Origin of the sequence: Streptomyces sp. NPDC057694 (assembly GCF_042799415.1) — a bacterium.
In the GTDB taxonomy this organism is placed as follows: Bacteria; Actinomycetota; Actinomycetes; order Streptomycetales; family Streptomycetaceae; genus Streptomyces.
In genome coordinates this window covers 145,681-257,309 of sequence record NZ_JBHVIX010000008.1, presented here as the reverse complement: position 1 = coordinate 257,309, position 111,629 = coordinate 145,681, and the positions used below count along the sequence as shown (strand labels likewise).

The following is a 111,629-nucleotide window of genomic DNA, read 5'->3' as shown; positions in this document are numbered from 1 at the left end:
GCACTGCTGCCGGCCGGGGCCGCTCTCGCGGGCGAGCCCTTGTACGTACGTGACTGATGCCCGTGCGTGACTGATGCGGACCTAGCCGTAGACGGCGCCGGTGTACTTCTCGCCGGGGCCCTGGCCGGGCTCGTCCGGCACGATCGACGCCTCGCGGAACGCCAGCTGCAGGGACTTCAGGCCGTCCCGCAGCGGCGCCGCGTGGAAGGACGAGATCTCGGTCGCGCTGCCGTCGAGCAGCCCGGCGAGGGCGTGGATCAGCTTGCGGGCCTCGTCCAGGTCCTTGTGGGCGTCGCCCTCCTCGGTGAGGCCCAGCTTCACCGCGGCGGCGCTCATCAGGTTGACCGCCACCGTGACGATGACCTCGACGGCGGGCACCTCCGCGATGTCGCGGGTCAGCGCGTCGTAGTCGGGGGACTCGGGGGAATCAGCCGAAGGGGCTGCGGGAATGGCGTCACTCATGGGCCCCACGATAAGCCGACGCCCACTCGGTTGGGCGCACCCCCCAAGTGCTGCTAACCTTGTGTAACGACCGGCCGGACACCTGCGTGTTCCGGCCCACAAGTGGAGGCTCCGATCTCCCACCTGACTGCCCGTACAGGGCGGCGGGTCACCGGTCAGGCGGTCCCCATCGTTCCGTACGGACGATGGAGCCGTCCGATAGCGCGCCCCGCGGTCACACCGTGGAGGTGCTCCGGTAGTTCTTGGAGCCCCCCATGTGTACCGTCCGGGGCATTTTTTGTGCTTCGACGCGGTTGGTACTACGTAACAGACGTTACGCGGCGGCCCGCCAGGCCGTCGTGTGGTGCTACCGAGGAGGATCCATCAGCGCCGAGCCCCGCATCAACGACCGGATTCGCGTTCCCGAAGTGCGACTTGTCGGTCCCAGCGGCGAGCAGGTCGGGATTGTTCCGCTTGCCAAGGCCCTTGAGCTTGCTCAGGAGTACGACCTCGACCTGGTCGAGGTGGCGGCGACAGCCCGCCCGCCCGTCTGCAAGCTCATGGACTACGGCAAGTTCAAGTACGAGTCGGCCATGAAGGCCCGTGAGGCGCGCAAGAACCAGGCGCACACGGTCATCAAGGAGATGAAGCTCCGGCCGAAGATCGACCCGCACGACTATGACACCAAGAAGGGTCACGTCGTTCGGTTCCTCAAGCAGGGTGACAAGGTCAAGATCACGATCATGTTCCGTGGTCGTGAGCAGTCCCGGCCGGAGCTCGGCTACCGACTGCTGCAGCGCCTTGCGAACGACGTCGAGGACCTCGGCTTCATCGAGTCGAACCCGAAGCAGGACGGCCGGAACATGATCATGGTTCTCGGTCCGCACAAGAAGAAGACCGAGGCCATGGCCGAGGCTCGCGAGGCCCAGGCCGCGCGCAAGGCCGACGCGAAGGCCAACCCCGGCAAGTCGCAGAACGCCGCCGAGGACCTGGACTCCGAGGAGCTGTCTGCCGAGGACGTCGCCGAGGCGCCTGCCGAGGTTGCCGCCGAGGCCCCCGCCCAGGCTCCGGCCGAGGCATGATCCGCCGGCACACAGCCTGTGTGCCTCGGATACCCAACCGACACAACTGACGTTCCCCCGCGGCCGGTTCGCGCCCATGGCACGGACCGGCCGGGAACGCCACTGACGAGGAGAGAACGGCGCTATGCCGAAGAACAAGTCGCACAGCGGTGCCAGCAAGCGCTTCAAGATCACCGGCTCCGGCAAGGTGCTCCGCGAGCGTGCCGGCAAGCGCCACCTGCTCGAGCACAAGTCGTCGCGCCTGACGCGTCGCCTCACCGGCAACGCCGAGATGGCCCCGGGCGACGCCAAGAAGATCAAGAAGCTTCTCGGCAAGTGATGCGGCGGCGCTCTCGCGCCCCGCACAGCTAGACCGGGACTATTCGAATTCGGGTCGGGTGACGACAACCCCGGCCCCGCTACAAGGAGTTAACAAGTGGCACGCGTCAAGCGCGCGGTAAACGCGCACAAGAAGCGTCGGGCGATCCTCGAGCAGGCCAGCGGCTACCGCGGTCAGCGTTCGCGTCTGTACCGCAAGGCCAAGGAGCAGGTCACCCACTCCCTGGTCTACAACTACAACGACCGCAAGAAGCGCAAGGGCGACTTCCGTCAGCTGTGGATCCAGCGCATCAACGCCGCTGCCCGCCAGAACGGCATGACGTACAACCGCCTCATCCAGGGTCTGAAGGCCGCCAACATCGAGGTGGACCGCAAGATCCTCGCCGAGCTGGCCGTCAACGACATCAACGCGTTCGCCGCGCTGGTCGAGGTTGCGCAGAAGGCCCTTCCGGCCGACGTCAACGCCCCGAAGGCTGCCGCCTGAGGTTTGCGTTGAGCCGTGCTTCGGACCCGCAGGCCAGTTGGCCTGCGGGTCCGAGTGCGTTTGCCATCGTCTGTTGTGTGTCGTGTGCGCGTCGGCTGTGGCTGGTCGCGCAGTTCCCCGCGCCCCTGAAGGGGCGCTTCCTCCCCAGGTGAGTCTCATGGTTGCTGCCCCCGAGCTGATCTCTCCGAAGTCGTCCCGCGTGAGTGCCGCGCGGCGGCTCGGCAAGCGGAACTTCCGGGGGAAGGAGCGGCTGTTCCTCGCCGAGGGGCCGCAGGCCGTGCGGGAGGCGGCCGCGCACGGCGGGCTCGTGGAGATGTTCGCGACCGTCGAGGCCGCGGAGCGGTACGCCGACATCGTGGGGGAGGCCCGGCAGGCCGGGGCCCGGGTGCACCTGGCCGACGAGAGCGTCATCGCCGACATCTCCACGACCGTGACCCCGCAGGGCCTCGTCGGTGTCTGCCGGTTCCTGGACACCTCCTTCGAGGCGATCCTCGCGGCGCGGCCCAAGCTGGTCGCCGTACTGGCACATGTGCGCGACCCCGGGAACGCCGGCACCGTGCTGCGCTGCGCGGACGCGGCGGGCGCCGAGGCCGTGGTCCTCACCGACGCCTCGGTCGACCTGTACAACCCGAAGGCCGTACGCGCCTCCGTGGGATCGCTGTTCCATCTGCCGGTCGCCGTGGGCGTCCCCGTCGAGCAGGCCGTCGCCGGGCTCAAGGCCGCGGGCGTGCGCATCCTCGCCGCCGACGGCGCGGGCGAGGACGACCTGGACGACGAGCTGGACCGGGGCGCCATGGGCACCCCGACCGCCTGGATCTTCGGGAACGAGGCATGGGGGCTGCCCGAGGAGACCCGCGCACTCGCCGACGCCGTCGTACGCGTCCCCATCCACGGCAAGGCCGAGAGCCTCAACCTCGCGACGGCCGCCGCCGTGTGCCTGTACGCCTCCGCCCGTGCACAGCGCGCCGCCGGAGGGTGCCGTTCCGTCACGACCAGCTAGTAGGGTGACCACCTCTGGCCCGGTTCTGGATGGGGACGAGAGGTGGGATACGGGGAGATGAGCGTCGTCGGCACGAGCGGAGCGCGAGGAGCGCGCGGGCGGTGGGGACCGGCCGCGCCCCGAAGCGGCCGCGACGATTCCGTCGGCCTCGTGGGCCCCATGGGCCTCGATGTGCACCCCGACGACCTCCCCGACGGACTGGTCGTCGCCGACGAGAGCGGCCACGTCGTCTGCTTCAACGCCGCCGCCGAGCGGATCACCGCCGTGCCCCGGGAGCGGGCCATCGGCGCCCCGCTGGAGCGCGCGCTGCCCCTGGAGGACCTGGAGGGCCGGCGCTGGTGGCAGCTGACCGACCCCTACGGCGGCCTCGCCATCCGGCTCGGCCAGCCCGAGCGCAACCTGCTGCTGCCCGGCGGCCGGGAGGTCCTGGTCACCGCCCGCTATGTACGGGGCAGGCCCACCGGGCCCGTGCGCCGCGTCGTCATCTCCATCCGCGACACCGAGGCCCGGCGCCGCACCGAGCGCAGCCACGCCGAGCTGATCGCCACCGTCGCCCACGAACTGCGCTCGCCGCTGACATCCGTCAAGGGGTTCACCGCCACCCTCCTCGCGAAGTGGGAGCGGTTCACCGACGAACAGAAGCGGCTGATGCTGGAGACCGTCGACGCCGACGCGAACCGGGTGACGCGGCTGATCGCCGAGCTGCTCGACATCTCCCGGATCGACTCCGGACGGCTCGAAGTGCGCCGTCAGCCCGTCGACATCGCCGCCGCCGTCTCCCGGCACATCCAGGCGCATGTCGCCGCCGGTCAGGCCGCCGACCGGTTCCTGCTGCGGGTCATCCGGCCGCTGCCGGACCTGTGGGCGGATCCGGACAAGGTCGACCAGGTGCTCAGCAACCTGCTGGAAAACGCGGTGCGGCACGGGGAGGGAACCGTCACCATTGACATCGAGCCCGCCCCCGCAGGCACCTCGGTCACCGTGAGCGACGAGGGCCCCGGCATCCCGGAGGAGTCCATGAACCGCGTCTTCACCCGTTTCTGGCGGGGCAGCAAGCGCGGCGGCACCGGTCTCGGGCTTTATATCGTCAAGGGCATCGTGGAAGCGCACGGCGGCACCATCACGGTCGGGCGGGCGCCCGGCGGCGGCGCCCGGTTCCGATTTACGTTGCCCGTGGCGACGCCCGCGTATCTCACCAGCTGAGCGCCGGGCCCCCACGGGCGCATCCGCACACGTCACCCCCGTTAGACTCGTCCTTTGGCACGTTTGCGTCCCAGCCACTCGACGGCCGTCGAACGCGTCTGCGGGACCCTCAGCCACCCCAATCGGAAGCACGGGAAGAGATGTCGGCACCGAACAAGTCGTACGACCCTGTCGAGGTCGAGGCACTGAAACCGGAAGAGATCGAGCGCGTGCGGGACGAGGCGCTCGCCGCCTTCGCCGCCGCGGACTCGCTCGACGCGCTTCAGGAGGCCAAGGTCGCGCACGCCGGCGGCACGTCGCCGCTGTCGCTCGCGAACCGGGAGATCGGCGCGCTGCCGCCGCAGGCCAAGGCCGCGGCCGGAAAGCTCGTCGGGCAGGCCCGCGCCGCCGTCGGCCGGGGCCTCGCCGCCCGCCAGGAGGAGCTGGAGGCCGAGCGCGACGCGCGCGTCCTGGTCGAGGAGGCCGTGGACGTCACGCTGCCCTACGACCGCACGCCCGCCGGCGCCCGGCACCCGCTGACGACCATGATGGAGCGGGTCGCGGACGTCTTCGTGTCCATGGGATACGAGATCGCCGAGGGCCCCGAGGTCGAGGCCGAGTGGTTCAACTTCGACGCCCTGAACTTCACGCCGGACCACCCGGCGCGGCAGATGCAGGACACGTTCTTCGTCGCCGGTCCCGAGGGCCGCGAGAAGACCGTCGGCGACGAGTCCGGCGTCGTGCTGCGCACCCACACCTCACCGGTGCAGGCCCGCTCGCTGCTCGACCGGGAGCCGCCCGTCTACGTCGTCTGCCCCGGCCGCGTCTACCGCACCGACGAGCTGGACGCCACGCACACCCCGGTCTTCCACCAGATCGAGCTGCTCGCCGTGGACGAGGGCCTGACCATGGCCGACCTGAAGGGCACCCTGGACCACATGGTCCAGGCGCTCTTCGGCGACGGCATGAAGACCCGGCTGCGGCCGAACTACTTCCCGTTCACCGAGCCGTCCGCCGAGATGGACATGGTCTGCTACGTGTGCCGCGGCGAGTCCGTCGGCAACCCGGACCGGCCGTGCCGCACCTGCGGCAGCGAGGGCTGGATCGAGCTGGGCGGCTGCGGCATGGTCAACCCGCGCGTGCTCACCGCGTGCGGCGTCGACCCCGAGAAGTACAGCGGATTCGCCTTCGGGTTCGGCATCGAGCGGATGCTGATGTTCCGCCACAACGTCGAAGACATGCGAGACATGGTCGAGGGTGACGTCCGGTTCACCCGGCCGTTCGGGATGGAGATCTGATGCGGGTCCCGCTTTCCTGGCTGCGGGAGTACGTCGATCTCCCCGCCACCGAGACCGGCCGTGACGTGCAGGCCAAGCTGGTCGGCGTAGGCCTCGAGGTCGAGACCGTCGAGCAGCTCGGCGCCGACCTCAAGGGCCCCCTCGTCGTCGGCAAGGTGCTGACCATCGAGGAGCTGGAGGGCTTCAAGAAGCCGATCCGGTTCTGCACCGTCGACGTCGGCACCGCCAACGGCACGGGCGAGCCGCAGGAGATCGTCTGCGGCGCCCGGAACTTCGCGGTCGGCGACAAGGTCGTCGTCGTGCTGCCCGGCGCCGAGCTGCCCGGCGGCTTCGCGATCGCCGCGCGCAAGACGTACGGCAAGACCTCGCACGGCATGATCTGCTCCACCGACGAGCTGGGCATGGGCGACGACGGCACGCACGGCATCATCGTGCTGCCGCCGGAGCACGAGGCCGGCACCGACGCCATCGAGCTCCTGGAGCTGGTGGACGAGGTGCTCGACATCGCCGTCACGCCCGACCGCGGCTACTGCCTGTCGCTGCGCGGCATCGCCCGCGAGGTCGCCATCGCGTACGGCCTGCCGCTGCGCGACCCGGCCCTGCTGGACGTGCCCGCGCCGAACGCGCACGGCTACCAGGTCAAGGTCGCCGACCCGATCGCCTGCGACCGCTTCACCGCGCGCACCGTCACGGGGCTGCGCCCCGAGGCCCGCTCGCCGATCTGGCTCCAGCGCCGGCTCCAGAAGGCCGGCATGCGGCCGATCTCGCTCACGGTGGACGTCACGAACTACGTGATGCTGGAGCTGGGCCAGCCCCTGCACGCGTACGACCGCTCCCTCGTCCAGGGCGCGATCGGCGTGCGCCGGGCGGAGCAGGGCGAGAAGCTCACCACGCTCGACGGCGCCAAGCGCACACTCGACGCCGAGGACCTGGTCATCACCGACGACCGCGGGCCCATCGGCCTCGCGGGTGTCATGGGCGGTGCCAACACCGAGATCGGTGACCACGAAGAGGGCGCCGGGACCACCGACGTCGTCATCGAGGCCGCGCACTTCGACGCGATCACGATCGCCCGCGCCGCGCGCCGCCACAAGTTGTCCTCCGAGGCCGCCAAGCGCTTCGAGCGCGGCGTCGACCCGCAGGCCACGTCGGCCGCCGCCCAGCGCGTCGTCGACCTGCTGGTGCTGCTCGCGGGCGGCACCGCGGAGGAGGGCGTCACCGAGGTCATCGCCCCGGGCGCCCCGCGCACCCTCACCATCCCGGCCGACCACCCGGACAAGGTCGCGGGTGTGGCCTACGGCCGGGAGACCGTCGTGCGCCGCCTCCAGCAGGTCGGCTGCGACGTCTACGGGCAGGACGAGCTGGTCGTCTCGGTGCCGTCCTGGCGCCCCGACCTGACCGACCCGAACGACCTGGCCGAAGAGGTCATCCGGCTGGAGGGCTACGAGAACCTGCCCTCGACCCTGCCGAAGCCCCCGGCCGGCCGGGGCCTGACCGAGCGGCAGCGGACGCACCGCCGCGTCGGCCGCGCGCTGGCCGGCGCCGGCTACGTCGAGGCCCTGAACTACCCGTTCATCGGGCAGGCGGTCCTCGACCAGCTGGGCCTGGCCGCCGACGACCCGCGCCGGACCACCGTCGAGCTGGTCAACCCGCTCTCCGACGAGGAGCCCTCGCTCCGTACGACGCTGCTGCCGGGCCTGCTCGGCGCGCTGCGCCGCAACGACGGACGCGGCAGCCACGACCTGGCGCTCTTCGAGACCGGCCTGGTCTTCCGGCCGACCGGTGACGAGCACAAGGCCGTCCGGCTGCCCGTCGACCGTCGTCCCACGGAGGCGGAGATCGCCGGGCTGACCAGCGCGCTGCCGGCCCAGCCGCGCCGCGCCGCCGTCGTCCTCGCGGGCTCCCGCGAGCAGGCGGGCTGGTGGGGCAAGGGCTACCCGTCGACCTGGGCCGACGCCGTCGAGGCCGCGCGGATCATCGCGCGGGAGGCCAATGTCGACCTCGCCGTCGACCAGGACCAGCACGAGCCGTGGCACCCGGGCCGCTGCGCGGCGCTGTACGTGGTCATCGACGGGGTGAAGACCCTCGCCGGTCACGCCGGTGAGCTGCACCCGCGCGTCGTCAAGGCGCTCGGACTGCCGGCCCGCACCAGCGCGATGGAGCTGGACCTGGACCTCCTGGAGCAGGCGAGCGACGGTGCCGTCGAGGCGCCCCGCATCTCCACGTTCCCGGTGGCCACCCAGGACGTCGCGCTCGTCGTCGACAAGGACGTCCCGGCCGCCGCCGTGGAGCACTACCTGCGCCTCGGCGCCGGTGAACTCCTGGAGGGCATCCGCCTGTTCGACGTGTACGAGAACGCGGAGCAGCTCGGCGAGGGCAAGAAGTCCCTCGCGTACGCGCTGCGCTTCCGCGCCGGCGACCGCACCCTGACGGTCGAGGAGGCCAGCGCCGCCCGTGACGCGGCGGTCGCCCAGGCCGCCGAGAGCGCGGGCGCGGTGTTGCGCGGCGCGTAACGGCGCAGACAGCACGCTCGTGAGGGGCACACCCGGGTCACCGGGTGTGCCCCTCACTCGTTCGGGTGAGGATTCGCGGTGATCCCGCCCGGGCGCGGCGGCAGGTCGCAACAATCATTGCGGCCGCCGGGCCGACCGGTGAGCCAGATGGGCCTAGGGGGCCGTCGGCATGATTCGTTCAGAGACCAGGGCGCCCACCCGAGTCTTCCCCACCACCCTTCGTGGACGGCTCGCCCGGGCCGTCCACACCCACCCCCGACGGACCCGGCGCGTGATGATGCTGGGGCTGCCCACCGTCTGGGGCGCCGTCGCCATCACGTACAAGTTCGCCTGCCCGCTCGCCCAGCAGACCGGCCTGGGCGCGCGGATCGTGAGCAGCGCCGTCTTCTTCGCCGTGGGCACCGGGCTGATACTCCACGCCCGGCACGGCCTGCTGCGGGAACTGCGGGAGATGCGGGCGGTCGCCGGTGCCGCCCAGTCCGTGCTGCTGCGGCCGCTTCCGCCGCGGATCGACGGGCTCGCGCTCGCCGCCGGCCAACTCTCCGCCGACCCGGGCGCCAGCGTCGGCGGCGACCTGTACGACGTCGTGGCCACCGATCACGGCGTACGGATCGTGATGGGCGACGTCCGCGGACACGGCCTCGCCGCGCTCGCCACCGTCGGCGCCGTCCTCGGCAGCTTTCGCGAGGCCGCCCACGACGAGAGCGAACTCGGCGACGTGCTGCGCAGGCTGGAGCGCGCCCACGCCCGGCACCTGCGCCAGCGCTCGCGCGACGAGCATCCCGCGGCCGGGGGCGGCGAGCCCGAGAACCCGGTCGCCGAGGAGTTCGTGACCGTCCTGCTCCTGGAGATCCGGCAGGACGGCGCCGTGTACGCGCTCAACTGCGGCCACCCGTGGCCGTATCTGCTGCGGCCGTGCGCGGTGCGCTGCGTCGAGCCGATGAGCGGCGGGGACCCGATGCCGCCCCTCGGACCGTTCCCGCTGCCGGCCGAACTGGCGCCGGTGCGGTGCGGGCTGATCCTGCCGGGGGAGGGCCTGCTGCTGCACACCGACGGCATCGAGGACGCCCGCGACACCCGTGGCCGGTTCTTTCCGTTCCAGGCAGCGCTCACCGAGGCCGTGCGGCGCAGGCCCGTCGTGCCGACGGCCGTGGTGCACTCCGTGTACGCCCGGCTGCTGCGGCACGTCGGAGGACCGCCCGGCGACGACGCGGCGATGCTGGTGCTGCGCAACGACCGCAGTCGCGTTCCGCTTCAGCACGGGGACCCCCTGGGGCGCACGGTGCACACGGTCCCCTGACGACGGGGCTTGTTCGGGGCGCGCCGTCCGCCCGCCGCGGAGTGTCGGGCAGACGGGCGGGCGGACGGCGCGGATGCGGGCCGCCGCGCTGTACGAGGGGGAGCCGGCGGCCCGGCCGGCCTCTTGCGAGGCAGTTCAGTCAATCGGGAATAAACCAGCCACAACAGAGCGCTTTGGTCCCGGAGTTGGGCATTCCGATCACACCCCGTGTGAACGGCGCTCCATTAGGCTGGCCGCACCGAGCCAACGGAGGGCATCCATGCAGCCCAACACCCTGCTCGACGCGATCCTCGACGAGGCCGGGGTCTCCCACGCGGGCCTCGCCGCTCATGTGAACCAGGCGGGCAAGGCCCGCGGGCTCGCGCTGAGATACGAACACACGGCCGTGGCACGGTGGTTGAAGGGCCAGCGCCCGCGCGGCCAGGTGCCCGACCTGATCTGCGAGGTGCTCGCCGCCCGCCTCCAGCGGCACGTCACCCTCGACGACATCGGCCTCGGCATCCCCGGCGAACCGGCCGTCCCGCACCACGCGACCCTCTCCGGGTTCGTGGAGCGGGCCACCGCGCTGTGGCGCTCGGACCAGCAGCAGCGCCGCCACATCCTGGACGCCCCCGCCGTCACCGGCACCCCGGCCGTGATGCCGGTGTGGGAGTGGGAGAACCCGCCGGAGGACACCGACGTCTCGCGCGGCGGGCGCCACCAGGTGAGCCCCGCCGACCTGGATCTGATGCGTTCGGCGCGGACGCACTACGAGCACATGTACCGCAAGGCGGGCGGCATCGCGACCCGGATCCGCATCGTCGGATTCCTCAACACCGAGGCCGCCCCGCTGCTGCGCGGCGGCTACACGGACGAGACGGGGCGCGATCTGCACCGGGCCACCGGCGGTCTGGTGGCCATCGCGGGCATCTGCGCGTACGACTCCGACGCGCACGGTCTCGCGCAGCGCTACTTCCACCAGGCCCTGCGGCTCGCCAAGGCCAGTGGGGACCGCGGACTCGGTGCCTACGTCATAGCGCTGCTCGTCAATCAGTCGCTGCACATGCGCGAGTACCGGCAGGCGGTCGCGTTCGCCGAGGCCGCGCTGCGGGCGGCGGGCCGGCACATCACCCCGGCCCTCGCATCGGATCTGTACGCGATGCAGGCCAAGGCGTACGCGCACCTCGGCGACGGCACCAGTGCCCTGGAGTGCATCCGGCGTGCGGAGTCCGCCGCCGACCGGATCCGGCGCGGCCACGAACCGGACGAGACGGGGTACGTGCAGCCCGGATTCGTCAACGTCCAGGTCGCCGAAGCCCTGTTGAGCCTCGGTGACTATGCGGGCGCGAAGGAGCACGCCACCGAGGCGGTGCACACTCCGGCGCACGATCGCGGCCGCGTCCACCGGCTCGCCGTCCTCAGCCAGATCCAGCTCAGACAGGGGCACACGGAACAGGCCGCCGAGACCGCAGTTCAGATGGCCGAGGCCGCCAGGGGAATGGAGTCCCAGCGGCTGCGCGACAGGCTCCGGGCGGTACGCGAACACCTGGTGCGCAGCGGCTGCGCCGGCACGGCGGAAGCCGCCGAACTCATCGACGGGGCGCTGCGCGTACCGCTCTGAGCCCTTTCGCGGGGCGCTCGTCCACGCCACTGCTGCGATATTGCCATCAACTCGACGGAAGGTGGCAGAACCGTGCAGTGGACGAAACAGAACGAACAAACTGTGTATGAAAACCGGTGGTTCAGCGTCAATCTGGCCGACGTCGAACTCCCGGACGGCCGACACCTCGATCACTTCCTGATACGTCTGCGTCCGGTGGCGGTCGCGACGGTGGTCAACGACGCGGACGAGGTGCTCCTGCTGTGGAGGCACCGCTTCATCACCGACAGCTGGGGCTGGGAACTCGCCGCAGGGGTCGTCGAGGACGGCGAGGACATCGCGTACGCGGCCGCCCGCGAACTGGAGGAGGAGACCGGCTGGCGGCCGGGACCGCTGCGGCACCTGATGAGCGTCGAACCGTGCAACGGTCTGACGGACGCCCGGCACCACATCTACTGGACCGACGAGGCGACGTACATCGGCCACCCCCAGGACGACTTCGAGTCGGACCGCAGGGAATGGGTCCCGCTCAAACTCGTCCCCGACATGCTCGCCCGAGGAGAGGTCCCGGCCGCCAATATGGCGGCCGCCTTGTTGCTGCTCCACCAACTCAGGCTCGGCTGAGCTCTTTTCCGCTGTGGCAGGCCCTCAGTGCCCGACTGCCTGCCACACCGCGATGGCGAGGGCTCCGATCGTCGTCAGTGCGGCGACCGTGGGCAGTGGCCAGCGGGTGTGTTCCAGCGCGGTGATCCGCGCGTTGAGGTCGTCCTGATCCTTGACGTTCTGGTCGTCGCGATGGGCCAGCAGAGCCAGTTCACCGTCGATGCGGGTCAGTCCGACCTCGAAGACGCGGCGTAACTCTGCGAATTCTTCTGAGACCACGGGATGCTCCGGGTCGGTGGTCACTAGTCCGCTCCTTTCCGTAGTCGGCACATCCCTTGTTGTGCGCAACGGAAGTCAACTCGCCTGGTGGACGCGGCGGGAGCGTGTGCGATGGGCATATGCGAGTAAGTCGCACGCACCCCGTGCGAAACGAACGGGCCCGGTGTTCCGAAGAACACCGGGCCCGCTGTTCGAATACGCTGAGTGATCCCCGAGCGGGGAGTTACACGTACGTGTAGAAGCCGGATCCGGACTTGCGGCCGAGCCGGCCCGCGTCGACCATCCGCTGCAGCAGCGGGGGAGCGGCGTACAGCGGCTCCTTGTACTCGGCGTACATCGAGTCCGCGATCGAGGCGATCGTGTCGAGGCCGATCAGGTCGGAGAGCTTGAGCGGACCCATCGGGTGGGCGCAGCCCAGCTCCATGCCGTTGTCGATGTCCTCGCGGCTGGCGATACCGGACTCGAACATGCGGATGGAGGAGAGCAGGTACGGCACGAGGAGGGCGTTCACCACGAAGCCCGAGCGGTCCTGGGCGCGGATCGCGTGCTTGCCGAGGATCTTCTCGACCAGCGCCTGGGCGCGGCTGATCGTGCCCTCGGAGGTGGTCAGGGCCGGGATCAGCTCGACGAGCTTCTGCACCGGGGCCGGGTTGAAGAAGTGGATGCCGACGACGTGGTCCGGGCGGGACGTCGCCACGGCCAGCTTCACCAGCGGGATGGACGAGGTGTTCGAGGCGAGGATCGCGTCGGGACGCGTGACGACCTGGTCGAGAACCTGGAAGATCTCCGTCTTGACCTGCTCGTTCTCCACGACGGCCTCGATGGTGAGGTCGCGGTCGGCGAACTCGCCCAGATCCGTGGTGAAGGTGAGGCGCGCCTGCGTCTCCGCCAGCTCCTCATCGGTGATCTTGCCGCGCTCGGCCGCCTTCGCGAGGGAGTTGAGCAGCCGGGTGCGGCCGATCTCCAGGGCCTCGCCGGTGGTCTCCGCCACCATCACGTCGAGGCCGCTGCGGGCGCAGACCTCAGCGATGCCGGCGCCCATCTGGCCACAGCCCACCACTCCGACGCGTGTGATGTCAGTCAAGGCGTCCGTCACCTCGTGCCTTTCGATGTTCGTCCGGGGTCGCCGGAACAGAGATCCGGCTAGATTTCCAGGGGTTCCGGATCTGCACGTTACCCCGTAGACATGGGAGGGGTGGAGTCCGGGTTAACGGCTGTTTATATAGGGGCTCACAGTTGCACGGGAATTCGGGGGGATCCATGGGACGTATGTCACGCCGGGCCTTCACGCTGGGCGCCGCACTGACGCTGGCCGGTGTCACGGCGGGGGACGCGGTGGGCGGCGAGCCCGTGCCGCGGCGCGGACCCGCGCTGCGGGGCATGTGGCTGGCCAGTGTCGCGAACCGGGACTGGCCGTCGAAGCCCGGCCTCACCGCCGCCGGGCAGCGGGCCGAACTGCTCGCCCACCTCGACACGGCCGTCCGCCGCCGGCTGAACACGGTGGTCTTCCAGGTGCGTCCGGCCGCCGACGCGCTGTGGCCGTCCCCGTACGAACCGTGGTCGGAGGTGCTCACCGGCGTCCAGGGCCAGGACCCGGGCTGGGACCCGCTGGGCACGGCCGTGAAGGAGGCGCACCGGCGCGGTCTCGAACTGCACGCCTGGTTCAACCCCTACCGCGTCGCCAACCACACCGACCCGACCCGGCTCGTGCCCACGCACCCGGCCCGGCTCCACCCGGACTGGGTCGTGCCGTACGGCGGGAAGCTCTACTACAACCCGGGCCTGCCCGAGGTCCGGCGGTTCGTGCAGGACGCGATGATCGACGCGGTCAAGAAGTACGCCGTCGACGCCGTGCACTTCGACGACTACTTCTACCCCTATCCCGTTCCCGGGCAGACCTTCGACGACGACGCCGCGTTCGCCGCGCACGGCGGCGGATTCGCCGACCGGGCGGCCTGGCGGCGCGACAACATCGACCGGCTCGTACGGGAGATGAGGCAGCGCATCAGGAAGGCGCGGCCCGGGGTGCGGTTCGGGATCAGCCCGTTCGCGGTGTGGCGCAACCGGGCGACGGACCCGGCGGGTTCGGACACCGCGGCGGGCGTGCAGACCTACGACGACCTGCACGCGGACACTCGTACATGGGTGCGCGAGGGGTGGATCGACTACGTGGTGCCCCAGGTCTACTGGAACATCGGCTTCGCGGCCGCCGACTACGCCAGGCTCGTGCCCTGGTGGGCCGATGTGGTCCGGGGGACGGGGGTGCGGCTGTACATCGGTGAGGCCCTCTACAAGGCGGGCGATCCCGCGCAGCCGGCCGCCTGGCAGGACCCGGCCGAGCTGTCCCGGCACCTCACCTTCGCGGACGCCTTCCCCGAGGTGCGCGGGCACGTCTTCTTCTCCGCCAAGGAGGTCGGGGAGGACCGGACCGGGGCGATGGCCCGGGTCGTCGCCGACCACTACACCCGCCGGGTCACTCCGGATTCCTGAAGCCGGGCCGCACGACCGCGTCCGGGCCCGGCGACATGATGGCCTCGTGGCCGTCCTCGAAGCGGACCCGGAAGGGCGGCGAGCCGTTCGCCCCGAGCACTTCGACGATCTGGGCGACACGGTCGTGCTGCCCGACGATCCGGCCGTGCACCAGGAGCTGGTCGCCTGCGGATGCGTGCATCGGAGTGCCCCCTCGCGCTGCCCGTTACGAGGCGATTCTACGGCGGCGCAAGGGAGTTGGAACAGGCACGAAGCGGTCCTAGCCGCGCGCCCGCTGGGTGACGGCGATGCACACCAGGACCGCCACGGCGGTGAGCGGCGCGGCCACCGGCAGGCTCTCGCCGAGCAGCAGAACGGACCAGACGAGAGTCAACAGAGGCTGGGCGAGCTGGAGTTGGCTGGCCTTGGGGATGCCGATCAGGGCCATGCCCTTGTACCAGAGGAGCAGGCCGAGGAAGGTCGAGACGGCCGCCACCCAGACGAGTCCGACGACGGCGTGCGCGGTGAGGTGCACGGGCTCGACCGACAGCGCGACGCCCGCCCCGGTCACGGTGACCGGCAGGCAGAACACCAGCGCCCAGGCGATGACCTGCCAGCCCGGCATGATCCCGGCGAGCCGGCCGCCCTCCGTGTAACCGGCGGCGCAGACCAGCAGCGCACCGAAGAGGTAGGCATCGGCGCGGGTCAGCGCCCCGCCGCTCTGCTGCACGGTGAACGCGACCACCGCGGCGGCGCCCGCGCACGCCGCGATCCAGAACGTCCGCGAGGGCCTGGCGCCGGTGCGCAGCGCCGAGTACGCGGCCGTGGTCAGCGGCAGCAGGCCGACGACCACGGCGGAGTGCGCGGTCGTCGCCGTCTGCAGGGCGAGCGTCGTGAGCAGCGGGAAGCCGAGTACGACTCCGGCTCCGACGACCGCGAGTCCGCCCCAGTGGCGGCGCTCGGGAACCCGTACGCGCAGGGCGAGCAGGCCCGTGCCGGCGATCACGGCCGCGAGCACACTGCGCACCGCCACCAGCGACCACGGTCCGAAGCCTTCGAGGCCCCAGACGGTGGACGGGAAGGTGAGCGAGAACGTGACGACGCCGAGGGCCGCCAGCAGGGTGCCGCGCACCCGGCTCGGTCCGGCGGCCGGGACGTCCGTAGGAGACGTGCGGGGCGAGGGGGCGGGCGGGCCGCCGACCGCTATCGCCATCTGCTCAGTAGCGCTATTCTCAGCCTTCATGCAACACGGTAGCAGCGTCGAAGAACTGGCGAAACAGTTGAGGAACGAGCTGAATCGCTACTCCGAACACGAGAAGCTGCCGTCGAGCAGGGCGCTCGTGGAGCGGTTCAGGGTCAGCCCCGTGACGGTGTCCCGGGCCCTCGCCCAGCTCGCCGCCGAAGGGCTCGTCGTGACCCGGCCGGGCGCGGGTGCCTTCAAGGCCGCCGCCCGGGCGGCGGCCCCGGCCGGGGACACCTCCTGGCAGGAGGTCGCGCTCAGCGCCGAGGGCGCCGTCGAGGGCGTACCGCGCGCCGTCGACGCGTCCGGCGTCCTGGTCACGCTGGCGGCGCCGCCGCCCGGAGTGATCGAGTTCAACGGCGGCTATCTGCACGAGGTGCTCCAGCCCGGCGCCGCGCTGGCCGCCGCGCTCGCCCGCGCGGGCCGCCGCCCCGGCGCCTGGGCCCGCCCGCCCGTCGACGGACTCCCCGAGCTGCGGGAATGGTTCGCGCGCGGCATCGGCGGAGCGGTCACCGACGCCGAGGTGCTGATCACATCCGGCGGGCAGTCGGCGCTGGTCACGGCGTTGCGCGCGCTCGCTCCGCCCGGGGCGCCGGTCCTCGTGGAATCGCCCACCTACCCCGGCATGCTGGCGATCGCGCGGGCCGCGGGGCTGCGGCCGGTCCCGGTCCCGGTCGACCGCGACGGGGTCCGCCCGGACCTCCTCGACCAGGCGTTCAGGGCGACCGGCGCCCGGGTCTTCGTCTGCCAGCCGCTCTTCCAGAACCCGACCGGCGCCGTGCTCGCCCCGGCCCGCCGCCCCGAGGTGCTGCGGATCGCCCGCGCGGCCGGGGCCTTCGTCATCGAGGACGACTTCGTGCGCCGCCTCGCCCACGAGGACGCGGGACCGCTGCCCAGGCCGCTCGCCGCCGACGACGCCGACGGAGTCGTCGTACACGTGTCGTCCCTCACCAAGGCGACGTCACCGAGCCTGCGCATCGGCGCGCTCGCCGCGCGCGGGCCGGTCCTGGAGCGGCTGCGCGCCATCCAGGTCGTCGACCATCTCTTCGTGCCGCGCCCGCTCCAGGAAGCGACCCTCGAACTCGTCGGCTCGCCCGCCTGGCCGCGTCATCTGCGCACCGTGGCCGCGGAGTTGAGGCGCCGCCGCGACCTGATGGCCGCCGCCGTCACCGAGCGGCTGCCCGACCTCGCGCTGCCGCACATCCCGGCCGGCGGCTATCACCTGTGGGCGCGGCTGCCCGACGGCACGGACGAGCGCCAGCTGGTCACGGCCGCGCTGCGCGAGGGCGTCGCGGTCGCGCCGGGCCGCCCGTACTTCGCGGCCGAGCCGCCGGCCCCGTACCTCCGGTTCGGCTTCGTGGCCGTGGCGAGCACCGCGGAGATCACGGAGGGCGTGCGGCGGCTCGCGGCGGCCTGGGACGAGCGGAAACCTGATCGACCGAACCCGGCGTGACGTGCGACGATCCCGCCCATGTCAGCAACCTCCACGCCAGTGCCAGAGCTTCCCGACGGATACGAGATCTCCGCCGACCCCGCGCGCATCGACGCCGCCCGCGTCCACCACTGGCTGTCCACCGACACGTACTGGGCGAAGGGCCGCTCGCGCGAGACGCAGGACGGCGCACTCGCCGGCTCCCTCAACTTCGGTGCCTACGACGCCGGTTCGGGAGAGCAGGTGGCCTATGCGCGGGTCGTGACGGACTCGGCGACCTTCGCCTGGCTCTGCGACGTCTACGTCGACCGGTCGGTACGCGGCAAGGGGCTCGGCAAGGCCCTCGTCGTCGCCGTCCGCGAGCATCTGCGGCCGCTCGGCGTCCGGCGCATCCTGCTCGCCACCAGCGACGCCCACGGCGTGTACGAACAGGCCGGCTTCCAGCCGCTGCCGGAGCCGGGCCAGTGGATGGTGCACTACTACGACCCGGCCGTACGCTCCTGAACCCGCCGCCCCGAACCGGCCGCCCGAACCCGCCGCCCGATCCCGCCGCCTGTGAACCGGGAGTGAACCCTTGACCGGTGCTACCGGCCGGTTACACGATCAGGCATGCAGCTCAGCGTCACACTCCTCGCGGCCGCGCGCAGCTCTTCGCTGCTCGCCGAGCGCTTCGACGACGACCGGCCGCTCGACCACGCGGGCTGGTACGAGGTGCTGCGCGCGGCACCCGGGTTCGGCCCGCTCGCCGCGGCCGAACTGCGCTACTGCTCACCGACCCCGCGCAGCCGGGCCACCGGCGACGCCCTCGGACTCGCCCCGCTGGTCCAACCCGCCCTGCGCGACTGCGACATGGGCCGCTGGCGGGGCCGGACGCTGGCCGAGGTGGCGGCCGTCGAACCGGCCGCCGTCGACCGCTGGCTGGCCGATCCGCGCGCGGCGCCGCACGGCGGGGAACCGCTGCTCGGCTTCATCGCGCGGGTCGGCGCCTGGCTGGACACCCGGCCCGCCGACGACGGCACCCGCATGGTGGCGATCGCCGAGCCGTCCGTGGTCCGCGCGGCGCTCGTCTACGCGCTGAAGGCGCCCCCGTCGACGTACTGGAACATCGATGTGCGGCCGCTGTCGACGGCCGTCGTCAGCGGCCGGCCGGGCCGCTGGAGTCTGCGGCTCGCCGCCGGTAGTCCGTCGTGAGGACCAGGTCCTTCGCCGGGCCCTTCACCCGCCACACGGTCCGCCAGCGCCCGGCGTCGTACACCGTGAACTCGCCCCGGTAGAGGTCCGCCGAACACGGGTGGTCCGCCACGTGGTGGCCGGTGCGCAGATCGAGGCCGTGGAAGAACCGGCCGTCGGCGAAGCGCACGACGGCGGTGCCGGGGATCTCGCCCGGCACGTAGAGCAGCGTCCGCTCGGCGGGGCGCGCCGTGCCCCGCCAGGTGAAGGTGCCGGACTCGAAGTGCCGCAGCGTGCCCGCCGTCGCGGGGGCCGTCACGGGGTCCGCTGTGAAGTCCGTCGTGCCGGTGAAGATGCCGGTGACGTCGTCGGTGAGATCCCGCACCGTCCGCTCCACCTGCCAGCTCCCGGTCAGGAACGCCGGCACGTCGGCAACCGGCCAGAGTTCACCCGTCACGTGCACCTCTCCTGTCTGCCGCCGCGCGAACCGTCGACGCGCGTACCGCCGCCACCTATCTTGCCGTTCCTCGGGACGGGATCCGCACGAGCCCGTGCTGCTGCCGCGTCCGGTCACGCGCCGCCTCTGTCGCTGCGCCGAAAAGCGCATGCACCGGCGCGCCGCACCGCGTTATCGTCGGCTGCATGAACGTCATCGGCCGAACCACCACCGCGACCGCGCGAGCGACCAGCTCGCCGGTTGCCGCCGCCTGACGATTTCTCTTCCCCGGCGACCGGAAACGGTACGCCGATGACTTCCCAGGGCTCCTCGCCCCGCTCCCGGTGATCGCGCGCTCCGTCCTCCGGCGCCGCCCCGCACGCATGCACCCAAGGAGCCCTCATGGACACGCGACCCACGGACACGCGACCCACGGACACCGAAAGCGTCCTGCGCACCTTCGTCGAGTACTTCGAGGAGCGTGGCCACCGCCGAATCACCGGGTCCACGCTGGTGCCGCCGCCCGGCGACCCGGTTCTCTTCACGACCTCGGGCATGCACCCCCTCACCCCGTACCTGGAGGGCCGTCCACACCCCCTCGGCAGCCGCCTCGTCAACGTTCAGCGCTGCCTGCGCACCACGGATCTGGACGAGGTGGGCGACCTCACGCACCTGACGGTGTTCGAGATGCTCGGCACCTGGTCGCTCGGCGACTACGAACTGCCGCGCAGCCTGGAATGGGGACACGGGCTGCTCACCGAGGGGTTCGGCATCGACCCGGGACGGCTGCACGCCACCGTCTTCGGCGGAGACGGGCGCAGCGGACCCGACACCCGGTCGCTGGAGACCTGGCAGCGGCTCGGCGTCCCGGTGGAGCTCACCGTCGACGACAACTGGTGGTCCGGCGGGCCCACCGGGCCGTGCGGTCCCGACTCGGAGATCTTCCTGTGGACGGGCGACGGCCCGCCCCGCTCGACGCCCACCCGGGACGACCGCTGGGTGGAGGTGTGGAACCACGTGATGATGCGCTACCGCGCCCTGCCCGACGGCTCACTCGAACCGCTGCCCCGCCACAACGTCGACACCGGGCTCGGCCTGGAACGGCTGGCCACGCTGCTCCAGGGCCGCACCTCGGTCTTCGACTGCGACGTCTTCACGCCGTGGCGGGAGCGGCTGCCCGGACTGTGGGGTCCCCTGGACGAGACGTCGACGCGGCTCGTCACCGACCACCTCCGCTCGGCCCTGGTGGTGCTCGGCGACGGAGTCCTCCCGGCCGCCACCGGCCGCGCCTACGTCCTGCGCAGACTCGTCCGCCGCGCCCTCACCACCCTGTGGCGCGACGACCGCGACCGGCACCTCGGCGACCTGCCGGCCGAGCTGATCGACCACACCCGCGACCACTTCCGCCAGGACACCGACCCCGAGCGGGTGCGCCGCGTACTGCTCGACGAGGAGCGGCGCTTCCGCCGGCTCCTGGACACCGGCCGCAAGGTGCTCGGCCGGCCGCGCTTCCGCGGCCCGCTCACCGAGGAGGACCTGCGCTACCTGCACGACACGCACGGCCTGCCGCGCGACCTCGTCCTCGGGCTGCGGGACGCCGCCGGATGAGGGGCCCCACGGTGTCCCGTCCGGCTGCTCCGGCTACTTCGGCTCCGACGCGAGTTGGATCAGATTGCCGCACGTGTCGTCGAGGACCGCGGTGGTCACCGGGCCCATCTCCACGGGCTCCTGCGTGAAGCGGACGCCGAGGGCCGTCAGCCGCTCGTACTCCGCCTGTACGTCGTCGACGGCGAACTGGGCCAGCGGGATGCCGTCCGCGACCAGCGCGTCGCGGTACGGCTTGACGGCCGGGTGCCCGGCGGGCTCCAGGAGGAGCTCGGTGCCGCCGGGCTCCTCCGCCGAGACCACGGTCAGCCAGCGCGCTTCCTCGCCCAGCGCGATGTCGTGCTTCTTACGGAAGCCGAGGATCTCGGTGTAGAAGTGCTCGGCCTTCGCCTGGTCGTCGACGAAGACACTGGTCAGGTGGATCTTCATGCGGTGCTCTCCTCGGGGGAGTGGGGCCGGCCGGAAACGGATCCCGGACAGTGTCCGTCCGGCTCCCGGGCCGGCTCAACTCGGCGGCGGTGCCTCAGCGGGCCCCTCAAGGTCGATTGCATAAACGTGCAGCGCGACGTATAGTCATGCCATCTAGGAGGAGGGTTCCATGGCGGTACGCGCAGCAGTGGCAGGGGCGAGTGGATACGCGGGCGGCGAAGTGCTGCGCCTGCTCCTCGCCCACCCCGAGATCGAGATCGGTGCCCTGACGGGCAACTCGAACGCGGGGCAGCGTCTGGGTGCCCTCCAGCCCCATCTTTTCCCGCTCGCCGGGCGCGTGCTGCAGGAGACCACCGCCGAGGTGCTCTCCGGCCACGATGTCGTCTTTCTGGCGCTGCCGCACGGCCAGTCCGCCGCCGTCGCCGAGCAGCTCGGCCCGGACGTGCTCGTGGTCGACATGGGGGCCGACTTCCGGCTGAAGGACGCCGCCGACTGGGAGGCGTTCTACGGCAGCCCGCACGCGGGCACCTGGCCCTACGGCCTTCCCGAACTGCCGGGTGGCCGCGCCGCGCTGGAGGGGTCCAAGCGCATCGCGGTGCCCGGTTGCTACCCGACGGCCGTCTCCCTCGCGCTCTTCCCGGCGTACGCCGCGGGGCTCGTAGAGCACGAGGCGGTGATCGTCGCCGCGTCCGGCACCTCCGGCGCGGGCAAGGCCGCGAAGCCCCATCTCCTCGGCAGCGAGGTCATGGGGAACATGTCGCCGTACGGCGTCGGCGGCGGCCACCGGCACACCCCCGAGATGATCCAGAACCTCAGCGCGGCCGCCGGCACCCGGGTCTCCGTGTCGTTCACGCCGACCCTCGCGCCCATGCCGCGCGGCATCCTCGCCACGTGCAGCGCCAAGGCCGCCCCCGGTGTGAGTGCCGAGGCCGTCCGCGCCGCCTACGAGAAGGCGTACGCCGACGAACCGTTCGTGCACCTGCTGCCCGAGGGACAGTGGCCGCAGACGGCCGCCGTGTACGGGTCGAACGCCGTGCAGATCCAGGTCGCGTACGACGAGGCCGCCGACCGGGTCATCGTGATCAGCGCGATCGACAACCTGACCAAGGGCACCGCCGGTGGTGCCATTCAATCCATGAACATCGCCCTGGGTCTCGACGAGACCACCGGGCTCTCGACGATCGGAGTCGCGCCGTGAGTGTGACGGCAGCCAAGGGATTCCAGGCCGCGGGCATCACCGCCGGAATCAAGCAGAGCGGAACCCCGGACCTGGCCCTCGTGGTCAACCGCGGGCCCCGCCTGGCCGCCGCGGGCGTGTTCACCTCCAACCGCGTCAAGGCCGCCCCGGTCCTGTGGTCCGAGCAGGTCCTCAAGGGCGGACTCGTCTCCGCAGTGGTCCTCAACTCCGGTGGCGCCAACGCCTGTACGGGACCCAAGGGCTTCCAGGACACGCACGCCACGGCCGAGAAGGTCGCGGACGCCCTCGACCTGAACGCGGGTGAAGTCGCCGTGGCCTCCACGGGCCTCATCGGCGTACTGCTCCCCATGGACAAGCTGCTCCCGGGTGTCGAGACCGCCGCGGCCCAGCTCTCCGAGCACGGCGGCGAGAAGGCCGCCATCGCCATCAAGACCACCGACACCGTGCACAAGACCGCGGTGTACGAGGGCGACGGCTGGACGGTCGGCGGCATGGCGAAGGGTGCGGGCATGCTCGCCCCCGGCCTCGCCACCATGCTCGTCGTCCTCACCACCGACGCCGACCTCGACATCGAGGTCCTCGACAAGGCACTGCGCGACGCCACCCGCGTCACCTTCGACCGGGTCGACTCCGACGGCTGCATGTCGACCAACGACACGGTGCTGCTGCTCGCCTCCGGCGCCTCCGAAGTCGCCCCCGAGTACGCCGAGTTCGCCAACGCCGTACGCGCCGTCTGCGACGACCTCGGCCGTCAGCTCATCGGCGACGCCGAGGGCGCCAGCAAGGACATCAAGGTCGAGGTGATCAACGCCGCGACCGAGGACGACGCCGTCGAGGTGGGCCGCTCCATCGCCCGCAACAACCTCCTCAAGTGCGCCATCCACGGCGAGGACCCCAACTGGGGCCGCGTCCTGTCCGCCATCGGCACGACGAAGGCCGCCTTCGAGCCCGACCGGCTGAACGTCGCCATCAACGGCGTCTGGGTCTGCAAGAACGGCGGCGTCGGCGAGGACCGGGACAACGTCGACATGCGCTTCCGGGAGGTCGTCGTCACCGCCGACCTTGCCGAGGGCACCGAGACGGCCACCATCTGGACCAACGACCTCACCGCCGACTACGTCCACGAGAACAGCGCGTACTCCTCATGAGCGACGGGACGAACGTGAGCGAGACGAACCCGAGCGGGGCGAAAGAGGCCCAGCCCACCGCGCGCAAGCACACCGCGCTTCCCAAGGCGCAGACCCTCATCGAGGCGCTGCCCTGGCTGACCCGCCACCACGGCAAGACGGTCGTCATCAAGTTCGGCGGCAACGCCATGGTCGACGAGGAGCTGAAGGCCGCCTTCGCCCAGGACGTCGTCTTCCTGCACCACGCGGGCCTCAAGCCCGTCGTCGTGCACGGCGGCGGCCCGCAGATCAGCAAGGCCCTCGACCGGCACGGCATCGTCAGCGAGTTCAAGGCGGGCCTGCGCGTCACCACCGAGGACGCCATGGACGTCGTACGGATGGTGCTCGCCGGGCAGGTCCAGCGCGAACTCGTCGGGCTGCTCAACCAGCACGGGCCGCTCGCCGTCGGCATCACCGGCGAGGACGCGCACACCATCACCGCCACCAAGCATCAGCCCCGCATCGAGGGCGAGCTGGTCGACATCGGCCGCGTCGGCGAGATCACCGAGATCGACACCGGTGCCATCAACGCCCTGCTCGCCGACGGCCGGATCCCGGTCGTCTCCTCGATCGCCCGCTCCCAGGACGACCACCATGTCTACAACGTCAATGCTGATACGGCGGCTGCGGCACTCGCTGCTGCGCTGGACGCCGAGACGCTGATGGTGCTGACCGACGTCGAGGGCCTCTACGAGGACTGGCCGCACTCCGACGAGGTCATCAGCCGGCTCACCGCCGCCGAACTCGAGAAGCTGCTCCCCGACCTGGCGAGCGGCATGGTCCCGAAGATGGAGGGCTGCCTGCACGCCGTGCGCAACGGCGTGCACACCGCCCGCGTCATCGACGGCCGCGTCCAGCACTCGATCCTGCTGGAGATCTTCACGGACGAAGGCATCGGCACGATGGTCGTGCCCGATGCGGAGGGGGACACCACGGCATGAGCGAGCACATCACGAACGCGGAACTGACGTCGCGCTGGCAGGGCGCGCTCATGAACAACTACGGCACTCCGCGGCTGCCCCTCGTCAAGGGCGCGGGCGCCACGCTGTGGGACGCCGACGGCAAGGAGTACACCGACTTCGTCGGCGGCATCGCGGTCAACGCCCTCGGCCACGCCCACCCCGCGATCGTCGAGGCGGTCACCCGCCAGCTCGGCTCGCTCGGGCACGTCTCGAACCTGTTCATCGCGGAGCCGCCCGTCGCCCTCGCCGAGCGGCTGCTCCAGCTGTTCGGCCGCGACGGCTCCGTCTTCTTCTGCAACTCGGGCGCCGAGGCCAACGAGGCCGTCTTCAAGATCGGCCGGCTCACCGGGCGGCGCCACATGGTCGCCACCACCGGCGGCTTCCACGGCCGCACGATGGGCGCCCTCGCCCTGACCGGCCAGCCCGGCAAGCAGGACGGCTTCACCCCGCTGCCGGGTGACGTCACGCACGTCCCGTACGGCGACGTGGACGCGCTCCGCGCCGCCGTCACCGAGGACACCGCCTTCGTCATCATCGAGCCGATCCAGGGCGAGAACGGCGTGGTCGTGCCGCCCGCCGGCTACCTCAAGGCGGCCCGGGAGATCACCCGCGCCACCGGCACCCTGCTCGTCCTCGACGAGGTGCAGACCGGCATCGGCCGCACCGGCCACTGGTTCGCGTACCAGGCGGAGGAGGGCGTCGATCCGGACGTCGTCACGCTCGCCAAGGGCATCGGCGGCGGGCTGCCGCTCGGCGTGACCGTGGCGTTCGGCGACACGGCGAAGCTGCTCAACCCCGGGCAGCACGGCACGACGTTCGGCGGCAACCCGACGGTGTGCGCCGCCGGCCTCGCGGTGCTCGACACCATCGCCGCCGAAGGCCTGCTGGACAACACCAAGCGGGTCGGCGAGCGCCTCACGGCCGGAATCGAGTCCCTGGGACACCCGCTGGTCGGTCATGTCAGGGGAGCCGGGCTCCTGCTGGGTATCGTGCTCACCGGGCCGCGCGCACCCCAGGTGCAGCAGGCGGCCCAGGACGCGGGCTTCCTGGTGAACGCGCCCGCACCCGATGTCGTCCGGCTGATGCCCCCGCTGAACCTGACCGACGCCGAGGCGGACGCGTTCCTCGCGGCGCTGCCCTCGGTCCTGGACGCCGCAGCGGCCGACGGGGAAGGACGATCCTGAGGATGGGACGACGACGATGAGCAGCCAAGCGGATCCTGTGGAGACGACGCCCGGCGCCGAGCGGGGTGTCAACGGCGGGCACGGCCCCGCCGTGCCACAGACGCGCACCGCGCGCCACCGCCGGATCGTGGACATCCTCAACCGGCAGCCGGTGCGCTCGCAGAGCCAGTTGGCGAAGCTGCTGTCCGACGACGGGCTGAGCGTCACCCAGGCCACGCTCTCGCGTGACCTCGACGAGCTGGGCGCGGTCAAGATCCGCAACACCAACGGCGAACTGATCTACGCGGTGCCCAGCGAGGGCGGTTTCCGCACCCCGCAGGCGCCGCTCGGCGAGTCGGCGAAGGAGGAGCGGATGCGCCGCCTCGCCGGTGAACTGCTCATCTCCGCAGAGGCGTCGGCGAACCTGGTGGTCCTGCGTACGCCGCCGGGCGCCGCCCAGTTCCTGGCCTCGGCCATCGACCAGGCGGAACTGCACGTCATCCTCGGCACGATCGCGGGCGACGACACCCTGATGCTGATCAGCCGCGACCCGGCGGGCGGCCAGGCCCTGGCGGAACACCTGCTACGACTGGCCCAGAACGACCACTAGTACCTGTTCTGAGCCCCTCCGGCCGTACGTATTTCAAGCGCCACCGGTGGCACGTATTTCAAGCCCCTCCGGCGATTGAGGAGCGGGGTCCGGGGCAGAGCCCCGTGACCTCAGCTCAATCGCCGGGGGCGCTACAACAGCCCCAGCCCCCCGGCCAGCGCGGGCCCGACGAACTCGGCCAGCTCCCCCCGGGTGGGCCCCGTCGCGGGCCCCCGCCGGGTAACGGCCAGCGCAGCAGCCGCATTGGCCCCCCGAGCCGCCTCAACGTCCGGCACCCCCCGCCCCAGCAGCGCCAGAAACGCCCCGACATGCGCGTCCCCGGCCCCATTGCTGTCGACGGCGTCCACGGCGAACCCGGCGACGTGCACCACGTCCCCCGATCCCGGCGGAGCCACCCAGCAGCCGTCCTTGTCGGCCCGCACCAGAACACCGGCCCCGGCCCGCAACCGCCCCCGCAGCACCTCGGCCGCGGCCCGCGGCTCGGCCACGCCGGTCAGCAGCCCTGCCTCGCGCGCGTTGCAGCTGAGCCAGTCGGTGCGGGCGAGCACCGGGCCGAGCACCTCCGCCGGGATGTCCGCCACCAGCGGCGCCGGGTCCAGACACACCCGTACGTCGTCGGGGAGCCCCGCCACGACCCGGGCGAGCAGCGGCCCGTTGACCTCCATCACCAGGCCGTACCCGGAGACCTGCACGAGGTCGCCGGGGCGCACGGCGCCGGAGATCGTCGCCGCCTCGTCCGGCGTCATCCGCGCGTCGACGCCGAAGCTCGTCACGAACGTCCGCTCGCCGCCGCCGTCGACCAGGGCCACACAGAACCCGGTGTCGCCGTCCGTGCGCGCGTCGAGCACCGTCCCGATGTCCTCGGCGGCGAGCGCGGCACGCACCAGATCGCCGTACGGCCCGGTGCCGTGCAGCCCGGCGTACACGGCCTCGGCGCCCAGGCGGCGCGCGGCGGTCAGGGTGTTGAAGCCGCCGCCCGCGTACAACTCCGTACGGGTCCCGATGACATCGCCACCGCGCTCCGGGAGAGCGGGCACGTCGACGACCAGGTCGGCGATCACATTGCCCGCGAGCACGACACGGGGTGCGGGGGCCGTCGTGGTCATCGGGATGCCTCCTCGAGAGCGGCGGGGTCGGGATCGGAGTCGGGGACGGTCACCGGCGAGCGCCGGCCGAGGACCGCGTACACGGCGCCGCCCACGACGATGGCGACGAGCCAGCCGAGCCCGTTCGTACCGAACCAGGACGTGGCCAGCGGGCCCTTGAACCACACGTCGTCCGCGCTCGTCGCGGCCGTCGTGAACAGCAGACCGGCGACGATCGCCACCAGCCAGGCCACCATGGCGGGCAGCCCGAAGCCGCCGCGGTACCAGTAGCGGCTGCCGCGCCCGGTGTCCATCAGCGCCTGCGCGTCGTACTGGCGGCCGCGCAGCATGTCGACGACGATGACGCCGATCCATGCGGAGATCGGCACCGCGAGCAGCGTCAGGAACGTCGTGAACGGGCCGTAGAAGTCACCGGCGATCAGCATGAAGTAGATGCCGCCGAGGAACATCAGGACGACGTCGACACAGACCGCCCACGCGCGCGGCACCCGCAGACCGAGGGTGATCATCGTCAGCCCGGCCGAGTACGTGGACAGGTGATTGGACATCAGCAGTCCGCCGAAGGCCGCGATCAGGTACGGGACCGCCATCCACGACGGCAGCATCGCGTTGATCGCCGAGACCGGGTCGGAGGAGGTCGCGAGCGACGGGTCGCCCGCCGTCAGCAGCGAGCCCAGTGAGATCAGCAGCACCAGCGGGATGCCCGCACCGAAGGCCGAGGCCCGCACGAGCCGCCCGCCGGGGATGGACCGGGGCAGGTAACGGGCGTAGTCCGCACCGGCGTTGGCCCAGCCGATGCCCGTACCCGACGCGATGAACCCGATGCCGGCGACGACCGCGCTGGTCTGTCCGGCCGGGGCGTCGAGCACCTTGTGCCAGTCGACGGTGGCGACGAGGAAGCCCATCACGATCAGGTTCAGGACGCCGAAGCCGATCGTCGCCCACTTGTTGATCCACATGATCGTGGCGTGCCCGAGACCGCTGATCAGCAGCGTGCAGGCGATGAAGACCAGCAGGCAGACCAGGGTGAGGACGGTGCCCCGGCCGAACCCGAACAGCGTGTTGAGCAGGGCGAGCAGCGCGTACGCCGCCGTGGTCGTCGAGATCGTCTCCCAGCCCACCCGGCTGAGCCAGGTCACCAGCGTCGGCCCGTGGTTGCCGCGCTGCCCGAAGACGGCCCGCGACAGCGTCAGGGCGGGCGCGCCGCCCTTCTTCCCGGCCAGGCTGAGCGCCCCGACCAGGGCGAACGAACCGACCGCGCCGACGACCGCGACGAGCACGGCCTGCCAGATGTTCAGGCCGCGGAAGGCGACGAGCGTCGCGCCGAGCGGCAGCCCGAGGATCGATATGTTCGCGGCGAACCACGTCCAGAACATCTGGCTCGCGTGTCCGTGCCGCTCATGGTCCGGGACCGGTTCGATCCCTCGGGTCTCGACGGTGCCGACGCGGTCGTTCTTCGTCGAAGCGGCCATCGCGGAACCTCCTTGCTCAGGTGCGGGGGGGGCAGTGGTCTGGGGGCAGTGGTCTTCAGCGGGGCGGTGGGTGTCAGCCGCGGTCGCGGTGATCGCGGTAGGTGAGCAACTGGCGCGTCAGCGGCTCCAGTTCGAGGTCGTTGACCTCGCGCAGGGTGCGTACGGCGGCTGCGGGCAGGGAGCCGAGACCGTGCACGGAACCGGCGATCGCGCCCGCGATGGCGCCGATCGTGTCGCTGTCGCCGCCGAGGTTCGCCGCCAGCAGCGCGGAGCGCCACGGGTCGCCGCCGGTCAGCGCCAGCACGGCGAAGGCCGCGGGCACCGACTCCTGGCTGGCGACGCTGGTGCCGATCAGGGCGTCGATCCGGTCCAGCGCCGCGGCCTCGTCGAGACCGGCGACGAGCTCGCGCGCCCAGCCGATCCGCGCCGAGATGCTGGCGCCCGCGATCCAGTTGCCGCGCAGGGCTCCGGCCGCGGCGGCGCCGATCGCGGCGTCGAAGACCTCGTCGAGGGTGCCGCCGGCGACCCCGGTGGAGACCGCGGCCGCGACGGCCGCCGCGCCCGCGATGCCGATGGTGGTGTCGTGCGTGACCTGGCAGGACTCGACGACCCGGTCGAGGAACGTCTCGGTGTCGTCGGCGGCGAAGGCGATGCCGACCGGGGTGACCCGCATCGCGGACCCGTTCGTGGTGCCGTACTTCCCGGCCTCCTTGGGGTCGGTGCCCCGGGCCACGGCGTCGAGGGCCGCCTTCGTCGACGGGCCGAGCAGGTCGAACGAGCCCTTGGCCTTCATCTCCTTCTCCCAGGACAGGAGTTCCTCGGCGAACCGCAGCGGGTCGACGTGCCCGCCGCCCTCGACGATCAGCCGCGCCACGATGACCGCCTGGTCGGTGTCGTCCGTGACGGAACCGGCGGGCATCCCGGCGCTCACCGGGTTGTCCGGCAGCGCCGGCTTGAAGCCGTCGAGCGTGCCGTAGACGCGGACGACGTCGGCGCGCGACATGACCTGCGTCGGCATGCCGAGGGCGTCGCCGAGCGCGAGGCCGTAGAAGGCGCCGAGGGCGCGGTCGAGTCGGGGGAGCGGAGCGGGTGTCACAGGTGGCCTCCTCGGCCGGTACGTACGTGCAGTTGGAACCGGGCGGGATCCAGCAGGCTCGTCACCTGCTCGACCACGCCGCCCTCCGCGTCGCGGAACACCTGGGCGACACGGAGGAAGGGCTCACCGGGGGAGCGGTGCAGAGCGGCGGAGTCGACCGGTTCGAGCCCGGCGACGGCTATGTGCGCGTCGGCCGAGTCGGGGACCCGGCCCGCCGCCGTGAGCGTGCGGCTCAGGGAGCCGCCGTCGAGGCCGCGCTCGGCCAGGTCCGCCAGCGGACCCACGGCGGGGACGCGGCTGAACTCCAGGGAGACACCCTGCCCGTCGGGGAGCTGCCGCACCCGGTCAAGGGCGGTGAACTCGTCCTCGTCCAGACCGAGTGCGGCGGCGAGCGCCGCGTCCCTGATCCGCTCGAAGCGCAGGACGCGCGTGGTCAGCTCGGTGCCCTGCGCGGCGAGCGCCTTCGTCCAGCCGAGACGCTGGTCGAGGGGCGTACCGTCGAAGGTGACGATCGAGCCGATCCCGGCGTGCGTCTCGATGAGCCCCTGCTCGCCGAGGACCCCGAGGGCCTGCCGTACGGTCGTCCGGCTGACGCCGAACCGCTCCCGCAGGGCGTGCTCGCCGGGCAGCTTGCTGCCGCCGGTGTGGACGCCCGCGCGAATCTCGTCGGCGAGGACGCGGGCGACGTGATGATGCTTGTGAACCTGTCCAGGCATGTCTAGACGTTAGACACGCGAAAGCCGACCTGTCCATACCTGTCCAGTGAGGAATTCGGTACGGAGCGGGTCGGCTTCGTGGGGTGTGGGCGGGCGGTGTGGTCAGCCGGTGCCGCGTTCGGTCTTGGAGCGGTACGACATCCAGGCCGCCACGAGCGCGCCGGACACGTTGTGCCAGACGGAGAACACGGCGGCGGGCAGGGCGGCCAGCGGGCTGAAGTGGGCGGTGGCGAGGGAGGCGGCGAGCCCGGAGTTCTGCATGCCGACCTCGAACGCCATCGCGCGCGACGCGGGCTTGCCCAGCCGGGCGACCTTCCCCGCGCCGTAGCCGAGCGCGAGACCGAGCCCGTTGTGCAGCACCACGGCGAGCAGCACCACGAGCGCGGCCGACTTGATCGCGGCGGCGCTGCCCGCCACGACCACGGCGACGATCACGGAGACGGTCAGCGCGGACAGCCAGGGCAGCGCGCCCAGCACCCGGTCGACGTACCGGCCGAACAGCAGCCGGACGGCGAGGCCCGCGAGCACGGGCAGCAGCACGGTCTTGAGGATGTCCGTCACCATCGAGCCCGCGTCCACCGGCAGGTACTCCCCGGCGAGCAGCAGCGTCAGCGGCGGCGTGATGAGCGGCGCGAGCACGGTGGAGACGGTCGCGACCGACACGGAGAGCGCGACGTCGCCGCGCGCGAGGTACGTCACGACGTTGGACGCGGTGCCGCTGGGCGCGCAGCCGACGAGAATCACGCCCGCCGCGAGCTGGGGCGACAGATCGAGGACGTTGGCGATCAGCCAGCCGAGCCCCGGCATGATCACGTAGTGCGCGACGAGGCCGATCCCGACCGCCCAGGGCCGCTGGGCGACGCCCTTGAAGTCGTGCATGGTCATGGTCAGGCCCATGCAGAACATGACGATGCCCAGCAGGTACGGCACATCCGTCTTGAAGTCCGCGAACGCGTCGGGCAGCAGGAGCCCCAGCGCGCCCGCGACGAGGACGAGCACGGGGAAGACGGTCACCGCGAGCCGGGCGGCGCGGTCGGTCGAAGAGCTTTCGGGCGAAGAGCTGTCGGCCGGGGTGCTGTCGGCCGGGGCGCTCTCGGTGGGGGGTTCGGTTTCGCTTCGCACCGGGCGATGCAACGCCGCGATGACAGGGTCATGCAACCCCGTCTCGATATGTGGTCGCTACATCTTATTGTCGACTTTCGGCGCCGAAGCTCCCAGTGGTCCACGTCGATCCGTCACCGACCACCGCGAACGCCGCCACGCCCTGCTGCCGCTCCAGCCAGGCCCGGGCGCCCGTGCCGCGCGCGTACGCCGCCGTCGCCAGGGTGTCCGCCCGCGTGAGGCCCGGGCACACCACGGTCAGCGAGGCCGGGGCCCCGTCCGGCGGCCGCCCGGTGTGCGGATCGACGATGTGGCGGCCCCGCTCGGCGATGCCGGACGTCGCCACCGCGAGCGCGCCCGTCTCCGAGGTGACGACGGCCGCCACCTTGCCGGGCTCCAGCGGATGGGCGATGCCGATCCGCCAGGGCCCGCCGTGCAGCTGGACGTCCCCGCCGCCGTTCACGCACGCCGTCGTGGCGCCCGCGTCGCACAGCAGCCGCGCCGCCCGCTCCGCCGCCCACCCCTTCACCAGGCCGCTCGGATCGAGCCCCGCCGAGTGCCGTACCGAGAACCAGCCCTCGCTGTCCCGCTCGGCCCGCGCGCACAGCTCCAGAACCTCGTCGACCTCCGGCCGCCAGGCGTCGGGCACCCGCTCGCCACGGGCCAGGGCGCTGACCGCGCTGTCGTCCCGGTACGTGGAGAACACCCGGTCCACGTGGTGGAGCAGCGCCTCGACCTCGTCAAGTGCCGCCTCCAGGGCGGGAGTCGGGGCGTCGCGCACCGTGCACGAGAACACCGTGCCCATCGTGTGCACCACCCGGTGCAGGCCCCCCGCTCCGTCAGCCACCGGCCTGATCCAGCGCGCTCTGGAGCGAGGAGATGTAGCCCTCGCTGGTGAAGGTGGCCCCCGAGACGGTGTCGATCCGCGCGCTCTGCGCGTCGAGGGTCTCCTGAATGAGCGTCGGCACGGCGGACGCGTTGATCTGCCGGCTGCGCGGCTCGTTCGCGGGTGTCTGTACCGCCCGCGCCGCCGTGATCTTCGAGCCGCTCAGGGTGAGTTCGACCTGTACGGGACCGTAGCGGGTCTGCACGGTGTCGCCGGTGACGGTACGGGTCGTGGTCGTCGAGCCACCGGACGACCCACCAGTGGCGCTATCGGAGGAACTCCCGGACGAGCCGCCGGACGGCGCCGTCACCGGCGGGGCCGCGGTCGCCGTCGTCCCGTGCGGCTTCATCGCCAGCGTCAGCACCGTCACGGTGACGGTCGCGGCGCAGGTCAGAACCGTGCGGCGGAGCGGATGAGCTTTCATGCGCTGCGTACGCTCCTCAGAACTCGAACGACTCGTGGTGGATGCGCGACGCGGGCACCCCGGCCGCGCGCAGGGCGTCGTACGCGGCGACCGAGAGCTCACGCGGCCCGCACAGGAACACGTCGTGCTCCGCGATGTCGGGCAGCGTCGCCCGCAGCCGGTCCGCGGTGAGCGGCGTGCGCGTCCCGTCCGGCGCGTTCAGCGCGTACAGCAGCCGCGCTCCGCGCCGGTCGGCTATCGCCTTCAGCTCGCGGCGCAGCGCCAACTCCTCGGCGCTGCGCGCCCGATAGAGCAGCGTGAGGTCGCCGGGCTCGGCGGGCAGCGTCTCGAAGAGAGTGCGCAGCGGGGTGATCCCGGTGCCGCCCGCGAGCAGCAGCACCTTGCGGCGGCGCCGCCGGTCCGCGGTCAGCGCCCCGTACGGGCCCTCCGCCCACACCCGGGTGCCGCGCGCGACCGTCGGCACCGCCGCGCTGTGGTCGCCCAGCGACTTCACGGTGATCCGCAGCAGATCGGGCCGCGGCACCGCCGACAGCGAGTACGGGTGCGAAGCGGCCCACAGGCCCTGGGTGAGGAACCGCCAGCGGAAGAACTGCCCCGGCCGGGCCCCCAGTTCGTCCAGGTGCCGGCCGCGCACCCACACCGAGTGCACCCCGGGCGCCTCCGGCACCACGACCTCGACGCGCAGCCGGTGCCGCAGATTCAGCCGCACCGGCACGAGCACCCGGAACCACAGCACCAGCGCGGCGGCGCCGACGTACAGCGCGTACCAGGCGGACCGCGCGGCGGCATTGCCCACGAAGTCGGCGCCGAGCGCCAGTTGGTGCCAGAACGCCAGGAAGATCGCCGCGTAGGTGAGCAGATGCAGGTAGTACCAGGTCTCGTAACGCATCCGGCGCCGCACCGCCCGCGCCGACACGAAGCCGACCGTCAGCAGGATCGCCGCGCCCAGCGTGCCCTTCAGCATCTCCGGCAGGTCGAGCGTGATCGTGAGGAACTCGCGTACGGCGTTGTCGTGCGCCTGCGCCGCGTACCCGAGCGTGATCAGCACCATGTGCGCGAGCAGCAGCCCGACCGTCCACCGGCCCGCCGATGCGTGCCAGCGGGCCGTGCGGTCGCTGCCGACGCCGCGCTCCAGCCACGGGATCCGGGCCATCAGCACGACGAGCAGCGCGCACATGTAGCCGCACAGCAGACCGGTGATCCGCCCCGCGCCGTTCAGCCAGCCCGCCGTGCCGACCACGGAGGCGGTGTCCGCCCACCACAGGCCGAGCACCGCGAGGCCGCCCGCCCAGGCCGCGGCCAGCAGGGGCGCCGCGGGGGAGCGGCGGTGCGCGACGGCCGGGGCGCGGTGGCTCGTCGGCGGTGGGCTGTGGGTCGCGGTGACCATGGGGCCTCCTCACGGCTGTTCAGAGGTGCCACTGTGCTGGGCGAACTTCTGAGCGGGCTCTGAGCACCGCCCCGCGGGGCGGCCCCACCGGGGTCCGGGCGGATTTCTCAGAGGAAACTCAGAGCGAACCGAGAGATCCTCGTACCGACCGAGAGATCCTGGTACGGACATGAGCCAACGCCCCGCCGCCCTGACCCGCCCCGACGGAACCCCCGTGCGGGTCCTCGTCGTCGACGACGAGCCGGACCTCGCCGAGGTCGTCACCGGCGCCCTGCGCTACGAGGGCTGGGACGTGCGCTCCGCCGCCACCGCCCGCGCGGCCGTGGCCGAGGCCCTCGACTTCCGGCCCGACGCCGTGGTCCTGGACATCATGCTCCCGGACCGCGACGGCCTGTCCGTGCTGCGCGAGCTGCGGGCCGCCCAGCCGCACGTGTGCGTGCTGTTCCTCACGGCCCGGGACACCGTCGAGGACCGCATCGCGGGCATCACGGCGGGCGGCGACGACTACGTGACGAAGCCGTTCGCGCTGGCCGAACTGGTCGCCCGGGTGCGCGGGCTGCTGCGCCGCGCGGGGATGACCCGGGAGCGGGCCGCGTCCGCGCTGCTCACCGTCGGCGACCTGGAGATGGACGAGGACGCCCACGAGGTGACCCGGGGCGGCGAGCCGGTCGACCTCTCCCCGACCGAGTTCCAGCTGCTGCGCTGCCTGATGCGCAATCCGCGCCGCGTGCTGAGCAAGACCCAGCTCCTCGACCTCGTCTGGTCCTACGACTACGGCGGCCAGGCGCACGTCGTCGAGCTGTACATCTCGTATCTGCGCCGGAAGATCGACGCGGGCCGGGAACCCATGATCCACACCGTGCGGGGCGCGGGCTATCTGCTCAGACCGGCGGCCCGGTGAGGTGGCCGCGGGCGCCGCGCACCCTGCGCGGACGGCTCACCGCGGGACTCGTCGTGCTGCTCGCGGTCAGCTGTGCCGCGGTCGGCATCGTGGCCGTCCTCCAGCTGGGCGGCTTCCTCACCTCCCGCCTCGACCAGCAGTTGCGGGACGCGGGCAGCACCTACCCGGCCAGCATCGAGCACCGGGGCACCGCGACCGGGCGCGACGACCACGACGGCGACGAGCACGGCGACACCCGCCGCCAGACCACCGGCACGCTCGGCGTCTGCCTGGTCGACGGGCGGGTCACCCAGGCCGGGGTGGTCCGCTCCGGCGACGACGCGAGCGACCAGTCGGCACCGCTGAGCGCGGCCGACGAGAAGAAGCTCGCCGCCGTGCCGGCCGACGGCACCGGGACGTCCGTCGACCTGTCCACGCTCGGCGAGTACCGCGTGGTCGCGGCGCCGGGCCGGGACGGCGACGTCCTGATCACCGGCCTGCCGCTGGAACCCGTCCAGGCCACCGTCCACCGGCTCGAACTCGTCTCCGGCATCGTCTTCGGCGTCGCCCTCGTCGTCACCGGCATCGCGGGCGCCCTGTGGGTGCGCTGGTCGCTGCGCCCCCTCAACCGGGTCGCCGCCACCGCCGCCCGGGTCAGCGAACTGCCCCTCGCCAGCGGTGCGGTGGAGCTGCCCGCCCGCGCCCCCGAGACCCTGCCGCCCGAGAACGAGATCGGCCGGGTCACCCGCGCCTTCAACGGCATGCTCGGCCATGTCGAGAACGCGCTCACCCAGCGCCAGCGCAGCGAGGAGCGGCTGCGCAGCTTCTCCGCCGACGCCAGCCACGAACTGCGCACCCCCGTCGCGGCGATCCGCGGTCACGCCGAACTCGCGCTGCTGCACCCCGGCCCGGTGCCGCCCGAGGTGACCCGGGCACTGGAGCGGATCACCGCCGAGTCCGGCCGGATGGGCGCGATGGTCGACGACCTGCTGCTGCTCGCCCGGCTCGACGCGGGCCGCCCCCTGGAGCGGGTCACCGTCGATCTGACCCGGCTCGTCCTCGACGCGGTCGACGACGCCCGTGCGGCGGGTCCCGGGTACCGCTGGTCGCTGCGGCTGCCCGAGGAACCGGTCACCGTCACCGGCGACGCCCACCGCCTCCACCAGCTCCTCGCCAACCTCCTCGCGAACGCCCGGCTGCACACCCCGCCCGACACCGAGGTCACGGTCTCCCTCACGAGCGGCCCGGACGCGGTGCTGCTCGCGGTGGCCGACGACGGCCCCGGCATCCCGCCGGAGATCAGGGACACGCTCTTCGAGCGGTTCGTCCACGGCGAGCGGCGGCGCGGCGAGCACGGGGGCACCGGCACCGGCCTGGGCCTGTCCATCGTCGCCGGGGTCGCGCAGGCGCACGGCGGCGCGGTCACGCTGGAGAGCGGGCCCGGCACGACGGAGTTCACCGTCCGGCTGCCCCGGGGCGCCCGCGACGACGAGTGATCAGTACTTCGTGATCGCCGTCGCCCCGCCCGACGTCCCGATGGCGATGTGCGGCGCCCGCCCCGGCCGCGCCCACGCCATGATCCGCCGCATGTCGTCCTTCGGTACGGACACACAACCGGCCGTCGCCGCCCGCCCGTTGACGTGCAGGAAGATCCCGGCGCCCCGCCCGCGCACCGGCCGGTCGTAGTTGAAGCCGATCACCAGGGCGTACGCGTACTGCGTGGCGTAGTCGGCGAGATGCTCGGACTCCGAGGCGCGGCAGTCGGCCGGACGGGGCTGCGTCCAGCGGTTGTAGGAGCGCGACGTGTTGTCCTGGCACCACCAGGAGGAGTCCCGCACCCGCCGGTACGCGACGGAGGTGCCGCCCGGTGCCGCTTTCGTACCGAAGGCGAAGGGGAGGTCGTAGAGCCCGGCCGGGGTGGTGTTCGTGCCCTGCTCGCGCCTGCCGCCCGCCACGAGCCCGTTCGCCCCGAACCGCGCGGGCGCGGAACCGGCCTTCACCCAGCGGCCGTCGGAGCGCCGGTCCCACCAGGTGACGGTGCCGGAGGTCGAGGACGCGCGGGGCGCCTCGGCGGTGATCAGCTGACTGCCGCCGCCGGTGTCCGCCATCCGCGCGGGCAGCGGAGCGGCGGCGCTCGCGGACGGCGCGGCACCGAGCGCGGCACAGAAGGCGACAGCGGCGGCGATACCTACTCGTAAAGGACGCATGGGTCAGAAGCTAGCGGGCGGCAGCGGCAACGGCAGCCCCGGAAGTCCGTCCAGGCTGGTTCCGATGTACTCCTTCTTCTGGAAGTACGCGTCCAGCCCGGCGTCGTCCTTGCGGGCGAAGAAGTCCCCGTGCAGCGTGCGCTCCTCGTCGTACGTCATGAAGGGGACGGCGTATCCGCAGGTGTCCCGGACGAGTTCGGCCCGTACGAGGATGATGGCGCGCAGTCCGTTGCGCGTCGGGTCGATGGCGTCGAAGTGCCCGAGGAGGTCGGCGAAGCGCGGGTCGTCGCGGAAGACGGGTTCGCCGCGCCCGTGCACCCGGACGATGGTCGGCGGGCCCTGGAAGGCGCACCACATGAGCGTGATCCGGCCGTTCTCCCGCAGGTGCGCGACGGTCTCGGCGTTGGAGCCCGCGAAGTCGAGGTAGGCGACGGTGTGCGGGTCGAGGACGGCGAAGGACCCCTTGAGGCCCTTGGGGGAGAGGTTCACCGTGCCGTCGCCGGCCAGCGGGGCCGTCGCGGTGAAGAAGAGGGGCTGCGACTCGATGAAGGTGCGCAGGCGGCCGTCGATGCTCTCGTAGCTTTTTCCCATGCGAGGAGTATGGCGAAGCCGACCACATGTTGGACAGAGGATCTTGAAAGGTGAGACGGTCGATCTGTGCATGCGGCCGCGATTGACGATTCATGCGGAACTCTGCATAATCATGCATGACACCCACCGGCTTGAGGAGCAGAGCACGTGAGCAGCAACACCGGCGATGTCCGCCTCTGGGGCGGCCGGTTCGCCGACGGCCCCGCCGAGGCCCTGGCGAAACTCTCCGCCTCCGTCCACTTCGACTGGCGCCTGGCGCCGTACGACATCGCGGGCTCCCGCGCCCACGCGCGCGTGCTCAACAAGGCGGGCCTGCTCACCGACGACGAGCTGAACCGCATGATCGCCGGACTCGACCAGCTCGAAGGCGATGTCGCGGACGGCTCCTTCGTCGGCACCATCGCCGACGAGGACGTGCACACCGCCCTGGAGCGCGGCCTCCTGGAGCGCCTCGGCGTCGACCTGGGCGGCAAGCTCCGCGCGGGCCGCTCGCGCAACGACCAGGTGGCGACCCTCTTCCGGATGTACCTGCGCGACGAGGCCCGGGTCGTCGGCGGCCTGATCGCCGACCTCCAGGAAGCCCTCGTCGGCCTCGCCGAGGCGCACCCGGACACCGCGATGCCCGGCCGCACCCACCTCCAGCACGCCCAGCCGGTGCTCTTCGCCCACCACGTCCTCGCCCACGTCCAGGCGCTCTCCCGGGACGCGGAGCGGCTGCGGCAGTGGGACGAGCGCACGGCGGTCTCGCCGTACGGCTCGGGCGCCCTCGCCGGCTCCTCGCTCGGCCTCGACCCGGAGGCGGTCGCCCGCGACCTCGGCTTCGAGCACGGCTCGGTCGGCAACTCCATCGACGGCACGGCCTCGCGCGACTTCGTCGCCGAGTTCACCTTCATCACCGCGATGATCGGCGTGAACATCTCCCGGATCGCCGAGGAGATCATCCTGTGGAACACGAAGGAGTTCTCCTTCGTCACCCTCCACGACGCCTTCTCCACCGGCTCGTCGATCATGCCGCAGAAGAAGAACCCCGACATCGCCGAGCTGGCCCGCGGCAAGTCCGGCCGCCTCATCGGCAACCTCACCGGCCTGATGGCGACGCTCAAGGCGCTGCCCCTCGCCTACAACCGCGACCTCCAGGAGGACAAGGAGCCGGTCTTCGACTCCTGCGACCAACTGCGGCTGCTGCTCCCGGCCTTCACCGGCATGATGGCCACGCTCACGGTCAACCGGGAGCGCATGGAGGAGCTGGCCCCGGCCGGCTTCTCGCTCGCCACCGACATCGCCGAGTGGCTCGTGAAGCAGGGCGTGCCGTTCCGTGTCGCGCACGAGGTCGCCGGCGAGTGCGTCAAGGTCGCCGAGTCCGAGGGCAAGGAGCTCGACGGGCTCACCGACGAGCAGTTCGCGAAGATCTCCGAGCACCTCACGCCCGAGGTCCGCACGGTCCTGAACGTGCCGGGCGCCCTCGCCTCCCGCGACGGCCGCGGCGGCACCGCCCCCAGCGCCGTCGCCGTCCAGCTCGCGGAACTCAAGCAGGACCTCGGCGTCCAGCGCACCTGGGCCGACGCCAAGAAGTAGCCCGCAGACCCGTCCCCACGGCCAAGGGCCCGGTTCGTCCGTACGAGGACGAACCGGGCCCTTGCTGTCGTGGCCGCCGGCGGATCAGCGACGCGCCTTGGCCCCGCCGCCGTAGCTCGACAGGTCCATCAGCAGTCCGATCAGCACCACCAGCCAGCCGATGCCGCGCACCCCGGCCACGGGCGCGTAGGCGAACACGAACCCCAGCGTCGTCCACGGCAGGAAGATCAGGCCGAGCAGCGGCAGCAGCACGCCGGTGAACGCGCGGTCCACGAGGTTCGTGAAGAGCCATGTGATCACGAGCGCGACGCGCGGCCCGATCGCCGCCATCGCCGCGAAGATGCAGCACCCCATGCCCGTACCTCCCGAGAGTTCCGCCGGGGGCCTGCCCAGGCGTCCCGTCAGTCGTAACACCGGGTGAGCGGCCGGGCCACCGGAGTCATCGCCATCATTCGCGCGACAAAAGAATGAGACATTCATGTCTCACATGACTTACTCTTGTCTCATGCCAGTCGATCGCGAACAGGTGCTGCGCAGCGCCGCCGCCCTGCTCACCCGCAAGTCCACCGCCACGATGGACGAGGTCGCCCGGGCAGCCGGCATCAGCCGCGCGACCCTGCACCGCCACTTCGCGGGCCGCGACGCCCTCGTTCGCGCGCTGGAGATCCTCGGCATCCAGGAGTGCGAGGCGGCGCTCGACCTGGCCCGGCTCGACGACGGCCCGGCCGCCGACGCACTGCGCCGCCTGGTCCGGGAGATGGAGCCGGCGGCCCCGCTGCTCGCCTTCCTCACGACGGAGAACCAGCTCTTCGAGGGCGAGGGGCAGAACGCGGGCTGGGAGCGGCTCGACGCCCGCATGGTGGCGCTGTTCCGGCGCGGCCAGGAGGCGGGCGAGTTCCGCATCGACCTGACACCGGCCTGGCTCTGCGAGGCGCTCTACGGCCTCATCGGCAGCGGCGCCTGGGCCGTACAGGACGGCCGCGTCGCGGCCAAGGACTTCTCATACATGATCGCCGAGCTGCTGCTCGGCGGCGCACGACGGAGCGTGGAACCATGACCAGCACACACCAGCGCACCCCCGCGGCGGAGGTGGTGTCGCGCCCCGGCCGGTGGCTCGCCCTCTGCGTCCTCGTGCTCGCCGTGCTGCTCGTCGCCGTGGACGCGACGGTCCTCGGACTCGCGACCCCGTACATCAGCGAGGACCTGAAGCCGTCCGGCACCCAGCTGCTGTGGATCGGCGACGTCTACTCGTTCGTCATCGCCGGACTTCTGGTCTCCATGGGCAGCCTCGGCGACCGCATCGGCCGCAAGAAGCTGCTGCTCGTCGGCGCCGTCGCGTTCGGCGCGGTCTCGGTGCTCAACGCGTACGCGACGACGCCGGAGCTGATGATCCTGGCGCGCGCCCTGCTGGGTGTCGCGGGTGCCACGCTCATGCCCTCCACCCTCGCCCTGATCCGCAACATCTTCCACGACCCGCGTGAGCGCTCACTGGCCGTCGGCATCTGGGGCGCCATGGCCTCGGCGGGCGCGGCGGTCGGCCCGGTCGTCGGCGGGTTCCTCCTGGAGCACTTCTGGTGGGGCTCGGTCTTCCTGATCAACCTGCCCGTGATGGCGGTCCTGGTTGTCGTCGGAGCGAAGCTCATCCCTGAGTCGAAGAACCCGGTCCCTGGCCCCTGGGACCTGGCCAGCGTCGGACTGTCCCTGATCGGCATGATCGGTGTCGTCTACGCGATCAAGGAAGCAGCGGCGCACGGCATCGGCTGGCAGGTCGTGGCTACGGCGGTCATCGGCGTGGCGGCCCTGACCACCTTCGTCCGGCGCCAACTCACCCTCGCCTCGCCCCTGCTGGACATGCGACTGTTCCGCAACCGCGGCTTCTCCGGCGCCGTCCTCGCCGACCTGCTCACCATCCTGGGCCTCGCGGGCCTGATCTTCTTCCTCTCCCAGTTCCTCCAACTGGTCCAGGGCCGCGAGCCGTTCGAGGCGGGCCTGGCCGAACTCCCGGCCGCGGTCGGCGCGGTGGGCGCCGGCCTGATCGCCGGATTCGTGGCGCGCCGCTTCTCGGTGCGCGTCGTGGTGGCGGGCGGCCTGGCGGCGGTGGGCCTGGCCCTCGCCGCGCTCACGACCCTGAGCCAGTCGACGGGCTACCCGCTGCTCGGCACCGTACTGCTGGTCGTCGGCATCGGCGCCGGCTTCTCCTTCACGGTGACGGCCGACGTGATCCTCTCCAGCGTCCCCAAGGAGCAGGCGGGCGCCGCGTCCGCGGTCTCCGAGACGGCGTACGAACTCGGCGCGGCCCTCGGCATCGCCCTGCTCGGCTCCATCGTCACGGGCGTCTACGCGAGCTTCACGGCCCCCGAGGGCACCCCGGCGGACGTGGCCTCGGCCGCCCACGAATCCCTCGGCGGCGCGTTCGAATCATCCTCCGCCCTGCCCGCTGCCCAGGCCCAAGAACTCCTGTCCTCGGCCCAGACCGCCTTCGTGGACGGCCTCCAACTGGCGGCCGGCGTGGGCGCGGCGGTCCTCCTGGCGACATCAGTGGCAGCTTGGTTCATGCTCAGAGGCCAGCACCTGGAGAACTAGCCCACCCCCGCCGCCTTGGGCAATCTGCCATCCCCCAGACTCCGTCCGGGGGGACCTCCAGAGCGGCAGGGTGGGCAAGGCAGCACCCCAGCGCCGGACAGGCGCCTCGACCAACCCGCGCTCCAGCCCCGTACAAAAAACTGGGGCCCCCGGAAATCCCCGGGGGCCCCAGCTCAGGTCAGAACGCCTAAGCGGCCTTCGCCTTGGTGGCGTACATGTCCACATACTCCTGCCCCGACAACCGCATGACCTCAGCCATCACAGAGTCGGTCACGGCCCGCAGCACATACCGGTCACGCCCCATCCCGTCGTACCGGGAGAACTCCATGGGCTCACCGAACCGCACGGTCACCCGCCCCGGACGCGGCATCCCGGCCCCGCCCGGCTGCAGCTTGTCCGTGCCGATCATCGCGAACGGCACCACCGGCGCACCGGTCATCAGCGTCAGCCGCGCGATACCGGTACGGCCGCGGTACAGGCGCCCGTCGGGGGACCGGGTCCCCTCCGGGTAGATGCCGAACATGCGGCCCTCTTCCAGGATGCGGCGGCCGGTCATCAGCGCGGCCACCCCGCCGTTGGCACCGTCCCGGTCGACCGGGATCATGCCGACGCCGGTGAAGAACCAGGCCATGAGGCGGCCCTTGAGCGACTTCCCGGTGACGTACTCGTCCTTGCCGATGAAGCACACCTGCCGGTCGCAGACGACCGGCAGGATCATCGAGTCGATGAACGTCAGATGGTTGCCCGCCAGAATGACGGGGCCAGTGCCCGGAATGTTCTCGGCGCCTTCCACACGGGTGCGGAACATCAGGCGCATGATCGGTCCGAGCACTGCCTTGATGAGCGCGAAGCGGGACAACGGGCCCTCCGGTGTCGAGATTGACAAGATTTCAGTCTGGGTACGGCCTGGGATCCGGCCGTGCGGTCTGTGCAGGTGAGGACGATACTCGCGCCTGCGGCCCGGCCGCACATCGGGTTCACCGACTGGATACGCAGAGTTGACGTGAGTGCGCGCACCAGCTGGGCACCCGCGCCCCCCAGCAGTCACCTCACCACACCCTCCCGTTCCGCACGAGGTCTCCCGTTCGTCACACCCGCCCACCTACGATCGGGACCGCTTTGACAGGTGCAAGGCACGACCGGTCGGGAGGAGTGCTTCATGGGGAACGAGAAGTCACAGTCTGCACAGGAGAACCGGGGGACCACGGGAGTGGGCCGCCGCTCGCTCCTCGGCGCGGCGGTGCTCGGCGCGGGCGCCGCGGCCCTCGCGGCACCCGGCGCGGCGAGCGCGGCGGACCGAAGCTCGTCCGGCAGTGGCGCGAATCACTCCGGAAAGGGCATCAAGGGCCTGCCCGTACCGACCGTCATCGGTCACCGCGGAGCCAGCGGCTACCGCCCCGAGCACACCCTGGGCTCGTACCAGCTGGCGCTCGACATGGGCGCCCACGTCATCGAGGCCGGTGACATCTGCCCGACCAAGGACGGCCACCTCGTATGCCGTCACGAGCCGGAAATCGGCGGGACGACGGACGTCTCGGCGCACCCCGAGTTCGCCTCCCGCAAGACCACCAAGATCATCGACGGGGTCTCGACGACCGGCTGGTTCACCGAGGACTTCACGCTCGCCGAGCTGAAGACGCTGCGCGCCAAGGAGCGCATCCCCGGCAACCGCCAGCACAACACCCTCTACGACGGCCGCTGGGAGATCCCCACCTTCGAGGAGGTCCTCGCCTGGCGCGCCGAGCAGAGCAGGAAGCGCGGCCGCGAGGTCTGGATCTACCCCGAGACCAAGCACCCCACCTACTTCCGCAAGCTCGGCCTCGGCCTGGAGGAGCGGCTCGCGAAGATCCTGCGCGCCCACGGGCTGCACAAGAAGAACTCGCCGGTCATCCTGCAGTCCTTCGAGCCGACCAGCATCCAGCGCCTGAACAAGCTCGTCGACAACCCGCTGGCCGTCCTGCTCTCCTCGGCGAACTCCCGCCCCGCCGACTTCGTCGACATCGGCGACCCGCGCACCGTCGCCGACCTGATCACGCCCAAGGGGCTTGCCGAGATCGCCGGATACGCGAACGGCATCGGCCCGACCCTGGACCTGATCATCCCGAAGGACGCCTCCGGCAAGCTCCTCGCGCCGACCACCCTGGTGAAGGACGCCCACACGGCGGGCCTCATCCTGCACCCGTACACGATGCGCAACGAGAACACCTTCCTCCCGGCCGACTTCAAGAAGGGCACGGACCCGAACGCGTACGGCGACGCGTTCGGCGCCTTCAAGGCGTACTACGCCACCGGGATCGACGGCATCTTCTCCGACAACTGCGACACCGCCCTCCTCGCCCGCGAGGACTTCGTCAACGGCTGACGCCCGGGCGCCGGTTGGAGTGAGACACGGGCGGGCCCGGCAACCAGCCGCCGGGCCCGCCCGTCCCGTCGTACATGACGACGTACGACACCCGGGTGCTCGACGCCCTGCGCCCGCTGCTCACCGCGGAGGCGCACGCCGAACTGCCCGCCGCCGGCCTCGACGACCTGGCCGACCTGGAGCAGGACGTCTGGCTGCGCCTGCTGGAACGGCTCGCGGTCCAGGGCCCGCCGGCCGACCCGGCCGCCTGGCTCACCCGGACGGTCCACGCCGAGGCCCGCCGTCTGCGCCGCACCGGTCTGCGGGAACAGCCCTGCGCCACCGAGCCCGCCGCCGACCCCCGGGAGTCCGACCCGGAGCGGCACACGCTCGCCCGGGAGCGGGCGCGGACCCTGCACGCGGTCGTACGCCGACTGCCCGGACGCTGCCCCCGCCTCATCGGCGCCCTGCTGTCCCCGCACGACCTCACGTACCGGGAGATCGCGGGCGAGTTGGGTATGTCACAGGGCAGCCTTGGGCCGGAACGTTCCAGATGTCTGGGATGCCTGCGCAGAATCATGGCCGCGGAGGTTGCGCCGTATGCCCGCCGGGGAAAAGGTGAGGGACAACCGGTGGACAGGTGAGCGGGAGGCATGCACACATGGGCATGAGCGTGACCATCTCTGCGGCGACCGAAGCGGATGCCGAACACATCCTCAAACTGCAGTACCTCTGCTACCAGAGCGAGGCGCAGCTCTACGGGGACTACTCGATCGAGCCGCTCACCCAGTCCCTGGACTCGTTCCGGGCCGAACTGGCGGGCGGCACCGTCCTGGTGGCGCGCCTCGGCGACGAAGTGGTGGCGTCCGTGCGCGGCACCACCGACGCCGACGGCACGGCGCACATCGGCAAGCTGATCGTCCACCCGCGGCTGCGGCGCCACGGTCTCGGCGGCCGGCTCCTGGCCGCCATAGAGGCCCAGCTGGTCACGGCGGGCACGACCAAGCGCTTCGAGCTCTTCACGGGCCACCGCAGCGAGCACAACCTGCGCCTGTACCGCAGGCACGGCTACGCCCCGGTGACGACGCGGAAGGTAGACGAGCGGCTGACGCTCGTCACGCTGGCGAAGGAGCCGCAGACCGCGAGCCTCTCCGGAGTCTGACCGGACGGCCGGGGCGCCGCCCCGGCCGCACCCGCCGAAGCCTCAGGCCCCGGCCGGGGCCTCGTGCTGCAGCACGCCCTTGCGCAGCCAGTACATCGCGGTCACCGGCAGGATCACGGGGATGAACAGATAGCCCATCCCGAAGTCCGACCAGACGGTCGCGTCCGGGAACGCCGACGGCTCCACCAGCGTCCACACGCCGACGATCAGCACGCCCGCCAGCTCCAGGGCGCAGCAGGCGAACGCGGCCCGCCGCGCCTTGTCGCCGCCGCGCACCAGCGAGTACGTGATGAACCCGTACACGACCCCCGCCACCGCGGACAGCGTGTACGCGAGCGGCGCCTTGCCGAAGTCGGTGGAGATCTGCACGGCGGAGCGCGACACGGCCCCGACGACCATGACCCCGTAGAGCCATACGAGCAGCATGCCGGGCCCGCTGATCAACCGGCGCTTCTGCTTCGAGGACGCCTTCTCCGAAGAGGCCACAGCCACCTCATCCTCCCCAGATGTCATAGAGACGTACTTCGAGCACGGCCAGCACCACACCGCCCGCGGCGACGGTCACGGACCCCCAGCGGGTCCGCTCCGCCAGCGACATGAAACCCGCCGCCGGAACACACGCGAACGCCCCGATCAGATACGCGACGAAGATCGTCGTGCCCTGCGCGGCCTTCTCGCCCCGCGCCAGCTGCACGATCCCGACCACCAGCTGCACCAGCGCGAGCACCGACACCACGGCCATGCCGATGAAGTGCCAGTCCTTGGTCGGCTGGTCGCGATAGGCGGCGTAACCGCACCACGCGGCGAGCGCGAACGCGGCGAGACCCGTCACCAGGGTCAGGGCATCAAGCATGGCCGAGAGCCTATTACGGCCGAAAAGGCCCGCCGCGCGCGGCCCCGGCACCCCGGCCGTACGCTCGGGGACCATGAAGATCACCGCTGACGCCCTCCTCTTCGACAACGACGGCACCCTGGTCTCCTCCCTGGAGTCGGTGTACCGCTGCTGGACCAGGTGGGCGCAGGAGTACGGGATCACCGCCGAGGACTTCGCGGCCATCGAGCTGCACGGCCGCCCCGCCGCCGAGATCGTCGCCGACCTGCTGCCCGCCGAGCGGGTCGCCGGGGCCGTCGCGCGCATCGAGGAGCTGGAGGTCGAGGACGTGCCGAACGGCGGCACGCAGCTGCTGCCCGGTGTCCGGGACCTCCTCGCCTCGCTCCCCGAGGGCCGCTGGGCCGTCGTCACCTCCGCCACCCGCAGGCTCGCCGCGGCCCGGCTCGCGGCCGTCGGCATCACCCCGCCGCTGATCGTCGCCGCCGACGACATCACGCGCGGCAAGCCCGACCCCGAGCCGTTCCTGCTCGCCGCGCAGAAGCTGGGCGCGGACCCGGCGCGCTGCGTCGTCTTCGAGGACGCTCCGGCCGGCCTTGCCGCGGGCCGCGCCGGCGGCATGACGACCGTGGCCTTGACCACAACGCACGCGGTCGGCGAACTCTCCGCGGACGTCGTGGTGAAGGACCTGTCGGCCGTGTCGGCGCTGGTCACAGAGGCCGGCGTGGAGATCACCGCAGCCCCCTGACCGGCCCCGGAGCGCCATCCACCGCTGTCCGCTATTCGGACAACAAGGATGGGGCGCGTCCTCACGTCTGCTTTACTTGCCCGCATGACCACGACGAGCAGCCGCACCCTTGCGACCGAGGCGACCATGACGCCCGGTGCTCGTTGTATGTGTCGAATGTGCGCCTTCTGAGGGCCCCCGCAAGACCGCCTGTTCTCGCGCCCCGAAGCGAGACCCGCGCGCCCTGTTTCGTAGGGAGTGACTCCGCAGGGAGAAACAGTTCGCCTACGTGACCGGGTCTGCCCCGCGCACAGCTTCTCCGTACGGACTTGTCTGCCGGCCCCGTGCCGGCGCGAGAACCTGTCGCGCGCCCGGAAACTCCCCAGTTCCGAATGAATGCCCCGTGCCCGGCGCCACCCGTGCCGCGCACTCGACAGTGACGGACATCCACGTGATCACCACCCAGGGCCTCACCAAGGTCTACCGCTCGCGCGGCCGAGAGGTCACCGCCCTCGACGGCGTCGATCTGCACGTGCGCGAAGGCGAGGTGTACGGCGTCATCGGCCAGTCCGGCGCCGGCAAGTCCTCGCTGATCCGCTGCGTGAACCTCCTGGAACGCCCCACCTCCGGCACCGTGACGGTGGCCGGACAGGACCTCACCGCCCTCGCCGGACGCGGCCCGCGCGCCGGCCGGGAACTGCGCGAGGCGCGCAGCCGCATCGGCATGGTCTTCCAGCACTTCAACCTGCTGTCCTCGCGCACCGTCCAGGACAACATCGAGCTGCCCCTCGAAATCCTCGGCAAGTCGGGGAAGGAACGTTCCTCCAAGGCGCTGGAACTCCTCGACCTGGTCGGCCTCGCCGACAAGGCGAAGTCCTACCCGGCCCAGCTCTCCGGCGGCCAGAAGCAGCGCGTCGGCATCGCCCGCGCCCTGGCCGGCGACCCGAAGGTGCTCCTCTCCGACGAGGCCACCAGCGCCCTCGACCCGGAGACCACGCGCTCGATCCTCCAGCTGCTGCGCGACCTCAACCGGCAGCTCGGCCTGACCGTCCTGCTCATCACCCACGAGATGGACGTCGTCAAGACCGTCTGCGACTCCGCCGCCCTCATGGAGCACGGGCGGATCGTCGAGTCCGGCACGGTCAGCGAACTCCTCGCGACCCCGGGCTCCCAACTCGCCGCCGCGCTCTTCCCCGTCGGCGGCGACGCGTCCGGCGACGACCGCACCGTCATCGACGTCACCTTCCACGGGGAGTCGACGACCCAGCCGGTCGTGTCGCAGCTCGCGCGCACCTACAACATCGACATCTCGATCCTGGGCGCCGCGATGGACACCGTCGCCGGCAAGCAGGTCGGCCGGATGCGCATCGAACTGCCCGGCCGCTACGAGGACAACGTCGTACCCATCGGCTTCCTGCGCGAGCAGGGCCTCCAGGTCGAGATCGTCGAGAACGCCGAGACCGTCGAGAACACAGCCCGCGACGACCGCGCGTCCGTACTGCTGAAGGAAGGTGTGTCCAAGTGACCTGGTCGGAGATGCAGCCGCTGCTGTCCCAGGCATGTTGGGACACCCTCTACATGGTCGGCTGGTCCACGCTGATCGCCGTCGTCGTCGGACTGCCGCTCGGCGTCCTGCTCGTCCTCACCGACCGCGGCGGGATGGCGCAGAACGCCGTCACCAACAAGGTCATCGGGCAGATCGTGAACATCGTCCGCTCGATGCCCTTCCTGATCCTGATGGTCGCCCTGATGGGCTTCACCCGCTGGATCGTCGGCACCACCATCGGCCGCGAGGCCGCCATCGTGCCGCTCGCCATCGGCGCCATCCCGTTCTTCGCGCGGCTCGTCGAGACGTCCGTGCGTGAGGTCGACGGCGGGCTCGTCGAGGCCGTGCAGTCGATGGGCGGCAACACCTGGACCGTCGTGCGCAAGGTCCTCGTACCCGAGTCGCTGCCGTCGCTGATCTCCGCGACCACCACGACGATCATCGCGATCATCGGCTACTCCGCGATGGCCGGCACGGTCGGCGCGGGCGGCCTCGGCGACCTCGCCATCCGCTACGGCTACCAGCGCTTCGAGACGTCCCTGATGTGGATCATCGTGGCCGTCCTCGCGGTCGCCATCGCCGTCATCCAGTTCGCCGGCGACAGCGGCGCCCGGGTCCTGCACCGCCGTGCGGGCAAGGGCGGCGAACCGCTCCGCTTCCGCGCGTTCCTCAAAACGCGGTCCGCCGGCGCCTGACGGCGTCCCCCCCCCGCAGTTTCCGGACTCCCCGCCTCACCCGGCGGGTTGCACCACCATGGAGAAAGGCACTTTTCGTGCGTAACACCACCAAGATCACCGCAGCTGTCCTCGCCACCGGCGCCCTCACCCTGGGCCTGACCGCCTGCGGCTCCGACAAGGGCGACACGAAGGCCAAGGCGTCCGACCCGCTGGTCGTCGCCGCGACTCCCGTCCCGCACGCCGAGGTTCTCAACTACATCAAGAAGAACCTGGCGAAGAAGGCCGGCCTCAACCTCGAGGTCAAGGAGTTCACGGACTACGTCCAGCCGAACAACGCCACCGAGGACGGCTCGGTCGACGCCAACTACTTCCAGACCGTGCCGTACCTCGAGGACTTCAACAAGAAGAACGGCACGCACCTGAAGTCGGTCGCCACCGTCCACCTGGAGCCGCTCGGCCTCTACTCCAAGAAGGCCGACAAGGTCGACGCCATCAAGAAGGGCGGCACCATCGCCGTCCCGAACGACGCCGACAACGAGAGCCGCGCCCTGCGCTTCCTCGCCGCCAACGGGATCATCACCCTCAAGAGCGGCGCCGAGGCCACCGCGACCCCCCAGGACATCGCGAAGAACCCGAAGGACCTGACGTTCAAGGAGGTCGAGGCGGCCCAGACCCCGCGCTCCCTCCAGGACGTCGACGCCGCGGTGATCAACGGCAACTACGCCATCGGTGCCGACCTCAACCCGGCCAAGGACGCCCTCGTCCTGGAGTCGGCGAAGAACAACAAGTACAACAACGTCCTCGCGGTCAAGGAGGGCAACGAGGACGACCCGCGCGTGAAGAAGCTCGCCAAGCTCCTGACCTCGCCCGAGGTGAAGAAGTTCATCGAGGACAAGTACAAGGGCTCGGTGCTCCCCTCCTTCTGATAGGCCTCTTCCGGTACCTGTGATGCGCACCCACACGATTCCCGCCGCCGTGATCGCCGGGGCACTCGCCCTCGGCGTCACGGCCTGCGGATCCGGCAAGTCCGACGCGAACGGCACGCTGGTCGTCGGGGCCACCCCGACCCCGGCCGGCGAAGTCCTCGCGTACGTCAAGGACAAGCTGGCGAAGAAGGCCGGACTCGACCTGGAGATCAAGGAGTTCACGGACTACGTCCTGCCGGACACCGCCCTCCAGGACGGCACCCTCGACGCCAACCTGTACCAGCACAAGCCCTACTTGGAGGACTTCAACCGGTCCAAGGGCACCACCCTGAGCGCGGTCACCGACGTGTACCTGCCGCCCATGGGCGTCTACTCCAAGAAGATCGGCGACGTCACGAAGCTCCGCAAGGGCGCGACCGTGGCACTGCCCAACGACACCACCAATGAAGGCAGGGCGCTCGAACTCCTCGCCTCCAAGGGTGTCATCGAGCTCAAGAAGGACGCGGGCGCGAACGCGAGTCCCCAGGACATCGCGGAGAACCCCAAGGGCCTGACGTTCAAGGAGCTCGAACCGGCGCAGCTGCCGCGCTCGTTGAGCGACGTCGACGCGGCCGTCATCAACAACAACTACGCGCTCGACGCGGACCTGAGCCCCAAGAAGGACGCCATCCTTCTGGAATCGGTGAAGGACAACCCGTACAACAACGTCCTCGCCGTCAAGAAGGGCAACGAGGACGACCCGCGCGTGAAGAAGCTCGCCGAGCTGCTCACTTCGCCCGAGGTGAAGAAGTTCATCGAGGACAAGTACAAGGGCTCGGTGCTTCCGACCTGAGGCAATCGACGGGCCGTACGGCCTGAAGGCACACCCTCCATGGGGGCCGTTCCCGGCAACAGGGGCGGCCCCCATGTGCAGTTACGTGCCTGCATGCTGCATGCTGGGCACTTCACCCGGCCGACACGAGGGACGACAGGCGGCCACAAGGTTACGGAGCGGCGCATGACGAACCTCTTCCCCGAGATCTCCATCAGCACGGAGCGCTTGGTGCTGCGTGCGCTCGACGAGGACGACGTCCCCGCCCTGACCGAGATGATGAACGACGAGCTGGTCGCCGCCTGGACGTCGGTGCCGCAGCCGTTCACCGAGGACGGCGCGCGGACCTGGATCAAGGAGTACGCCCCGCGCGAGCGCACGGCCGGCACCGGACTCGACCTGGCCGTCACCGAGTTCCTGACCCAGCGCCTGGTCGGCATCATCCAGCTCTCCAAGACCAACTGGCACGTGCGGTCCACCGAGCTGTCGTACATCGTCGCCCCCTGGGCCCGCGGCGAGGGCTACGCCTCCGAGGCCGCGCTCGCCACCGCCCAGTGGCTCTTCCGCGACCAGGGCATGGAGCGCATCGAACTGCGCACCGCCGCCGACAACACCGCCTCCCAGCAGGTCGCCCAGAAGATCGGCTGCATCAGCGAGGGCGTGCTGCGGAGCGCGTGCATAGCGCGTACCCGCACCGAGGACGGCACCTGGGCCGACGTCCGCACCGACTTCATCGTGTGGAGCCTGCTCCCCGAGGACATCGAGGGAGTCACCGAGCAGCTCGCCGAAGCCGGCGGTTTCACCGCGTTCTCCGACTGGAACTGACACAACCGGGAAGCGGTCCGTGAGGGAGAGAGTCCCGACGGGAAGCGGCCCGGACCGGAACCTGCCCACAGGCAGCGGCCAGATCCAGCAGGTACGCTCACGGTGCCCCGCCCGGCGCTGCCCATCGGCGGTTCCCTCTCCCGTACGCATCCGCACCCCCCTCCCTGGAGACTGACAACGATGGCCGACCGGGTCACGGTGATCGGCTGGGACGGCTCGCCCCTGACCGCGGCAGCCCGTTCCGCACTCGGCGCGGCCACCCTCGTGGCCGGCGCCGCCCACCACCTGGCGCTGCCCGAGGTGCCCGAGCGCGCCGAGCGCATCCGCCTCGGCAGCGTCTCGCTCGCCGCCCGCCGGATCACGGGACACCGCGGCACCGCCGTCGTCCTCGCCGACGGCGACCCCGGCTTCTTCGGTGTCGTGCGCACCCTGCGCGCCCCCGAGTACGGCCTGGAGGTCGAGGTCGTCCCCGCCGTCTCCTCCGTCGCCCAGGCCTTCGCCCGCGCCGGGATGCCCTGGGACGACGCCCAAGTGGTCGTCGCACACCGCCGCACGCTGCGCCGCGCGGTGAACGTGTGCCGGGCCCACACCAAGGTGGCGGTCCTCACCTCGCCCGGCGCCGGACCCGCCGAACTCGGCCTGCTCATCGAAGGCGTCCACCGCACCTTCGTCATCTGCGAGGAACTGGGCACCGACCGCGAACAGGTCACCGTCGTCACCTCCGACAAGGCGGCCGACCACACCTGGCGCGACCCCAACGTCGTCATCGTCATCGGTGGCACGGTCACCGGCGCGGTCTCCGAGAACGGCGGCTGGCTCGCCGGCGGCGACGCCAGGGAAGCGACCCCCGCCCCCCGCGGCTGGGCGCTGCCCGCCGCGGAGTACGACGGCCCCTTCGGCGAGGGCGAGACCGAACTTCTGCGCGCGGCCCAACTCGCCCGCCTGGGGCCGAGGACCGGCGACCTGGTGTGGGACATCGGCTGCGGCAGCGGCGCGTTCACCGCGGAGGCCGCCCGGTTCGGCGCCGCCGTCATCGCCGTGGACCGCGACGCGGACGCCTGCGCCCGCACGCTGGCGGCCGCCCGCAACTTCGGCGTGCAGGCACAGATCGTGCACGGCACCGCCCCGCACGTCCTGGAGGACCTGCCCGAGCCCGACGTCGTCCGCGTCGGCGGCGGGGGAGCGCCGGTCGTCTCCGCGGTCGCCGACCGCCGCCCCGCGCGGATCGTCTCGCACGCGGCGACACGCGACGAGGCCGAACTCATCGGCAGGGACCTGACGGAGCACGGTTACGACGTCGAGTGCGCCCTTCTGCAATCCGTCGAACTGGACACTCGTGTCTGGACCGAGAAGGAGCGGACTGTGGGATTCCTCCTGTCCGGACGCCTGCCGGACCGCCACCCGTGACCCTGACGGCCCAGTACGCGCTGTAGGCTGGCCGATCGTTGTACTGCGCCGGAGTGTCCGACAGTTCGTCGGTCAATGTCCGGAAAACGCGCCAGCTTTGGGGCGTCCTGTGGTACGGCGCCGACCGGAGGACGCGCAACGTGGCGCAGTCCACAGAAGGCCATGGGTGATCTACGTTCCGTGGCCGCGGTCCGACCGGGACAATGCCTGTTGTCCGGGGCGGTTCGTGCCGCGCGGCGCGCACGCTCGTTCATCATGACGGGCGGTTGACGCGCCGCTCCGGTCAAGGGGGTTGCTCACCGGGCCACGGGCCCGGGGCGGCCGGCAAGTTCTCATCGATGGGCGAGGGGTAGGCATGACCGACACCGGTCAGGTTCCGGGCGAGGGGCTGCCGGAGAACGCAGGCGCGGTGGAGCAGCCGGGCGTTCCCGCCCCGGGTGCATACACCTACCTCGATCCCGCCGAAGCCACCGCCGAGGACGACGAACTCCTCCTGATGCCGGGTTCCCAGGGCGCCTGGGGCCAGCCGTACGACACGCAGGCCCCGATGCCCGCGCCGCAGGCGCAGTACGCCCCGGCGCCCGGCGCCCCCCTGGCGCACGAGCCGGGACCGCACGAGATGGCCGGCCGCGACAGCGGGCACCACGACATGGGCGGCATGCACCTGCAGAACCAGCCCGCCGCTGCCGCCGCCGTGAACCAGGGCCCCGCCCGCCGCCCGCTGCACATGGGCCCGCCCATGCCCGAGACCGGCGGCACCGTGCGCTCGCTCGCCGACCGCGGCCCCGCGCAGCAGACCCCGGCCAACCCGATGCCCGTACGGCAGACGGGTCCGCCCACCACGGGCCCCGAATACCTCGACATCCCGCCGCAGGGCGTCGCGCCGTGGGAGCCCGCGGACGCGCAGCCGCAGCCGGGGTTCGAAATGCCGCAGATCGCCGCAGAAACGGTCGTTCCGGAGGCGTACGCGGTCCCGCAGGACCCGGCCGCCGCGGCGCAGTTCGCGCCGGTCCCCGAGCCCGCCCCGGTCGGTGCTTACGCCGGCCAGGCCGAGCAGCCCGGCCACGCCGACCCGTACGGCATGCCGCAGGAGGCCGGGCAGCAGCCGCTCGGCCAGTTCGTGCCCGTCGAGGGCTTCGTGCCCACGACACCGCATCTGGCGCCGACGCCGCCGCACGCCATGACGGTGCCGCCGATGCCGGAGCCCGCCGCTGAGCCGACGACCGAGCCGGTCGCGCCGCCCGAGCAGATCGCGCAGCCCGAGCCGGTCGCGCAGTTCGCCGAGGCCGAGCAGGTCCCGCAGCAGGTCGAGCCGCCGGAGCCCGTCGCCGAGCAGCCCGCTCCCGAGCCCGTGGTGGCGCCGGAGCCCGAGCCGCAGCCCGTGCCCGAGGCGCCGGTCGCGATGGACCCCGTACCGGCCGAGCCGCTCCAGGAGCAGCCGCAGCCGGTCCAGCAGCCCGAGGCCGAGGAGCCGGCGCCCGCCGCCGAGGCCCCGGTCGCCGAGCAGCCCGAGTTCGCCGACGAGCCCGAGCAGATCGAGGTCGCGGCCGCGGTGCCCGCGCCGCGTGACGGCGGCCCCGCCGCGGTACCCGTGCCCGAGCCGGTCGTGGCGCAGGAGCCCGTCGCCGACGAGGAGCCGGAGCTGATCGAGGTCGCCCCGGAGCCCGTCCAGGAAGTACCGGCTGTCCAAGACGTACAGGCCGTCCAGGAAGTGCAGCCTGCCCAGGAAGCACAGGCCCTCCAGGAGGTGCAGGCCGTCGAGGAGACGCAGCCGGCGCCCGAGGCGGAGCCCCTGCCCGAGGCGGAGCCCGTGCGGGAGGCGGGGGAGCCGGAGCAGGTCGGCACCGCGGCCCCCGGCTACGACGACGCCGAGCGCGAGGCCGTGCTGCGCGTGATGCGCGAGCGCCGCGACATCCGCAACGGCTTCCGCGGCGACCCCATCCCGCACGAGGTGCTGCTCCGCGTCCTGGAGGCGGCCCACACGGCGCCCTCCGTCGGCCACTCCCAGCCCTGGGACTTCGTCGTCATCCGCTCCGCCGAGACCCGGCGCACGATGCACGAGCTGGCCATGCGGCAGAAGGACGCGTACGCGAAGTCCCTGCCCAAGGGGCGCGCGAAGCAGTTCAAGGAACTGAAGATCGAGGCCATCCTCGACACCCCGGTGAACATCGTGGTCACCGCCGACCCGACCCGCGGCGGCCGCCACACCCTCGGCCGGCACACCCAGCCGCAGATGGCCCCGTACTCCTCCGCGCTCGCGGTCGAGAACCTGTGGCTCGCCGCCCGCGCCGAGGGCCTGGGCGTCGGCTGGGTCTCGTTCTTCGACGAGCGCGAGATGGTCCGCACGCTCGGCCTGCCCGACCACCTCGAAGTCGTGGCCTACCTCTGTGTCGGCTACGTCGACGAGTTCCCGGAGGAGCCCGAGCTGATGCAGGCGGGCTGGTCCAAGCGCCGCCCGCTGTCCTGGGTCGTGCACGAGGAGACGTACGGGCGTCGCGCCCTGCCCGGCGAGGACCCGCACGACCTGCTCGCCGAGACCGTCTCCAACATCCGCCCGCTGGACGCCAAGGCGCTCGGCGAGGCCTGGGAGCGGCAGAAGCGCATGACGAAGCCCGCCGGGGCGCTCGGCATGCTGGAGATCATCTCCGCGCAGCTGTCCGGCCTGTCCCGGATGTGCCCGCCGCCAATCCCGGAGCCCGCGGCCGTCGCGATCTTCGCGGGCGACCACGGCGTGCACGCCCAGGGCGTCACCCCGTGGCCGCAGGAGGTCACCGGCCAGATGGTCGCGAACTTCCTGGGCGGCGGCGCGGTCTGCAACGCGTTCGCGAACCAGGTCGGCGCCGAGGTCTGTGTCATCGACGTGGGCGTCGCCAGTGAACTCCCGGCAACGCCCGGCCTGTTGCCCCGCAAGGTCAGAGCCGGCACCGCCGACATGACGACCGGTCCCGCCCTGAGCCGCGAAGAGGTCAAGGCGGCCATCGAGGTCGGCATCGAGACGGCCCGTGACTTGGTCGCGGCCGGCAACAAGGCGCTGCTCACCGGCGAGATGGGCATCGCCAACACCACGGCGTCCGCCGCCCTCATCTCGGTCTACACCGAGGTGGACCCGGCCGAGGTCACCGGCCGCGGTACCGGTATCAACGACGAGACCCACTCCCGCAAGATCGAGGTCGTGCGCCGCGCCCTCGACGTCCACCGGCCCGACCCGGCGGACCCGATCGGCGTCCTCGCGGCGGTCGGCGGCCTGGAGCACGCGGCCCTGGTCGGCCTGCTCCTCGGCGGTGCCTCGCTGCGCACGCCGGTCATCCTGGACGGCGTCAGTGCCGGAGCGGCCGCCCTGGTCGCCCGCGCCATCGCCCCCGAGGTGCTGGCCGCCTGCATCGCGGGCCACCGCAGCGCCGAACCCGGCCATGTCGCGGCCCTGAACAAGCTGGGCCTGCGCCCCCTGGTCGACCTCGACCTCCGCCTCGGCGAGGGCACCGGCGCCCTCCTCGCCCTGCCGATCGTGCAGAGCGCGGCCCGGGCGATGCACGAGGTGGCGACGTTCGACTCGGCGGGCGTCACCGAAAAGTAGGCCGCGCTACAGGAACGCCTGCCCCGGCCCACCCGGCTGCGGGCAGGCGTTACCCCACCGCCCCACCGCTGTGGGCAGGCGTTCCGCCTGGGGGCCCCTCCCACGCCCTTAAGGCAGTGGGGGATGGAACGGGTGGGCACAGCCCCACGGCGCAGGGTGACTGCCCGAGCGACCCCGGCATAAGCTGACCCACAAGAACCTGCACGTCACAGGGCTCCAAAGTCGCAGCCCACCGAGCCGCCGCCCAGGAGCCGCACGACATGCCGTCCCCCCAGCACCCCGCATACCCCGTCGGCCTCCGCCTGACGAACCGCAGGACGATAGTGATCGGCGGCGGCCAGGTGGCCCAGCGCAGGCTGCCCGCGCTGATAGCGGCAGGCGCGGACATCACCCTCATCTCCCCGTCCGCGACCCCCTCGGTCGAGGCCATGGCGGACGCGGGCGAGATCACCTGGACCCGCCGCCGCTACGAGGAGGGCGACCTGGCCGCCGCCTGGTACGTCCTCGTGGCGACGGCCGACCGCGCGGCGAACGACCTGGCATCGGCCGAAGCGGAGCGCCACCGCATCTGGTGCGTCCGCTCCGACGACGCCGAGGCGGCCACCGCCTGGACCCCGGCGACCGGCCGCACCGAGGGCGTGACCGTCGCGGTGCTGTCCACCGAGGCCGCCGACCGCGACCCGCGCCGCACGGCCGCGATACGCGACGCGCTGGTCGAGGCCCTGCGCGACGGCACGGTCACCGCGGAGCGCGCCCGCACCCCGGGCGTCGCCCTGGTCGGCGGCGGCCCCGGCGACCCCGACCTGATCACGGTCCGCGGCCGCCGGCTGCTCGCCGAGGCCGACGTCGTCATCGCCGACCGGCTCGGCCCGCGCGACCTGCTCGACGAACTCCCGCCGCACGTCGAGGTCATCGACGCGGCGAAGATCCCGTACGGCCGTCAGATGGTCCAGGAAGCCATCAACCAGGCCCTCATCGACCACGCCAAGCAGGGCAAGGCCGTCGTCCGCCTCAAGGGCGGCGACCCCTACGTCTTCGGCCGCGGCATGGAGGAGGCCCAGGCCCTCGCGGCCGAGGGCATCCCGGTCACCATCGTCCCCGGCATCTCCAGCTCGATCTCGGTCCCCGGCGCGGCCGGCATCCCGGTCACGCACCGCGGCGTCGCCCACGAGTTCACCGTGGTCAGCGGACATGTGGCCCCCGACGACGAGCGCTCCCTCGTCGACTGGTCCGCGATGGCCAGGCTGACCGGCACCCTCGTGATCCTCATGGGCGTCGACAAGATCGGGAAGATCGCCGAGGCCTTGATCGCGCACGGAAAGCCGGCCGACACCCCCGTCGCCCTCGTCCAGGAGGGCACGACGGCCGCCCAGCGCCGCGTCGACGCGACCCTCGCCACGGTCGGCGAGACGGCCGTCGCGCAGGGCGTGAAGCCCCCGGCGGTCATCGTCGTCGGCGCGGTCGTCCGCGAGAGCCCCGACCGCCGGCCGTAAGCGACCGCAACCAGTAACCAGCGGTAACCGAACTCGTACCGGGCCGTTGGCACCACCACAAGAACAAGGCAGTATCGACCCGTGGCTGAACCCAAAGGTCTCATCACCATCGAGGACCCCGACGACCCGCGCCTGCGCGACTACACGGGCCTGACCGACGTGGAGCTGCGCCGCAAGCGCGAACCGGCCGAGGGCCTGTTCATCGCCGAGGGCGAGAAAGTCATCCGCAGGGCCAAGCTCGCCGGCTACGAGATGCGCTCGATGCTGCTCTCCGCCAAGTGGGTCGACGTCATGCGCGACGTCATCGACGAGGTCCCGGCCCCGGTCTACGCGGTCGCCCCCGACCTGGCCGAACAGGTCACCGGCTACCACGTGCACCGCGGCGCCCTCGCCTCCATGCAGCGCAAGCCGCTGCCCACGGCCGAGGACCTGCTCACCACCGCACGCCGCGTCGTGATCATGGAGTCGGTGAACGACCACACCAACATCGGCGCGATCTTCCGCTCGGCGGCGGCGCTCGGCATGGACGCCGTCCTGCTCTCCCCGGACTGCGCGGACCCGCTGTACCGCCGCTCGGTGAAGGTGTCCATGGGCGCGGTCTTCTCGGTGCCGTACGCCCGCCTGGAGACCTGGCCGAAGTCGCTGATGTCGGTCCGCGAGGCGGGCTTCAGCCTGCTGGCACTCACCCCGGCCGAGCGGGCGAAGTCCCTGGACGAGGTCGCCCCGCACCGGATGGACCGCGTCGCCCTGATGCTCGGCGCCGAGGGCGACGGCCTGACGACCAAGGCCCTCATGGCCGCCGACGAATGGGTGCGCATCCCGATGGCCCACGGAGTGGACTCGCTGAACGTCGGAGCGGCGGCCGCGGTCGCGTTCTACGCCGTGGCGACCGGCCGCCCCGAACTCTGATCCGAGCGCTCAGCTCTCCCGGTCGGCGGCGGGCGCCGTCTGCGTCGCACTCGCGTGCGGCACGCCGAGGTCGCCCAGGCCGCGCGACGGCCCCTGGCAGCCCTGCATGGCCGCGATGGCCAGCGCCACGAGCAGTGTCACGACCACGAACACGAAGAGCCGCTGTCCCAGAAGCCGCGGATTCGCGGGCCGCAGCCGCTTGCCCGTCCCCGTCCCGTTCGTCCGCGGCGCGGGGCGCCCGGCGCCACTGCGCGGCGCGGGCCTGCCGCCCGGCCGGGACGTGCTGTTGCGCGAGCCGCCGCCGGTCCGGCCGTTGCTGGGCCGAGGAGTGGGCGTGCCCGGCTGGGTACGCCGCTGGGTGCGCTGCTGCTCGTGGGAGTCGTGCTCGTCGTAGGGGGAGGCGAGCCGCCCGGTCGGCCGGTCCTGCTCGGCCATCCGCTGCGACGGCGGCCGCGCCTCACCGAGCCCCTGGGCCTCACGGGCCGCGATCTCCTTGAGCCGCAGCGACAGTTGCAGCGTGCTGGGCCGCTCCTCGGGATCCTTGGCCAGGCACGCGCGCAGCAGCGGCGCCAGCGCGTCCGGCACCCCGTGCAGCTGCGCCTCCTCGTGCACCACGCGATAGAGCATGACCTCGGAACTGCCGTGCCCGAAGGGCGAGTCGCCCATGGCGGAGTACGCGAGCGTGGCCCCGAGGGCGAACACGTCGGTGGCCGGCGTGACCGTTGCCCCGCGCACCTGTTCGGGCGCCAGGAAGCCGGGGGAGCCGACCGCGGTCCCCACATGCGTCAGCGTCGAGGCCCCGGTCGCCCACGCGATGCCGAAGTCGATGATCCGCGGCCCCTTCGGGGACAGCAGGATGTTGGACGGCTTGAGGTCCCGGTGGACGACCCCCGCCTCGTGCACGGCGACGAGCCCCTCCGACAGCGCGGCGCCCACGGCGGCGACATCGGCCGCGGCCAACGGGCCCTCCTCGGCCACCTTGTCGTGCAGCGAGGGACCGGGCACGTACTGCGTGGCGAACCACGGACGGTCGGCCTCCAGATCGGCGGCCACCAGGCGCGCCGTGCAGCCGCCCCGGATCCTCCGTGCGGCGGACACCTCGCGCGCGAACCGCGACCGGAACTCCTGATCCTCCGCCAGATCCGGCCTGATCACCTTGAGCGCGACCCGCTGCCCGCGCCGGTCGGAGCCGAGATAGACGACGCCCATCCCACCGGCCCCGAGCCGTCTGTGAAGCCTGAACGAGCCGACGACGCGCGGGTCCTCGCGCCTCAGGCGCATCATCGCCATGTCCATCCCCGCTGCTGCCCGGTCCGTCTGACGAGCCACAGCTTACGTTTCCGCGCCCGGCTGCGCGCAGAGGCCGCGCCCTCACGGCAGATTCGATTGTCAGTGCCGGGTGGGAGAATTGAAAAGTGGTCAGGGAACGCGGGAGCGGGGCGGATCCATACCGTCCGAAATCCCAACCACCTGTCGCAGAAGGGGGATTGAGTCCATGAAGGGTGATCGCGTCGAGATAGTGGTGGACGCCGGGGACACGACTCGCACGTACGAGGTGGTGGCCAGTCGTGCCGGTCGAAGAGTGGAGACGGCGGTGCGCAGGGGAGTCGTGGAAGTGAGCGAAGTCACCCGGTCCGGCTCCGTGGTGCGCACCGCGCGCTTCATGGCGACCCGGGTCCTTGCCCTGGTCGAGCAGCCGGTGCCGCGCGAGGAGGCGGCGGAGCGGGAGGCGCGGACGGGCCGTTCCCTGGGGGAAGACCCCGAGACCGCGTAGATCTTCGGGCCGCCGTCTCCACCCAGGGGAGTACATGAGCCGGAAGCGGTCATCCTCCGGGAGGCCCGGCAATCGGTACGAGGGCATGACGACCGGGACGCGCGGCGCCCATAGATTTGAGGTCAAGCGGCGGGTGCAGCACTCGTCCCCCGAGGTCAGGTGCCCGCCGCTGCCAGAACCGAAGAACCGTGCAGTTCAAGATCCATGAAGTGATCCACAGATTTCGACCGGGAGGGACCATGGCGGACACGGCATCGCGGACGACCACGTTCCGCACGCGGATCGGCCGGACGGGCGTCTTCGGCCTGCCGGGCCTGTCAGGCGTGTTCCGGGGTCCCGCCACCGGCCGGCGCCACCCGCTGGTGGCCACGGCCATGGTCCTCCCTCTCGCGGCCCTGCTCGTCGTCGTCTTCGGCGGCTGGGACGCGATGGTCACACAGGCGTCGTCCGTGGGCGTGATGCTGGGGCGCTGAGCGGCGCCTCCAGACCCGGAAGAGCGGTCCGGGCGGGGACATCCGGCCATGAAACCCCGTGGGGACGGGGGTGCGGCGGACGGCACAAATACTGCGCGCAGCTGGGGAGCTGCGCGCAGTATTGCTTTTCCGGGGTTCCGGGGTTGGTGCCGGGCCGGGAGCCGTAGGCTCGGCGCGACCACGCACCGCACCCGGGGGATCCCGTGACCACCTCCACGCCCGTCCTTCCCGCACTGCGCGCCAAGGCCCGGACGGCTGCCCATCCCACCGGCATCCCGTGCGTCTGCGGCGCGGCCACGCTCGCGGACCGCCCAGACGGCGCCGTCGTTCGGCACGGCGACACCGTCGCGAAGGCCCACGGCCCCGGCACGGACCCCGCCGAGCTCGACCGCCGCCTCGCCGTGGCCGCGCACCCCGCCCTGACCGGCGTACTCCTGCCGCCGCTGCACCCCACGGCCGCGCCCCTCCACGACCGCCTGGTCACGTTCTGGCCGTACGGCGTCCCGGTCGAGCCCGACCACCCCGAGCGCGCGCCCTGGGAGGCCGTCGGCGCCCTGCTGGCCCGCCTCCACACCACCCCGGCGCACCGGCTGCCGCCCGGCCTGCCCCCGATGCGCGGCCCCCTCAAGGCGGCCGCCGCGCTGGCCCGCCTCCGTGCCGCGGCCCCCGCCCATCCGGCCGCGCGGCCGATCCTCGCGGCCTGGCGCACCCTGCCGCCCTGGGCCCGCGCCGAAGCCCCGTACGACCATGCCCGCGCGCTCTGCCACGGCGACCTCCACCTCGGCCAGCTGGTCCGCCACCCGGCCGACCCGGCGGCCTGGCTCCTCATCGACATCGACGACCTCGGACTCGGCGACCCCGCGTGGGACTTGGCCCGCCCCGCCGCCTGGTTCGCCTGCGGTCTGCTGCCCGCCGAGGACTGGACGCGCTTCCTGTCCGCCTACCAACGCGCGGGCGGGCACAAGGAGCTGTGCCTCGACGACCCCTGGCCCGCCCTGGACGTACCGGCCCGCGCGCTCACCGTGCAGACGGCGGCGCTCGCCGTGGCGAAATCCGTCGGCGCGGGCCGGGCGCTCGACGATGTGGAGGAGGCGGTCGTCGACGCGTGTGCCCGAATGGCATCGGTGCCGACCCAGTTGGGGACCGATCCGGCCAAGTAGGGTGCGGGGGACGGAAGCCGGGAAGTGTTCCGGCCAAGCAGCACCGACCGGCGAGGAGTTGAGCCGACCATGCAGTGTCCCAAGTGTCACGCACCGATGCACACCTACAACCGCAATGGCGTCCAGATCGAGCAGTGCAGCGGTTGCCGCGGGATATTCCTGGACTACGGCGAGCTGGAGTCGCTGACCCGCCTGGAGTCCCAGTGGCAGCAGCAGGTCCCACCGGCTCCGCCGGCCCCACAGGCGTATCCCGCGGCTCCGGCCCCGGCCTGGGGCGCTCCGCACCACGGCGGCCACCACGGGCACCACGGCCACCACCAGAAGAGCTTCGGCCGGATGCTCTTCTCCTCCTGAGCCCTGTGTCAGGGCCCGCCGGGCCCTGACACACACGAAGAAGCCCCCGGCCACGAGGACCGGGGGCTTCTTGTTGGTGCGCGATACTGGGATTGAACCAGTGACCTCTTCCGTGTCAGGGAAGCGCTCTCCCGCTGAGCTAATCGCGCGGGACGGACCAGACTCTATCAGGCTCCGCGAGGGGTACTGCCGGGTACTACCAGGTGCTGCGTGCGCGATACTGGGATTGAACCAGTGACCTCTTCCGTGTCAGGGAAGCGCTCTCCCGCTGAGCTAATCGCGCGGGACGGATCGGATACGGACCGGAGTCCGAAGATCCAGTGCGCGATACTGGGATTGAACCAGTGACCTCTTCCGTGTCAGGGAAGCGCTCTCCCGCTGAGCTAATCGCGCATGGAGGTGGAGACGGGATTTGAACCCGTGTAGACGGCTTTGCAGGCCGTTGCCTCGCCTCTCGGCCACTCCACCCGGAGTGATCAGGGGTTCGGGAAGATCCCCCAATTCCGAGCGAACGACCGGGTTCGAACCGGCGACCTCAACCTTGGCAAGGTTGCGCTCTACCAACTGAGCTACGTTCGCGTGTCTTTCCGGCCCGCTTGCGCGTCCCGGCGACGTGTTGAACTCTAGCGGATTCCCGGGGGAGGTCCAAAACGCGTTTGCGCAGCGTGCTGCGGTGCGACCCCCAGGTGATCACCGGCATGACCGGCGGAGCGATCACCGCGGCGACCACCGGACCTCCACCCCAGGTCACCGCCCGGTCACCCGCCATAGACTCGAAACCGTGCACGGTTCCTCCTCTCTGCCTCCCCTCGCCCGCTTCGGCGAACTTCTCGCGACCGACCTCCGGGACGTCACCGACGATCCCGCGGCCCTGGACTCGGCGGGTTTCTGGGCGGTCTCCGCGGACTTCGAGGGACGCCTTGTCTGCGCCCGCTTCGGCGAGGTGCGCAGGGAGCCGGTGCCCGCGCCGCGGCCCGGGGCGTGGCGCGGGCCCGCCACGACGGACTGGGTGTCGTCCCTCGACCACGCCGCGTACACGGAGGGCGTGCGCCGGATACGCGCCCACATCGCGACCGGCGAGGTGTATCAGGCCAATCTCTGCCGCGTGCTGTCCGCGCCGGTCGCGCCGGACGCCGATGTCGACGCCCTCACCGCACTCCTCGCGCGCGGGAACCCGGCGCCGTACGCGGGCACGATCCGGCTCCCGGAGCACGGGGTGGAGATCGCGACCGCCTCGCCCGAGCTGTTCCTGCGCCGCCGCGGCCCGGTCGTGGAGTCCGGCCCCATCAAGGGCACCGGCCGCACCGAGGCCGACCTCCTGGACAAGGACCACGCCGAGAACGTGATGATCGTGGACCTGGTCCGCAACGACCTGGGCATCGTCTGCGCCACCGGGACGGTCTCCGTGCCCGACCTGTGCGCGGTCGAGAAGCACCCGGGCCTCGTCCATCTCGTCTCCACGGTCCGCGGCGAGCTGCGCGAGGGCGCCGGCTGGCCCGAACTGCTCGCGGGCACCTTCCCGCCCGGCTCCGTCACCGGAGCCCCCAAGTCCAGCGCGCTGCGGATCATCGACGCGCTGGAGACGGCGCCGCGCGGCCCCTACTGCGGCGGGATCGGCTGGGTCGACGCGGACCGGGGGACCGCGGAACTGGCCGTCGGGATCCGTACGTTCTGGATCGACCGGGCCGAGGGCGTGCTGCGGTTCGGCACCGGCGCCGGGATCACCTGGGGTTCCGACCCCGAGGGGGAGTGGCGGGAGACCGAGCTGAAGGCGGCGCGGCTGCTCGCGGTAGCGTCGGGCACGTACGCGGACGCGTAGTCCGGCCACGTTGGAGGGACCCTAGTGAAGATCTGGCTCGACGGCCGTCTGCAGGACACCGAGGAGGCGCGCGTCTCCGTCTTCGACCACGGGCTCACCGTGGGCGACGGCATCTTCGAGACGCTGAAGTCGGTGGACGGCACGCCGTTCGCGCTCACCCGCCACCTCGACCGGCTCACCCGCTCCGCACGCGGCCTCGGCCTGCCCGAGCCGGACCTCGACGAGGTGCGCCGGGCCTGTGCCGCGGTGCTCGCGGCCAACCCCCTGCCGATGGGCCGGCTGCGGATCACGTACACCGGCGGCCTCTCGCCGCTCGGCTCGGACCGCGGGGAGGCCGGGACGACCCTCGTCGTCGCGCTCGGCGAGGCCACGCGACGCCCCGACACCACCGCAGTGATCACCGTCCCGTGGACCAGGAACGAGCGGGGCGCCCTCGCCGGCCTGAAGACCACCTCGTACGCGGAGAACGTCGTCGCGCTCGCCCGCGCCCGTGAATACGGCGCGTCCGAGGCGCTGTTCGCCAACACCGTGGGGCAGCTGTGCGAGGGCACGGGGTCCAATGTCTTCGTCGTCCTCGACGGGGAGATCCACACCCCGCCGGTCGCCTCCGGCTGCCTCGCGGGCATCACGCGCGCCCTCGCCGTCGAGTGGACGGGCGCCCGGGAGACCGAACTGCCGCTGTCGGTGCTCGCCGAGGCCGACGAGGTGTTCCTGACCTCGACGCTGCGCGACATCCAGGCCTTGCACCGGGTCGACGGCCGGGACCTGCCGGGCGCGCCCGGCCCGGTCACCGCGAAGGCGATGCGGGTGTGGGACGAGCGCGCGGCGGACGACATCGATCCGTGAGCGCCCGGTAAAACCACTGTCGCCCGGTCCGCGCGGGTGGGTACAACACCCGTGATGACCACGACCCTGCGGCCGACCGAGCCGCTTCAGCGCACCGCCGAGGGGAATCGTTCACGCCGTTTCGCGGTGTGCGTGAACAGCCGCCCCGTGGGCACCCTCCACCTCGCCACGCACCTCGCCTTCGGCCCCTCCGTCGCCCAGATCCTCGATCTGCGCATCGACGAACCGGACCGCGGACGCGGCCGTGGCACCGTCGCCGCGCTGGCCGCCGAGGAAGTGGCCCGCGGCTGGAACTGCCGACGGGTGGAGATGTCCGTCCCGGCGGACGGCACGGCCCTGCTGCGGCTCGCCGGCGCGCTCGGCTACGTGGAGCGCAACCAGAACATGGCGAAGACCCTGCCGCGGCAGCCCCCGGACCTCCCGGCGGGCAGCACGGGACGCCGGATGACGGAGGCCGAGTACGGCCCCTGGCTGACCAGGGAGAAGGCGCACTACGAGCGGACCGTCATCGAGCGTGGCGCCACCGAGCGCGAGGCAAGGGAGAAGTCCGAGCGCGACCACGCGGCGCTGCTCCCCGACGGCATCGGGACCCCGGACGTGCTGATCAGCGTCCTGGAGCACCACGGGGAGGCGGTCGGCACGCTGTGGCTGGCCCAGCGCTCCGACGGCGCGTACATCTACGACGTCGAGGTGGCCGCCGAGCACCGGGGACGAGGCCACGGCCGGGCCCTGATGCTGTACGCCGAGGCCGACGCGATCGCGGCGGGCGCCACCCGGATCGGCCTCAACGTGTTCGCGGACAACACCCCGGCCCTGCGGCTCTACGAGTCGCTCGGCTACCAGCCGACCCGTCACCACCTCTACAAGCAGCTGCTCTGACCGGGGCGTGTGCCGAAGGCCCTGGGGCGTGTGTCGAAAGTCCTGCCTGCCCCGCGGCGCCTGGCACGCACGCTCGCGGCGTTGCCGAAACGTCCGCATAGCTCCGCTATGAGGACGCTCCGGCGCCTTGCGATCGCACGCACCAGACGCCGCGGGGCCCGCCCTCCGGGCGAACGGCAGGACTTTCGACACACGCCCTAGGCGCCGAGCAGCCCGTCCACGATCGTCTCGATCTGCGCCCGCAGCCCCGCCTGGTTCTTGCTGCCGTCCAGCAGCTTGCCGTCGATCTCGTACGTCGGGGTGCCCTTCACGCCGATGACCTTGCCCTCGGCCTGGTCGGCGTCGACGATCAGGATGTGCCGGCCGTCGATCAGCGCGGTGTCGAACTCCTCGGCGTCCAGGCCGAGTTCGCCCGCCACCTCGACGAGGAACGGCTCGCCCTGCGCGGCGAACTCCTCGACCCGGCCGAGCACGGCCTCCACGTAGGGCCACCCCTTGCCCTGCGCGAACGCCTCCTCGGCGGCCTGGGCTCCGGCGAACGAGTGCGGGTGCTTGTCGAGCGGGAAGTGCCGCAGACGGATCTCGATGCGGTCGCCGTAGCGCTCCCGCAGGGCGCGTACGTCGTCCAGGGCCGTGCGGCAGTCCGGGCACTGGAGCTCGCACCACACGTCGAGGAGGGGAGCCGGGTTCGGGGCGTTCATGGACCCAGTCTCCCAGGCCGGGCCGCAGGGGCCCAACCTGGACCTGCGGAGGAGAACGGACCCGGAGATCTCCCTGAGGTCCGTCCCGGCCGTGGCCCCCGGCCCCCCGGACGGTGCAGGATGGAAGGGGCGAACCGCCCCGATGCCGACCGATGTGCCCCAGCTCAGGAGGACCGGATGATAGCCGAGACCGTCTGCTCCGCCGTTGCCGTGGCGGGCCTGGGCATCGCCGTGGTCACCGCGTACCGCAAGCGCTTCCTCTCCGCCGCCCGGCTGGCCGCCTACTCCCTCGTCCCGCTGGGCCTGGTGATGACCGGCGCGGTGCAGTGGGTGGTGGACACCGCCTTCAGCCCGACCGCGTGGGCCGGGTTCGGGGTGCTCGGCGCGGCCTGGCTGATGTTCATGGGGACGCGCGCAGCCGAGCGCCGCTCCGGCGGCACCCGCAAGGAGCGCAGGGCGGCGGCCAAGGCGGAGCGGCGTGATGCCGTCGCCCCGGCCGCGTCGGCCCCCTCGCTCGGCCAGAGCACCCGCGCCCCCGCCCCCGTCGCCCAGCCGAAGCCGAAGTCCGGCGCGGCCGACGACTTCAGCGACATCGAGGCGATCCTGAAGAAGCACGGCATCTGAGCGTCCCCCGCCGAAGCCGCCGAAGCCGCCGAAGCCGTCGATCCGCCTGAACGCACGTACGGCAAGAACGTACGTGCGACAGGCGGATCGGATTCGTTCAGCTGATCGTGTGCGTGGTCACAAGATCCGGCGAACTGCCCGCGTTGCAGGGCATGTTGGCCCCAATGCGTCGCCCGTCTGCGTCATCATCACGACGAGATGCTGGACACACCGCAGCTGGACGAACAGCTGAACGCAGAGAACGACCGGGAGGCCTCGCCGCCCGTCCCCGTGACCCCTGACCCCGACACCCGGCGCGGCTGCCTCTTCGCGCTCTCCCAGCCGCCACTGATGATCTTCCTCTCGGTGATCGGCTGTCTGCTCCTGCTGGCCGCGCTGCACGACCTGCTGCTGCTGTGAGCCGCACCCGGCGAGGGCTCAGCCCGCGGCCTCCTTGCGGCGCGCCCGGTACGCGGCCACGTGCAGCCGGTTCCCGCAGGTGCGGCTGTCGCAGTAGCGGCGCGAGCGATTGCGGGAGAGGTCGACGAACGCGTGCCGGCAGTCCGGCGCGTCACAGCGCCGCAACCGCTCCTGTTCCCCGGCGACCACGAAGAAGGCCAGCGCCATGCCGCAGTCGGCCGCCAGGTGGTCCGCGACGGACGCACCGGGCGCGAAGTAGTGCACGTGCCAGTCGTAGCCGTCGTGGTCGGTCAGGCGCGGGGTGGTGCCTGCGGCGGCGATCAGTTCGTTGATCAGCTCCGCGGCTCCGCGCGGATCGGGGGCGGCGAAGACCCCGGCGAACCGGTCACGCACCGCACGCACCGCGAGCAGGTCACGCTCCGCGACCGTCCCCACATCGCTGATGTCGTTCTTTCGTACGAAGACTTCGAGCGCGGGGACATCGGTGAGAGTGTCGGCCGTGCCGGCGGCGTCGTCCGGTGCGGTGTTCACCAGATCCACCACGGTGTCGAGCGCGCACCGGGTGTCGTGGGTGATCAGCACGATTCGCTCCCTGGCCTGGGGGTCGGGCCTGCGCCCGCCGATGCTGGCCGAGCCTAGCGCCTGTACCTGTCGGCAGGGCCCCGGAGCGCATCCGAGCCGCCGCCGTGGGGGTCCCACGGCGGCGGCTCGGTGTTCTGCCCTATGCGGTTGTCGTGCGGTGGAGCTCTCAAGCTGTCCTGATGTGAGTGAACCCGTGCCGTCTCCCCGAGTGGACGGCACGGGGCGCCCTCGCACTGCCTGACGCCGGCTGGGTACCGGCGCGGGGGCTCCTCGCGGCTAGCTCTCCGCGAGGATGTGCGACAGCTCCTGATCGAGATCGAAGTGACGATGCTCCGTGCCGGGTGGCACGGCGGCGTCCGTTCGCTTCAGGAAGGACTCGAGTGCCCGCGCCGGGGCTTCGAGCAGGGCCTCACCCTCTGGCGAGCTCAGGGCGATGCAGACAACGCCCTGACCGTGGCTGCGGGACGGCCAGACTCGGACGTCTCCGGTGCCGGTCGGCCGGTGAAGGCCTTCGGCGAGGAGATCGCGGGCGAAAACCCACTCGACCGTCTCCTCGGCTCCGGTGTGGAAGGTGGCGTGCACGGCATACGGATCGGCCGTGTCATACCGCAGTCCTGCGGGTACAGGCAGTGAGGACTCGCTCGACACAACGAGGCGCAGGTGCAGCTCGCAGCTGACCGTGGTGTTCATAAGCGCCAGGGCCTTTCGCTCAGTGTGCGCTCGGGGATTCGCACGTCGGCGAAATCGACATGCCACCTACGGTGCCGTTGTAAACCCCTCTGAGGGATTTGAGCGTCTTTAAGTAGCTCGTACGGCCGAGTCTTTCTTGTAGGGGAACGGCCATTCCAGTGACGCGAATCAATCCGGTAGGTTTGGCTGTATGAATACGGGGAGTGACGAGGCGAGCGGCCCGGCCGCCGCCACCGACGGGACCGGGGCCGAGCCGGGGGCGAAGCCGCTGGGCTCGCGGGCGCCGGAGTTCATCCAGGCCCGCCGGGCGCTGCATCTGAGCTGGCAGGTCGGCGTCTTCGTGGTGGGGCTCGCGGTCGTCGTCGCGGGCATCATCATGCTGCCGCTGCCAGGGCCGGGCTGGCTGGTGATCTTCGGGGGCATGGCGATCTGGGCGACCGAGTTCGTCTGGGCGCAGCTGGTGCTGCGCTGGACGAAGCGCAAGGTCACGGAGGCCACGCAGAAGGCGCTCGACCCGAAGGTGCGCCGGCGGAACATCATCCTGACCACCATCGGGCTGGTGATCATCGCGGTGCTCGTGGGGATCTACGTATGGAAGTTCGGGCTGGAGATGCCGTGGAACATCAAGGAGTGACCCGGCGCTGATCGAGAGCGGCGCGGGGTGGTCTCGGACCCCCCTGACATGGGGTAATGTTCTTCCTGCGCCCGGGCGATTAGCTCAGTGGGAGAGCGCTTCGTTCACACCGAAGAGGTCACTGGTTCGAACCCAGTATCGCCCACCCGGAACCGTAGGCCCCGGAGACATCACGTCTCCGGGGCCTACGGCGTTTTCGTGCTCCCGGCCCCCGGCGCGCCCGGTTTCCCGGCCGGTGCGGCCGACTGCCGGTGCAACGGTTCAGGGCCCTCGAGGCCGCACCCTCACCTGCCTTTTCGAAGCGCTTCGACCGAATCTTTGTCGGAACCGTTGACGCGCCCCCGCCCCGTCTCTACCTTTGCCCGGCAAGCGCTTTCCTAAAACGATTCAATGCGCAGGTGGAGGGGCGAACTGTGCCTAGGAACAGGGATCTTGACCGGCGTGGCCTGCTGAAGGTCACGGGGGCGTCGGTCGCGGCGATCGGCCTGACGGCGGCCGGCTGCGGAGGCAATGACGGCGGCTCGGGCGACGGGCCGGTGGAGCTCCGGTACGCCTGGTGGGGCGGCGAGCCGCGGGCGGTCGCCATCCAGAAGACCATCAAGCTCTTCGAGAAGAAGTACCCGAAGATCAAGATCAAGCCCGAATTCACCGATTACGAGGCTTTCTGGGAGAAGTTCCAGACACAGGCTTCCGGCGGGAATCCGCCGGACGTATTCCAGAATTCGGTCGCCTTCCTCCGCAAGTACGACAAGCGCGGTGTGCTGATGGACCTCAAGTCCCAGGCGGACGCCGGGAATCTGAACCTGAAGAACTTCCGGAACGGCGTGTTGACGGCCGGTCAGGTGGACGACGCCAAGCAGGTCGGGATTCCGGTCGGCGCGAACACCATGTCGCTCGTCATCGACCTCAACGTCTTCAAGAAGGCGGGGATCTCGCCGGAGTTCGGCTGGACCTGGGACGACTACTTCAAGGCGCTGCAGAAGATCCAGGACACCCAGAAAATCGCGGGTGACACCGGCTACTTCAGCATCATGTACCTCTACGACCTGTATCTGCGGCAGAACGGAAAGGCGTTCTTCACCGACACCGAACTCGGCTTCACCGAGGACGATCTGACGCAGTGGTGGGCGGACGGACTCAAGCGCGTGAAGTCCGGTCTCGTCGCCGACCCGAAGAAGATCGAGCAGGCCAAGCCCGCCTCCGGCCTCTCCAAGGGACTCGCCGCGTCCGAGTTCACCTGGGACAACTTCTCCGTGCGCTACGAGGGCGAGGGCGACTCCGACTACGGGCTCGCGCCCATCCCCACCACCGACGGCAAGGACACGGGCCAGTACCTCGGCTCCCTGATGCTGAGCGCCTTCAGCGGGACCAAGCACCCGAAGGAAGCCGCCCAGTTCATCGACTTCATGGTCCACGACCCCGAGGTCGGCAAGATCATGGGCTACGACCGCGGCATCCTCGCCACCGAGGAGCAGTACGACGCGTACAAGCCCGCCGACAAGACCAGCCAGGGCATCGCCGACTTCGAGGACGAGGTCGCCAAGGCCGGCGTCCTCGGGAAGATCACCCCGCACCCGTCCGGTGCCGATGTGATCGAGGCCGCCTTCCTGCGGCTGGGCGGTGAGGTCGCCCAGGGCAAGACCAAGCCGGCCGCCGCGGCGAAGCAGCTGTTCTCCGAGGCCAAGGCCGCGTTCGCGGGCTGAGGGGACGTACCGCCATGACGCTCGTCAAGGAAGCGCCCGTGCGCCCGGCGAAGAAGCGGCCCGCCGCTCCGCTCGCCGGGCGGCGCGGGCGGCGCCGCGAGAACCTCGCCGGGTATCTCTTCATGTCGCCGTGGATCGCGGGGTTCGTGCTCCTCACGGCGGGGCCGATGATCGCCTCGCTGTACTACGCGTTCACCAGCTACAACCTGTTCACGCCACCGCAGTGGGTCGGCCTGGACAACTTCACCACCATGTTCCAGGACCCGCGCTGGCAGAAGTCGGTGCAGGTCACGCTGAAGTACGTGGTCGTCGCGACCCCGCTGAAACTGCTGCTCGCACTCGGGGTCGCGCTGCTGCTCGCCCAGAAGCGGCGCGGACAGGGCCTGTACCGGGCCGCCTTCTACATGCCCTCGCTGATCGGGGCGAGCGTGTCGGTCGGCTTCGTATGGCGGGCGCTCTTCTCGGACGACGCCGTCGTGGACCGTACGCAGAAGGTGTTCGGGCTCGACGTCGGCGGCTGGATCGGCAATCCGGACTACGTCATCTACGCCCTGGTCGCCCTGAGCATCTGGCAGTTCGGCGCCCCCATGGTCATCTTCCTGGCCGGGCTCAAGCAGGTGCCGCAGGAGCTGTACGAGGCGGCGGCGATGGACGGCGCCGGTCCCTTCCGCAGGTTCTGGAACATCACCCTGCCGATGATTTCGCCCGTGCTGTTCTTCAACGTCCTGCTGGAGTCGATCCACGCGTTCCAGGTGTTCGGCTCGGCCTATGTCGTCTCGGACACCCGGTGCGGACCGGCCGACGCCACGCTCGTCTACACCTGTTACCTCTACCAGAAGGGCTTCAAGGAGTCCCAGATGGGCTTCGCCTCCGCGATGGCCTGGACGCTGGTGGTCGCGGTCGCGCTGGTCACGGCGGTCCTGTTCTGGTCGCAGAAGAAGTGGGTGCACTACGGAGAAGGCGCGGAGAGCGTGGGGGCGGCCAAGTGACCAGTACCGGTATCGGCACACCCGTCGTGCACGCGGCCGCTGAGCGGCGGCGCTTCGGCTCCCTCGGCTGGCACATCGGCGCACTGCTCGTGCTCGCCGTCGTTCTCTACCCGGTGATCTGGGTCGTCGGGGCCTCGTTCAAGCCCAGCAAGACGATCATCGGCGGGCTCGATCTCTTCCCCACAGACCCGATCGTCTCGAACTTCTCCGGGCTCGCCGACGGCATCTCCGGCATCTCGATCAGCAGCTTCTTCCTGAACTCGCTGACCTACGCGGTCCTCGCCGTGGTCGGCGTCGTCCTGTCCAGCTCGCTGACCGCCTACGCCTTCGCCAAGATCCGGTTCGCCGGACGGAACCTGCTGTTCACGCTGATGATCGGCACCCTGCTGCTGCCGTACCACGTGCTGCTCATCCCGCAGTACGTGATGTTCCGCAAGCTGGAACTCATCGACACGATGGTGCCGCTCGTCGCGGGCAAGTTCCTCGCCACGGAAGCCTTCTTCGTCTTCCTGATGGTGCAGTTCATGCGCGGACTGCCCAGGGAACTCGACGAGGCCGCCAAGCTCGACGGGTGCGGGCACCTGCGGACCTACTGGTCCATCGTGCTCCCGCTGAGCCGGCCCGCCATCATCACCAGCGCCATCTTCACCTTCATCAACGCCTGGAACGACTTCATGGGGCCGCTGATCTACCTCAACAGCCCCAGCAAGTACACCGTCTCCCTCGGCCTGATGATGTTCCGCGACCAGGAGGGCATCTCGAACTACGGCGGACAGGTGGCCATGTCGCTGGTCGCCCTGATCCCCGTCGTCGCGTTCTTCGCCGCCTTCCAGCGGTACCTGATCGACGGCATGGCGACCTCGGGGCTCAAGTGATGAGCGCCGCACCGCTGGAGTCCCGGCGCCGGGCCGGGTTCGGGATCTTCGCCGAATGCCTGCTCACCGGGGTGTGGATCGCGCTCGCGTCCCTGCCCGTCGTGACCGCTCCGGCCGCCTTCGCGGCCGGGGCCCGGCACCTGCGCCGGCAGCTCACCGGGCGGAGCGGCGGATGGCGCGCGTTCGTCACCGACTTCCGCCGCGCGGTCCGGCACGGCTGGCTCGTCGGGGTCGCGGGCGTCGCCGCCTGGGCCGCCGTCTGGATCGACCTGCGCGTCGCGCGCGCCGGACTGCCCGGAGGACAGGCGGCCGCCGCCGTCGGCCTGTTCGCGCTGCTCGCGGCCGCCGTCGCGGTCCTGCGGGCCACCGCCGTGTGGACCCCGGAGTCGGCCTGGCGGCCGCTGCTCGGCGCGGCCGCGCGGCGCACCGTCCGCGGCCCCGGCGGCTCCTTCCTGCTGGTGTGCGGGATCGCGGTCACGGTCCTGTGCGCCGGGTTCGTCCCGCCGCTCGCCGTGCCGGTGCTCGGCATCCTCGCCGCCGCCGCGGTCGCCGTGGAGGAGCGCGGCCGGACCACCCGCTGACGCCCTCGCCTTCTCCGGATTCCCCTTCTTCGAACTCCCTTCTCGTACAGCACGTTTGGCATGCACGGAAAGGAATCAACGATGTCCCCCGTCTCTCCCGGGTTCCCCCGCAGATCCCTCCTCAAGGCCGCCGCGGTCGCCGGCGCCGCCGCCCAGTTCAGCTGGGCCCTCGGCAGCAGGCGGGCGCAGGCCGCGCCGGCCGCCGGGACCGCCGAGGCCGGGCCCGTCACGCTCGGCTGGCTGGAGGACGGCGGGCTCGGCGCCGCCCCCGGCTCCACCGTCGGCGTGCCGTGGCCGAAGGGTGCGTACGACAAGGGGCAGGAGTTCGCCCTCACCGACGCCGACGGCAAGCAGGTGCCCGTCCAGACCTGGCCGCTGGCGCAGTGGCCGGACGGCTCGCTGAAGTGGACCGCGCACGCGGTGGGCCCCGGCGCCGGCGACGGCAAGCTCACCCTGGCCGCCGGGCAGGCCGCGGCGCCCGACAAGAAGGTCGGTGTCTCGACGAAGGGCGGGGTCGTCACCGTCGACACGGGCGTCGTCGTGACGAAGCTCGGCCGGAGCGGATCGAGCCTGGTCAAGACCGTCACCCGCGGCTCCACCGAGATCGCCAGGGACGGGCGGCTCGTGCTGCTGCGCCAGGGCGAGATCGAGGACGGCGACCAGGGGGCCGCCAAGTACGAGCGGTTCGAGTCCGTCATCGAGGAGACCACCGTCGAGCAGGACGGCCCGGTCCGCGCCGTCGTCAGGATCGACGGCAAGCACCGCAAGGGCAGGCGGAGCTGGCTGCCGTTCTCCGTCCGGTTCTACTTCTACGCGGGCGCCGAGTCCTTCCGCATGGTGCACACCATCACGTACGACGGCACGCAGGAACCCGGCAAGGCGTCGGGCGACTTCATCCGCGGGCTCGGTGTCCGCTTCACCGTGCCGATGCGCGACGCGGCGTACGACCGGCACATCCGCATCGGCGGCGAGGACACCGGCATGATCCGGGAGGCCGTCAAGGGCATCACCGGACTGCGCCGCGACCCCGGCGCGGCCGTGCAGGCCGCGCAGTTCGCGGGCGAGAAGCTGCCCGACCCCTCGACGTGGGACCAGCGCGTCACGACCCGGCTCCAGTACATCCCCGAGTGGGGCGACTACACCCTGTCCCAGCTGTCGGCGGACGGGTTCACCCTGCGCAAGCGGACGAAGAAGGGGCACGGCTGGATCGGGGCCGGCGGCGGGCACCGGGCCGGCGGATTCGGTTACGTCGGCGGGCCCAGCGGCGGATTCTCCTTCGGCCTGCGCGACTTCTGGGAGAAGCATCCGGCCGGGCTCGACATCCGCGACGCGCAGACCGACGAGGCCGAGGTGACCCTGTGGCTCTGGTCGCCCGAGGCACAGCCGATGGACCTGCGCTTCTACCACGACGGCATGGACCAGGACACGTACGCGGAACAGCTCGAAGGCCTCAACATCACCTACGAGGACTACGAGCCCGGGTTCGGCACGCCGTACGGCATCGCCCGCACCAGCGAGCTGCTGTTCTGGGCGAACGACGCGACCCCGGCGCCGGAGGCGCTCGCCCGGCAGGTCGAGGCCGTCCGCACCCCGCCCCAGCTCACCGCGCCTCCCAAGCAGCTCATCGAGGCAGGAGTGTTCGGCCCGGGCCTGTACGCCGAGCCGGACCGCTCCACGCCCGCCAAGGCCAAGATCGAGGACCATCTCGACTTCCTCTTCACCTACTACAAGGATCAGGTGGAGATGCGGCGCTGGTACGGCTTCTGGGACTACGGCGACGTCATGCACTCCTACGACCCGGTCCGCCACCAGTGGCGCTACGACGTCGGAGGCTACGCGTGGGACAACTCCGAACTGTCGCCCGACATCTGGCTCTGGCTCGCCTATCTGCGCTCCGGCCGCGCCGACATCTTCCGCTTCGCCGAGGCCATGACCCGGCACACCGGCGAGGTCGACGTCTACCACCTCGGCAAATGGGCCGGACTCGGCACCCGGCACGGCGTGCAGCACTACGCGGACTCCGCGAAGCAGCAGCGCATCGCCAACACCACGTACCGCCGCTACTACTACTTCCTCACGGGCGACGAGCGCGTCGGCGACCTGATGCACGCCAACGTCGACTCCGACGAGACCTTCCTGGTGCTCGACCCGAACCGCAAGGTCCGCACGGACACCGACTACGTGCCCGACCGCAACGCCCTGTCGATCGGCTTCGGCACCGACTGGAGCGGACTCGTCTCGGCGTGGCTCACCGAATGGGAGCGGCGCGGACCGAAGTGGGAGAAGGCACGCGACCGCGTCCTGTCCACCATGGAGACGATCGCCGCGCAGCCCAACGGGTTCGTGCAGGGCAGCGGGCTCTACGACCTCGACACCGGCAGGTTCGCCATCGCCGACAAGGCGGTCGTCGGCGTCTCGCACCTGTCCGCGGTCTTCGGTCTCAACGAACTGTGCGCCGAACTCATCGACATCGTCGACATGCCGAAGTTCGAGGAGGCGTACTACGACTACTGCCGCTACTTCAACGCTTCGAAGACGGAGCAGGCGGCCCGCTACGGCTCCAACTTCGGCACGCTGCTGCTCTTCCAGGGACATTCGCGGCTCGACGCGTACGCCGCGGTGCGCACCGGTGACGCGAAACTCGCGGCGCGCGCGTGGGAGAAGTTCTACAAGAGCGACGGGTACACCGAAGCCTCGCCGTGGAAGACGGAGAAGGTCGACGGGCCCGTGACACTGGTGGCCGGCAGCGAGGCGAACTGGGTCTACACCAACGACACGGCCCTCTACGGGCTCGCCGCCATCGAGAACCTCGCCCTGCTCGGGGACGAAATGCCCTGATCCGGGGCAGACTCGGCTGATGGACTGGAACCGTTACCGCTTTCGCAGTGTCTGGCTCCTCCCCGCGCCGCCGGCCGCCGTGTACGCGGTCCTGGAGAAGGCCGAGGAGTATCCGGCGTGGTGGCCGCAGGTGCGGTCGGTGACGCCGCTGGACGACACCAGCGGCGTCGCCGTCTTCCGGTCGTTCCTGCCGTACGAGCTGACGGTCGTGGCCCGCGAGCGGCGCCACGACCCGGCCGGCGGGGTCCTGGAGATCGCGATGAGCGGGGACCTCGACGGCTGGGCGAGATGGACGCTGCGGGCGCGCCCCTTCGGCGGCACACGGGCCGTCTACGAGCAGGAGGTGGAGGTGCGCAGACCCCTGATGCGACGCTTCGCGGTACCCGGGCGGCCGGTCTTCCTCGCCAATCACGCGTGGATGATGCGCGGCGGCCGGCGGGGACTTGCCGCCCTTCTGCGACCGGTTTGAACACAGGGCGCCGTGCCCTGTATTGTTCAACGCGTTCCCGGGCGATTAGCTCAGTGGGAGAGCGCTTCGTTCACACCGAAGAGGTCACTGGTTCGAACCCAGTATCGCCCACCCGGAGAATGACCGGTCCGCCGATTCGGCGGGCCGGTTTTTCGTTGTCCGCGGGCATGGCTGTGCCGAGGAAACCGCCCGACGGGAGAGCGAAGAGGATCAGGCCGCGGCCGGAAGTTCCGGCCGCAGCGGCCACGCGGGGTCCACCGCCTCCGGGGTGCCGGAGCGGGCGAACCAGGCTTGCAGGCCACGTGCCTGGGCCGCGTGCCAGACGGCCTGGAGCGTGTGGAGTTCGGCGGGGGAGAGGCGTTCGAGGCGGGTCGCGAACCGGCGGCCCACCGCGCGGACCACGTCGAGCGCCGCCTGCGCGTCGGCCGCCGCGTCGTGCGCCGCCGCCAGCTCGACCTCGTAGTGCGCGCACAGATCCGTCAGTGTGCGCCGGCCCTTGCGGTAGCGGTCCAGGTGCTTGTCCAGGACCCGCGGATCGAGCACGCAGAGCGGCCGGTTCTCCAGGTACTGGACGAGGGACGAGGCCCGATGACGCTTCAACTCCCTGTCCAGCAGCGTCAGATCGAAGGGGGCGTTCATCACGACGAGCGGGCGTCCGGCCGCCGCCTGCTCGGCGAGGGCCCGGCCCATCTCCTCCATCACGGGCGCCGGCCAGCGGCCGTTGCGCTGCAGATGCCCGTCCGTCAGGCCGTGTATCTCCGTCGCGCCGGGCGGCACCGGCACCCCCGGATTGACCAGCCACCGGGACACCCGCGGACGCGAGCCCGCGACGTCCTGCACCACGAGCGCCGCCGACACGATGCGGTCGCTCTCCACGTCCACACCCGTGGTCTCCGTGTCGAAGGCCGCCAGGGGGCCTTCGTACCAGCACGTCATGTGCCATCAACTCCTTCTTCACGTACGGCAGATGACGTCGCGTCGACGTATGGTCCCCTGCCCGTTTCGGTGATACCCGGGCCGTTTGCGTCGTACGCCGAGCGGTGACAACACAGATACGAGTCATGGCAGTTCAGCGGGGTGTCATTGACTCGGGCTTGATCAAACTCTTGATCTCAGCGGGGATTCACCTTTCCGAAAGGCCAGTTGGAACCATGGCGCTCGCGCAGCCCGAACAGGGCGGGCTGCTGCCCGAGCGGTTCGCACCGTCGCGCGGCACACTCGCCACCACCGCCTGCATGGAGACCCTCCAGGTGGGCTATCTGCACGCCGTGGCCGCGGCCGCCGGGTGCTCGCTCTCGCAGCCCTTTCCCGACAACGGCATCGACTGGCACGTCAGCCACAGCGCCCCCGGGCACACGGTCGACGACGAAGTCACCATCAAAGTGCAGCTCAAGGCGACGTATCAGGTCGCGCCGAACCCACCGGGTCCGTCCTTCTCCTTCACGCTCGACAATCCGCACCTGGAGAAGCTCGCCAGGACCCCGGTCTCGGTGCACAAGATCCTCGTCGTGATGCTCGTGCCGCGCTCCCAGGACGACTGGCTGCGCGCCAGCCACGACCGGCTCGACCTGCGGCACTGCTGTTACTGGACCAACCTCGCCGGACACCCGGTCACCGGCCGGCGCAGGACCACCGTCCGTATCCCGACCGCGCGGATCTTCGACGACCGCGCGCTGTGCGAGATCATGACCCGGGTCGGTACGGGCGGGCGGCCCTGACCGGGCAACTGTGCCTGGTAAGAAGGGAGTTCGAGATGCAGCACCGCCCGATCGGCGATCCCGCGCGTCCGTTCAGCGTGGCCCGCGCCCACCCCGTGGAGCTGGTCGGGCCCGAGCCCGGGCAGGTCGACCCCGCCGTGCTCAGCGCCCTGCTCGACCGGCACGGCTGGGAGCGGCGCGGCGGCGCGGCCGGGCGCTACGCCCGCTGGACGCTGCCCGGCCCCGGCGCCCGGACGAGCCTGCTCGTGCCCGAGAGCCGGGCCTTCCCCGACGCCGACGAACTGCTCGGCGAGGCGCTCGTCGCACTGGAGCGCAGCGGGACGCCCGCCGCCCGCGAGGTGCTGGTCTCGCTCGCCGTGCCGAGCGACGAGATCCGCTGGTGGCGTGATGTACCGGCCGGTCCCGCGGGCGCCTCCTCCTGGGTCGTCGAGGAGCAACTGCGCTCCGCCGCCCGGCGGATGCTGCTCGCCGGGGCGCTCGCCGCCCGCAGCCGCGCCGGGTACTACGGCGCGCGGCACCGCAGGCCCGCCGCCGCGGCCCTGGAGCAGGTGCTCGTCCAGGCGGCGCCCGGCGGCCGCCGCCTCACCGCGTTCGTGCCGGTCGCCGCGGGACGCGCGCTCGCCGTCCGGCTGCACCAGGCGCTGTACGCGGTGCGCGAGGCCGTCGACTACCGGCGGGCCACGGGCGGCATGGACGCCTTCGACGCCGCCGTCGGCGCCGGGGTGAGCCATGAGCTGACCGAGGCGCTGGTCGCGCTGGTGCGGGGCACCGAGGGCGCCCGGGTCGGCGTCGCGTGGGCGCCCGCCGCCGGGGTGCCCGAGGAGTGCACGGACGGCGACGACCCCGTCGAGTTCTCACCCGGCGACCTGGATGTGCTGCGGGCGGCGGGCGCCCGGTACCTGCACGCCGAACCCGCCGTCTCCGTCCGCCTCACCGGCACCGTCGTACGCCTGGCCAGGAGCGGGCCGCGCGGCGAGGGGACGGTGCGGCTGCGCGTCATCGCGGGCGCCGAGGTGCCGCACGTGCGGATGACGCTGGACGAGGAGGCGTACCGGATCGCGGGCCACGCGCACCTGGTCGGCCTGCCGGTCCGGGTGCACGGCCGCCTGGAGAGCCGCGGCGGCTTCCGCCGTCTGACCGGCGCGAGCGGCGTGGTGCCCGTCCAGGTCGACGAGGCCGAGCGGGACCGGCTGATGAAGTCGCTCCAGGAGAACCTGGACTTCTTCGAGGAGGCCTGCGCGGGCGACGACTAGCCGAACTTGTGGAGGTACAGGTCCCTGAGCAGGGCGATCTCCGCGCCGTGGTGCAGCATCTCGCGGTTGATGTGCAGGACGAGGCCCGCCATCGGTGCCTGCGCGTACGGCCCCTCCTCGCCGCACGGACGTTCGAGGGCCGCCGCGTCGAGGCCGCGCACCCCGGCGAGCCAGCGCTCGACCTCCGCGTCGAGCCGGTCGAGCGCCTCGGCGGCCGTCGCCGGATACGCGTACGTCGCGTAGTCCACGGCAGGGCCGCCGAAGTGCCAGGCGCTGCGCATGGCGAGCACGCCGACCAGGATGTGGTTGAGGCGCCAGGCGATCGTCGTCACGGGTGCCGGGTCCGGCGCGGGATACGCCCAGTCGATGGTGAGGCGGCCGTCGGGCCCCGGGCGCACGGTCCAGCAGTCCGCCACCGGCTGCCAGAAGTACTCGTCGTCGGAGAGGCCCGCCAGCCGTTCGCGCAGCTGATGCCGCCAGTGCCAGTCGAGCTGGTCGGCGAGGAGCGTGTTCCAGGGGAGAGCCATGTCACTCACGCTAGGCGCGGGCGCGCGGAGGTGCCCGTCGGCCGGTTAACCGTTTCGCGAGCGCCCCCGGTGACTCGGTACGATCGCTTCTGCGCGCGTCACAGGTAATGGCGCGGCGTTCCATCTTCAGGTAGGAGAAGACCGGTGTCTGACGTCCGTGTGATCATCCAACGCGATTCCGAGCGGGAAGAGCGCGTGGTGACTACGGGCACTACGGCCGCCGAGCTCTTCACCGGTGAGCGCAGCATCGTCGCGGCCCGCATCGGCGGCGAGCTGAAGGACCTGGCGTACGCCGTGCAGGACGGTGAGGAGATCGAGCCCGTCGAGATCTCCTCCGAGGACGGCCTCAACATCCTGCGCCACTCCACCGCGCACGTCATGGCGCAGGCCGTCCAGGAGCTGTTCCCGGACGCCAAGCTCGGCATCGGCCCGCCCATCAAGGACGGCTTCTACTACGACTTCGACGTCAAGGAGCCGTTCACCCCCGAGGACCTCAAGCGCGTCGAGAAGAAGATGCAGGAGATCCAGAAGCGGGGCCAGAAGTTCTCCCGCCGGGTCACCACCGACGACGCCGCCCGGGTCGAGCTGGCCGACGAGCCCTACAAGCTGGAGCTCATCGGCCTCAAGGGCAACGCGGCGCAGGCCGCCGACGGCGCGGACGCCGAGGTGGGCGGCGGCGAGCTGACCATCTACGACAACCTCGACGCCAAGACCGGCGACCTGTGCTGGAAGGACCTGTGCCGCGGCCCGCACCTGCCGTCGACCCGGGTCATCCCCGCCTTCAAGCTGATGCGCTCGGCCGCCGCCTACTGGCGCGGCAGCGAGAAGAACCCGCAGCTCCAGCGCATCTACGGCACCGCGTGGCCGACCAAGGACGAGCTCAAGGGCTACCTCGACTTCCTCGCCGAGGCCGAGAAGCGCGACCACCGCAAGCTGGGCGCCGAGCTGGACCTCTTCTCCTTCCCGGAGGAGCTGGGCCCGGGCCTCGCGGTGTTCCACCCCAAGGGCGGCGTGATCCGCAAGGTCATGGAGGACTACTCGCGGCGCCGCCACGAGGTCTCCGGCTACGAGTTCGTGAACACCCCGCACATCTCGAAGGAAGGCCTCTTCCACACCTCGGGCCACCTGCCGCACTACGCCGAGGGCATGTTCCCGGCGATCGAGTTCGACGAGCAGAACTACCGCCTCAAGGCGATGAACTGCCCGATGCACAACCTGATCTTCAAGTCCCGCGGGCGTTCCTACCGTGAACTGCCGCTGCGGCTCTTCGAGTTCGGCACCGTGTACCGCTACGAGAAGTCGGGCGTCGTGCACGGCCTGACCCGCTCGCGCGGCTTCACCCAGGACGACTCGCACATCTACTGCACCAAGGAGCAGATGGGCGAGGAGCTCGACAAGCTGCTCACCTTCGTCCTGGACCTGCTGCGCGACTACGGCCTGACCGAGTTCGAGCTGGAGCTGTCCACCCGCGACGACTCCGACAAGTTCATCGGCTCGGACGAGGACTGGGCGGAGGCCACCGAGGCGCTGCGCGTGGCCGCCGAGAAGCAGGGTCTTCCGCTCGTCGCCGACCCGGGCGGCGCCGCGTACTACGGCCCGAAGATCTCGGTGCAGGTCAAGGACGCCATCGGCCGCTCCTGGCAGATGTCGACCCTCCAGGTGGACTTCAACCAGCCCAAGCGGTTCGGCCTGGAGTACACCGCGGCGGACGGCTCGCGTCAGCAGCCCGTCATGCTGCACCGCGCCCTGTTCGGTTCGATCGAGCGGTTCTTCGGCGTGCTCCTGGAGCACTACGCGGGCGCGTTCCCGGCGTGGCTGGCCCCGGTCCAGGCCGTCGGCATCCCGATCGGCGACGGGCACGTGGAGTACCTCCAGCAGTTCGCCGAGAAGGCCCGTGCCCAGGGTCTGCGCGTCGAGGTCGACGCGTCCTCGGACCGGATGCAGAAGAAGATCCGCAACCAGCAGAAGGCCAAGGTGCCCTTCATGGTCATCGCGGGCGACGAGGACATGAGCGCCGGCTCGGTGTCCTTCCGCTACCGCGACGGCTCGCAGGAGAACGGCATCCCGGTCGACGAGGCCATCGCCAAGATCGCGAAGGTCGTCGAGGAGCGCGCGCAGGTCTGATGCGGGGCTGACACGCTCAGTCCTTGCTGTCGGAGGCCCCCGGGGAGTTCCCCGGGGGCCTCTCGCCCTCCCGGGCGAAGACCTGGAGCAGCCACGACGAGAACGTGCCGGTGACCGCGCCCAGCAGGGCCAGACCGCAGGCCATCACGCCCACCGCGATGAGCCGGCCGAGCGGGGTCACCGGCGCCAGATCGCCGTAGCCCACGGTCGACAGCGTCGTGCACGTGAACCACACCGAGTCGCCGTACGTGACGATGTCCGCCCCCGGGGCCGTGTGCTCCTGCTGGTACAGGGCGAGCGAGCCCGCGAAGCCGAGCAGGGTCACCGAGACACCCGCGTACGCGATCACCCGGGCGTGCAGGGCGAGCCGCGGCCGGTCGTGGTGCGCCTGCACCGTCTCGTACGTCTGCACGATCCGCACCGGCCGCAGCAGCGGCAGCACCAGCACCACCGTGTCCAGCCAGTGCTTGCGCACGAAGCGCGGCCAGCGCTGTCCGCTGAGCCGCCGGCGCACCACGTAGTCCAGGGCGAAGACGGCCCAGGACGCGAAGGTCACGGCCAGACACAGGTCCCGCACGGCGGCGGGCAGGTCGTGGCCCAGGACCCTGACCGCGTAACTGGCGAGGTACAGCAGGGAGGCCACGGCGAGCACGGCGCCGTTGTACCGCTCCCAGCGGGCGAGGGGGCTGTCCGTCATCCGCACAGCATCGCGTGCGCCCGCCCGGTATCCCACCCGGCGACACGCTGTCCCGAGGTCACGCCATATGCTGCACTTCATGACGAGTGAGCCGGAGCAGCAGGTCGGTCCAGTGGGTGAACCGGACGGATTCGGGCGTCTGTGGACCCCGCACCGCATCGCCTACATCCAGGGCGAGGGCAAACCGACGGGCCCTGGAGCCGACGACGGCTGTCCCTTCTGCGCCGCTCCCGGCAAGACCGACGAGGACGCGCTGATCGTGGCGCGCGGCGAGCACGTCTTCGCGATCCTCAACCTGTACCCGTACAACGGCGGGCACATGATGGTGCTGCCTTATCGACATGTCGCCGACTACACCGACCTCGACGACGCCGAGACCGCCGAGCTGGCCGTCTTCACCAAGCACGCGATGACCGCGCTGCGGGCCGCGTCCGGGGCGCACGGGTTCAACATCGGCATGAACCAGGGCGCGGTCGCCGGTGCCGGTATCGCCGCGCACCTGCACCAGCACATCGTCCCGCGCTGGGGCGGCGACACGAACTTCATGCCGGTCGTCGGCCACACCAAGGTGCTGCCGCAGATGCTCGCCGACACCCGGACCGCGCTCGCCAAGGCGTGGCCGGGCGCCTGATCCTGCACTTGCCGACGGGCGGACCCCGGGTCCGCCCGTTCGCCTGCCCTACGCGATCCAGTGCGGCCGGTGCGCGGCGGCGGCCGTGCCGGGCTCCCCGGCCAGCGCGCGGGCCATCCGCTGCACCGCCTCGGTGAGCGTGTCCGGCGGCAGGGTGAACGGGATGCGCAGCCGGTTCTCGAACAGGCCCGGGTCCGTGCCGAAGTAACCACCGCCCTCGATCCGCACCCCGTGCGCGAGCGCGCGTTCGGCCAGCACGGAGGAGACCGGCGCGCCCAGGTCGACCCAGAGCGAGAGGCCGCCGGGCGGGGTGTGCCACGACCACTGGGGCGTGTGCCGGCGCAGCGCCCCGACGAGCGCGGCACGGTTGTCGCGCAGGCGGTCGAGGTGGGCGGACAGCAGATCGTCCGCCCTGGTCAGCAGGGCGAGCGCCAGCAGCTGGTCCACGACCGAGCCGCCCATGTCGGTCGCCACCCGCTGCGCCGCGAGCTCGGTCACCAGCCGGGCCGGGGCACGCAGCCAGCCGATGCGCAGGCCCGCCCAGTGCGTCTTGCTCAGGGATCCGGCCGTGATGACCTTGCCCGCCGCCTCGGCCGTGCCGTGCGCCGCGAACGGCGGCGGGGCGGGTGCGTCGAGCGCCAGCTCCGCGAGGGTCTCGTCGACGATCAGCCAGGTCCCGGAGCGGTGCGCGGCGGACAGCACCCGGGCCCGCTCGGCGGACGGCATCACGCGGCCCGTGGGGTTGTGGAAGTCCGGGATCAGATAGCCGAGGCGGGGCACGGAGCGGCGCAGCGTCGACTCGACGATCTCGATGTCCCAGCCGCCGGTGCCGGTGTCGGTGCCATCGCCGTTGCCGGAGCCGTCGGGAGCGGTGTCCGTCACGGGGACGGACACCGTGCGCAGACCGGCGCGGCGCAGCGCCTCCAGGGCGTTCGGATAGGACGGGTTCTCCACCATGACCCGGTCCCCGGCCCTGGCCAGCAGGCCCAGGACGAGCGACAGCCCGTGCTGGGCGCCCGAGGTCACCAGGATCTGCTCGGGGGTCGTGGCGAGCCCGCGCGCCGTGAACCGGTCGGCGATCACCGCTCTCAACTCCGGGAGCCCGTACGGGTGGTAGCCGAGGCTGCCGGCGTGCCCGGCGGCCTGCGGGGCGATCTCGGCGAGGGTGTCGGCGAGGATCTGCCCGGGCAGCGCGGCGGCGGCCCTCGCGAGGTCGATCGCGGTGTCCTCGGGGCGCAGCAGCCGGCTGACGCCCTTGGCGGCGCGGCCCGCGGGCAGGGCGGTCCAGGTGCCGGAGCCCTGCCGGCTGTGCGCGTACCCGTTCTCGCGCAGCAGGTCGTACAGGGCCGTGACCGTGGTCCGGCTGGTGCCGAGCGCGGTCGCCAGCTCCCGTTCGGCGGGCAGCCGCACATGCAGCGCGAGCCGCCCGTCGAGGATCAACTCGCCGATGGCGTGCGCCAGATGACGGTACGCGGGCCTGGCCGCCGCCGGGTCGGGCAGCAGCGCGGCGAGCCGACGGGCCCCGACGGTGCGGGGCGTCCGGTCGTGGGGCGCCCGGTCGTGGGGTCCGGCGGCTTCGGGGAGCTCGGAGGCGGGAACCACACCATTCTCCTGTGATTGGCCCTGTAAGTCGGTCCAATCAATGTACAGAGTGACGGCATTGGCCCTGAAGCCGCCCTGTCGCGGCGCGCATCCTGTCTTGTCTCCGGAGTCCTGATGTCTTTGTCGTACGTACCGCTGCGCGAACGGCCCGCCCGCCGGCTGCCGCAGCTCGTCGCCGGCCTGTTCCTCTACGGGTTCAGCGTCGCGCTCATGATCCGCTCGGGCCTGGGCCTCGCCCCGTGGAGCGTCCTCAACGAAGGGCTCGCCCACCACATCCCGCTCAGCTTCGGCACGCTCACCAACCTGATCGGTGCGGCCGTGCTGCTGCTGTGGATCCCGCTGCGCCAGCGGCCCACCCTGGGCACCTTCGCCAACATCCTCACCGTGGGCTGGTCCTGCGACCTGGGGCTGTGGCTGCTGCCCGACGGCCTCGCGCTCCCGGCCCGCGTCGCGCTGCTCGCGGCCGGCATCCTCCTCAATGGGCTCTCGATCGCCGTCTACGTCGGCGCCCGCTGCGGGCCGGGACCGCGCGACGGCCTGATGACCGGCCTCACCGCGGCGACGGGCCGCAGCGTGCGCACCGTCCGCACCGCCATCGAGATCGTGGTCCTCGCCGCCGGCTGGCTGCTCGGCGGGGGAGTGGGCATCGGCACGGTGTTGTACGCGGTGTCGGTGGGGCCGGTGGCGCAGTACTGGATGCCCCGGTTCACGTACCGCGACGGGCGCGATCAGGGGCCTGATCGCGCCGCCACTGCCACTGCCACTGTCGGCGCTACGCGTCGTACACGTCGGCCTTGCGCGGAGACGGGTCCTGGACCTGGCCGCTGAGGAAGCCCGAGCGGGTGCCGAACTTCTCGGTGTCCACGCCGTGTTCCTCGAGGACCCGGATGGCCGCGGAGTGGACCACGCGCAGCACCGGGGTCGCGGTGCGCAGCGCGTCGTCCGCCATGAAGCGGTGCCGCCAGGGCTGGTCGGCCCAGGCGTGCCGCAGACCGAACGGCTCGGGCAGCACCAGCTTGCCGCCCAGGAAGTCCAGGAGCGGCGGGTAGTACGAGAAGGGGGCGCGGACGGCGATACGGACGGCGTCCTCCGTCTCGATCAGCGGGAGCGTCCTGTCCGTGGTCTCCCAGAACCGTATCGACTTGGAGACCGTCTTCGTCTTCGCCTCGGGCTTCGACGTGAACAGGGAGTGCACCGGGCCCAGCGCGTGCCCGGTCACCTCGATGCGCAGCGTCTCGTGCAGCACCGTCACCGTGATCAGCATCGTGATCACCAACTGGCCGTCCCAGAGCGTGAACTGGACGCCCAGGTAGTGACGGTCGCCGCTGCCGAACTGCTGCTCGTTGCAGATCCGCTGTATCTCGTGCTGCTTGATCTGGAACGCGTCGACGTCCTCGCCCGAGGGGCGGGCCACCGCGCTCGCGTTCTCCCCGATCGGGGTGACGATCCAGTGCTTTATCGACGGGGTCGGGAAGCCGCCGGTGTGCAGCGGGCCGCGCTCGAGCAGTCGCAGCTGGTCGTGGATCACGCGGATGACGTCCCAGCTGCGGAACGGGTGGATCTCCTTGCCCGCCTCGCGCGGCACCAGATCCTCGGCGAGCTGCCAGCTGCCCCAGCGGGTGCCCATGCCCAGGATGCCCTTGGGGCCGGCGTAGAAGACCGCGTTCGACTGCTGCTCCGCGGTCAGTTTGGCCAGGCTCTGGCGCAGCTGCTCGGCGGCGGTCTCGCCGGGACTGCCGGGCACCGCCTCCGGGATCTTCGCGCCGATGCCACCGCCGGAGAGCAGCGCGTCCCACCGGTCTCGCAGATCCTGCGCGGTGCGCTCGCAGACCCGCCGCGCCCAGAACGCGCCGATCACGGGCATGACGAAGCAAGCCCGCAGGTACCAGGCCCAGAAACCGCCGAAGGGCAGCTTGATCAGCAGGATCACGATGCCCACGCCGACGACGGCCATGATCGTCGTGGCGATCGCCGACCGGCCGTGCGCCGCGCGCTCGTGCTTCTTCGCCTCGCGCTGCGCCGCCGCGCCCTTGTCCGCGGCCTCCTTGACCTCCTTCTCCGCCAGCGCCACCCGCGCGTTGCTCCGCTGGCGGATCTGGAACGCGACCAGCCAGATCAGGAAACCCGGCAGGAACAGGAAGCCGAAGACCACGGTGATGATCGTGAGCAGCCGGTCGCGCTCACGCCGGATGTTGTTCGCCGCCAGACAGTGCTCGACGACGACCTGGGGCTCCGTGCCGAACGACTGGATGAGGGGCTTGCGGCCGCCGCCCAGCATCCGCAGCTGCACCGCGCGCGAGAACGCCTCGCCGAGATTGGGCGTGAACAGCGACGATCTGCCGCTCTTCATCTCGGACTTGTGCCAGTCGTTGTTGGCTTCCTCGATCTTGACCGCCGGGTCGTCCCGGTACGCGGCCGAGGCGATGGCGAACGTCGCCGCGGTCTGTCCCGCGGAACCCTGCAGCGGGACCTGGGCCCCGGGCCTGAAATCGAATGCGTCGTCCGCCACTGCCGCCCCCATCGCCGCATGTCGTCGCTGCTGCGGCTCTTCCCGACTTCCCTGCCCCGCACACCTGTTGATCGGTTCATCGGCTTGATGATGTTGATCGTCGACCAGCGTAACGGCCCCCACCGACATCCGTCCCTCCAAGCGGGATGTCGGTGGTCGTGGGGACCGGCCGTCCCTCGACTACGCCGTGTCCTGGGCCTGTTCGCGGATCCTGTCGCCGAGCTGCGGCGGCATCGGCTCGTGCCGTGCGTACCGGCGGCTGAAACGTGCCGTGCCGTGCGACAGGGAACGCAGATCGACCGCGTACCGGCCGATCTCGATCTCCGGCACCTCGGCCCGTACGAGAGTGCGGCCGCCCGGCGCCTGTTCGGTGCCGACGACGCGGCCGCGCCGCCCCGACAGATCGCTCATCACGGCCCCCACGTAGTCGTCGCCGACCAGGACCTGGACCTCGGCCACCGGCTCCAGGAGGTGGATCCGGGTGTCGGAGGCCGCCTCCCGCAGCGCGAGCGCGCCCGCCGTCTGGAACGCCGCGTCCGAGGAGTCCACCGAGTGCGCCTTGCCGTCGAGCAGCGTCACCCGCACGTCGATCAGCGGGTATCCGGCGGCGACCCCCTTCACGGCCTGTGCGCGCACGCCCTTCTCCACGGACGGGATGAACTGCCGGGGCACCGCCCCGCCGACGACCTTGTCCACGAACTGGATGCCCGAGCCGCCGGGCAGCGGTTCCACCTCGATCTCGCAGATCGCGTACTGCCCGTGCCCGCCGGACTGCTTCACATGGCGGCCGCGCCCCGCCGACCTGCCGGCGAACGTCTCCCGCAGGGAGACCTTGTGCGCGACGACGTCGACCTGGACGCCGTACCGGCTGCGCAGCCGCTCCAGCGCGACGTCCGCGTGCGCCTCGCCCAGACACCACAGCACCACCTGATGGGTGTCCTGGTTCTGTTCGAGCCGCATCGTCGGGTCTTCCGCGACGAGCCGCGACAGGCCCTGCGACAGCTTGTCCTCGTCGGCCTTGCTGTGCGCCTGGATCGCCAGCGGCAGCAGCGGGTCCGGCATGTCCCACGGCGCCATCAGCAGCGGGTCGTCCTTCGCGGAGAGGGTGTCGCCGGTCTCCGCCCGGTTCAGCTTCGCCACGCAGGCGAGATCGCCGGCGATGCAGTGCGTCAGCGTGCGCTGCTGCTTGCCGAACGGCGCGGACAGGGCCCCGATCCGCTCGTCCACATCGTGATCCTCGTGACCGCGGTCGGCGAGCCCGTGCCCCGACACGTGCACCGTCTCGTCCGGGCGCAGGGTGCCGGAGAAGACCCGTACGAGAGAGACCCGGCCGACATAGGGGTCGGACGCGGTCTTCACGACCTCCGCCACCAGCGGTCCTTCCGGATCGCAGGACGAGATCGCGCGGGCCGCCCCGCCGGGCGTCGCCACGGCCGGCGCCACCCGCTCCAGCGGACTCGGGAAGCCGCCCGTGATCAGTTCCAGCAGCTCGACCGTCCCGATGCCCTGCCGACCGCCCTCGGCGGCCGGGGCGGCGGCGAGGACCGGGTGGAAGACACCGTGCGCCACGGCCCGCTCCAGATCCTCGACGAGCGTCTTGACGTCGACGTCCTCGCCGCCCAGATAGCGGTCCATGAGGGTCTCGTCCTCGCTCTCCGCGATGATCCCCTCGATGAGCCGGTTGCGGGCCTCCTCGATCCGCGGCAGCTGCCCCGAGTCGGGCTCGGACTCCTTGCGTTCCCCCGACGCGTAGTCGTAGAGACGCTGGGAGAGCAGCCCGATCAGGCCCGTCACGGGCGCGTGTCCGTCCGGGCCCTGCTCGCCGTGGAGCGGCAGGTACAGGGGGAGTACGGCGTCGGGGTCGTCGCCGCCGAAGCAAGCGGCGCAGCTGCGGGTCACGTCCTCGAAGTCGGCCCGCGCCGCCTCCAGGTGGGTGACCACGATGGCCCGCGGCATACCGACCGCCGCGCACTCCTCCCACACCATCCGGGTGGCCCCGGCCATGGTCTCGGGCCCGTCCGACGCCGAGACGACGAAAAGGGCCGCGTCCGCGGCCCGCAGACCGGCCCTCAGCTCCCCGACGAAATCCGCGTAGCCGGGGGTGTCCAGCAGATTGATCTTGAAGCCGCCCCACTCCACCGGGACGAGCGAGAGCTGGACCGAGCGCTGCTGGCGGTGCTCGATCTCGTCGTAGTCGGACAGGCACGTGCCGTCCTCGACCCGGCCCGCCCGGTTCACCGCCCCCGCGGTCAGTGCGAGCGCCTCCACCAGGGTCGTCTTGCCCGATCCGCTGTGGCCGACCAGCACCACATTCCGTACGGACGCGGGATGGTCGGCCGTCGTCGCCCTGCCGGCGGCGCCGGGGTGTCCGTTCGCCTTGTCGCCCATGTGTCCTTGCCTCCCGGTTCGCTTTCACGGTGAGGTGGCCCTTGTCGGGACGCCGTGGTCACGGCAGGCGGACACGCGAACCCGCGTGTGTGGGAGGCGGCTTCGGCGACGCCCGCGGTGTCTTCGAGCTTTCCACTCCGGTCACGGTGCGTCCATACGTCGTACGAGATCGCACGCGCGCGTGGTGGCCCGGCGGCCGTATCCGGGCGCGCGTGACTACGATGGGCCAGCCGGTGGCCAGAGGGGTCGCGCGGCACCGACCCTCGGGAAGGCCATGCTGAACAAGTACGCGCGTGCATTTTTCACGCGTGTCCTCACACCGTTCGCCGCGTTTCTCATCCGTCGCGGGGTGAGCCCGGACACGGTCACACTCCTCGGCACGGCCGGAGTGATGGCGGGAGCGCTGGTCTTCTTCCCGCGCGGGGAATTCTTCTGGGGCACCGTCGTCATCACGCTGTTCGTCTTCTCGGACCTCGTGGACGGCAACATGGCGCGCCAGCTCGGCCGCTCCAGCCGCTGGGGCGCCTTCCTGGACTCCACGCTCGACCGCGTCGCCGACAGCGCCATCTTCGGCGGCCTCGCGCTCTGGTACGCGGGCAGCGGTGACGACAACACGCTGTGCGCGGTGTCGATCTTCTGTCTCGCCAGCGGCCAGGTCGTCTCGTACACGAAGGCACGTGGAGAATCGATCGGCCTGCCGGTCGCCGTCAACGGCCTGGTCGAGCGCGCCGAGCGGCTCGTCATCACACTCGTCGCGGCGGGCTTCGCCGGTCTGCACAAGTTCGGCGTGCCCGGCATTCAGTACCTGCTGCCCGTCGCGCTGTGGATCGTCGCGGCCGGCAGCCTCGTCACGCTGATCCAGCGCGTGGTGACGGTGCGCCGGGAGTCCGCCGAGGCCGAGGCGGCCGCTTCGGCCCAGGAGGAGGCCGCCTCGTGAGCGGCGCGCAGGAACGGATCACCGACGCGCTGTACGGACTCGGCTGGGCCGGGGTCAAGAAGCTGCCCGAGCCGGTCGCCGGCCGCCTGGGACGGACCATCGCGGACGCCGTCTGGAAGAAGCGCGGCAAGGGCGTGCTCCGCCTGGAGGCGAATCTCGCCCGGGTGGTGCCCGACGCGACCCCCGAGCACCTGGCGCGGCTGTCCAAGGCGGGCATGCGTTCGTACCTGCGCTACTGGATGGAGTCCTTCCGGCTTCCCACCTGGAGCAAGGAACGGATCAGGAACGGCTTCACGCCCGAGGACGTCCATCACCTCGTCGACGGTCTCGCCGCCGGCAAGGGCGTCGTCCTCGCCCTGCCCCACATGGGCAACTACGACCTGGCGGGCGCTTGGGTCACCACCAAGCTGGAGACCCCCTTCACGACGGTCGCCGAACGGCTCAAGCCGGAGACCCTGTACGACCGGTTCGTCGCCTACCGCGAGGGCCTCGGCATGGAAGTGCTGCCGCACACCGGCGGCGCCGCCTTCGGGACGCTGGCACGCCGGCTGCGGGCGGGCGGTCTCGTCTGTCTGGTCGCCGACCGCGACCTGTCGACGTCCGGCGTCGAGGTGAAGTTCTTCGGCGAGCCGACCCGGATGCCGGCCGGCCCCGCCATGCTCGCCCAGCAGACCGGCGCGCTGCTGCTGCCGGTCACCCTCTGGTACGACGACTCGGCCATAATGCGCGGTCGCGTCCACCCGCCCATCGACGTACCGGAGACAGGTACCCGCGCCGAGAAGACGTCTGTCATGACGCAGGCGCTGGCCGATGCCTTCGCCACGGGGATCGCCGACCATCCGGAGGACTGGCACATGTTGCAGCGCTTGTGGCTGGCGGACCTCGACACCTTCGAGGAGCGGCCGGCGTGAGGATCGGAATCGTCTGCCCGTACTCCTGGGACGTGCCGGGCGGCGTCCAGTTCCACATCCGCGATCTGGCGGAGCACCTCATCGCCCTGGGACACGAGGTCTCCGTCCTCGCCCCGGCGGACGACGAGACCCCCCTGCCGCCGTACGTCGTCTCGGCCGGCCGTGCCGTGCCCGTCCCGTACAACGGCTCGGTCGCGCGCCTCAACTTCGGTTTCCTGAGCGCCGCGCGGGTACGCCGCTGGCTGCACGACGGCACCTTCGACGTGATCCACATCCACGAGCCGGCGTCACCGTCGCTCGGGCTGCTCACCTGCTGGGCGGCGCAGGGCCCGATCGTCGCCACGTTCCACACCTCGAACCCCCGCTCGCGGGCCATGATCGCGGCGTACCCGATCCTGCAGCCCGCGCTGGAGAAGATCAGCGCGCGCATCGCCGTGAGCGAGTACGCCCGGCGCACCCTCGTCGAGCACCTCGGCGGCGACGCGGTCGTCATCCCCAACGGCGTCGACGTGGACTTCTTCGCGCGGGCCGAGCCGAAGCCCGAGTGGCAGGGCGACACCCTCGGCTTCATCGGCCGGATCGACGAGCCCCGCAAGGGCCTGCCGGTCCTGATGAAGGCCCTGCCGAAGATCCTCGCCGAACGCCCCGCGACGCGGCTGCTTGTCGCGGGCCGCGGCGACGAGGAGGAGGCCGTCGCCTCGCTGCCCGCGGAGATGCGCGAGCGCGTGGAGTTCCTCGGCATGGTCAGCGACGAGGACAAGGCACGGCTGCTCGCCAGCGTCGACGTGTACGTCGCCCCCAACACCGGCGGCGAGTCCTTCGGCATCATCCTGGTCGAGGCCATGTCGGCGGGCGCCCCCGTGCTCGCCTCCGACCTGGACGCTTTCGCCCAGGTCCTCGACCAGGGCGCGGCCGGCGAACTCTTCACCAACGAGGACGCCGACACTCTGGCCGTGGCGGCCCTCAAACTGCTCGGCGACCCGAACCGCCGCACGGAACTGCGCGAACGCGGCAGCAAGCACGTGCGCCGCTTCGACTGGTCGACGGTCGGCGCCGACATCCTGTCCGTCTACGAGACGGTGACCCAGGGCGCGGCAGCGGTGGCGGAGGACGAACGAACCGGCCGCTTCAGGTCCCGCTTCGGCCTGGCACGCGACTAACAACCACCGCCCCTGGGTCGGGCGAAGCCCGCTCTCAGGGGCGCGGGGAACTGCGCGAGCAACCACGACGAGACCGGCACCCGACAGCCGCCATGGGTCGGGCGCAGCCCGCTTGAAGGGGCGCGGGGAACTGCGCGATCAGCCACGGCGAGAGCGGCAAGCGACAACGCACCGCCACACGGCGGACGCCCCGCACGGAACCCCCGCCCGCGCAGCGATCACCCGCACCGACGGTAGCCTTGCCGCCCGTGACCGCCACCCTGATCTGGATCGCCGTAGCCCTCTTCGCGATCGGGCTCTATCTGAGCTGGACCGCGGGCCGCCTCGACCGCCTGCACGCCCGTATCGACGCGGCCCGCGCCGCCCTCGACGCCCAACTCCTGCGCCGCGCCTCCGTCGCCCAGGAACTGGCCACGTCCGGCGTGCTCGACCCGGCCGCGTCGATCGTCCTGTACGAGGCGGCGCACGCTGCCCGGCAGGCCGAGGAGGAGCAGCGCGAGGTCGCCGAGAGCGAACTCAGCCAGGCGCTCAGGGCGGTGTTCAGCGAGCCCGACCAGGTCGAGGTCGTCCGGGAGGCACCCGGCGGCGAGGAGGCCGCGGAGGAGCTGGCCCAGGCCGTGCGCCGGGTCCCCATGGCCCGCCGCTTCCACAACGACGCCGTCCGCGCGGCCCGCGCCCTGCGCCGCCACCGCACGGTCCGCTGGTTCCGGCTCGCGGGGCACGCCCCGTTCCCGATGGCGTTCGAGATGGACGACGAGGCGCCGGTGGCGCTCGCCGACCGCGCCACCACCTGACCGTCCTGCCGATCGCAGGCAGAAGGAGCCACCGGCTCCTCATTGGCCCTTGTAGTGGCCTGGTCCGCAGGGGTTTCCTCGGTACAGAAGCAAGCCCTCTTCACAGAGTTCACCGAGTGAGGTCACCCGTGTCCGTCAGCACCCAGTCCCACGAGTCCACCGCCACCGGCACCGCCCGCGTCAAGCGCGGCATGGCCGAGCAGCTCAAGGGCGGCGTGATCATGGACGTCGTCAACGCCGAGCAGGCGAAGATCGCCGAGGACGCCGGCGCCGTCGCCGTCATGGCCCTGGAGCGGGTCCCGGCCGACATCCGCAAGGACGGCGGCGTGGCCCGGATGTCCGACCCGAACATGATCGAGGAGATCATCGAGGCGGTCTCGATCCCGGTCATGGCCAAGTCGCGGATCGGCCACTTCGTCGAGGCCCAGGTCCTGCAGTCGCTCGGCGTCGACTACATCGACGAGTCCGAGGTGCTCACCCCGGCCGACGAGGTCAACCACAGCGACAAGTTCGCCTTCACGACCCCCTTCGTCTGTGGCGCCACCAACCTGGGCGAGGCCCTGCGGCGCATCGCCGAGGGCGCGGCCATGATCCGCTCCAAGGGCGAGGCCGGCACGGGCAACGTCGTCGAGGCCGTCCGCCACCTGCGCCAGATCAAGAACGAGATCGCCCGCCTGCGCGGCTTCGACAACAACGAGCTGTACGCCGCCGCCAAGGACCTGCGCGCCCCCTACGAGCTGGTCAAGGAGGTCTCCGAGCTGGGCAAGCTGCCGGTGGTCCTCTTCTCCGCCGGCGGTGTCGCGACCCCGGCCGACGCGGCGCTCATGCGCCAGCTCGGCGCCGAGGGCGTCTTCGTCGGCTCCGGCATCTTCAAGTCGGGCGACCCGGCCAAGCGCGCCGCCGCCATCGTGAAGGCCACCACCTTCTTCGACGACCCGAAGATCATCGCGGACGCGTCCCGCAACCTGGGCGAGGCCATGGTCGGCATCAACTGCGACACCCTCCCCGAGGCCGAGCGCTACGCGAACCGGGGCTGGTAAGCACCCATGAGCACCCCCGTCATCGGCGTCCTGGCACTCCAGGGCGACGTACGGGAGCACCTCATCGCCCTGGGCACGGCGGACGCCGTGGCCAGGCCGGTGCGGCGCCCCGAAGAACTGGCCGAGGTCGACGGTCTCGTCGTCCCCGGCGGCGAATCGACCACCATCTCCAAGCTGGCCCGCCTCTTCGGCCTCATGGAGCCGCTCCGCGCGCGCGTGCGCGCCGGAATGCCGGTCTACGGGACGTGCGCCGGCATGATCCTGCTCGCCGACAAGATCCTCGACCCGCGCTCGGGCCAGGAGACCGTCGGCGGCATCGACATGATCGTGCGCCGCAACGCCTTCGGGCGGCAGAACGAGTCCTTCGAAGCGGCCGTGGACGTCCGCGGCATCGAGGGCGATCCTGTGGAGGGCGTCTTCATCCGCGCCCCGTGGGTCGAGTCCGTGGGAGCCGCGGTGGAGGTCCTCGCCGAGCACGACGGTCACATCGTCGCCGTCCGTCAGGGCAACGCCCTCGCGACCTCGTTCCACCCGGAGCTGACGGGCGACCACCGGCTCCACGGCCTGTTCGTGGACATGGTGCGTGACAAGGGCGCGGCGGGATCCTTGTAGGATCTGCGGGGTCCCCCCGCGCTGCTGCCCGGGGACTTCGTTCATGAGGTTGGTTACGCGAAGGAGACAGGCAGATGTCCGGCCACTCTAAATGGGCTACGACGAAGCACAAGAAGGCCGTGATCGACGCCAAGCGCGGCAAGCTCTTCGCGAAGATGATCAAGAACATCGAGGTCGCGGCCCGCACGGGCGGCGCCGACGTGTCCGGTAACCCGACACTGTTCGACGCCATCCAGAAGGCGAAGAAGAGTTCGGTCCCGAACAAGAACATCGACTCCGCGGTCAAGCGTGGTGCCGGTCTCGAAGCCGGCGGCGCCGACTACGAGACCATCATGTACGAGGGCTACGGTCCCAACGGTGTCGCGGTGCTCATCGAGTGCCTCACCGACAACCGCAACCGCGCCGCCTCCGACGTGCGCGTCGCCATGACCCGCAACGGCGGCAACATGGCGGACCCGGGCTCCGTCTCGTACCTGTTCAACCGCAAGGGCGTCGTGGTCGTCCCCAAGGGCGAGCTGTCCGAGGACGACGTCCTGGGCGCGGTGCTCGACGCCGGCGCCGAAGAGGTCAACGACCTGGGCGAGTCCTTCGAGGTGCTCTCCGAGGCCACCGACCTGGTCGCGGTCCGCACCGCGCTCCAGGAGGCCGGCATCGACTACGACTCGGCCGACGCCAACTTCGTGCCGACCATGCAGGTCGAGCTGGACGAGGACGGCGCGCGCAAGATCTTCAAGCTGATCGACGCCCTCGAGGACAGCGACGACGTGCAGAACGTCTTCGCCAACTTCGACGTCTCCGACGAGGTCATGGAGAAGGTCGACGCCTGACGTGACATCAGCGGCGGGCCGACGGGACACACCCTGTCGGCCCGCCGCTTTGTCGGTGTCACCCGATAGCCTGCACAAACAGGCGATCGAAATGGGGGGCAAGGCGTGCGCGTACTGGGCGTGGACCCGGGACTGACCCGGTGCGGTGTCGGCGTGGTCGAGGGGATCGCGGGCCGGCCCCTGACCATGCGCGGCGTCGGCGTCGTTCGGACCCCGCCGGACGCCGATCTGGGCCACCGCCTCGTCGGCATCGAGCAGGGCATCGAGCAGTGGCTCGACGAGCACGAGCCCGAAGTCCTCGCCGTGGAGCGGGTGTTCAGCCAGCACAACGTCCGTACGGTGATGGGCACCGCCCAGGCCAGCGCCGTCGCCATGCTGTGCGCCTCGCGCCGCGGCATCCCCGTCGTTCTGCACACGCCCAGCGAGGTCAAGGCCGCCGTCACCGGCAGCGGCCGGGCCGACAAGGCGCAGGTGGGCGCCATGGTGACCCGGCTGCTGCGGCTCGACGCCCCGCCCAAACCGGCCGACGCGGCGGACGCGCTCGCCCTCGCCATCTGCCACATCTGGCGCGCCCCGGCGCAGAACAGACTCCAGCAAGCCGTGGCCCTGCACACGGCCCACGCAGCCAGAGCAGCCCAAGCAGCCCAAGCACAGAAAGGCCGTACCGCATGATCGCCTTCGTCAGCGGCCCCGTCGCCGCACTCGCCCCCGACGCCGCGGTCGTGGAGGTCGGAGGCATCGGCATGGCGCTCCAGTGCACGCCGAACACGCTGTCCACGCTCCGCATCGGCCAGCAGGCCAAGCTCGCCACCTCGCTCGTCGTGCGCGAGGACTCGCTGACGCTGTACGGCTTCGCGGACGACGACGAGAAGCAGACCTTCGAGCTGCTGCAGACCGCGAGCGGGGTGGGCCCGCGCCTGGCCCAGGCCATGCTCGCCGTGCACAGCCCCGACGCCCTGCGCCGCGCCGTCGCCACCGGCGACGAGAAGGCCCTCACCGCCGTCCCCGGCATCGGCAAGAAGGGTGCCCAGAAGCTCCTCCTGGAGTACAAGGACCGCCTCGGCGAGCCGCTGGGCACCGGCGGCCCGGCGATCGGCACCTCCGTGACCAGCGGCTGGCGCGACCAGTTGCACGCGGCCCTGATCGGCCTCGGCTACGCGAGCCGTGAGGCCGACGAGGCGGTCGCCGCCGTCACCCCGCAGGCCGAGGCCGCGGAGGGCACCCCGCAGGTGGGCCAGCTCCTGAAGGCGGCCCTGCAGACGCTGAACCGCACCCGCTGACCCCCTGATCCCCCGTAGATCCCGTAACGCGAGGCACACCACATGAACTGGGACGAGACGACCGACGAAGCCGCCCAGCAGGCTGCCGACCGGCTCGTCGGTGCGTCCGCCGACGGTGAGGACCAGGCCGTCGAGGCGGCCCTGCGCCCCAAGGACCTGGACGAGTTCATCGGTCAGGAGAAGGTCAGGGAACAGCTCGACCTGGTGCTGCGCGCCGCCCGCGCGCGCGGCGCCACCGCCGACCACGTCCTGCTCTCCGGCGCCCCCGGCCTCGGCAAGACCACCCTCTCCATGATCATCGCGGCGGAGATGGCGGCCCCGATCCGGATCACCTCGGGCCCCGCCATCCAGCACGCCGGCGACCTGGCCGCGATCCTCTCCTCCCTTCAGGAGGGCGAGGTCCTCTTCCTCGACGAGATCCACCGGATGTCCCGGCCGGCCGAGGAGATGCTCTACATGGCGATGGAGGACTTCCGCGTCGACGTCATCGTCGGCAAGGGCCCCGGCGCCACCGCCATCCCCCTGGAACTGCCCCCGTTCACGCTGGTCGGCGCCACCACGCGCGCGGGTCTGCTGCCCCCGCCGCTGCGCGACCGCTTCGGCTTCACCGCCCACATGGAGTTCTACGAGCCGGCCGAGCTGGAGCGGGTCATCCACCGCTCGTCCGGACTCCTCGACGTGGAGATCGACCCGGCGGGCGCGGCCGAGATCGCCGGCCGCTCGCGCGGCACCCCGCGCATCGCCAACCGCCTGCTGCGCCGCGTCCGCGACTACGCCCAGGTCAAGGCCGACGGTCACATCGACCGGGACATCGCCGCCGCCGCGCTCCGGGTCTACGAGGTGGACGGCCGCGGCCTCGACCGGCTCGACCGCGCCGTCCTGGAGGCCCTGCTCAAGCTGTTCGGCGGCGGACCCGTGGGACTGTCGACCCTCGCGGTGGCGGTGGGGGAGGAGCGAGAGACCGTGGAGGAGGTCGCGGAACCCTTCCTCGTACGGGAGGGACTGCTCGCGCGCACTCCGCGTGGCCGGGTCGCCACTCCCGCGGCCTGGGCCCACCTCGGACTCACCGCGCCCCAAGGGAAACCAGGTGCAAGCGGACAAGCGGACCTGTTCGGGGCGTGACGGCGCGCGTAGTCGCCGGGGCTGGAACCCCGGTGCCATGCTGAGCGTTGTTCCCAGATGGCGGACTCGCTTAGACTCCGCCGACGTCGTCCTTACGGTTTGAGGGGCGACGGACGACCCCACACCCCCGACAAGGCCGCGACTCCGACGCGGTCGTATGAAGGAAGTCCCACCCGTGAGTCTCGTGACCCTCCTCCCGTTCATCGTGCTCATCGGGGCCATGTTCCTGATGACCCGGTCTGCCAAGAAGAAGCAGCAGCAGGCCGCGAGTATGCGCAATGACATGCAGCCCGGTTCCGGCGTCCGCACGATCGGGGGCATGTACGCCACGGTCAAGGAGGTCAACGAGGACACGGTCCTCCTCGACGCCGGCCCCGGCGTCCACCTCATGTTCGCGAAGAACGCGATCGGTGCCGTGCTCTCCGACGACGAGTACAACCGCATCGTCCACGGCGTCGACGCCGACTCCGACGCCGACGAGCTGACCGATGGCGCCGTCGTGCCGGACGACGCGTCGTCCCTCACCGAGACCGACGAGACCGCCGCCGACGACTCGCGCATCGACCTCGGCAAGAAGGACGAAGCCGAGACTGTCGACACGGCCGACGAGGCCGACAAGGCCCCCGAGACCGCTGAGGCCCCCAAGGCCGACGCGGCCTCCGAGGCCGGCGCCGAGGCGAAGAAGACCGACGGCGAGTCCGACGCGAAGTAGCCACGACCGGAGCCGGGGGACGTACCGCTTGCGTCCCCGTGGTTCCGGTTCGTGCGTGACGCGCGCGGATTCTCGACCATTTCATGGCCGTCCGGGCACGCATCCCCGATGCCGGACGGATGGAGAGGGAGTACGAGAAGGTGGCCACACCTAAAAAGAGCCGAGGGGCAGGTGCCCAGAGCAAGCCGGGCCGTGCTCTGAGCCTGATCGTGATCGTCATGGTCGCGCTCGTCGGCGGGATGTTCATCTCGGGCACGTTCACCCCCCGCCTCGGCATCGACCTCGCGGGCGGCACGAGCATCACCCTGCAGGCCAAGACCGAGCCGGGTCAGTCCAAGAACGCGATCAACAAGACCAACATGAACACGGCGGCGGACATCATCAACCGCCGTGTCAACGGCTTGGGTGTCTCCGAGGCCGAGGTCCAGACGCAGGGCAACGACAACATCATCGTCAACATCCCGCGAGGTACGAACGAGAAGCAGGCGCGCGAGCAGGTCGGCACGACCGCTCAGCTCTACTTCCGTCCGGTCCTGACGATGGCCGCCGGCTCCCCGACGGCGGACTCCTCGACGAGCCCGTCCCCGAGCGCCTCCTCCAGCGGCAAGCCCACGGACAAGGCGAGCGCGGGCTCCGGCGACAAGGCGACCGACTCGTCGTCCTCCGCGACGCCGTCCGCCACCGCCACCTCGCAGGGCCGCGCCGTCACCGACGCCCTCAAGGCCGACGCGACGCCGAGCGCGTCCGCGAGCGACGACGCCAAGGCCTCCTCGTCCCCGTCGGCGAGCGCCAGCGCCTCCGCCGACCCGGCCACGGCCGCGCTGCAGAAGAAGTTCACCGAGCTGGACTGCACCGACTCGGCGGCCCGCACGAAGGTCAACGAGGGCGCCAAGCCCACCGACACCGTCGTCGCCTGCGGCAAGGACTCGGGCGGCCAGTGGGCCAAGTACGTCCTCGGCCCGTCCGAGGTGAACGGCAAGGACGTCAAGAAGGCCTCGGCCGGCATCAACCAGCAGAGCGGCCAGTGGGTCGTCAACATGGAGTTCACGGGCTCCGGGTCGAAGAAGTTCTCGGCGACGACGGCCAAGCTGAAGGACCAGCAGCAGCCGATGAACCAGTTCGCCATCGTCCTCGACGGTGACGTGGTCTCGGCGCCCAGCGTCAACGCCGTGCTCAGCTCCAACGCCGAGATCTCCGGCAGCTTCAACCAGCAGTCCGCCCAGGACCTGGCCAACGTGCTGTCCTACGGTGCCCTGCCGCTCACCTTCCACGAGCAGAGCGTCACCTCGGTGACCGCCGCCCTCGGTGGCGAGCAGCTGCACGCCGGTCTGATCGCCGGCGCCATCGGTCTCGCCCTGGTCGTCATCTACCTGGTGGTCTACTACCGCGGTCTGGCGATGGTGGCCCTGGCCTCGCTGCTGGTCTCCGGCATCCTCACGTACACGCTGATGACGCTCCTCGGCCCGGCCATCGGGTTCGCGCTGAACCTGCCCGCGGTGTGTGGTGCGATCGTTGCCATCGGTATCACCGCGGACTCGTTCATCGTGTTCTTCGAACGGATCCGGGACGAGATCAGAGAGGGCCGGTCCGTGCGGCCCGCCGTCGAGCGCGCCTGGCCGCGCGCCCGGCGCACCATCCTGGTCTCCGACTTCGTGTCGTTCCTCGCCGCCGCGGTGCTCTACGTCGTGACCGTCGGCAAGGTGCAGGGCTTCGCGTTCACGCTCGGCCTGACCACCCTGCTCGACGTCGTCGTGGTCTTCCTCTTCACGAAGCCGCTGATGACGATCCTGGCCCGCGGGAAGTTCTTCACCGGCCACAAGTGGTCGGGCCTCGACCCGAAGCGCCTCGGGGTCCAGCCGCCGCTGCGCCGCACCCGTCGTTCCGCCGGTCCCGTCGACCCGAAGGAGGCGTGAGATGTCGAAGCTCGGCAATCTCGGCGCCAGGCTGTATCGCGGTGAGGTCGGCTACGACTTCATCGGCAAGCGCAAGATCTGGTACGGCGTCTCGATCCTGATCACCATCACGGCCATCCTCGGCCTGACGGTGCGCGGGCTCAACATGGGCATCGAGTTCGAGGGCGGCGCCGTCTTCACGACGCCCAAGACCTCCGTCTCCGCCTCGCAGGCGGAGAAGGACGCGGAGTCCGCCGCCGACGGTCACGACGCGGTGGTGCAGAAGCTGGGCACCGGCGGTCTGCGCATCCAGATCGCCGGCATCGACACCGGCAAGTCGGACCAGATCAAGGAGGAGCTGTCCAAGGACCTGGGCATCCCCTCCGACAAGATCAACGCCGACCTGGTGGGCCCCAGCTGGGGTGAGACGATCGCCAACAAGGCCTGGCAGGGCCTGGCCATCTTCATGGTCCTCGTCGTGATCTATCTGGCGATCGCCTTCGAGTGGCGGATGGCCATCGCGGCTCTCGTCGCCCTGATCCACGACATCACCATCACCGTCGGGATCTACGCCCTGGTGGGCTTCGAGGTCACACCGGGCACGGTGATCGGTCTGCTCACGATCCTCGGTTATTCGCTCTACGACACGGTCGTCGTCTTCGACTCCCTCAAGGAGCAGACGAAGGGCATCGAGAAGCAGACCCGCTGGACGTACAGCGACATCGCGAACCGCTCGATCAACAGCACGCTGGTGCGCTCGATCAACACCACGGTCGTGGCGCTCCTGCCGGTGGCGGGCCTGCTGTTCATCGGCGGCGGCTTCCTCGGCGCCGGCATGCTGAACGACATCTCGCTGTCGCTCTTCGTCGGCCTCGCCGCCGGTGCGTACTCCTCCATCTTCATCGCCACTCCGCTGGTCGCCGACCTCAAGGAGCGCGAGCCGAAGATGAAGGCCCTCAAGAAGCGGGTGCTCGCCAAGCGGGCCGCCGCCGCGGCCAAGGCGGAGACGGAGCCGGTCGGTTCCGTCCTCGGCCCCCAGGCCGAGGACCCGCTGGGCGAGGACGAGCCGGAGGACGCCGCCCCCGCCGGTGCGGGTCCGCGCAACCAGCCGGCCCGCAACCGCGGCCGCGGCCGCCCCTCGGGCAAGCGCCGCTGACCACCCGGTCACGTACGCCCACGGGCGCCAGGAGCTGCGACGCTCCTGGCGCCCGCGTCGTTTCCGGACAGGGACCACTGCTAGGGTTGACGACCGCGCGGACCCACCGAAAAGGGACGCGGCCAACTCCATCACGGACTCGCTGAGGTGCAGACATGACCGATATCAAGGAGCTGCTCCTCAGCCGCATCCGCGATGTGCAGGACTACCCGGAGCCCGGCGTCCTCTTCAAGGACATCACCCCGCTCCTCGCGGACCCGTCCGCGTTCACGGCCCTCACCGACGCCCTCGCCGAGCTGTGCGTCCGGCACGGCGCCACCAAGGTCGTCGGCCTGGAGGCGCGCGGCTTCATCCTCGGCGCCCCGGTCGCCATCCGCGCCGGTCTCGGCTTCATCCCCGTACGTAAGGCGGGCAAGCTGCCCGGAGCGACGCTCTCGCAGTCCTACGAGCTGGAGTACGGGACCGCCGAGATCGAGGTGCACGCCGAGGACCTCAGCGCCGACGATCGCGTCATGGTCATCGACGACGTGCTGGCCACCGGCGGCACCGCCGAAGCCGCCCTGCACCTCATCCGCCGGGCGGGCGCCGAGGTCGCGGGCGTCGCGGTGCTCATGGAGCTGGGCTTCCTGCCCGGCCGCGCACGCCTGGAGCCCGCCCTGCAGGGCGCTCCGCTCGACGCCCTGCTGGTGGTCTGAAACCGCAGCTCAGAGCCGTAGAGGCGGGCCCGGAGGAATCCGGCGCCCGCCTCTGGTGTTTCTTCAGTACAAGGCCGTACCACCGGCCGAATACGTTCGGTGGGCGCCGGATCGATACCATGGGCTCTCCGGGACCTGAACGGGGGACCCGTCGTGCACGAGGAGCGCCGTTGCCAGACGAGGCCAAGCCACTCACCGCCGCCGCGACCGATCAGCAGGCTGCTCAGGGCGCGGCTCCCTCCGGCACGTCCGCGAACGGGTCCAAGCCCGTGAACGGCGCGAAGCCCGCGCCGCCGCCCGGGACCAAGGCGGCCGAGTCGCCGCGCCCCGAGCCCGCCGCCGAGCAGCCGCGTGCCACGCCGCCGCCCGTCATCCGCGCCGCCGCGAACCAGCCGGCGGCCCGCTCGGGCTCCTCCAACCGGGTCCGCGCCCGCCTGGCCCGCCTCGGCGTCCAGCGCTCGAACCCGTACAACCCCGTCCTTGAGCCGCTGCTGCGGATCGTGCGCGGCAACGACACCAAGATCGAGACCTCGACGCTGCGCCAGATCGAGCGCGCCTACCAGGTCGCCGAGCGCTGGCACCGAGGGCAGAAGCGCAAGAGCGGCGACCCGTACATCACGCACCCGCTCGCCGTCACGACGATCCTCGCCGAGCTGGGCATGGACCCGGCGACGCTGATGGCCGGGCTGCTGCACGACACCGTCGAGGACACCGAGTACGGCCTGGACACCCTCAAGCGGGACTTCGGCGACCAGGTCGCCCTGCTCGTCGACGGCGTGACCAAGCTGGACAAGGTCAAGTTCGGCGAGGCCGCGCAGGCCGAGACGGTCCGCAAGATGGTCGTCGCCATGGCCAAGGACCCCCGCGTCCTGGTCATCAAGCTCGCCGACCGCCTGCACAACATGCGCACCATGCGCTATCTCAAGCGCGAGAAGCAGGAGAAGAAGGCGCGCGAGACCCTGGAGATCTACGCGCCGCTCGCCCACCGCCTGGGCATGAACACCATCAAGTGGGAGCTGGAGGACCTCGCCTTCGCGATCCTCTACCCCAAGATGTACGACGAGATCGTGCGGCTAGTGGCCGAGCGCGCCCCCAAGCGCGACGAGTACCTGGCCATAGTGACCGACGAGGTGCAGTCCGACCTGCGCGCGGCCCGCATCAAGGCGACCGTCACCGGCCGCCCGAAGCACTACTACAGCGTCTACCAGAAGATGATCGTCCGCGGCCGGGACTTCGCGGAGATCTACGACCTGGTGGGCATCCGCGTCCTCGTCGACACGGTCCGCGACTGCTACGCGGCACTGGGCACCGTCCACGCCCGCTGGAACCCGGTTCCGGGGCGGTTCAAGGACTACATCGCGATGCCCAAGTTCAACATGTACCAGTCGCTGCACACGACGGTGATCGGCCCCAACGGCAAGCCCGTCGAGCTGCAGATCCGTACGTTCGACATGCACCGCCGCGCCGAGTACGGCATCGCCGCGCACTGGAAGTACAAGCAGGAGGCCGTCGCCGGCGCCTCCAAGGTGCGCTCCGACCAGCCGCGGACCACCGGCAAGGACGACCACCTCAACGACATGGCGTGGCTGCGCCAGCTGCTCGACTGGCAGAAGGAGACGGAGGACCCGGGCGAGTTCCTGGAGTCCCTGCGCTTCGACCTGTCGCGCAACGAGGTGTTCGTCTTCACTCCCAAGGGCGACGTCATAGCGCTGCCGGCCGGGGCCACCCCGGTGGACTTCGCGTACGCGGTCCACACGGAGGTCGGCCACCGGACCATAGGAGCACGCGTCAACGGACGCCTCGTGCCCCTCGAATCCACGCTGGACAACGGCGACCTGGTGGAGGTCTTCACCTCCAAGGCGTCCGGCGCCGGACCGTCGCGCGACTGGCTCGGCTTCGTCAAGTCGCCGCGGGCCCGCAACAAGATCCGCGGCTGGTTCTCCAAGGAGCGCCGCGACGAGGCCATCGAGCAGGGCAAGGACGCCATCGCGCGGGCCATGCGCAAGCAGAACCTGCCGATCCAGCGGATCCTCACCGGCGACTCCCTGGTCACGCTCGCGCACGAGATGCGCTACCCCGACATCTCGTCGCTGTACGCGGCGATCGGCGAGGGCCATGTCACGGCGCAGTCCGTCGTGCAGAAGCTCGTCCAGGCGCTCGGTGGCGAGGAGGCCGCCAACGAGGACATCGCCGAGAGCGCACCGCCCTCGCGCGGCCGCTCCAAGCGCCGGTCCAACGCCGATCCGGGTGTCGTGGTCAAGGGCGTCGACGACGTCTGGGTCAAGCTGGCCCGGTGCTGCACGCCGGTCCCTGGCGACCCGATCATCGGGTTCGTGACGCGGGGCAGCGGCGTATCGGTTCACCGCAGCGACTGCGTCAACGTGGACTCGCTGTCCCGTGAGCCCGAGCGCATCCTCGAGGTCGAGTGGGCGCCGACCCAGTCCTCGGTCTTCCTGGTCGCCATCCAGGTCGAGGCGCTGGACCGCTCGCGGCTGCTGTCCGATGTGACCCGGGTCCTCTCGGACCAGCACGTGAACATCCTGTCCGCGGCGGTCCAGACGTCCCGCGACCGGGTGGCCACGTCCCGCTTCACGTTCGAGATGGGCGATCCGAAGCACTTGGGGCATGTGCTGAAGGCTGTACGGGGCGTGGAGGGCGTCTACGACGTGTACCGGGTGACATCGGCCAGGCGGCCGTAGTTTCTTCGCGCCCCGCAAGGGGGGCCGTCAGCGGCTTCGCTGCGGGGTACTGACAGCCCCGCTAGGGGCGCGGGGAACTGCGCGACCAGCCCCCACCGGGCGATCACCCGCGGACGGCGCTGTACTGGCCGCCCGTTAGGCGCTCGCCCCGCGCCGTGGGTGCCGCCTTGCCCACCCTGCCGCCCTTGGCGGCAGATTGCCCAAGGCGGGGGGCGGCCGGAGATGCCCAAGGCGCTGGCGGACGCAGAACGGCCCCGGGCCGTGGCCCGGGGCCGTTCTGTTGGCTGCTGGCGGCGGGGGTCAGCCCCCGAACTCCTCCAGGCCCTTGAGCGCGGAGTCGAGCAGCGCCTGTCGCCCGTCGAGCTCCTTCTGGAGCTTGTCGGCCTTGGCGTTGTTGCCCTGCGCGCGGGCCTGCTCGATCTGGCCCGTGAGCTTGTCGACGGCGGCCTGCAGCTGACCGGTCAGACCCGCGGCACGCGCGCGTGCCTCCGGGTTCGTACGGCGCCACTCGGTCTCCTCGGAGTCCTGGATGGCGCGCTCCACGGCGTGCATCCGGCCCTCGACCTTCGGGCGGGCGTCGCGCGGAACATGGCCGATGGCCTCCCAGCGCTCATTGATCGAGCGGAACGCGGCACGGGCCGCCTTCAGGTCCCCGACCGGGAGCAGCTTCTCGGCCTCGGCGGCCAGCTCCTCCTTGAGCTTGAGGTTCTCGCCCTGCTCGGCGTCACGCTCGGCGAAGACCGAGCTGCGGGCCGCGAAGAACACGTCCTGGGCGCCGCGGAAGCGGTTCCACAGATCGTCCTCGTGCTCGCGCTGAGCGCGCCCCGCGGCCTTCCAGTCCGTCATCAGCTCGCGGTACCGGGCCGCGGTCGCGCCCCAGTCCTGCGAGTTCGACAGCGCCTCCGCCTCGGCGACCAGCTTCTCCTTCGCCTTGCGGGCCTCCTCGCGCTGCGCGTCCAGCGAAGCGAAGTGGGCCTTGCGGCGCTTGGAGAACGCCGAGCGGGCGTGCGAGAAGCGGTGCCACAGCTCGTCGTCCGACTTGCGGTCGAGACGCGGCAGACCCTTCCAGGTGTCCACCAGCGCGCGCAGCCGCTCACCGGCGGCCCGCCACTGCTCGGACTGGGCCAGCTCCTCCGCCTCGACGACCAGCGCCTCCTTGGAGTGCCGTGCCTCGTCGGACTGCTTGGCCTTCTGGGCCTTGCGCTCCTCACGGCGCGACTCGACGGACTCGACCAGCTTGTCGAGCCGCTTGCCGAGCGCGTCCAGATCGCCGATCGCGTGCGCGTCGGTGACCTGGTCCCGCAGGTGCCCGATCGCCGTCATGGCGTCCTTGGCGGACAGATCCGTTGTCTGCACCCGGCGCTCGAGGAGCCCGATCTCGACGACCAGACCGTCGTACTTGCGCTTGAAGTAGGCAAGGGCCTCATCAGGAGAACCGGCCTGCCACGAACCGACCTCACGCTCAGTGCCGTCGGCCGAACGCACGTACACGGTCCCCGTCTCGTCGACGCGGCCCCACGGGTCGCTGCTCACAGCGCCTCCTCCACATGATGCCTGCGGGAGGCTCGTGGGCCCCCGGGCATCGTCCACAGTTTCGTCACGGCCAACATAGGCGACCGGCGGGGATGCTGTCCGCATCCCGCGCGACCGAAATTTGGCAGCTGACAGGTCAGCTCTTCTTCACTGTCACAGTCGTGACCTTGACGGTCTTCTTCGGTGCACCATCGGTCTCGCTCTGTCCACCGGCGGCCACCCCGCCCTTCGCGACGGCCTGCACGGCCTTCAGGCCGGCCGCGTCCATCTTGCCGAACGGCGTGTACGACGGCGGCAGCTTGCTGTCCTTGTAGACGAGGAAGAACTGGCTGCCACCGGTGTGCGACTGGCCCGTGTTCGCCATCGCGACCGTGCCCGCGGGATAGGTGACCGTGCCGTCCTTGCCCGCCTTGCCGAGCCCGTCCAGGTTCTCGTCCGGGATCGTGTAGCCGGGGCCGCCCGCGCCGGTGCCCTCCGGGTCGCCGCACTGCAGCACGAAGATGCCGGAGGTGGTGAGCCGGTGGCACTTCGTGTTGTCGAAGAACTTCTTGTCGGCGAGGCTCTTGAACGAGTTGACGGTGTGCGGCGTCTTGGCCGCCTCCATGGCGATGTTCACGTCGCCCTGGCTCGTCTTCATCGCCATCGTGTACGCGGCCTTCTTGTCGATGGCCATCTTCGGCTCGGGCTTCTCCGTGGCGGAGGCGCTCGGGCTGGGGCTCGCCTCGGAGCCCGCGGTGTCCTTCTTGTCATCACCGCTGAAGGCTCCGGCGGCGTACGCGCCACCGGTACCCAGGACGGCCACCGCGAGCACGGAGGCGATCACGGTGTTGCGGGTGCGCGCCTTGCGTCGAGCGGCCTCGCGCCGCTGCTGCTGGCGCAGGAACTTCTCCCGGGCGAGCTGACGCTGCCGCTGATCCTTGGTGACCACCGGATCTTCTCCTCGTACGTGTGTATGACCATGACTGGGCCCTTGATTGTGCCCCGTACCGTATATGGGTTCGCTGTGGAATCGGCAGCGCCGGTAGGCTCTGGTCTGCCGCATCGCTGTATTGCCGCCTTTCGACGGCACTTCCGACGACACATGAAGGACGATCGTGCTGATTGCCGGGTTCCCCGCCGGAGCCTGGGGCACCAACTGTTACCTGGTTGCCCCCGCCGCGGGTGAGGAGTGCGTGATCATCGACCCGGGCCACCAGGCCGCCGAGGGAGTCGAGGAAGCGCTCAGGAAGCACCGGCTCAAGCCGGTCGCGGTCGTCCTCACGCACGGGCACATCGACCATGTCGCCTCCGTCGTCCCGGTGTGCGGGGCGCACGACGTCCCGGCGTGGATCCACCCCGAGGACCGGTACATGATGAGCGACCCAGAGAAGGGCATCGGCCGCACCATCGGCATGCCGCTCATGGGCGAGCTCACGGTGGGGGAGCCCGACGACGTACGGACGCTCGTCGACGGCGCCCGGCTGAAGCTCGCCGGACTCGACTTCTCCGTCGCGCACGCGCCCGGCCATACCAAGGGGTCGGTGACCTTCCAGATGCCCGAGACCACGGACGTCCCGTCGGTGTTCTTCTCGGGCGATCTGCTGTTCGCCGGCTCCATCGGACGCACCGACCTTCCCGGTGGCTCCATGGACGACATGCTCGAATCGCTGGCCCGCGTGTGCCTGCCGCTCGACGACTCGACCGTGGTGCTCTCCGGGCACGGTTCCCAGACGACCATCGGCCAGGAGCGCACCACCAATCCGTACCTGCGGCAGGTGGCCGCCGGCCAGGGATCCTCGACCGAGGCTCCCCGACGAGGAATGTGACGAGAAGACCTCCCGTGAGTACCTTTCAGGCCCCCAAGGGCACGTACGACCTGCTTCCCCCGGACTCCGCGAAGTACCTGGCCGTCCGCGAAGCGATCTCCACGCCGCTGCGCAACTCCGGCTACGGCTACATCGAGACACCCGGCTTTGAAAACGTCGAGCTGTTCGCGCGCGGTGTCGGTGAGTCCACCGACATCGTGACCAAGGAGATGTACGCCTTCGAGACCAAGGGCGGCGACAGGCTCGCCCTGCGCCCCGAGGGCACCGCCTCCGTCCTGCGCGCCGCGCTGGAGGCCAACCTCCACAAGGCGGGCAACCTCCCCGTCAAGCTCTGGTACTCGGGCTCGTACTACCGCTACGAGCGCCCCCAGAAGGGCCGCTACAGGCACTTCTCGCAGGTCGGCGCCGAGGCGATCGGCGCCGAGGACCCGGCCCTGGACGCCGAGCTGATCATCCTGGCCGACCAGGCGTACCGCTCGCTGGGCCTGCGCGACTTCCGGATCCTGCTCAACTCGCTGGGTGACAAGGAGTGCCGCCCGGTGTACCGGGAGGCGCTGCAGACGTTCCTGCGCGGCCTCGACCTCGACGAGGAGACGCTGCGCCGCGCGGACATCAACCCGCTGCGCGTCCTCGACGACAAGCGGCCCGACGTCCAGAAGCAGCTCGTGGGCGCGCCCTCGCTGCGCGACTACCTGTGCGACGCGTGCAAGGCGTACCACGAGCAGGTGCGCGAGCTGCTCGTGGCCGAGGGCGTCGCCTTCGAGGACGACGAGAAGCTGGTCCGCGGGCTCGACTACTACACGCGTACGACCTTCGAGTTCGTCCACGACGGGCTCGGCTCGCAGTCCGCCGTGGGCGGTGGCGGTCGCTACGACGGTCTGTCCGAGATGATCGGCGGCCCGTCGCTGCCGTCGGTGGGCTGGGCGCTCGGCGTGGACCGCACGGTGCTTGCCCTGGAGGCCGAGGGCGTGGAGCTGGAACTCCCGTCCACGACCAGTGTGTTCGCCGTTCCGCTCGGCGACGAGGCGCGGCGGGTGCTGTTCTCCAAGGTGACCGAGCTGCGCAGGGCCGGGATCTCGGCGGATTTCTCGTTCGGTGGCAAGGGGCTCAAGGGCGCCATGAAGAACGCCAACCGCAGCGGTGCGCGGTTCACGCTCGTCGCGGGTGAGCGGGATCTCGCCGAGGGTGTGGTGCAGCTCAAGGACATGGAGTCCGGCGAACAGTCCGCGGTCGCGGTGGACCAGGTCGTCGAGGTGCTCCGGGCCCAGCTGACCTGACTCCCGGCTGACGGCCGATGGCCGCTTCTCGCGCAGTTCCCGGCGCCCCTGGAGGGCGAGCTTCGCTCGCTTCAGGGGCGCGGGGAACTGCGCGACCAGCCACGACGAGAGCCGCAGCTTCGCTCGCT

The 111,629-nt window shown here is 71.2% G+C and carries 110 protein-coding genes and 7 tRNA genes (1 of these 117 running past the window's edge); 79 read left to right on the top strand and 38 right to left on the bottom strand.

The genetic code is table 11. From position 1 onward, the window contains the following. Positions 1–57, top strand: the end of a protein-coding gene (locus ACFVDP_RS20550; protein ID WP_383491505.1) for an SseB family protein. 675 nt of this gene lie to the left of the window's left edge; the window shows 57 of its 732 coding nt (coding positions 676–732); the start codon falls outside the window, past its left edge; its stop codon occupies positions 55–57. Positions 58–81: 24 nt separating this feature from the next. Here the strand turns inward: ACFVDP_RS20550 and ACFVDP_RS20545 are convergent, their stop codons facing one another. Then, positions 82–462, bottom strand: coding sequence for a DUF1844 domain-containing protein (locus tag ACFVDP_RS20545; RefSeq protein WP_383491386.1), 381 nt, complete (start codon positions 460–462; stop codon positions 82–84). A 338-nt stretch (positions 463–800) separates the two neighbouring features. Between ACFVDP_RS20545 and infC the strand changes: the two genes are divergently transcribed. The 10 genes from infC to ACFVDP_RS20495 all read left to right on the top strand — a co-directional run bounded on the left by infC (position 801) and on the right by ACFVDP_RS20495 (position 11,821). Next, complete coding sequence (gene infC, locus ACFVDP_RS20540) at positions 801–1,523, top strand: translation initiation factor IF-3 (protein WP_383491503.1); 723 nt, start codon at positions 801–803, stop codon at positions 1,521–1,523. Between the two features lie 124 nt (positions 1,524–1,647). Then, on the top strand, positions 1,648–1,842 hold the full coding sequence (gene rpmI, locus ACFVDP_RS20535) for a 50S ribosomal protein L35 (protein WP_003947156.1): 195 nt from the start codon (positions 1,648–1,650) through the stop codon (positions 1,840–1,842). 96 nt (positions 1,843–1,938) lie between these two features. Then, positions 1,939–2,325, top strand: a complete 387-nt coding sequence (gene rplT / locus ACFVDP_RS20530; protein WP_030493496.1) for a 50S ribosomal protein L20 — start codon at positions 1,939–1,941, stop codon at positions 2,323–2,325. Positions 2,326–2,482: 157 nt separating this feature from the next. Continuing rightward, complete coding sequence (locus ACFVDP_RS20525) at positions 2,483–3,325, top strand: TrmH family RNA methyltransferase (protein ID WP_383491383.1); 843 nt, start codon at positions 2,483–2,485, stop codon at positions 3,323–3,325. 57 nt (positions 3,326–3,382) lie between these two features. After that, positions 3,383–4,528, top strand: a complete 1,146-nt coding sequence (locus ACFVDP_RS20520) for an ATP-binding protein (RefSeq protein WP_383491381.1) — start codon at positions 3,383–3,385, stop codon at positions 4,526–4,528. Between the two features lie 140 nt (positions 4,529–4,668). Continuing rightward, positions 4,669–5,805 carry a phenylalanine--tRNA ligase subunit alpha gene (pheS, locus tag ACFVDP_RS20515; protein ID WP_383491379.1) on the top strand — a complete coding sequence of 379 codons (1,137 nt, stop codon included), beginning with the start codon at positions 4,669–4,671 and terminating at the stop codon, positions 5,803–5,805. Further along, a complete protein-coding gene (gene pheT / locus ACFVDP_RS20510) occupies positions 5,805–8,318 on the top strand; it encodes a phenylalanine--tRNA ligase subunit beta (protein WP_383491377.1) in 2,514 nt (837 codons plus the stop codon). The genes pheS and pheT overlap by 1 nt, the downstream gene beginning before the upstream one ends. A gap of 169 nt (positions 8,319–8,487) precedes the next feature. Further along, positions 8,488–9,618: a PP2C family protein-serine/threonine phosphatase gene (locus ACFVDP_RS20505; protein WP_383491375.1), complete on the top strand. Its 1,131-nt coding sequence runs from the start codon at positions 8,488–8,490 to the stop codon at positions 9,616–9,618. A 259-nt stretch (positions 9,619–9,877) separates the two neighbouring features. Beyond that, positions 9,878–11,218, top strand: coding sequence for a transcriptional regulator (locus ACFVDP_RS20500; RefSeq protein WP_383491373.1), 1,341 nt, complete (start codon positions 9,878–9,880; stop codon positions 11,216–11,218). 72 nt (positions 11,219–11,290) lie between these two features. Beyond that, a complete protein-coding gene (locus ACFVDP_RS20495) occupies positions 11,291–11,821 on the top strand; it encodes an NUDIX hydrolase (protein WP_353941442.1) in 531 nt (176 codons plus the stop codon). A 24-nt stretch (positions 11,822–11,845) separates the two neighbouring features. On the opposite strand, the gene ACFVDP_RS20490 is transcribed toward ACFVDP_RS20495, so the two are convergent. Together ACFVDP_RS20490 and ACFVDP_RS20485 are read right to left on the bottom strand one after the other, a co-directional pair. Next, positions 11,846–12,103, bottom strand: coding sequence for a hypothetical protein (locus tag ACFVDP_RS20490; RefSeq protein ID WP_383491371.1), 258 nt, complete (start codon positions 12,101–12,103; stop codon positions 11,846–11,848). 199 nt (positions 12,104–12,302) lie between these two features. Then, complete coding sequence (locus ACFVDP_RS20485; protein WP_383491369.1) at positions 12,303–13,163, bottom strand: 3-hydroxybutyryl-CoA dehydrogenase; 861 nt, start codon at positions 13,161–13,163, stop codon at positions 12,303–12,305. Between the two features lie 176 nt (positions 13,164–13,339). Here ACFVDP_RS20485 and ACFVDP_RS20480 point away from each other — a divergent pair, with 176 nt between their 5' ends. Further along, the gene (locus tag ACFVDP_RS20480) at positions 13,340–14,569 is read left to right on the top strand and encodes a glycoside hydrolase family 10 protein (protein WP_383491367.1); all 1,230 of its coding nucleotides are present in this window, start codon (positions 13,340–13,342) and stop codon (positions 14,567–14,569) included. Here ACFVDP_RS20480 and ACFVDP_RS20475 read toward each other — a convergent pair. Continuing rightward, complete coding sequence (locus tag ACFVDP_RS20475; RefSeq protein WP_383491365.1) at positions 14,553–14,750, bottom strand: DUF1918 domain-containing protein; 198 nt, start codon at positions 14,748–14,750, stop codon at positions 14,553–14,555. The genes ACFVDP_RS20480 and ACFVDP_RS20475 overlap by 17 nt on opposite strands. Positions 14,751–14,828: 78 nt before the next feature. Beyond that, on the bottom strand, positions 14,829–15,761 hold the full coding sequence (locus ACFVDP_RS20470) for a DMT family transporter (protein ID WP_383491363.1): 933 nt from the start codon (positions 15,759–15,761) through the stop codon (positions 14,829–14,831). Between ACFVDP_RS20470 and ACFVDP_RS20465 the strand changes: the two genes are divergently transcribed. The 3 genes from ACFVDP_RS20465 to ACFVDP_RS20455 all read left to right on the top strand — a co-directional run bounded on the left by ACFVDP_RS20465 (position 15,643) and on the right by ACFVDP_RS20455 (position 18,411). Then, a complete protein-coding gene (locus tag ACFVDP_RS20465) occupies positions 15,643–17,241 on the top strand; it encodes a PLP-dependent aminotransferase family protein (protein ID WP_383491361.1) in 1,599 nt (532 codons plus the stop codon). The genes ACFVDP_RS20470 and ACFVDP_RS20465 overlap by 119 nt on opposite strands. Before the next feature lie 18 nt (positions 17,242–17,259). Continuing rightward, positions 17,260–17,724 carry a GNAT family N-acetyltransferase gene (locus ACFVDP_RS20460; protein WP_383491359.1) on the top strand — a complete coding sequence of 155 codons (465 nt, stop codon included), beginning with the start codon at positions 17,260–17,262 and terminating at the stop codon, positions 17,722–17,724. A gap of 105 nt (positions 17,725–17,829) precedes the next feature. Next, positions 17,830–18,411, top strand: coding sequence for a histidine phosphatase family protein (locus ACFVDP_RS20455; RefSeq protein ID WP_383491356.1), 582 nt, complete (start codon positions 17,830–17,832; stop codon positions 18,409–18,411). Here the strand turns inward: ACFVDP_RS20455 and ACFVDP_RS20450 are convergent. Beyond that, complete coding sequence (locus tag ACFVDP_RS20450) at positions 18,356–18,847, bottom strand: DUF6314 family protein (RefSeq protein ID WP_383491354.1); 492 nt, start codon at positions 18,845–18,847, stop codon at positions 18,356–18,358. The genes ACFVDP_RS20455 and ACFVDP_RS20450 overlap by 56 nt on opposite strands. A gap of 381 nt (positions 18,848–19,228) precedes the next feature. Between ACFVDP_RS20450 and ACFVDP_RS20445 the strand changes: the two genes are divergently transcribed. Continuing rightward, positions 19,229–20,434: an alanine--tRNA ligase-related protein gene (locus ACFVDP_RS20445; protein ID WP_383491352.1), complete on the top strand. Its 1,206-nt coding sequence runs from the start codon at positions 19,229–19,231 to the stop codon at positions 20,432–20,434. A gap of 33 nt (positions 20,435–20,467) precedes the next feature. On the opposite strand, the gene ACFVDP_RS20440 is transcribed toward ACFVDP_RS20445, so the two are convergent. Beyond that, on the bottom strand, positions 20,468–20,860 hold the full coding sequence (locus ACFVDP_RS20440) for a VOC family protein (RefSeq protein ID WP_383491350.1): 393 nt from the start codon (positions 20,858–20,860) through the stop codon (positions 20,468–20,470). Positions 20,861–21,029: 169 nt separating this feature from the next. Between ACFVDP_RS20440 and argC the strand changes: the two genes are divergently transcribed. From argC to ACFVDP_RS20415, 5 genes are read left to right on the top strand one after another with little or no spacing between them, the layout of a single operon-like run. Beyond that, positions 21,030–22,058 (top strand): N-acetyl-gamma-glutamyl-phosphate reductase, encoded by a 1,029-nt coding sequence (gene argC / locus ACFVDP_RS20435; protein WP_383491348.1) that lies wholly within the window; start codon positions 21,030–21,032, stop codon positions 22,056–22,058. Further along, complete coding sequence (gene argJ, locus ACFVDP_RS20430; protein ID WP_383491346.1) at positions 22,055–23,206, top strand: bifunctional glutamate N-acetyltransferase/amino-acid acetyltransferase ArgJ; 1,152 nt, start codon at positions 22,055–22,057, stop codon at positions 23,204–23,206. The genes argC and argJ overlap by 4 nt, the downstream gene beginning before the upstream one ends. Further along, entirely contained in the window at positions 23,203–24,165 is a 963-nt protein-coding gene (gene argB, locus ACFVDP_RS20425; protein ID WP_383491344.1) for an acetylglutamate kinase, read from the top strand. The genes argJ and argB overlap by 4 nt, the downstream gene beginning before the upstream one ends. After that, complete coding sequence (locus ACFVDP_RS20420; protein ID WP_383491342.1) at positions 24,162–25,370, top strand: acetylornithine transaminase; 1,209 nt, start codon at positions 24,162–24,164, stop codon at positions 25,368–25,370. The genes argB and ACFVDP_RS20420 overlap by 4 nt, the downstream gene beginning before the upstream one ends. A 16-nt stretch (positions 25,371–25,386) precedes the next feature. After that, positions 25,387–25,959 (top strand): arginine repressor, encoded by a 573-nt coding sequence (locus ACFVDP_RS20415; RefSeq protein ID WP_383491340.1) that lies wholly within the window; start codon positions 25,387–25,389, stop codon positions 25,957–25,959. A 131-nt stretch (positions 25,960–26,090) separates the two neighbouring features. On the opposite strand, the gene ACFVDP_RS20410 is transcribed toward ACFVDP_RS20415, so the two are convergent. The 8 genes from ACFVDP_RS20410 to ACFVDP_RS20375 form a co-directional block, all read right to left on the bottom strand. Then, positions 26,091–27,065 carry a PfkB family carbohydrate kinase gene (locus ACFVDP_RS20410; protein ID WP_383491337.1) on the bottom strand — a complete coding sequence of 325 codons (975 nt, stop codon included), beginning with the start codon at positions 27,063–27,065 and terminating at the stop codon, positions 26,091–26,093. Continuing rightward, complete coding sequence (locus ACFVDP_RS20405; protein ID WP_383491335.1) at positions 27,062–28,537, bottom strand: purine-cytosine permease family protein; 1,476 nt, start codon at positions 28,535–28,537, stop codon at positions 27,062–27,064. Before ACFVDP_RS20405 ends, ACFVDP_RS20410 begins: the two co-directional genes overlap by 4 nt. Before the next feature lie 73 nt (positions 28,538–28,610). Then, entirely contained in the window at positions 28,611–29,633 is a 1,023-nt protein-coding gene (locus ACFVDP_RS20400; protein ID WP_383491333.1) for an ADP-ribosylglycohydrolase family protein, read from the bottom strand. After that, positions 29,630–30,349, bottom strand: a complete 720-nt coding sequence (locus ACFVDP_RS20395) for a GntR family transcriptional regulator (RefSeq protein WP_383491331.1) — start codon at positions 30,347–30,349, stop codon at positions 29,630–29,632. The genes ACFVDP_RS20400 and ACFVDP_RS20395 overlap by 4 nt, the downstream gene beginning before the upstream one ends. A gap of 102 nt (positions 30,350–30,451) precedes the next feature. Further along, complete coding sequence (locus tag ACFVDP_RS20390) at positions 30,452–31,471, bottom strand: bile acid:sodium symporter family protein (protein WP_383491329.1); 1,020 nt, start codon at positions 31,469–31,471, stop codon at positions 30,452–30,454. Positions 31,472–31,535: 64 nt separating this feature from the next. Next, entirely contained in the window at positions 31,536–32,297 is a 762-nt protein-coding gene (locus tag ACFVDP_RS20385) for an FAD:protein FMN transferase (RefSeq protein ID WP_383491327.1), read from the bottom strand. After that, complete coding sequence (locus ACFVDP_RS20380; protein WP_383491325.1) at positions 32,290–32,760, bottom strand: FMN-binding protein; 471 nt, start codon at positions 32,758–32,760, stop codon at positions 32,290–32,292. The genes ACFVDP_RS20385 and ACFVDP_RS20380 overlap by 8 nt, the downstream gene beginning before the upstream one ends. A gap of 16 nt (positions 32,761–32,776) precedes the next feature. Then, on the bottom strand, positions 32,777–34,147 hold the full coding sequence (locus tag ACFVDP_RS20375) for a ferric reductase-like transmembrane domain-containing protein (RefSeq protein WP_383491323.1): 1,371 nt from the start codon (positions 34,145–34,147) through the stop codon (positions 32,777–32,779). 169 nt (positions 34,148–34,316) lie between these two features. Here ACFVDP_RS20375 and ACFVDP_RS20370 point away from each other — a divergent pair, with 169 nt between their 5' ends. Both ACFVDP_RS20370 and ACFVDP_RS20365 read left to right on the top strand, forming a co-directional pair. Next, positions 34,317–35,048 (top strand): response regulator transcription factor, encoded by a 732-nt coding sequence (locus tag ACFVDP_RS20370; RefSeq protein WP_383491321.1) that lies wholly within the window; start codon positions 34,317–34,319, stop codon positions 35,046–35,048. Further along, positions 35,045–36,523: a sensor histidine kinase gene (locus ACFVDP_RS20365; RefSeq protein ID WP_383491319.1), complete on the top strand. Its 1,479-nt coding sequence runs from the start codon at positions 35,045–35,047 to the stop codon at positions 36,521–36,523. The genes ACFVDP_RS20370 and ACFVDP_RS20365 overlap by 4 nt, the downstream gene beginning before the upstream one ends. Here the strand turns inward: ACFVDP_RS20365 and ACFVDP_RS20360 are convergent, their stop codons facing one another. Both ACFVDP_RS20360 and ACFVDP_RS20355 read right to left on the bottom strand, forming a co-directional pair. Then, entirely contained in the window at positions 36,524–37,234 is a 711-nt protein-coding gene (locus ACFVDP_RS20360; protein WP_383491317.1) for a L,D-transpeptidase, read from the bottom strand. A 3-nt stretch (positions 37,235–37,237) separates the two neighbouring features. Next, entirely contained in the window at positions 37,238–37,825 is a 588-nt protein-coding gene (locus ACFVDP_RS20355) for a pyridoxamine 5'-phosphate oxidase family protein (protein ID WP_383491315.1), read from the bottom strand. Between the two features lie 147 nt (positions 37,826–37,972). Here ACFVDP_RS20355 and argH point away from each other — a divergent pair, with 147 nt between their 5' ends. Continuing rightward, the gene (argH, locus tag ACFVDP_RS20350) at positions 37,973–39,400 is read left to right on the top strand and encodes an argininosuccinate lyase (RefSeq protein WP_383491313.1); all 1,428 of its coding nucleotides are present in this window, start codon (positions 37,973–37,975) and stop codon (positions 39,398–39,400) included. Positions 39,401–39,484: 84 nt separating this feature from the next. Here the strand turns inward: argH and ACFVDP_RS20345 are convergent, their stop codons facing one another. After that, a complete protein-coding gene (locus ACFVDP_RS20345) occupies positions 39,485–39,754 on the bottom strand; it encodes a hypothetical protein (protein WP_383491311.1) in 270 nt (89 codons plus the stop codon). Positions 39,755–39,905: 151 nt separating this feature from the next. Here ACFVDP_RS20345 and ACFVDP_RS20340 point away from each other — a divergent pair, with 151 nt between their 5' ends. After that, positions 39,906–40,457 (top strand): TetR/AcrR family transcriptional regulator, encoded by a 552-nt coding sequence (locus ACFVDP_RS20340; RefSeq protein WP_383491309.1) that lies wholly within the window; start codon positions 39,906–39,908, stop codon positions 40,455–40,457. Continuing rightward, positions 40,454–41,983 carry an MFS transporter gene (locus ACFVDP_RS20335; RefSeq protein ID WP_383491307.1) on the top strand — a complete coding sequence of 510 codons (1,530 nt, stop codon included), beginning with the start codon at positions 40,454–40,456 and terminating at the stop codon, positions 41,981–41,983. The genes ACFVDP_RS20340 and ACFVDP_RS20335 overlap by 4 nt, the downstream gene beginning before the upstream one ends. A gap of 187 nt (positions 41,984–42,170) precedes the next feature. On the opposite strand, the gene ACFVDP_RS20330 is transcribed toward ACFVDP_RS20335, so the two are convergent. Further along, on the bottom strand, positions 42,171–42,800 hold the full coding sequence (locus tag ACFVDP_RS20330; RefSeq protein WP_383491501.1) for a lysophospholipid acyltransferase family protein: 630 nt from the start codon (positions 42,798–42,800) through the stop codon (positions 42,171–42,173). Positions 42,801–43,142: 342 nt separating this feature from the next. Between ACFVDP_RS20330 and ACFVDP_RS20325 the strand changes: the two genes are divergently transcribed. The 3 genes from ACFVDP_RS20325 (at position 43,143) to ACFVDP_RS20315 (ending at position 45,486) form a co-directional block, all read left to right on the top strand. Continuing rightward, positions 43,143–44,345, top strand: a complete 1,203-nt coding sequence (locus tag ACFVDP_RS20325; protein ID WP_383491305.1) for a glycerophosphodiester phosphodiesterase — start codon at positions 43,143–43,145, stop codon at positions 44,343–44,345. A gap of 74 nt (positions 44,346–44,419) precedes the next feature. Further along, positions 44,420–44,968 carry a sigma-70 family RNA polymerase sigma factor gene (locus tag ACFVDP_RS20320; RefSeq protein WP_383491303.1) on the top strand — a complete coding sequence of 183 codons (549 nt, stop codon included), beginning with the start codon at positions 44,420–44,422 and terminating at the stop codon, positions 44,966–44,968. Between the two features lie 17 nt (positions 44,969–44,985). Continuing rightward, positions 44,986–45,486 (top strand): GNAT family N-acetyltransferase, encoded by a 501-nt coding sequence (locus ACFVDP_RS20315; protein ID WP_383491301.1) that lies wholly within the window; start codon positions 44,986–44,988, stop codon positions 45,484–45,486. A gap of 42 nt (positions 45,487–45,528) precedes the next feature. Here ACFVDP_RS20315 and ACFVDP_RS20310 read toward each other — a convergent pair whose 3' ends face one another. Both ACFVDP_RS20310 and ACFVDP_RS20305 read right to left on the bottom strand, forming a co-directional pair. Further along, entirely contained in the window at positions 45,529–45,999 is a 471-nt protein-coding gene (locus ACFVDP_RS20310) for a hypothetical protein (RefSeq protein ID WP_383491299.1), read from the bottom strand. Continuing rightward, a complete protein-coding gene (locus ACFVDP_RS20305) occupies positions 45,980–46,339 on the bottom strand; it encodes a hypothetical protein (RefSeq protein WP_383491297.1) in 360 nt (119 codons plus the stop codon). The genes ACFVDP_RS20310 and ACFVDP_RS20305 overlap by 20 nt, the downstream gene beginning before the upstream one ends. Before the next feature lie 73 nt (positions 46,340–46,412). On the opposite strand from ACFVDP_RS20305, the gene ACFVDP_RS20300 reads away from it, so the two are divergent. The 10 genes from ACFVDP_RS20300 to ACFVDP_RS20255 all read left to right on the top strand — a co-directional run bounded on the left by ACFVDP_RS20300 (position 46,413) and on the right by ACFVDP_RS20255 (position 59,210). Then, positions 46,413–47,063 carry an HAD-IA family hydrolase gene (locus tag ACFVDP_RS20300; protein WP_383491295.1) on the top strand — a complete coding sequence of 217 codons (651 nt, stop codon included), beginning with the start codon at positions 46,413–46,415 and terminating at the stop codon, positions 47,061–47,063. 430 nt (positions 47,064–47,493) lie between these two features. Further along, a complete protein-coding gene (locus ACFVDP_RS20295; RefSeq protein WP_383491499.1) occupies positions 47,494–48,567 on the top strand; it encodes a methionine ABC transporter ATP-binding protein in 1,074 nt (357 codons plus the stop codon). Continuing rightward, positions 48,564–49,283, top strand: coding sequence for a methionine ABC transporter permease (locus ACFVDP_RS20290; protein WP_383491293.1), 720 nt, complete (start codon positions 48,564–48,566; stop codon positions 49,281–49,283). The genes ACFVDP_RS20295 and ACFVDP_RS20290 overlap by 4 nt, the downstream gene beginning before the upstream one ends. Positions 49,284–49,360: 77 nt before the next feature. Next, positions 49,361–50,191: a MetQ/NlpA family ABC transporter substrate-binding protein gene (locus ACFVDP_RS20285; RefSeq protein WP_383491291.1), complete on the top strand. Its 831-nt coding sequence runs from the start codon at positions 49,361–49,363 to the stop codon at positions 50,189–50,191. A gap of 22 nt (positions 50,192–50,213) precedes the next feature. Beyond that, positions 50,214–51,023, top strand: a complete 810-nt coding sequence (locus ACFVDP_RS20280) for a MetQ/NlpA family ABC transporter substrate-binding protein (protein WP_383491288.1) — start codon at positions 50,214–50,216, stop codon at positions 51,021–51,023. Between the two features lie 165 nt (positions 51,024–51,188). Next, positions 51,189–51,827, top strand: a complete 639-nt coding sequence (locus ACFVDP_RS20275) for a GNAT family N-acetyltransferase (protein WP_383491286.1) — start codon at positions 51,189–51,191, stop codon at positions 51,825–51,827. Positions 51,828–52,007: 180 nt separating this feature from the next. Continuing rightward, a complete protein-coding gene (gene cbiE / locus ACFVDP_RS20270) occupies positions 52,008–53,234 on the top strand; it encodes a precorrin-6y C5,15-methyltransferase (decarboxylating) subunit CbiE (protein ID WP_383491284.1) in 1,227 nt (408 codons plus the stop codon). 355 nt (positions 53,235–53,589) lie between these two features. Next, positions 53,590–56,808 (top strand): nicotinate-nucleotide--dimethylbenzimidazole phosphoribosyltransferase, encoded by a 3,219-nt coding sequence (gene cobT, locus ACFVDP_RS20265; RefSeq protein ID WP_383491282.1) that lies wholly within the window; start codon positions 53,590–53,592, stop codon positions 56,806–56,808. Between the two features lie 260 nt (positions 56,809–57,068). Continuing rightward, positions 57,069–58,301, top strand: coding sequence for a uroporphyrinogen-III C-methyltransferase (gene cobA, locus ACFVDP_RS20260; protein WP_383491280.1), 1,233 nt, complete (start codon positions 57,069–57,071; stop codon positions 58,299–58,301). 81 nt (positions 58,302–58,382) lie between these two features. Beyond that, a complete protein-coding gene (locus tag ACFVDP_RS20255; protein ID WP_351446019.1) occupies positions 58,383–59,210 on the top strand; it encodes an RNA methyltransferase in 828 nt (275 codons plus the stop codon). A 9-nt stretch (positions 59,211–59,219) separates the two neighbouring features. On the opposite strand, the gene ACFVDP_RS20250 is transcribed toward ACFVDP_RS20255, so the two are convergent. Further along, positions 59,220–60,506 carry a serine/threonine-protein kinase gene (locus tag ACFVDP_RS20250; RefSeq protein WP_383491497.1) on the bottom strand — a complete coding sequence of 429 codons (1,287 nt, stop codon included), beginning with the start codon at positions 60,504–60,506 and terminating at the stop codon, positions 59,220–59,222. 199 nt (positions 60,507–60,705) lie between these two features. Between ACFVDP_RS20250 and ACFVDP_RS20245 the strand changes: the two genes are divergently transcribed. The 4 genes from ACFVDP_RS20245 (at position 60,706) to ACFVDP_RS20230 (ending at position 62,971) form a co-directional block, all read left to right on the top strand. Continuing rightward, on the top strand, positions 60,706–60,984 hold the full coding sequence (locus ACFVDP_RS20245) for a hypothetical protein (RefSeq protein ID WP_353941394.1): 279 nt from the start codon (positions 60,706–60,708) through the stop codon (positions 60,982–60,984). A 239-nt stretch (positions 60,985–61,223) separates the two neighbouring features. Beyond that, a complete protein-coding gene (locus tag ACFVDP_RS20240; RefSeq protein WP_383491278.1) occupies positions 61,224–61,457 on the top strand; it encodes a hypothetical protein in 234 nt (77 codons plus the stop codon). 203 nt (positions 61,458–61,660) lie between these two features. Then, entirely contained in the window at positions 61,661–62,617 is a 957-nt protein-coding gene (locus ACFVDP_RS20235) for a phosphotransferase family protein (protein ID WP_383491276.1), read from the top strand. Positions 62,618–62,686: 69 nt separating this feature from the next. Next, positions 62,687–62,971, top strand: coding sequence for a zf-TFIIB domain-containing protein (locus tag ACFVDP_RS20230; RefSeq protein ID WP_361545211.1), 285 nt, complete (start codon positions 62,687–62,689; stop codon positions 62,969–62,971). Positions 62,972–63,045: 74 nt separating this feature from the next. Here the strand turns inward: ACFVDP_RS20230 and ACFVDP_RS20225 are convergent. From ACFVDP_RS20225 to ACFVDP_RS20205, 5 genes are all read right to left on the bottom strand, one after another. Next, positions 63,046–63,120, bottom strand: a tRNA-Val gene (locus ACFVDP_RS20225). Between the two features lie 62 nt (positions 63,121–63,182). Then, positions 63,183–63,254 (bottom strand) — tRNA-Val (locus tag ACFVDP_RS20220). 38 nt (positions 63,255–63,292) lie between these two features. After that, positions 63,293–63,364: transfer RNA gene (locus ACFVDP_RS20215), tRNA-Val, on the bottom strand. A gap of 1 nt (position 63,365) precedes the next feature. Further along, positions 63,366–63,439 (bottom strand) — tRNA-Cys (locus tag ACFVDP_RS20210). 38 nt (positions 63,440–63,477) lie between these two features. Continuing rightward, a tRNA-Gly gene (locus ACFVDP_RS20205) sits at positions 63,478–63,550 on the bottom strand. A gap of 202 nt (positions 63,551–63,752) precedes the next feature. Between ACFVDP_RS20205 and ACFVDP_RS20200 the strand changes: the two genes are divergently transcribed. From ACFVDP_RS20200 to ACFVDP_RS20190, 3 genes are read left to right on the top strand one after another with little or no spacing between them, the layout of a single operon-like run. Then, positions 63,753–64,790 (top strand): chorismate-binding protein, encoded by a 1,038-nt coding sequence (locus tag ACFVDP_RS20200; RefSeq protein ID WP_383491273.1) that lies wholly within the window; start codon positions 63,753–63,755, stop codon positions 64,788–64,790. A 24-nt stretch (positions 64,791–64,814) separates the two neighbouring features. Next, positions 64,815–65,636 (top strand): aminotransferase class IV, encoded by an 822-nt coding sequence (locus ACFVDP_RS20195; RefSeq protein ID WP_383491271.1) that lies wholly within the window; start codon positions 64,815–64,817, stop codon positions 65,634–65,636. Between the two features lie 54 nt (positions 65,637–65,690). Continuing rightward, positions 65,691–66,515 (top strand): GNAT family N-acetyltransferase, encoded by an 825-nt coding sequence (locus ACFVDP_RS20190; RefSeq protein WP_383491269.1) that lies wholly within the window; start codon positions 65,691–65,693, stop codon positions 66,513–66,515. Positions 66,516–66,712: 197 nt separating this feature from the next. Here ACFVDP_RS20190 and ACFVDP_RS20185 read toward each other — a convergent pair whose 3' ends face one another. Further along, the gene (locus ACFVDP_RS20185) at positions 66,713–67,216 is read right to left on the bottom strand and encodes a DsbA family protein (RefSeq protein ID WP_383491267.1); all 504 of its coding nucleotides are present in this window, start codon (positions 67,214–67,216) and stop codon (positions 66,713–66,715) included. A 177-nt stretch (positions 67,217–67,393) separates the two neighbouring features. On the opposite strand from ACFVDP_RS20185, the gene ACFVDP_RS20180 reads away from it, so the two are divergent. Beyond that, positions 67,394–67,840, top strand: coding sequence for a hypothetical protein (locus tag ACFVDP_RS20180; protein ID WP_383491265.1), 447 nt, complete (start codon positions 67,394–67,396; stop codon positions 67,838–67,840). Between the two features lie 198 nt (positions 67,841–68,038). Then, complete coding sequence (locus ACFVDP_RS20175) at positions 68,039–68,239, top strand: hypothetical protein (protein WP_383491263.1); 201 nt, start codon at positions 68,039–68,041, stop codon at positions 68,237–68,239. A gap of 18 nt (positions 68,240–68,257) precedes the next feature. On the opposite strand, the gene ACFVDP_RS20170 is transcribed toward ACFVDP_RS20175, so the two are convergent. Both ACFVDP_RS20170 and ACFVDP_RS20165 read right to left on the bottom strand, forming a co-directional pair. Beyond that, entirely contained in the window at positions 68,258–68,821 is a 564-nt protein-coding gene (locus ACFVDP_RS20170; RefSeq protein ID WP_383491261.1) for a CGNR zinc finger domain-containing protein, read from the bottom strand. Positions 68,822–69,097: 276 nt separating this feature from the next. Beyond that, a complete protein-coding gene (locus ACFVDP_RS20165; protein ID WP_004002642.1) occupies positions 69,098–69,511 on the bottom strand; it encodes an SsgA family sporulation/cell division regulator in 414 nt (137 codons plus the stop codon). Positions 69,512–69,701: 190 nt separating this feature from the next. Here ACFVDP_RS20165 and ACFVDP_RS20160 point away from each other — a divergent pair, with 190 nt between their 5' ends. The 9 genes from ACFVDP_RS20160 to ACFVDP_RS20120 all read left to right on the top strand — a co-directional run bounded on the left by ACFVDP_RS20160 (position 69,702) and on the right by ACFVDP_RS20120 (position 77,711). Further along, positions 69,702–70,145: a TIGR02611 family protein gene (locus ACFVDP_RS20160; protein WP_383491259.1), complete on the top strand. Its 444-nt coding sequence runs from the start codon at positions 69,702–69,704 to the stop codon at positions 70,143–70,145. Between the two features lie 73 nt (positions 70,146–70,218). Continuing rightward, positions 70,219–70,290: transfer RNA gene (locus ACFVDP_RS20155), tRNA-Val, on the top strand. A gap of 268 nt (positions 70,291–70,558) precedes the next feature. Further along, positions 70,559–71,848 (top strand): ABC transporter substrate-binding protein, encoded by a 1,290-nt coding sequence (locus tag ACFVDP_RS20150; RefSeq protein ID WP_383491257.1) that lies wholly within the window; start codon positions 70,559–70,561, stop codon positions 71,846–71,848. Between the two features lie 14 nt (positions 71,849–71,862). After that, positions 71,863–72,837 (top strand): carbohydrate ABC transporter permease, encoded by a 975-nt coding sequence (locus tag ACFVDP_RS20145; RefSeq protein ID WP_383491255.1) that lies wholly within the window; start codon positions 71,863–71,865, stop codon positions 72,835–72,837. After that, the gene (locus ACFVDP_RS20140; protein ID WP_383491253.1) at positions 72,834–73,712 is read left to right on the top strand and encodes a carbohydrate ABC transporter permease; all 879 of its coding nucleotides are present in this window, start codon (positions 72,834–72,836) and stop codon (positions 73,710–73,712) included. The genes ACFVDP_RS20145 and ACFVDP_RS20140 overlap by 4 nt, the downstream gene beginning before the upstream one ends. After that, entirely contained in the window at positions 73,712–74,293 is a 582-nt protein-coding gene (locus tag ACFVDP_RS20135) for a hypothetical protein (protein WP_383491251.1), read from the top strand. Before ACFVDP_RS20140 ends, ACFVDP_RS20135 begins: the two co-directional genes overlap by 1 nt. Positions 74,294–74,374: 81 nt before the next feature. Further along, entirely contained in the window at positions 74,375–77,131 is a 2,757-nt protein-coding gene (locus ACFVDP_RS20130; protein ID WP_383491249.1) for a Tat pathway signal sequence domain protein, read from the top strand. 19 nt (positions 77,132–77,150) lie between these two features. Then, entirely contained in the window at positions 77,151–77,600 is a 450-nt protein-coding gene (locus ACFVDP_RS20125; protein WP_383491247.1) for an SRPBCC family protein, read from the top strand. 39 nt (positions 77,601–77,639) lie between these two features. Next, a tRNA-Val gene (locus tag ACFVDP_RS20120) sits at positions 77,640–77,711 on the top strand. A gap of 99 nt (positions 77,712–77,810) precedes the next feature. Here ACFVDP_RS20120 and ACFVDP_RS20115 read toward each other — a convergent pair. After that, positions 77,811–78,536, bottom strand: coding sequence for a 3'-5' exonuclease (locus ACFVDP_RS20115; RefSeq protein ID WP_383491245.1), 726 nt, complete (start codon positions 78,534–78,536; stop codon positions 77,811–77,813). Between the two features lie 215 nt (positions 78,537–78,751). Here ACFVDP_RS20115 and ACFVDP_RS20110 point away from each other — a divergent pair, with 215 nt between their 5' ends. Both ACFVDP_RS20110 and ACFVDP_RS20105 read left to right on the top strand, forming a co-directional pair. Then, positions 78,752–79,318: a DUF4365 domain-containing protein gene (locus tag ACFVDP_RS20110; RefSeq protein WP_111665701.1), complete on the top strand. Its 567-nt coding sequence runs from the start codon at positions 78,752–78,754 to the stop codon at positions 79,316–79,318. Positions 79,319–79,353: 35 nt separating this feature from the next. Next, complete coding sequence (locus tag ACFVDP_RS20105) at positions 79,354–80,571, top strand: hypothetical protein (protein WP_383491243.1); 1,218 nt, start codon at positions 79,354–79,356, stop codon at positions 80,569–80,571. Here ACFVDP_RS20105 and ACFVDP_RS20100 read toward each other — a convergent pair. Further along, positions 80,568–81,098 carry a DinB family protein gene (locus tag ACFVDP_RS20100; protein WP_383491241.1) on the bottom strand — a complete coding sequence of 177 codons (531 nt, stop codon included), beginning with the start codon at positions 81,096–81,098 and terminating at the stop codon, positions 80,568–80,570. The genes ACFVDP_RS20105 and ACFVDP_RS20100 overlap by 4 nt on opposite strands. A gap of 144 nt (positions 81,099–81,242) precedes the next feature. Here ACFVDP_RS20100 and thrS point away from each other — a divergent pair, with 144 nt between their 5' ends. Beyond that, complete coding sequence (gene thrS, locus ACFVDP_RS20095; RefSeq protein WP_383491239.1) at positions 81,243–83,222, top strand: threonine--tRNA ligase; 1,980 nt, start codon at positions 81,243–81,245, stop codon at positions 83,220–83,222. Positions 83,223–83,238: 16 nt separating this feature from the next. On the opposite strand, the gene ACFVDP_RS20090 is transcribed toward thrS, so the two are convergent. Continuing rightward, complete coding sequence (locus tag ACFVDP_RS20090) at positions 83,239–83,919, bottom strand: potassium channel family protein (protein ID WP_383491237.1); 681 nt, start codon at positions 83,917–83,919, stop codon at positions 83,239–83,241. A 67-nt stretch (positions 83,920–83,986) separates the two neighbouring features. Here ACFVDP_RS20090 and ACFVDP_RS20085 point away from each other — a divergent pair, with 67 nt between their 5' ends. Then, the gene (locus tag ACFVDP_RS20085) at positions 83,987–84,550 is read left to right on the top strand and encodes an HIT family protein (RefSeq protein ID WP_383491235.1); all 564 of its coding nucleotides are present in this window, start codon (positions 83,987–83,989) and stop codon (positions 84,548–84,550) included. 48 nt (positions 84,551–84,598) lie between these two features. On the opposite strand, the gene ACFVDP_RS20080 is transcribed toward ACFVDP_RS20085, so the two are convergent. Continuing rightward, positions 84,599–86,152: a PLP-dependent aminotransferase family protein gene (locus tag ACFVDP_RS20080; RefSeq protein ID WP_383491233.1), complete on the bottom strand. Its 1,554-nt coding sequence runs from the start codon at positions 86,150–86,152 to the stop codon at positions 84,599–84,601. 114 nt (positions 86,153–86,266) lie between these two features. On the opposite strand from ACFVDP_RS20080, the gene ACFVDP_RS20075 reads away from it, so the two are divergent. Next, the gene (locus ACFVDP_RS20075) at positions 86,267–86,980 is read left to right on the top strand and encodes a YitT family protein (RefSeq protein ID WP_383491231.1); all 714 of its coding nucleotides are present in this window, start codon (positions 86,267–86,269) and stop codon (positions 86,978–86,980) included. Here ACFVDP_RS20075 and ACFVDP_RS20070 read toward each other — a convergent pair. Then, positions 86,925–88,673: a hypothetical protein gene (locus ACFVDP_RS20070; RefSeq protein WP_383491229.1), complete on the bottom strand. Its 1,749-nt coding sequence runs from the start codon at positions 88,671–88,673 to the stop codon at positions 86,925–86,927. The genes ACFVDP_RS20075 and ACFVDP_RS20070 overlap by 56 nt on opposite strands. 168 nt (positions 88,674–88,841) lie before the next feature. Next, complete coding sequence (locus ACFVDP_RS20065) at positions 88,842–91,049, bottom strand: elongation factor G-like protein EF-G2 (RefSeq protein ID WP_383491227.1); 2,208 nt, start codon at positions 91,047–91,049, stop codon at positions 88,842–88,844. A gap of 274 nt (positions 91,050–91,323) precedes the next feature. Here ACFVDP_RS20065 and pgsA point away from each other — a divergent pair, with 274 nt between their 5' ends. The 15 genes from pgsA (at position 91,324) to ACFVDP_RS19990 (ending at position 106,886) form a co-directional block, all read left to right on the top strand. Continuing rightward, a complete protein-coding gene (pgsA, locus tag ACFVDP_RS20060; RefSeq protein WP_383491225.1) occupies positions 91,324–91,986 on the top strand; it encodes a phosphatidylinositol phosphate synthase in 663 nt (220 codons plus the stop codon). Next, complete coding sequence (locus tag ACFVDP_RS20055; RefSeq protein ID WP_383491223.1) at positions 91,983–92,897, top strand: phosphatidylinositol mannoside acyltransferase; 915 nt, start codon at positions 91,983–91,985, stop codon at positions 92,895–92,897. Before pgsA ends, ACFVDP_RS20055 begins: the two co-directional genes overlap by 4 nt. After that, positions 92,894–94,057: a glycosyltransferase family 4 protein gene (locus ACFVDP_RS20050; protein ID WP_383491221.1), complete on the top strand. Its 1,164-nt coding sequence runs from the start codon at positions 92,894–92,896 to the stop codon at positions 94,055–94,057. Before ACFVDP_RS20055 ends, ACFVDP_RS20050 begins: the two co-directional genes overlap by 4 nt. Positions 94,058–94,305: 248 nt before the next feature. Beyond that, a complete protein-coding gene (locus ACFVDP_RS20045; RefSeq protein ID WP_383491219.1) occupies positions 94,306–94,851 on the top strand; it encodes a hypothetical protein in 546 nt (181 codons plus the stop codon). Positions 94,852–95,042: 191 nt separating this feature from the next. Then, complete coding sequence (pdxS, locus tag ACFVDP_RS20040) at positions 95,043–95,891, top strand: pyridoxal 5'-phosphate synthase lyase subunit PdxS (protein ID WP_383491495.1); 849 nt, start codon at positions 95,043–95,045, stop codon at positions 95,889–95,891. Positions 95,892–95,897: 6 nt separating this feature from the next. After that, a complete protein-coding gene (pdxT, locus tag ACFVDP_RS20035) occupies positions 95,898–96,503 on the top strand; it encodes a pyridoxal 5'-phosphate synthase glutaminase subunit PdxT (protein WP_383491217.1) in 606 nt (201 codons plus the stop codon). Positions 96,504–96,577: 74 nt separating this feature from the next. Then, the gene (locus ACFVDP_RS20030; RefSeq protein ID WP_383491215.1) at positions 96,578–97,330 is read left to right on the top strand and encodes a YebC/PmpR family DNA-binding transcriptional regulator; all 753 of its coding nucleotides are present in this window, start codon (positions 96,578–96,580) and stop codon (positions 97,328–97,330) included. Between the two features lie 105 nt (positions 97,331–97,435). Beyond that, on the top strand, positions 97,436–98,002 hold the full coding sequence (ruvC, locus tag ACFVDP_RS20025) for a crossover junction endodeoxyribonuclease RuvC (protein ID WP_383491213.1): 567 nt from the start codon (positions 97,436–97,438) through the stop codon (positions 98,000–98,002). After that, positions 97,999–98,610 carry a Holliday junction branch migration protein RuvA gene (ruvA, locus tag ACFVDP_RS20020; RefSeq protein ID WP_383491211.1) on the top strand — a complete coding sequence of 204 codons (612 nt, stop codon included), beginning with the start codon at positions 97,999–98,001 and terminating at the stop codon, positions 98,608–98,610. The genes ruvC and ruvA overlap by 4 nt, the downstream gene beginning before the upstream one ends. 42 nt (positions 98,611–98,652) lie before the next feature. Then, positions 98,653–99,732 (top strand): Holliday junction branch migration DNA helicase RuvB, encoded by a 1,080-nt coding sequence (gene ruvB, locus ACFVDP_RS20015; RefSeq protein ID WP_383491209.1) that lies wholly within the window; start codon positions 98,653–98,655, stop codon positions 99,730–99,732. A gap of 175 nt (positions 99,733–99,907) precedes the next feature. Continuing rightward, positions 99,908–100,444, top strand: coding sequence for a preprotein translocase subunit YajC (gene yajC, locus ACFVDP_RS20010; RefSeq protein ID WP_383491207.1), 537 nt, complete (start codon positions 99,908–99,910; stop codon positions 100,442–100,444). Between the two features lie 140 nt (positions 100,445–100,584). Further along, positions 100,585–102,357, top strand: a complete 1,773-nt coding sequence (gene secD, locus ACFVDP_RS20005) for a protein translocase subunit SecD (protein WP_383491493.1) — start codon at positions 100,585–100,587, stop codon at positions 102,355–102,357. A gap of 1 nt (position 102,358) precedes the next feature. Then, positions 102,359–103,492, top strand: a complete 1,134-nt coding sequence (secF, locus tag ACFVDP_RS20000) for a protein translocase subunit SecF (RefSeq protein ID WP_383491204.1) — start codon at positions 102,359–102,361, stop codon at positions 103,490–103,492. Positions 103,493–103,647: 155 nt separating this feature from the next. Then, complete coding sequence (locus tag ACFVDP_RS19995) at positions 103,648–104,187, top strand: adenine phosphoribosyltransferase (protein WP_383491202.1); 540 nt, start codon at positions 103,648–103,650, stop codon at positions 104,185–104,187. 170 nt (positions 104,188–104,357) lie between these two features. Then, positions 104,358–106,886, top strand: a complete 2,529-nt coding sequence (locus ACFVDP_RS19990; RefSeq protein ID WP_383491200.1) for a RelA/SpoT family protein — start codon at positions 104,358–104,360, stop codon at positions 106,884–106,886. Positions 106,887–107,186: 300 nt separating this feature from the next. Here the strand turns inward: ACFVDP_RS19990 and ACFVDP_RS19985 are convergent, their stop codons facing one another. Further along, entirely contained in the window at positions 107,187–108,419 is a 1,233-nt protein-coding gene (locus ACFVDP_RS19985) for a DUF349 domain-containing protein (RefSeq protein ID WP_383491198.1), read from the bottom strand. A gap of 136 nt (positions 108,420–108,555) precedes the next feature. Then, entirely contained in the window at positions 108,556–109,347 is a 792-nt protein-coding gene (locus tag ACFVDP_RS19980) for a peptidylprolyl isomerase (protein WP_383491196.1), read from the bottom strand. Positions 109,348–109,513: 166 nt separating this feature from the next. On the opposite strand from ACFVDP_RS19980, the gene ACFVDP_RS19975 reads away from it, so the two are divergent. Further along, positions 109,514–110,224, top strand: a complete 711-nt coding sequence (locus tag ACFVDP_RS19975; RefSeq protein WP_383491194.1) for an MBL fold metallo-hydrolase — start codon at positions 109,514–109,516, stop codon at positions 110,222–110,224. A gap of 14 nt (positions 110,225–110,238) precedes the next feature. Continuing rightward, positions 110,239–111,501, top strand: coding sequence for a histidine--tRNA ligase (hisS, locus tag ACFVDP_RS19970; RefSeq protein ID WP_383491192.1), 1,263 nt, complete (start codon positions 110,239–110,241; stop codon positions 111,499–111,501). Positions 111,502–111,629 lie beyond the last annotated feature (128 nt).

What these genes read in the sequence shown, in the direction of transcription:
- ACFVDP_RS20545 (WP_383491386.1), bottom strand. Translation starts at nt 462, where the DNA reads ATGAGTGACGCCATTCCCGCAGCCCCTTCGGCTGATTCCCCCGAGTCC.
- rpmI (WP_003947156.1), top strand. Translation starts at nt 1,648, where the DNA reads ATGCCGAAGAACAAGTCGCACAGCGGTGCCAGCAAGCGCTTCAAGATC.
- ACFVDP_RS20525 (WP_383491383.1), top strand. Translation starts at nt 2,483, where the DNA reads ATGGTTGCTGCCCCCGAGCTGATCTCTCCGAAGTCGTCCCGCGTGAGT.
- ACFVDP_RS20520 (WP_383491381.1), top strand. Translation starts at nt 3,383, where the DNA reads ATGAGCGTCGTCGGCACGAGCGGAGCGCGAGGAGCGCGCGGGCGGTGG.
- pheS (WP_383491379.1), top strand. Translation starts at nt 4,669, where the DNA reads ATGTCGGCACCGAACAAGTCGTACGACCCTGTCGAGGTCGAGGCACTG.
- pheT (WP_383491377.1), top strand. Translation starts at nt 5,805, where the DNA reads ATGCGGGTCCCGCTTTCCTGGCTGCGGGAGTACGTCGATCTCCCCGCC.
- ACFVDP_RS20505 (WP_383491375.1), top strand. Translation starts at nt 8,488, where the DNA reads ATGATTCGTTCAGAGACCAGGGCGCCCACCCGAGTCTTCCCCACCACC.
- ACFVDP_RS20500 (WP_383491373.1), top strand. Translation starts at nt 9,878, where the DNA reads ATGCAGCCCAACACCCTGCTCGACGCGATCCTCGACGAGGCCGGGGTC.
- ACFVDP_RS20480 (WP_383491367.1), top strand. Translation starts at nt 13,340, where the DNA reads ATGGGACGTATGTCACGCCGGGCCTTCACGCTGGGCGCCGCACTGACG.
- ACFVDP_RS20475 (WP_383491365.1), bottom strand. Translation starts at nt 14,750, where the DNA reads ATGCACGCATCCGCAGGCGACCAGCTCCTGGTGCACGGCCGGATCGTC.
- ACFVDP_RS20470 (WP_383491363.1), bottom strand. Translation starts at nt 15,761, where the DNA reads ATGGCGATAGCGGTCGGCGGCCCGCCCGCCCCCTCGCCCCGCACGTCT.
- ACFVDP_RS20460 (WP_383491359.1), top strand. Translation starts at nt 17,260, where the DNA reads ATGTCAGCAACCTCCACGCCAGTGCCAGAGCTTCCCGACGGATACGAG.
- ACFVDP_RS20455 (WP_383491356.1), top strand. Translation starts at nt 17,830, where the DNA reads ATGCAGCTCAGCGTCACACTCCTCGCGGCCGCGCGCAGCTCTTCGCTG.
- ACFVDP_RS20445 (WP_383491352.1), top strand. Translation starts at nt 19,229, where the DNA reads ATGGACACGCGACCCACGGACACGCGACCCACGGACACCGAAAGCGTC.
- ACFVDP_RS20440 (WP_383491350.1), bottom strand. Translation starts at nt 20,860, where the DNA reads ATGAAGATCCACCTGACCAGTGTCTTCGTCGACGACCAGGCGAAGGCC.
- argC (WP_383491348.1), top strand. Translation starts at nt 21,030, where the DNA reads ATGGCGGTACGCGCAGCAGTGGCAGGGGCGAGTGGATACGCGGGCGGC.
- argB (WP_383491344.1), top strand. Translation starts at nt 23,203, where the DNA reads ATGAGCGACGGGACGAACGTGAGCGAGACGAACCCGAGCGGGGCGAAA.
- ACFVDP_RS20420 (WP_383491342.1), top strand. Translation starts at nt 24,162, where the DNA reads ATGAGCGAGCACATCACGAACGCGGAACTGACGTCGCGCTGGCAGGGC.
- ACFVDP_RS20415 (WP_383491340.1), top strand. Translation starts at nt 25,387, where the DNA reads ATGAGCAGCCAAGCGGATCCTGTGGAGACGACGCCCGGCGCCGAGCGG.
- ACFVDP_RS20410 (WP_383491337.1), bottom strand. Translation starts at nt 27,065, where the DNA reads ATGACCACGACGGCCCCCGCACCCCGTGTCGTGCTCGCGGGCAATGTG.
- ACFVDP_RS20405 (WP_383491335.1), bottom strand. Translation starts at nt 28,537, where the DNA reads ATGGCCGCTTCGACGAAGAACGACCGCGTCGGCACCGTCGAGACCCGA.
- ACFVDP_RS20395 (WP_383491331.1), bottom strand. Translation starts at nt 30,349, where the DNA reads ATGCCTGGACAGGTTCACAAGCATCATCACGTCGCCCGCGTCCTCGCC.
- ACFVDP_RS20380 (WP_383491325.1), bottom strand. Translation starts at nt 32,760, where the DNA reads ATGAAAGCTCATCCGCTCCGCCGCACGGTTCTGACCTGCGCCGCGACC.
- ACFVDP_RS20375 (WP_383491323.1), bottom strand. Translation starts at nt 34,147, where the DNA reads ATGGTCACCGCGACCCACAGCCCACCGCCGACGAGCCACCGCGCCCCG.
- ACFVDP_RS20370 (WP_383491321.1), top strand. Translation starts at nt 34,317, where the DNA reads ATGAGCCAACGCCCCGCCGCCCTGACCCGCCCCGACGGAACCCCCGTG.
- ACFVDP_RS20360 (WP_383491317.1), bottom strand. Translation starts at nt 37,234, where the DNA reads ATGCGTCCTTTACGAGTAGGTATCGCCGCCGCTGTCGCCTTCTGTGCC.
- ACFVDP_RS20355 (WP_383491315.1), bottom strand. Translation starts at nt 37,825, where the DNA reads ATGGGAAAAAGCTACGAGAGCATCGACGGCCGCCTGCGCACCTTCATC.
- ACFVDP_RS20345 (WP_383491311.1), bottom strand. Translation starts at nt 39,754, where the DNA reads ATGGGGTGCTGCATCTTCGCGGCGATGGCGGCGATCGGGCCGCGCGTC.
- ACFVDP_RS20340 (WP_383491309.1), top strand. Translation starts at nt 39,906, where the DNA reads ATGCCAGTCGATCGCGAACAGGTGCTGCGCAGCGCCGCCGCCCTGCTC.
- ACFVDP_RS20335 (WP_383491307.1), top strand. Translation starts at nt 40,454, where the DNA reads ATGACCAGCACACACCAGCGCACCCCCGCGGCGGAGGTGGTGTCGCGC.
- ACFVDP_RS20330 (WP_383491501.1), bottom strand. Translation starts at nt 42,800, where the DNA reads ATGCGCCTGATGTTCCGCACCCGTGTGGAAGGCGCCGAGAACATTCCG.
- ACFVDP_RS20325 (WP_383491305.1), top strand. Translation starts at nt 43,143, where the DNA reads ATGGGGAACGAGAAGTCACAGTCTGCACAGGAGAACCGGGGGACCACG.
- ACFVDP_RS20320 (WP_383491303.1), top strand. Translation starts at nt 44,420, where the DNA reads ATGACGACGTACGACACCCGGGTGCTCGACGCCCTGCGCCCGCTGCTC.
- ACFVDP_RS20315 (WP_383491301.1), top strand. Translation starts at nt 44,986, where the DNA reads ATGGGCATGAGCGTGACCATCTCTGCGGCGACCGAAGCGGATGCCGAA.
- ACFVDP_RS20310 (WP_383491299.1), bottom strand. Translation starts at nt 45,999, where the DNA reads ATGACATCTGGGGAGGATGAGGTGGCTGTGGCCTCTTCGGAGAAGGCG.
- ACFVDP_RS20305 (WP_383491297.1), bottom strand. Translation starts at nt 46,339, where the DNA reads ATGCTTGATGCCCTGACCCTGGTGACGGGTCTCGCCGCGTTCGCGCTC.
- ACFVDP_RS20300 (WP_383491295.1), top strand. Translation starts at nt 46,413, where the DNA reads ATGAAGATCACCGCTGACGCCCTCCTCTTCGACAACGACGGCACCCTG.
- ACFVDP_RS20280 (WP_383491288.1), top strand. Translation starts at nt 50,214, where the DNA reads ATGCGCACCCACACGATTCCCGCCGCCGTGATCGCCGGGGCACTCGCC.
- ACFVDP_RS20275 (WP_383491286.1), top strand. Translation starts at nt 51,189, where the DNA reads ATGACGAACCTCTTCCCCGAGATCTCCATCAGCACGGAGCGCTTGGTG.
- cbiE (WP_383491284.1), top strand. Translation starts at nt 52,008, where the DNA reads ATGGCCGACCGGGTCACGGTGATCGGCTGGGACGGCTCGCCCCTGACC.
- cobT (WP_383491282.1), top strand. Translation starts at nt 53,590, where the DNA reads ATGACCGACACCGGTCAGGTTCCGGGCGAGGGGCTGCCGGAGAACGCA.
- cobA (WP_383491280.1), top strand. Translation starts at nt 57,069, where the DNA reads ATGCCGTCCCCCCAGCACCCCGCATACCCCGTCGGCCTCCGCCTGACG.
- ACFVDP_RS20250 (WP_383491497.1), bottom strand. Translation starts at nt 60,506, where the DNA reads ATGGACATGGCGATGATGCGCCTGAGGCGCGAGGACCCGCGCGTCGTC.
- ACFVDP_RS20245 (WP_353941394.1), top strand. Translation starts at nt 60,706, where the DNA reads ATGAAGGGTGATCGCGTCGAGATAGTGGTGGACGCCGGGGACACGACT.
- ACFVDP_RS20240 (WP_383491278.1), top strand. Translation starts at nt 61,224, where the DNA reads ATGGCGGACACGGCATCGCGGACGACCACGTTCCGCACGCGGATCGGC.
- ACFVDP_RS20230 (WP_361545211.1), top strand. Translation starts at nt 62,687, where the DNA reads ATGCAGTGTCCCAAGTGTCACGCACCGATGCACACCTACAACCGCAAT.
- ACFVDP_RS20190 (WP_383491269.1), top strand. Translation starts at nt 65,691, where the DNA reads ATGACCACGACCCTGCGGCCGACCGAGCCGCTTCAGCGCACCGCCGAG.
- ACFVDP_RS20185 (WP_383491267.1), bottom strand. Translation starts at nt 67,216, where the DNA reads ATGAACGCCCCGAACCCGGCTCCCCTCCTCGACGTGTGGTGCGAGCTC.
- ACFVDP_RS20180 (WP_383491265.1), top strand. Translation starts at nt 67,394, where the DNA reads ATGATAGCCGAGACCGTCTGCTCCGCCGTTGCCGTGGCGGGCCTGGGC.
- ACFVDP_RS20175 (WP_383491263.1), top strand. Translation starts at nt 68,039, where the DNA reads ATGCTGGACACACCGCAGCTGGACGAACAGCTGAACGCAGAGAACGAC.
- ACFVDP_RS20165 (WP_004002642.1), bottom strand. Translation starts at nt 69,511, where the DNA reads ATGAACACCACGGTCAGCTGCGAGCTGCACCTGCGCCTCGTTGTGTCG.
- ACFVDP_RS20160 (WP_383491259.1), top strand. Translation starts at nt 69,702, where the DNA reads ATGAATACGGGGAGTGACGAGGCGAGCGGCCCGGCCGCCGCCACCGAC.
- ACFVDP_RS20145 (WP_383491255.1), top strand. Translation starts at nt 71,863, where the DNA reads ATGACGCTCGTCAAGGAAGCGCCCGTGCGCCCGGCGAAGAAGCGGCCC.
- ACFVDP_RS20135 (WP_383491251.1), top strand. Translation starts at nt 73,712, where the DNA reads ATGAGCGCCGCACCGCTGGAGTCCCGGCGCCGGGCCGGGTTCGGGATC.
- ACFVDP_RS20130 (WP_383491249.1), top strand. Translation starts at nt 74,375, where the DNA reads ATGTCCCCCGTCTCTCCCGGGTTCCCCCGCAGATCCCTCCTCAAGGCC.
- ACFVDP_RS20125 (WP_383491247.1), top strand. Translation starts at nt 77,151, where the DNA reads ATGGACTGGAACCGTTACCGCTTTCGCAGTGTCTGGCTCCTCCCCGCG.
- ACFVDP_RS20115 (WP_383491245.1), bottom strand. Translation starts at nt 78,536, where the DNA reads ATGACGTGCTGGTACGAAGGCCCCCTGGCGGCCTTCGACACGGAGACC.
- ACFVDP_RS20110 (WP_111665701.1), top strand. Translation starts at nt 78,752, where the DNA reads ATGGCGCTCGCGCAGCCCGAACAGGGCGGGCTGCTGCCCGAGCGGTTC.
- ACFVDP_RS20105 (WP_383491243.1), top strand. Translation starts at nt 79,354, where the DNA reads ATGCAGCACCGCCCGATCGGCGATCCCGCGCGTCCGTTCAGCGTGGCC.
- ACFVDP_RS20100 (WP_383491241.1), bottom strand. Translation starts at nt 81,098, where the DNA reads ATGGCTCTCCCCTGGAACACGCTCCTCGCCGACCAGCTCGACTGGCAC.
- ACFVDP_RS20090 (WP_383491237.1), bottom strand. Translation starts at nt 83,919, where the DNA reads ATGACGGACAGCCCCCTCGCCCGCTGGGAGCGGTACAACGGCGCCGTG.
- ACFVDP_RS20085 (WP_383491235.1), top strand. Translation starts at nt 83,987, where the DNA reads ATGCTGCACTTCATGACGAGTGAGCCGGAGCAGCAGGTCGGTCCAGTG.
- ACFVDP_RS20075 (WP_383491231.1), top strand. Translation starts at nt 86,267, where the DNA reads ATGTCTTTGTCGTACGTACCGCTGCGCGAACGGCCCGCCCGCCGGCTG.
- ACFVDP_RS20070 (WP_383491229.1), bottom strand. Translation starts at nt 88,673, where the DNA reads ATGGGGGCGGCAGTGGCGGACGACGCATTCGATTTCAGGCCCGGGGCC.
- ACFVDP_RS20065 (WP_383491227.1), bottom strand. Translation starts at nt 91,049, where the DNA reads ATGGGCGACAAGGCGAACGGACACCCCGGCGCCGCCGGCAGGGCGACG.
- pgsA (WP_383491225.1), top strand. Translation starts at nt 91,324, where the DNA reads ATGCTGAACAAGTACGCGCGTGCATTTTTCACGCGTGTCCTCACACCG.
- pdxS (WP_383491495.1), top strand. Translation starts at nt 95,043, where the DNA reads ATGGCCGAGCAGCTCAAGGGCGGCGTGATCATGGACGTCGTCAACGCC.
- pdxT (WP_383491217.1), top strand. Translation starts at nt 95,898, where the DNA reads ATGAGCACCCCCGTCATCGGCGTCCTGGCACTCCAGGGCGACGTACGG.
- ACFVDP_RS20030 (WP_383491215.1), top strand. Translation starts at nt 96,578, where the DNA reads ATGTCCGGCCACTCTAAATGGGCTACGACGAAGCACAAGAAGGCCGTG.
- ruvA (WP_383491211.1), top strand. Translation starts at nt 97,999, where the DNA reads ATGATCGCCTTCGTCAGCGGCCCCGTCGCCGCACTCGCCCCCGACGCC.
- ruvB (WP_383491209.1), top strand. Translation starts at nt 98,653, where the DNA reads ATGAACTGGGACGAGACGACCGACGAAGCCGCCCAGCAGGCTGCCGAC.
- secF (WP_383491204.1), top strand. Translation starts at nt 102,359, where the DNA reads ATGTCGAAGCTCGGCAATCTCGGCGCCAGGCTGTATCGCGGTGAGGTC.
- ACFVDP_RS19995 (WP_383491202.1), top strand. Translation starts at nt 103,648, where the DNA reads ATGACCGATATCAAGGAGCTGCTCCTCAGCCGCATCCGCGATGTGCAG.